This window comes from Streptomyces sp. NPDC031418 (assembly GCF_055581605.1).
Window position 1 is genome coordinate 149,696 of record NZ_JBVIJC010000009.1, and the last position, 112,080, is coordinate 261,775.

The following is a 112,080-nucleotide window of genomic DNA, read 5'->3' on the forward strand; positions in this document are numbered from 1 at the left end:
CCTTCACCAGGAACCGCTTGCCGATGATCATCGGCTCGATCTCCGGGTGGTTGACGTTGGCGGGCAGCACCGCGCGGCCCGCCGCGATCTCCTCGCGGACCACCTCGGGAGAGACGTTCTCCCGGAGGGCCACGAACTCCATCTCGGGAGTGATCTCGCCCCGGCGCGCGTAGGCGAGCTGCGTCACCGCCTGGCCGTCCCGGCCCCGGCGCGGCTGGCGCGGCCGGCCGGGGAAGACGGCGTCGAGATTGCGCAGTCCGCCCCGGGGCGAGGTGTGCTTGATCCCGTCGTCCTCCGGACGGACGGGACGGCCCGCGTACTCCTCGGTGTCGCCGCGGGCGATGATCCAGTTCTCCCGCAGGGCCGACAGTCCCCGGCGGACGTCGGTCTCCTGGAGGGGATCGGTGTACGGGCCTGACGTGTCGTACAGCGTGACCGACTGCCCGTTGGTGAGGTGCACCTGGCGGACCGGCACGCGCAGGTCGGGGCGGGAGCCCTCGACGTATGCCTTGTGCCATCCGATGGACTTCCCGGCCTCCTGGGACTTCTCGTCCTGAACAGAGGCAGGCGTGCGTGCGTCCTTGTTGGTCATGAGACCTACTCCCTACGCCGGCATTACCCGGTAACAGGTTCGGCGGTCGACGCAGCGGCTTCCGTCCACCGATGTTTCACGTGGAACATCGCTCGTTCCCTGTGAAACATCGCGAGTACGAAGGTCAGCGCCCTCTCAGCCCGGTGCTCCGAGCTCCCGCGTGTGCAAAGGTGCCCCCACGCTAGCGTCATGTGTGGCGTGATGAACAGTGGGCCCCCACCGTTCTTGCGATGATGCGGCGATGACCAGCATGGAGCAGTACCCGTATCAGCCGCCCGAGCCGCCCCGCCCGGACAGCTCGGTCCGGGACGGCGAACGGGACCACGGCAGCCGTGCGGCCGGTGGCGGACACGGCCAGGGCCACGCAAATGGCCATGGACACAGCCACAGTCACAGCCACGGCCCCGCCGTACCGGTCTCCCGGCATCTCCGCAAGGTCATCGCGGCGATCCTGATCCCGTTCACCGCGGCGGTCGTGGTCGGCCTGGTCGTTCTCTGGCCCGGGGGAGCTCCTTCGCACAAGCGCAGCGGCGTCGGCTTCGACCGGCAGACGCAGCAGGCCACGGTCACCCGGGTCATCGACGTGAGCTGCCGTTCGGTGAACGCCTCCGGTGAGACCCCGACCGGTGACACCTCCACCGCCGAGGGCACCTCTGCGGTCCAGGAGGCGGGCGGTTCCTGCAAGAAGGCCACCGTCCGGGTCGACACCGGCAAGGACAAGGGCCGTACGTTCACCGAGATCGTGCAGCCGGACCAGTCACGCCAGCTGGAGCAGGGCGAGAAGGTCGTCGTCGCCTACGAGCCGTCGGCGCCGAAGGACCTCCAGTACTCGGTGACCGATGTGGACCGGAAGTTCCCGATGGCTCTGCTCGCGGGGATCTTCGCGATCGCCGTCGTGGTGGTGGGCCGGCTGCGCGGTGTCATGGCACTGGTGGCGCTGGCCGTGAGTTTCCTCGTGCTGACCCTGTTCATCCTGCCGGCGGTCCTCCAGGGCTCGAACCCGCTGCTCGTGGCCGTGGTCGGCTCCAGCGCCATCATGCTGATAGCTCTGTACATGTGCCACGGCCTGTCGGCGCGTACCTCGGTGGCCGTGCTCGGCACGCTGATCTCGTTGTCGCTGATCGGTCTGCTCGGCTCGCTGTTCATCGGCTGGGCCGCGCTGACCGGAAACACCGACGACAGCACCGGCCTGATCCATGGCCTGTATCCGAAGATCGACATGAGTGGTCTGCTGCTGGCGGGTGTCATCATCGGCTCGCTCGGCGTCCTGGACGATGTGACCGTGACCCAGACGTCGGCCGTCTGGGAACTGCACGAGGCCAACCCCTCGATGGGCTGGCGCGGGCTGTACCGGGCGGGCATCCGCATCGGCCGCGACCACATCGCCTCCGTGGTCAACACGCTCGTCCTCGCCTATGCCGGTGCCGCGCTGCCGCTGCTCCTGCTGTTCTCGATCGCCCAGAGCAGTGTGGGCACCGTGGCCAACAGCGAGCTGGTCGCCGAGGAGATCGTGCGCACGCTGGTGGGATCGATCGGTCTGGTCGCCTCGGTCCCGGTCACCACCGCGCTCGCCGCGCTGGTGGTGGCGGCCGACCGTCCGGGGCCGGACGGCCAGGCGCCCGTCGGCGCCCAGCCCGTACCGGCGCGGGGTGGCCGGGGCCGCCGCCGCAAGCGATGAGCCCGGGGGCGCCGTCCGCCTCGCCGCGTGACCAACATCCGCAGAAGCGTTACTGCACCGTTCCATGCGGTGTGGCGGAGCGTCCGACGCCCCGTGTCTCGTCTCCTCAGCCGGCGCTCTGTTCCTCGGCCAGGATCCGGTCCAGGGCCTCGTCCAGGTGAGCGTCGAAATCGGCCAGCGCGCCCTCCTGGCCGAGCGGCACCAGCTTGTCCGTACGGTCCAGGAAGGCGACGAGCGGCGGCGCCGAGGAACGGAACAGAGCGTGGTCGCTGCCCACCTGAAGCCTGATCAGGACCTCACCGAGCACCTCGGAATCCGCGGGGGCGATGTGCACATCACCCTCCCCGCAGGGCCGGCCGACCCCGTCGATCAGCAGTTCGCGTCCGAAAGCCCAGGTCACCGGCGCATCACCGGGCAGGTGGAAGGTGAGCCGCACCGCATAGGGATCATCTGTCTCGTAGCGCAACTCCACCGGAATACGGAAGGAGAGTTCCTCCGAGACGAGAAAATTCATCATGACCTCTGCCTGTACGGACTCGTGCATCGCCTACCCCGTCTTACGACATCGATTGGCCGGGATTAGTCCCTCTGACCGGTCAAATCTTGCTGAACGTACACGGCAGATCACAAGGAGTAAGTTTTCAGATACTGATAGAGAGGGCGAGCGACCCCAGATGACGCCCGATCTCCGCCTGGAGCAGACGGGCGGCGGGCAGCAGGCGGTCGGCCTGGTGGAGGGGGAGCGAGATGGCCATGGTGGCCGCCATGGTGCCGACCGAGATCGGGATCGCCGCGCAGACCGTGCCCAGCGCGTACTCCTGGCGCTCCACCACGGGCTCCGTGCGGGGCATCCGGGCCAGCCGCCGCAGCAGGGTCTCGTCGTCCTGCACCGTGTACGGGGTGACGGCCTGCACGGGATAGCGGGCGAGATGGTCGCGCCGCGCCTCCTCGTCCAGCTGTGAGAGCAGGCACTGCCCGATGGCGTGCGCGTGGCCGGTCGAACGGAAGTCGGCCCACTCCTCGACCGCGGGGGCGGCACGCGAGTCGGAGACGCACATGACCTCGATCTCGCCGTCCCGGTACATGGCGTAGTAGACCGGGACACCGATGGAATCGCGCCAGTGCGCAAGAGTGTCGGCGACAGTGCTGCGACGTTTCTGCCGGGCCGCGCTGCCGCTCAGCCGTTCGACCGCGTCGCCGAGGAAGAACAGGCCCTTGTCACGGCGCAGATAGCCCTCGTGCACCAGCGTGCGCAGCAGGTGGTAGGTCGTGGGCAGCGCCAGCCCCGTCTCCCGGGCGAGCCGTTTGGCAGGCACGCCCTGGTCATGGACGGCGACGGTCTCCAGCAGGCGCAGGGCGCGCTGGACGGACCCGATGAGGGTGGCAGCGGCCGAGGAAGGGGGCGGTGCTGGGGCTGTTGCCGATGCGACGTCAACCGTGGCCAAGGGTCACTCCCGGAGCGCGAGGGGGGCAGCCGTGCGGGAAGGCGCACGGAGGGGGCTGCGCTGCCCACGGGGCCGGATCCCGCGGGGAGTTCCGGACTCTAACCGCCTGGCGGCGGGTGCAGACCGCCTCGCGGGGAAACTTCCCTCGGCCGAGGGAACCGGCGATCCTCCTGAGGGTCACCGGCTCCCGCTTCGCTCACCAGTCGCTGCGCGACGAGGAGTTGGACATGAACTTGCGCACGATGTAGATGAGTCCGCCGACCAGCGCGACGAAGACCAGTGCCTTGAACAGCAGGCTGATCACGAAGCCGAGCACCGACAGAATCAGGCCGCCGAACACCATCAGGGCGATGACCGGCACCGCGACCCACTTCACCCACCACGGAAGTCCCGCGAAGATCTCTCGCATCGCCCTCGTCCTTTTCGTCTCGTGCGTTGTCTGGTTTCTGCGTTCTGCACTCGATGCTAGGACCGCGAAGGGGTGCTGCGGGGGCCTCGTGACCCCCGTCCTCCCCTGACCCGTCCCCTAGGGAACCCCGAGGCCGGAGTCACGCCTCGGGCGGAGAGAAGACAACGAGAACCCTCAGATCCTCGCTGATGTGGTGGAACTTGTGCGCGACGCCGGCGGGCACGTAGACCACGCTGCCCCGGGCCACCTCGGTCGTCTCCAGGCCGACGGTGATCGAGGCGCGGCCGCTGACGACGACGTACACTTCGTCCTGGTTGTGCGGTTTCTGGGGGTCGTGCTCGCCCGCGTTCAGGGCGTACAGGCCGACCGACATGTTCCGCTCCCGCAGGAACTGAAGGTAGGCACCCTCATGGGCGGCGCGCTCCGCCTCCAGTTCGTCCAGCCGGAATGCCCTCATCGCCGTTGCCGCCCTACTCTCACTGCTCATCACCGACCTGGTCTGCCACGATCAGACACATGAAGAATTTCGTAGTCAAGACGATCGCCAACGCGGGCGCCCTCGCGGTCGCCGTGTGGCTGCTCGACAAGATCACCCTCACCGGTGACAACACGGCCAAGAAGGCCGGCACCCTGATCGTGGTCGCGCTGATCTTCGGCTTGGTGAACTCCCTGGTCAAGCCGATCCTGAAGGTACTCACCTTCCCGTTGTTCATCCTGACCCTCGGGCTGATCACCCTGGTCGTCAACGCGCTGATGCTGCTGCTGACCTCCTGGGTGTGCGACAAGCTCCAGCTGAGCTTCCATGTCGAGGGCTTCTGGACGGCCGTGGTCGGCGGCCTGATCATCTCGGTCGTCTCCTGGGCCCTGCACATGATCCTCCCGGACGAGGACTGAGCCCGCCATGAGCTACCGCGTCTGCTTCGTGTGCACCGGCAACATCTGCCGTTCCCCGATGGCCGAATCCGTCTTCCGCGCGCGCGTGGCGGAGGCCGGGCTCGAGGACCTCGTGGTGGTGGACAGCGCCGGTACCGGTGGCTGGCACGAGGGTGAGGCCGCCGATCCGCGTACCGTTTCGGTCCTCGACGAGAACGGGTACGGCACCGAGCACGTCGCGCGCCAGTTCCAGCCCTCGTGGTTCGCCCGCCTCGATCTCGTCATCGCCCTGGACACCAGCCACCTCAAGGCCCTGCGCCGCCTCGCGCCCACGCAGGAGGCCGCCCGCAAGATCCGCCTCCTGCGCTCGTACGACCCCGCCGCCGGCGACGACCTCGACGTACCCGACCCGTACTACGGAGGCCGGGACGGCTTCGAGGAGTGCCTCGCCATGGTCGAGGCCGCGAGCACCGGCCTGCTCAGCGCCGTACGGGAGCAGCTGGAGGGACAGGCCGCATGACCGACGCCACCCACGACGACGGCCGGCCCGGCGAGGGCACGCGCGCGGTACGGGCCGGTCTGCCCGAGCCGGTCAAGAACGAGCCGTCCCTGCCCGGACCCGTGTTCGCCGCGCACTACCACCTGCCGGGCGAGGTGTCGGGACCGTACGCCTACGCCCGGGACGACAACCCGACCTGGACGCATCTGGAGCGCGCGATCGGGGAGCTGGAGGCACCTGGTCGCGATGGCGTCGAGACGCTGGTGTTCGCCTCCGGCATGGCCGCGATCTCCGCCGTGCTGTTCTCCCAGCTGCGCGCCGGGGACGCGGTCGTCCTGCCCTCCGACGGCTACCAGGTGCTGCCGCTGGTCGGCGCCCAGCTGGCGGCCTACGGCATCGAGGTGCGCACCGCGCCGACCGTCGGTGACGCACAGCTGGAGCTGCTCGACGGCGCCCGGCTGCTGTGGATCGAGTCGCCGGCGAACCCAGGTCTCGACGTGTGCGACATCCGTCGCCTGGTGGCGGCGGCCCACGCGCGCGGCGCCCTGGTCGCCGTCGACAACACCCTCGCCACCCCGCTCGGCCAGCGCCCGCTGGAGCTGGGCGCCGACTTCTCCGTGGCCAGCGGCACCAAGCAGCTCACCGGCCATGGAGACCTGCTGCTGGGCTACGTCAGCGGCCGCGACGCCGATGCGATGGCGGCCGTACGCCGCTGGCGCAAGATCGTCGGGGCGATCTCCGGCCCGATGGAGGCCTGGCTCGCCCACCGGTCCCTCGCCACGCTCCAGTTGCGCGTCGACCGCCAGAACGCCACCGCCCTGGCCGTCGCCCGGGCCCTGCGGCAGCGGCCCGAGGTGTCCGGTCTGCGCTATCCGGGGCTGCCCGACGACCCCGCGCACACGATCGCGGCTCAGCAGATGCGCCGCTTCGGCTGCGTCGTCTCGTTCACCTTGCCCACGCGCGCGCGTGCCGAGCGTTTTCTCGCCTCGCTGCGCCTGGTGGAGGACGCGACGAGCTTCGGCGGAGTGCGCTCCACGGCCGAGCGGCGCGGCCGCTGGGGCGGGGACCCGGTCCCGGAGGGCTTCATCCGCATGTCCGTCGGCGCCGAAGACCCCGAGGACCTGATCGCCGACCTCCTGCGCGCCCTGGACGAATCGGCGGCATGAGCGCGGGTGCCAAGGACGCACCGACGGTCCGAACCTCCCCCCTCGTGGCTCGGACCGTCGTCGGTTCTGTGTGCGAAGAACCGCGCGACCAAGGCTAGTTGACTCAGTGTCAGTGTCCAATCACGCTAGCGACAGGGACGTATCGACATATTTATAGTTGATGCCTGCCTGGACGGAGGAGGGCAGGGACAGGGAGGCATGCCATGGATCTGGCCTTGCTGCGCACGTTCGTCACCGTGCACCGGGCCGGGTCCTTCACGCGTGCCGCAGCCCTGCTCGGGCTGTCCCAGCCCGCCGTCACCGCGCAGATCCGCTCCCTGGAACACCAGCTGGGCAAGCCGCTCTTCCTCCGCCAGGCGCGCGGAGTGACCCCGACGACCATCGGTGACGAACTCGCGCACAAGGCCGCGCCCCATCTGGACGCCCTGGTGGAGATAGCGGAAAGCGGCCTGGACGACGAGTCCTCGTTACGGACGCTGCATCTCGCCGGCCCGCCGGAGTTCATCGCCGAGCGTGCCCTACCCGCCCTCACGGAGCTGACCGGCGAGGACAGCCAGGGTTTCGCGCTGCGAGCCTCCTTCGGCACCGCTGAGGAAACTCTGGAGGGCCTGGCCGCCGGGCATCACGACCTGGCCATCACCACGGCCCGACCGCGGGGCGCCCTGCTCACCGCCACCGCGCTCTGCGACGAGGAGCATGTGCTGGTCGCCGCCCCACGCTGGGCCGAGCGGATCGACCCGGACGCGCTGCGGCTGAAGGGCGCACCGGCGCTGGAGCATCTGCCCGTCGTCGAGGTCCACGAGTCCCTGCCCTTCGTCTCGCGCTACTGGGCCTCCGTCTTCGACTCCCGCCCGGCCTCCTCGGGCACGGTCATCGTCCCCGATCTATGGGCGGTCCTCGCCTGTGCGACCGCAGGTGCCGGCCTTGCGGTGCTGCCCCGCTATCTGTGCGGTCCGGCCCTCGCCCACGGCACGATCGCCGCCCTGCACGAACCGGCGGTGCCGCCGCTGCGCACCTACTTCCTGGTGGTGCGTACCGGCACACTGGCCATGCCGCAGATCGCGCGCGCCCACGAGTGGCTGCTGCGGGCGGCCGCGGGCTGGTGTTGACATCGGTACTCCGGGTGCACGCGGTGCGCTCGGACGGTGGCGCTTTGCGATGTTTCACGTGGAACCAGCCGGGCCACATTTCTCCCATGACCGTCCGACCCGTGGTCAAGCGCACCGCCCGTGCCGTTCTTCTGGACGGTGACGACCTGATCCTGATCAAACGAACCAAGCCCGGCGTCGATCCCTACTGGGTCACCCCCGGTGGCGGGGTCGAATCCCGGGACCCGACCGTCGTGGACGCCCTGCACCGAGAGGTGTACGAGGAGCTGGGCGCCAAGATCTCCGACGTGGTCCCGTGTTTCGTGGACACCGTGGAGCACATCGGTGAGGACGGCGGCGCGACCGGCGTGAAGGTGCAGCACTTCTTCGTCTGCCGGCTGGAGTCCATGGACCCGTCCCTGCGTCATGGACCCGAGGTGGAGGAACCGGCCGGCGAGTACGAGATCGTCCGCGTCCCGTTCACCCGCGTCGGCATCGCCTCCGTCCATCTCGTCCCCCTGTCGCTGCGCCACTACCTGGACGGCAACATCGAGGGGGTACGGGCCATGCACGCACCCGACCTGGGATAGGGAGGCTTCTTCCAGGGCGACGGAATGCGCTCGGCCGACGACCGGCGGGCGGCAGCCCCTCCGGCCCTGCCTTCGCTCACCCCGCGGCGCCGACCAGTTCATAGGCGTCCCACAGATCCCGGCCGGAGTAGGAGTGGGTCGCGAGGCCGGCCAGGTGCGCGTCCGCGTTGACCGCGACGGAGACCGGGACGACAGCGAACAGTTCCTTGTCCGACGACGAGTCGCCGTACGCCACACAGTCCGCGCGTGCCACGCCGAACTCCGCGCAGAGCCGGTCCGCGATGGTCACCTTGGCCGCAGCGCTCATCACCCCTGCCGGATCGACCGGCTCGGCGAACGGTACGGCCGGGAAACGGGACCCATGGGCCGCATGCGCACCCCAGCCGAGCAGCCGCTCCACGAAGAAGGAGGGCGAGAGAGACACCACGGCGCAGTAGTCGCCCACTCGCCGGATATCGGCCCAGACCTCTCGGATCCGGGCAAGCCAGGGCGCCCCCTGGAACGCGGCGCTGACATGCGCCTCGGTCAGCTCGGCCCACAGCTCGTACACGCGCAGGGCGTACTCGGGCGGACCGATCCGCCCTTGCGAGATCGCCCGCTCCAACGCGACCGTCTCCGCCTCCCGGCCCAACTGCCGGGAAATCTCCAGTGGTGCGGTGGTGCCGTGCAGCAACGTGCCGTCCAGATCGAACAGATGCAGTCTCGCCATGGCCCGAGGCTAAACGCCTGCCGATGTTTCACGTGAAACACTCCGAGCTGTCCACGCGGCGACGGCATGACCAAAAGCACGTGTGTCTGTATCGAAACGGGTGGACGCCAGGGGTGCTGGTCGGTCAGCCTGACGTGCGTGCCAACTCCTTCCCTCGCCGCACTGCCCATCCGACGTCTGACCCTTCGCGATCGCGCCGCCTGCGCCGACCTGTCCGAAGATCGGGGGTGGCCACGCGAGGAACACAAGTGGGGCTTCCTCCTCACGGCCGGAAAGGGCTACGGCATCGATGACCCCGAGGGTGGTCTCGTCGCCGCCTGCGTCGTCACGGAGTACGGCTCATGGGAGCGCACCGACCTCGGCGCCATCGGCATGGTGCTGGTGGCCGAGCGGCATGCCCGTCAGGGCGTCGGACGCCGTCTGATGGGACACGTCCTGGAGTCGATGGGGACCACCCCGCTCACCCTGCACGCCACGCCGAACGGTCAGCCTCTCTACGAGGAGCTGGGCTTCAAGCAGACGGGCCGGGCGGAGATGCTGATGGGCCGCTTCGTCCCCGGCGGAGCCGAACCGGCCGTCATGACACGCCCCGCGACCGCCGAGGATCTTCCCTCGGTCCTGCGGCTCGACGAGGAGGTGTTCGGCGTCGATCGAACCCCTCTCATCACCCGGCTGCCTGCCTTCGCCGACCAGCTGCGGGTGGCCGAGGAGAACGGCCGGATCATCGGCTACGGCGCCGTGTGGCCCAATATGCACACCCATGTCGTCGGCCCGCTGATCGCCCGTGACACAGAAGTCGCGAAGGCTCTCATCGCCTCGCTTGCGGCAGGGACGGACCGCCCGCTGCGCACCGATATCGACGTACGCCACCAGTCGCTGCTGACCTGGGCGAAGGCCCGGGGGCTGGCGTCGGTGGCCTTCAACGCGGTGATGACGTACGGCATCGCGGAGCTCCCGGGGGACTGGACCCGGCGCTTCGCGCCGCTGACGGTGGCCGCGGGCTGAGTCCCGGTACGGCGAACGCCGGCCCCGGCTTCGAGAGCCGGAGCCGGCGTGGCGTTGTCCGGGCCGGTGCTCAGCCGACTGCGCGTACGGCAGCGGTGGCGAAGGCGTGGTCCTGCTCCGGCGTGCCGCCGCCGACGCCGATCGAGCCGATCAGCCGGCCGTCACGGTGGACAGGGACACCGCCTGCGATGAAGAGCAGCGGCCGGTCGAGCGCCGTGGGCAGGGTGTGGAAGAGACCGCCCGGCTGGACGGCGTCGACCAGGTCGGCGGTGGGCGCATTCAGCTGGAGCGCGGTGTAGGCCTTGCGGGTGCTGGTCTCGCCGGAGATCAGCACGGCTCGGTCGTCCCGGCGGAAGGCGAGCAGGTGGCCGCCGGCATCGAGGACAGTGACGCTGACGGTGGCTCCGGCCTCCTCGGCCGCTCGGCGCGCGGTGGTGACGAGCAGCTCGGCGTCCTCGACGGTGATCGGGGCTACGGCGGTGGTGGACATGGGGATGTCTCCTCGGGGGTGCTGAGGGTGGGCGCCGGCGTACCGGGGCCGCGGTCCCGGTACGTGGCTGGTGGGGGTGGAGGGGTGGTGTTGCGGCGGCTCAGCGGTGCACGGGGGTCCGCTGCCCGGTGGGCGCCCCGGAGGCGACCACGGCGCTGCGGGCGCTGTCACGGCGTTCCAGGGCCGCGGACAGGACGGCGAGGACCAGGGCGCCCGCGGCGAGCACGGCGCCGACCCAGTTGGGGGCGGTGTAGCCGTAGCCGGCCGCGATCACCAGGCCGCCGAGCCAGGCGGACAGGGCGTTGCCGAGGTTGAAGGCGCCGATGTTCACGGCCGATGCGAGCGTCGGGGCACCGTGCGCCTGGTCGAGGACGCGCTTCTGAAGCGGCGGGACGGTGGCGAAGCCCAGTGCGCCGATCAGGGCGATGGTCACGGCGGCCGCGATCTTGTTGTGGGCCGTGAGCGAGAAGAGCGCCAGGACGAGGGCGAGCGCGCCCAGGGAGACGTACAGCATCGGCATGAGGGCGCGGTCGGCGAACCTGCCGCCGACGAGGTTGCCGCCGACCATGCCGAGGCCGAACAGGACCAGCAGCCAGGTGACCGAGCCGTCGGCGAAACCGGCGATGTGGGTCATCATCGGCGCGATGTAGGTGATGGCGGCGAACACACCGCCGAAGCCAAGGACCGTCATCGCCATGGCGAGCAGAACCTGGGTGTTCTTGAAGGCGGCCAGTTCATGCCGGAGATGCACACCCGCGGGCCGCGGCAGCTCCGGTACCAGCCGCGCGATGCCTGCGAGCCCGACGACGCCGAGGGCCGCGACGATGCCGAAGGTGACGCGCCAGCCGACGTGCTGCCCGATGAGCGTGCCCAGCGGGACGCCGACGACGTTGGCGACGGTCAGTCCGGTGAACATCATGGCGATGGCGCCGGCCTTCTTGTCGGGGGCCACCAGACCGGCGGCGACGACCGAGCCGATGCCGAAGAAGGCTCCGTGGGCGAGGGAGGCGACCACTCGGCCGATCAGCATCACCGCGAAGACCGGGGCCACCGCCGAGATCAGGTTGCCGGCGATGAAGAGGCCCATCAGCAGCATCAGCATCCGCTTGCGCGGCACCTTCGTCCCGAGGACGGTCATCAGCGGAGCGCCGATCACCACCCCGAGCGCATAGCCGGTGACGAGCAGGCCCGCCGTGGGGATGGACACCCCGAAGTCACCCGCGACCTCGGGCAGCAGACCCATGATCACGAACTCGGTCGTGCCGATTCCGAAGGCCCCGATCGCGAGGGCCAGAAGCGCGAGAGGCATGGAGGGGTACACCTTCCCAAACGATTGCAGGAGCGCTTTGCGTGCGTCCACAATAATTGCAGACGCGGGATACTTGCAAGCGATGACTATTGCAGGGGTGCCCTACCCTGGAGACAGCCGCTCCTGGACGGAGGAAGAGGACCCATGACAGCGACGGACCCCGCGCTCACCGCCCTCGCCCAGGGCTGGTGCGCCCTCTCTGCGCTGCACGGACGGATCGAGGCGCACATCGAGCGCGCCCTCCAGGCCCGGCACGACCTGAGCGTGCGCGAGTACTCCCTGCTGGACGTGCTCAGCCGGCAGCATGACGGCGAAGGCGGACATCTACAGATGAAGCAGGTCGCCGACGCGGTCGTCCTCAGCCAGAGCGCCACCACCCGCCTGGTGACCCGCCTGGAGGACCGCGGGCTGCTGGAGCGCTACCTGTGCCCCACCGACCGGCGCGGTATCTACACCAACGTGACCGAGTCCGGTCTGCGGTTGCTGGAGGAGGCCCGGCCCACCAATGACGCCGCCCTCCGCGAAGCCCTCGACCAGGCGTCCCAGAACCCTGAACTGGCCCCGCTGGTACGCGTCGTGGAGTCCCTCGACGTATCCGCATAGGCTGCGGCCATGGACGATCTTGAGATACGCGATGCGACCGCCGAGGACCTCCCGGCCATCGTCGCGCTGCTCGCCGACGATCCCCTGGGCGCCCAGCGCGAGTCGCCAGGCGACCTGACCCCGTACCAGGCCGCCTGGCAGCACCTGGAGGCGGACCCGAACCAGCACCTCGTCGTCGCTGTGCGCGCAGACCGGGTGATCGGGACCCTCCAGCTCACGATCATCCCCGGCCTCTCCCGCAAGGGAGCGACCCGGGCGCTCATCGAGGCCGTGCGCATCCACGCCGACGAACGGGGCAGCGGACTGGGCAGCCGGCTCATCGAGTGGGCGGTCGACACGGCCCGCCGGCTGAACTGCCAGATGGTGCAGCTGACCTCGGACAAGACCCGCCCCGACGCCCACCGCTTCTACGAGCGGCTCGGGTTCACCGCCTCCCACGAGGGATTCAAGCTCCAGCTCTGAAGGGCCGGACGCCCACACGGCGGGGTGCGTTTCACGTGAAACACACCCCCGGCTCATCCCTCAGCCGATCCCCCGCCACCCCTCCGGGTCCACCCCGCCGGGCACCGCGGCCTCCGGGTCGTACGGCTGCCGAGTGAACACAAACGAGCCAAGATCGAAATGGCTCACCGTGCCGTCGGAGCGCCGTACCGGTCTCAGCAGCTCACCGGCCCAGTACCCCTCCAGCCCGGTCCAGGTGCCGTCTCCGTTCGCTCGCAGACGGGAGCGCCGGCCACCACCGCTCAGCGGGCCCAGCACGAGCAGACCGTCGGACGTCACGCGCAGCCCGAAGGCGTTGGTCCCCCAGTACCACTGCCCCGCCAGTTCCAGAACCGCCGGATCGACCACGCGCAGCGGCCGCCAGGGCTCGGGGATCCGGGGTTCCGCCTCGGCGACGATCCGTACGAGGTCGGCTCCCACGCCCCCGAGCAGCGGTCCGCTGGTGCAGTTGGCGAGCACCACCGCGGCGACATCGTCCTCCGTGCTGATGGTGAGGTTCGCCAGAAAGCCCGGCAGCGAGCCCGAGTGGCCGACGAGCAGCCTGCCGTCGCGAAGCTGGATCTGCATACCGAGGCCGTAGGTGGCCCCGTCCATCAGGTCCACCGGCTCGGCCGGCGCCGCCGGTGTACGCATCGCCTGGACCGATGCCGCGCTGAGCACACGGTCGTCCCCCCGAGCCAGGAAGGCGGCGAACCGCGCCAGGTCCCCCGTGGTCGACCACAGTTGACCCGCCGGTGCCATCCGGCCGAGATCCTCCAGCGGCTCGGGCAGCAGGGCGTCGGCCCAGGGATGCACGGCCCATCCATCCGCGTGCGGAGCCTGTGGCTGCGCGCTCGTACGGTGCAGGCCGAGCGGTTCCAGCACCTCGCCGCGCAGCACCTCCTCCCAGGGCGCGCCGCGCAGTTTCTCCACCAGCGCACCGAGCAGGGTGTAGCCGGTGTTGGAGTAGTGGTGCCGAAGACCCACCGGATGGACCAGCGGCTGCTCACCGAGCACATCGCTCAGCTCGGGCCGCAGCGAACCCGGGGTCCGCTCCCACCACGGCGCGGGCGACTCGGCCGCCAGACCGGCGGTGTGTGCGAGGAGTTCGGCGATCGTCGCCTCCCCCACACCGGTACCCGGCAGATGCTGCTCCAGCGGGTCCCCGAGGCCGAGCACCCCCTCGTCACGCAGCCGCAGCACGAGGACGGCGGTGAAGGTCTTGGTGATGGAACCGATCCTGTACTGCACGTCCTCGTCCGGAGCCTGGCCGTCCACCGAGCTCCGCGCCCCGTGCCACACGGCCTGTCCGCCCCGCACCACCGCGGCGACCAGCGAGGGCGCCCGCCCTTCGGACTGGGCGACGGCGATCCGGTGCAGCAGGGCACGCCGCGTACCCGGCAGCAACAGTTCCTGAGATGTCGTCATGCGGCCAAGTCCACCGGTTGACGGGACAACCGTCGAATCCACCACCCGGACGCAGCTCCACCGCGCCCTGCGGATCAGGTCTGGGCCATGTCCACGAAACGGGAGTAGTGGCCCTGGAAGGCGACCGTGATGGTGGCCGTGGGGCCGTTACGGTGCTTGGCCACGATCAGGTCGGCCTCGCCCGCGCGCGGTGACTCCTTCTCGTACGCGTCCTCACGGTGCAGCAGGATGACCATGTCGGCGTCCTGCTCGATGGAGCCGGACTCACGCAGGTCGGAGACCATCGGCTTCTTGTCGGTGCGCTGCTCCGGGCCACGGTTCAGCTGCGACAGCGCGATGACCGGGATCTCCAGCTCCTTGGCGAGCAGCTTGAGGTTACGGGACATGTCCGAGACCTCCTGCTGACGGGACTCGGCGCGCTTGGAGCCGCCGGACTGCATCAGCTGGAGGTAGTCGATGACGACGAGCTTCAGGTCGTTGCGCTGCTTCAGGCGCCGGCACTTGGCGCGGATCTCCATCATCGACAGGTTCGGGGAGTCGTCGATGTAGAGGGGGGCGGCCGAGACGTCCGGCATCCGGCGGGCGAGCCGCGTCCAGTCCTCGTCGGTCATCGTGCCGGACCGCATGTGGTGCAGGGCCACCCGCGCCTCGGCGGACAGCAGACGCATCGCGATCTCGTTGCGGCCCATTTCGAGGGAGAAGATGACGCTGGGCAGGTTGTTCTTGATCGCGGCTGCTCGCGCGAAGTCCAGTGCGAGGGTCGACTTACCCATGGCCGGACGGGCCGCGATGACGATCATCTGTCCCGGGTGCAGGCCGTTCGTCAGTGAGTCGAAGTCGGTGAAGCCGGTGGGCACGCCCGTCATCTCGCCGCTGCGCGAGCCGATCGCCTCGATCTCGTCGAGGGCGCCTTCCATGATGTCGCCGAGCGGCAGGTAGTCCTCGCTGGTGCGCTGCTCGGTGACGGCGTAGATCTCCGCCTGGGCGCGGTTGACGATCTCGTCCACGTCTCCGTCGGCCGCGTATCCCATCTGCGTGATGCGCGTGCCGGCTTCGACCAGACGGCGCAGCACGGCGCGCTCGTGGACGATTTCGGCGTAGTACTCGGCGTTGGCCGCTGTCGGCACGGTCTGCACGAGGGTGTGCAGATACGCGGCGCCGCCGACCTTGTTGATCTCACCGCGCTTGGTCAGCTCCGCGGCGATGGTGATGGGGTCGGCCGGCTCGCCCTTGGCGTAGACGTCCAGGATGGCCTGGTAGATCGTCTCGTGCGCGGGCTTGTAGAAGTCGTGGCCCTTGAGGATCTCCACGACGTCGGCGATCGCGTCCTTGGACAGCAGCATGCCGCCCAGCACGGACTGTTCCGCGTCCAGGTCCTGCGGGGGAACGCGCTCGAAGGACGAGCCCCCGGAGTCCCAGTCCCCGTTCTCCCGGCCCCGGTCATGCTGTTCGTCACGACCCCGGCCGCCGTCAGCGCGCCGACGGGCAGGCAGACGATCACTGGGTCCGCTGTCGGCCCACGGATCGTCCAGGGGCTCGGAAATGCTCACCGAGCGACCTCCTCCCGTCCGCACGGCGGACCTCGCCGTGCCCTCAGTTGTACGGCACGACACTGACAAATCGAGATGCCCAACTCCACTTGTGGCACGTCGGTTTTGTGCTGGTTCCCGGACCGTGGAAGCGGTGCTTCCCGGGCCGGGGGAAGGGAGCGGGCGCCGGACCACGGTAGGCCCGTCGGCACCGTCAGCCAATCTGGTTATCCACAGGCCATGTGGACGACGGCCCGGATGCTGTGGAGAACTGCCCGTAACCTGTGCACGACCCGGTGGACAGTGCTGTGAACAAGCCCTCGATCTCGCCTAGGTGACGACGCTGACCTGCGGCTTTAGCGTCCACCGGCTGTGCAGAAGAAAAACTTCCCCACTCGGCCCACCCTCGCTTCGAACGGTGCGCGAAAGGACACAGCCCGAGACCTCAAGTAAGGGTCTCAATCCCTTTGCATCTCTTACCTGTGGACGATTAGATTGGTGCACATGACACAGGCGCCCGCGATACCCAAGGCCACCCGGCGACGGCACGACCGAGAAATAGTCGCCCTGGCCGTTCCTGCCTTCGGAGCCCTCGTCGCCGAGCCGCTGTTCGTCATGGCCGACAGCGCGATCGTCGGCCACCTCGGGACCGCTCAGCTCGCCGGCCTCGGTGTCGCCTCGGCCCTGCTCACCACCGCCGTGAGCGTCTTCGTCTTCCTCGCCTACGCCACCACGGCCGCGGTGGCCCGCCGCCTCGGCGCCGGTGATCTCCGGGCAGCCCTCCGTCAGGGCATGGACGGCATCTGGCTGGCACTGCTCCTCGGCGCCGCCGTCATCGCCGTCGTCCTGCCACTGGCCCCCGGCATCGTAGGCCTCCTCGGCGCCTCCCCGACCTCGGCGCCGTACGCCACGACCTATCTGCGGATCTCCTCGCTCGGCATTCCGCCCATGCTCATGGTCCTGGCCGCCACCGGTGTCCTGCGCGGCCTCCAGGACACCCGGACCCCGCTCTACGTCGCCATCGCCGGCTTCATCGCCAACGCCGGACTGAACGTGGGCCTCGTCTACGGCGCCGGCCTCGGCATCGCGGGGTCGGCCTGGGGCACGGTCATCGCCCAGTGCGGCATGGCGGCCATCTATCTGCTGGTCGTCGTGCGGGGGGCACGTCGGCACGGCGCCTCGCTCCGCCCGGACGCCGCCGGTATCCGGGCATCGGCCCAGGCCGGCGTCCCACTGCTGGTCCGCACCGTGTCACTGCGGGCCATCCTCGTGATCGCCACCGCTGTCGCGGCGCACCTCGGAGACGCGGACATCGCCGCGCACCAGATCATCCTGTCCCTGTGGAGCCTGCTGGCCTTCGCGCTCGACGCGATAGCGATCGCGGGTCAGGCCATCATCGGCCGCTGTCTCGGGGCGGACGACGCCCTGGGCGCCCGCGAGGCCTGTCGGCGCATGGTCCACTGGGGCATCGCCACCGGTGTCGTCCTCGGTCTGCTCGTGGTGGCCGCCCGGCCGCTCTTCCTCCCGCTGTTCACCAGTGACACCGCGGTCCGGGAGGCGGCGCTGCCCGCGCTTCTGATGGTGGCCCTGTCGCAGCCCGTCTGCGGGATCGTGTTCGTCCTGGACGGCGTTCTGATGGGCGCGGGCGATGGGCCGTATCTGGCCTGGGCGATGGTCCTCACCCTGGCGGTGTTCGCCCCGGTGGCCCTGCTCGTCCCGGCGCTCGGCGGCGGCCTCACCGCGCTCTGGGCGGCGATGACCCTGATGATGGTCGTCCGCATGGCGACCCTGTGGCTGCGCAGCCGCTCCGGCCGCTGGATCGTCACCGGTGCCACCCGCTGACCGTTTCACGTGAAACATGCGACAGGGGCCGCACCCCGAAGGGTGCGGCCCCTGTCGTCACTGCTCAGACCGAGCGCAGCGGTCAGGCCGCGACGACCTCGATGTTGACCTTGGCGGCAACCTCGGGGTGCAGACGCACGGACGTCTCGTGGGCGCCCAGGGTCTTGATCGGCGAACCGACCTCGATGCGGCGCTTGTCGACCTCGGGGCCACCGGCAGCCTTGATCGCGGAAGCGATGTCGGCCTGGGTGACGGAACCGAAGAGACGGCCGGCCTCGCCGGCACGGACGGCCAGGCGGACCTTGACGCCCTCGAGCTGGGCCTTCACCTGGTTGGCCTGCTCGATGGTCTGGATCTCGTGGATCTTGCGAGCACGACGGATCTGCTCGACGTCCTTCTCGCCGCCCTTGGTCCAGCGGATAGCGAACTTCCGCGGGATCAGGTAGTTGCGAGCGTAGCCGTCCTTGACGTCCACGACGTCGCCCGCGGCACCGAGGCCGGTGACCTCGTGGGTGAGGATGATCTTCATGTGTCGGTCACCCTTCCCTTAGCGCGCGGTGGAGGTGTAGGGCAGCAGCGCCATCTCACGGCTGTTCTTCACAGCCGTGGCGACATCACGCTGGTGCTGGGTGCAGTTGCCGGTCACGCGGCGGGCACGGATCTTGCCGCGGTCGGAAATGAACTTCCGCAGCATGTTCGTGTCCTTGTAGTCCACGTACGTGACCTTGTCCTTGCAGAACGCGCAGACCTTCTTCTTCGGCTTGCGCACAGGCGGCTTCGCCATGGTGTTTCTCCTGTGTGATCAAGAAGTTGGGGTGGGCCCGCCTTCGACCGGCCGGTCCCGCAGGACCGGATCCAAGGCCTAGAAGGGGGGCTCGTCCGAGTAGCCGCCACCGCCGCCGGAGCCGCCGCCCCAGCCGCCGCCGCCCTGGTTGCCACCGGCGGGAGCGCCGGTCGCCCAGGGGTCGTCGGCCGGAGCACCGCCCTGACCGCCGCCGGGGCCGCCGCCCCAGCCGCCGCCCTGACCGCCGCCCTGGCCACCGCCGCCGTAACCGCCCTGGCCACCGCGAGCGCCACCACCGGCGGTCTTGGTGACCTTGGCCGTGGCGTTGCGCAGGCTGGGGCCGACTTCCTCGACGTCCAGCTCGTAGACCGTGCGCTTGACGCCCTCACGGTCCTCATAGGACCGCTGCTTCAGCCGGCCCTGCACGATGACGCGCATGCCTCGCTGGAGCGACTCGGCGACGTTCTCCGCCGCCTGACGCCAGACCGAGCAGGTCAGGAACAGGCTCTCGCCGTCCTTCCACTCGTTCGTCTGACGGTCGAAGGTGCGCGGAGTGGACGCGACGCGAAACTTCGCGACCGCCGCACCGGAAGGGGTGAAGCGCAGCTCGGGGTCGTCGACAAGATTGCCGATGACCGTGATGACGGTCTCGCCTGCCATGGGGGAACCTCTCGGCGGGTTTGCTGCTGGCTGCTTGGTGCTACTCGAATCCCGAGATCAGCTGAGCGAGAGGCTCAGTGGGTCTCGGGGCGGAGGACCTTGGTCCGGAGGACCGACTCGTTCAGGTTCATCTGGCGGTCGAGCTCCTTGACGACCGCAGGCTCGGCCTGAAGGTCGATGACCGAGTAGATGCCCTCGGGCTTCTTCTTGATCTCGTAGGCGAGACGACGACGGCCCCAGGTGTCGACCTTCTCAACCTTGCCGCCGCCGTCACGGACGACAGACAGGAAGTTCTCGATCAGCGGGGAGACAGCACGCTCCTCGAGATCGGGGTCGAGGATGACCATCACCTCGTAGTGACGCATGTGGAACCCACCTCCTTTGGACTCAGCGGCCACGGTCGTTCCGTGGCAGGAGGGTTGTGATGCGTACGCAACGGTATCGGCCGCCACTGACAACGGGGGTCCCTCAGGGAGATCCCGCAGTGTGACCTGGGCAGGTCTGGGCAGACACCAGTGCAGACGGTACAGACTACCCGCACACCCGCTTCCGGTTGAAATCCGGCGGCAGGGGCGGTCACTCTGTACACATCGGGTGTGTGCGGCGCTACTGTGCGCCGCTGTCCGCAGGAGGTGCCCATGACCCAGGCATTGCGACCCAACACCGCCGGCTCCCTCTTCGCCACCGACGGCAAGCCCCATCCGCTCGAGGACAGCCTCACGGCGGCCACGTTCGTCCTCGGGCTGCTGTCCTTCATCACGTCCTTCTTCCACGGCCTCCACCTGATCGCCTCATGGGCCGGCCTGGTGGGAATCGGCATCGGCGCGTACGGACAGTGGATCTCGGTGACCACGCGGGAGCGCTTCTTCCTGATCCTGGGTCTCGGTGCCTCGGGGGTCGGTTTCCTGATCGGCATGGCCCACGGCGGGCTCTTCGGGGGGATCATCGGCTGAACCCGTCCGGCCCCAAGGCCCGTACGCCCCAGTCGGGGCGCTCGCACGGCGCAGTAGGCTTCGGCGCGAGAGCCGGAGCCCCTGTACCCATGGGGACACACCAGCCCGAGGAGCGCCCCGAATGAGCCTGACCCTGAGGACCATCAGTCGCGAGCAGCATCTGGCATACATCCAGAGCCTGCCGTCGGCGAGCCACATGCAGGTTCCGGCCTGGGCTGATGTGAAGGCGGAGTGGCGCTCGGAGAACCTCGGCTGGTTCGACGACCGCACCGGCGAGATGGTCGGCGCGGGCCTGGTCCTCTACCGGCAGCTGCCCAAGATCAAGCGCTACCTCGCGTATCTCCCCGAGGGCCCGGTCATCAACTGGTTCGCGCCGAACCTGGACGACTGGATCCAGCCGATGCTGGCCCACCTCAAGCAGCAGGGCGCCTTCTCCGTGAAGATGGGCCCCCCGGTGATCATCCGCCGCTGGAACGCGGAGACGATCAAGAAGGGCATCCAGGACCAGGACGTGAAGCGCCTGCGCGACCTGGAGGCCGACTTCATCGAGCCGCGCGCCTTCGAGGTGGCCGACAAGCTGCGCCGCATGGGCTGGCAGCAGGGCGAGGACGGCGGCGCCGGCTTCGGCGACGTCCAGCCGCGCTACGTCTACCAGGTGCCGCTCGCGAACCGGTCCCTGGAAGAGGTCCACAAGAACTTCAACCAGCTGTGGCGCCGCAACATCAAGAAGGCCGAGAAGGCCGGCGTGGAGGTCGTCCAGGGCGGCTACCAGGACCTCGCCGAGTGGCAGCGGCTGTACGAGATCACGGCCGTGCGCGACCACTTCCGGCCCCGCCCGCTGTCGTACTTCCAGCGCATGTGGACGGCCCTCAACACCGAGGACCCCAACCGGATGCGGCTGTACTTCGCGCGGCACAACGGCGTGAACCTCTCGGCCGCGACGATGCTGATCGTCGGCGGGCACGTCTGGTACTCCTACGGCGCCTCCGACAACATCGGCCGCGAGGTCCGGCCGTCGAACGCCATGCAGTGGCGGATGCTGCGCGACGCCTACGCGATGGGCGCCACCGTGTACGACCTGCGCGGCATCTCCGACTCGCTGGACGAGACGGACCACCTGTTCGGCCTGATCCAGTTCAAGGTCGGCACGGGCGGGCAGGCCGCCGAGTACCTCGGCGAGTGGGACTTCCCGCTGAACAAGCTGCTCCACAAGGCGCTGGACATCTACATGTCGCGCCGCTGAGCCGCGGCCGTTTGATTCCATAGCCTCACAGTTCGCACCCCTTCGATCCACCGCAGCCACGAGAAAGGTCCTGGTCCGGCCATGGCGCTCACGCTTTACGTCGACACCGCGCGCTGGCGGGCGCACCACAAGCACGTGCAGGAGCAGTTCCCGGGGCTCGTCCCGGTCTGCAAGGGCAACGGCTACGGCTTCGGACACGAACGGCTGGCGGAGGAGGCCACCCGGCTCGGGACGGACCTCCTCGCCGTGGGCACGACCTACGAGGCCGCGCGCATCAAGGACTTCTACGGTGGCGACCTGCTGGTGCTGACGCCGTACCGGCGCGGCGAGGAGCCCGTGCCGCTGCCCGACCGGGTGGTGCGCTCGGTGTCGTCGGTCGACGGTGTGTACGGCCTTGTCGGCGCCCGCGTGGTCATCGAGGTGATGTCCTCGATGAAGCGGCACGGCATCAGCGAGCAGGAGCTGCCGCAGCTGCACCAGGCCATAGAGAACGTCCGCCTGGAGGGTTTCGCGATCCACCTGCCGCTGGACCGCACCGACGGTTCGGACGCCGTCGAGGAGGTCATCGGCTGGATGGACCGGCTGCGCGCGGCCCGGCTGCCGCTGCACACGATGTTCGTCAGCCACCTCAAGGCGGACGAACTCATCCGGCTCCAGCAGCAGTTCCCGCAGACCCGGTTCCGCGCCCGGATCGGCACCCGGCTGTGGCTGGGGGACCACGAGGCCACCCAGTACCGCGGCGCCGTCCTGGACGTCACCCGTGTCTCCAAGGGCGACCGGTTCGGCTACCGGCAGCAGAAGGCGGCCTCCGACGGCTTCCTGGTGGTCGTGGCGGGCGGCACGTCGCACGGGGTGGGCCTGGAGGCCCCGAAGGCCCTGCACGGCGTCATGCCGCGCGCCAAGGGCGTCGCCCGGGCCGGCCTGGCCACGGTCAACCGGAACCTTTCTCCGTTCGTCTGGGGCGGCAAGCAGCGCTGGTTCGCCGAGCCGCCGCACATGCAGGTGTCGATCCTGTTCGTGCCGTCGGACGCGCCGGAGCCGAAGGTCGGTGACGAACTGGTGGCCCACCTGCGGCACACCACCACGCAGTTCGACCGTCTCGTGGACAACTGACCCCCCTTCCGGAGCAGCTCCGCACCGAACAGCGGGAAGGCCGTACACGATTCCTCGTGTACGGCCTTCTTCATGCCCTCGGATGCGCCGCCCAGCGCGTTCGCTCAGAGCGAACCTTCCTGGTGGGGTGCCACTTCCGGGCGCCCCCAGTCCACCTGCGGAGTGCCGAACTGGGCCGCGTGCCGCGGGGTGTGGGCCGCGCTGGTGAGCACGAAGACGTCCTCCGCGCCGTCGAGTACCCCGCCCGAGGGATCGTCGTCGCCGGACCGGCGCACCACGTCCCGCTCGGGCATCAGGATGTCCCGTACGACGACGGTGCACAGGTAGAGCGTGCCGAGCAGATGCAGCGCGATCGCCCAGTGGTAGCCGTGCGGCGGCAGGCCCTTGTGGGCTTCTCCGCTCGTCGTGTAGGCGAGGTACATCCAGATGCCCAGGAAGTACGCCACCTCGCAGGCCTGCCAGATCAGGAAGTCCCGCCACTTGGGCCGGGCGAGGACGGCCAGCGGCACCAGCCACAGGACGTACTGCGGGGAGTAGACCTTGTTGGTGAGGATGAAGGCCGCGACCATCAGGAAGGCCAGCTGGGCGAAGCGCGGCCGGCGCGGGGCGACGAACGTCAGCGCGCCGATCCCCAGGAAGCACAGCACCACGAGCACCATGGCGGCGGAGTTCACGAAGTCGGTGCTGGGCGGGTTGGTCGTGTTCTGGGCCCAGATCAGCCAGAAGGAACCGAAGTCCACACCCCGCTCCTGGCTGAAGGTGTAGAACTTCGACCAGCCCTCCCAGGCGAAGAGCATCACCGGCAGGTTCACCACGAGCCAGGCGATCGCCGCACCGCCCACGGCCTGGGCGTACTCCCGCCATTTGCCGGCCCGCCAGCACAGCACGAACAGCGGGGCGAGCAGGAACACCGGATAGAGCTTGGCGGCCGTGGCGAGCCCCAGGAGGACACCGAAGGCCACCGGACGGCTCCGGGCCCACATCAGCATCGCGGCGGCCGTCAGCGCCACCGCCAGCAGATCCCAGTTGATGGTCGCCGTCAGCGCGAAGGCGGGCGCCAGGGCGACCAGCAGCCCGTCCCAGGGACGCCGGCGGTGCGTACGGGCCACGCATACGGCGATGACCGCCGCGCACGCCATCAGCATCCCGGCGTTGACGAACCAGTACCACTGCTCCTGGTGCTGGATGGTGCCGCTGTGCGGCGTCAGCCAGGAGGCCACCTCCATGAACACGCCGGTCAGCACCGGGTATTCGAGGTAGCCCATGCCTCCCGAGATGGTGTCCGGGAGTCTGTCGAAGTAGGGCACGAGATGGTCGGCGAACCCGCGCCCCTGGTAGAGGTGCGGGATGTCCGAGTAGCAGGCCTTCGTGTACTGGCTGCTCGCGCCGTAGAACCAGGCGGTGTGATAGCACGGCGCCTTCTGGACCAGTCCGAGGGCGAACATGCCGATCGCCACGAGTGCGACGACTCGGACAGGGGTCCACCAGGAGGTCCCGAGCAGGGCGCGCCGCCCGATGGGACCACCGATCAGCTCACTGCCGGCCGCGGCGACCTCGTCCTCCTTGGTCGGCTGCACCGTTTCCGCCGGGGCGGGCCGCCCGTACTCGGGCTCATGCACGCTCGCGGGCGTCGTCTCTGCACTGGGCATGGGCCACATCCTGCCGTACCTGCCCAGGAAAACGCCGAGGGCCGCCGCACCTGGAGGTGCGGCGGCCCGTGTTTCACGTGAAACACACGGGGCGGGCCTGAGCGCCGCCCAACGGGCAGACCGCTTGGTTAACCGGTCGGACCAGCGAAGATGCCTCCGTTGCCATTGCCGTTGCCGTTGCCCCGGGTGGTACCTCCGGTCGTGGAGGTGTCCGTGACGCTGGGCGACGGCGACGGGCCGCCGTCGGTACCACCGCCCGTGTCGGTGCCTCCGGTGGTGTCACACTTCCAGCCCCAGCCGTTGCACGTCTGGCTCGCCGACGGCGAGGGGGAGGACGAGGACGCACTGGGCGACGGGCTCGGCGACGCGCTCTGGGTCGGGCTCTGGGTGGCCGACGGCGTCGGTGCCGGGCTGGGCGCGGCGTTGAGCACCTTGCCGATCGGCTCCGGAGTCGGGAACGGCTGCGCCGGCTGGCCCTTCAGCGCCTGGAACATGTAGTCGTGCCAGATCTCGGCCGGGAACGACGCACCGTGGATCTCCTCCTTGCCGCCGGTCCCATACATCTCCAGGAAGGTCCGCGTCTTGTTGTTCGCGTTGTCGTCCAGGCGGAACATGCTGATCGCGGTGGAGAGCTGCGGGGTGTAGCCGACGAACCAAGCGGACTTGTTGCCGTCCGTGGTACCGGTCTTACCGGCCACCTCACGGCCGGGCAGCTGGGCGTTGGTACCGGTGCCCTTCTCGACCACGGTCTTCAGGACGTCGGTGACGTTGTCCGCCACGGCCGGGGTGAAGACGTCATGGGCCTCGGCGGTGTGCCGGTAGACAAGACCGTCCTTGTTCTCGACCTTCTGGACCGAGTAGGGGTCGTTCTGCTCGCCGCTGGCGGCGAAGGTGGCATAGGCGCCGGCCATCCGGATCGCGCTCGGGGAGGAGGTACCGATCGAGAACGACGGGTAGTTCGCGCTGGCGAGGCTGCTGTCCAGGATGCCCGCGTCCAGCGCCGTCGACTTCACCTTGTCGAGCCCGACGTCCATGCCGAGCTGGACGTACGCGGAGTTGACCGAGTACTGCATGGCCTCACGCAGGTCGATCTTGTAGTCGGGCGCGTGACCGATGGACTCGCCGCCGTCGTTCGTCTGGAGCCACTCGTTGCCGTCCTTGTCCTTCCAGACGGTGTGGTCGTAGTTCCGGATCTTGAGCTTGTTCTCGCCGCTGTAGAGGCTCTTGGGGGAGGCGATGGTGCGTTCGTCCTGGGCCTGGTTGGGCGGCCCGTCCGGGTTGCGCACGCCCCACTTCATGGCCGCCGCCAGCACGAACGGCTTGAACGTCGAGCCCACCTGGGCACCGGTCGAGTCGGCGTTGTCGGTGAAGTGCTTGGTCGCGTCCTCACCGCCGTAGATGGCCCGGATGGCACCCGTGGACGGATCCACCGAGGCGCCGCCGAACTGGACGTGGGTGTCCGTCTTCGGCCGCAGCTTGGGCTTGATGTTCGTCTTCTGGACCTTCTTCACCGCGGCTTCGAGCGCCTGGACCTTCTTCTTGTCGAAGGTCGTGTAGATCCGGTAGCCGCCCTTCTGGAGATCGTCCGCGGTGACGTGGGTCTTGTCGCTGTTGTTGATCAGGTAGGACTTGGCGAGGTCGACCAGGTAACCGATCTGACCGCTCAGCCGGCTGTTCGACCGGGGGTTCTGGACCTTCGGCAGGGTCGTGTACTTGGCCCGCTCCGCCTGGCTCAGATGGCCGTACTTCACCATCTTGTCGAGGGTGTCCTGCATCTGGAGCTGGGCACGCTTCTTGTTCGCGTCGGGAGTGGCCGCCGGGTCCAGTGAGACCGCGCCCGCCGGGTCGTAGTAGGTGGCGCCCTTCAGCATGGCCGCGAGGAAGGCGCACTGGCCCGGGTTCAGGTTCTTGGCCTCCTCGTTGAAGTAGGCGCGGGAGGCGGCTTCGAGGCCGTAGGCACCCCGGCCGAAGTAGGCCGAGTTCAGGTAGCCCGCCATGATGTCCTTCTTCTTGACGGTGGCGCCTACCTTGATCGCGACGAAGATCTCCTTGAACTTGCGGGAGATCGTCTGCGACTGGTCGTTCAGCATCGCGTTCTTGACGTACTGCTGGGTGATCGTCGAACCACCCTGCGTCTCGCCGCCCCGCGCCATGTTCAGGACGGCGCGCGCGATGCCCTTCGGGTCCACGCCGCTGTCCGTCTCGAAGGTCTTGTTCTCCTGGGAGATGACGGCGTAGCGCATCTCCTTGGGGATGTCGGCGTAGTTGATGATCTGCCGGTTGACCTCGCCACCGGTGGCGACCATCTGCGAGCCGTCGGACCAGTAGTAGACGTTGTTCTGCGCCGTCGCGATCTGCTGGACGTTCGGCACGCTCACCATCGCGTACCCGATGCCCGCGACCGCCACCAGACTTCCGAGGAAGCCGATGAACAGGCCCGTCACGAGCTTCCAGGACGGGACCCAGCGCCGCCACCCGAACTTCTCGGCCCGGGGGTAGTCGATGATCCGCTTCTTGCCGGGCGCCGTCGCCGCACGGCCCCTGCCGCGCCCGGGGCCCGTCGGACCGCCCGGACCACCACGCCGGCCGCCGGGGCCCGCGTTGTCGGCGCCTCTGCGGCGTCCGCCCTTCTGCGCCGCCCGGCGGGCCTCGGCCCGGCCACCAGGGGGACGCTGTTCACCTCCCGGGTCAGGGGAGCCGGTCCCATAGGAACTGGACCCATAGGAGTCGGCAGAAGACCCGGTGGCGCTTCGCGGTGCCGCACGGCGACCGGAGGACGAGCCGGACTGGCCGCGCCGGGCCGCGGCACGTCCGCCATCCTGCGGCTGCGGCGGTTTGCGACGGTGCTCGCTCATCGAACGATTACTCCTCGGGCAGGCGCGCCCGTGCGCGCCTGGAACAGCGGCTGGTTTCCGGTCCCCCCGAAGTACGGATGTGGGCGGTTGCGCATTCACCCGTACTGCACCGGGGACGACGACGCTCCCCAGGCGTCGCTTGGTTCCCGGTGGTCTGCATGCCGCACAGACTACGCACCGCCAAAACCCGCCGAGCCCCGAAGTTCACCGCAAATCAGGCAACTCACCTCGTACGAATCGGTGATGTGATCCCGTTCACCGCGGCCCCTCTTGTCGCATACCTCAGGCCGTTCTATCGTGCTGATGTATCGAGTCGATACATCAGCACGAGATAAAGACGCTGAGAAGCACAGCGAGGCCCGCGGGACCGACCTGTGGGACCGAGAGGAGGCGACCATGAGCCGGCGCTCCGGCATCCTTGAGTTCGCCGTGCTCGGCCTGCTCCGCGAGTCCCCGATGCACGGTTATGAGCTGCGCAAACGACTCAATACGTCTCTGGGTGTGTTCCGAGCCTTCAGCTACGGGACCCTGTATCCCTGCCTCAAGACGCTGCTCGCCAACGGCTGGTTGACCGAGGAGCCCGGAAGCACCCATGAGGACGCCCTCGCCGCTCCGCTCGCCGGACGCCGCGCCAAGATCGTCTATCGGCTGACGGCGGCAGGTAAGGAGCACTTCGAGGAGCTGCTCTCGCAGACCGGCCCCGACGCGTACGAGGACGAGCACTTCGCCGCGCGGTTCGCCTTCTTCGGGCAGACCTCGCGCGATGTGCGCATGCGCGTGCTGGAGGGCCGGCGCAGCCGCCTGGAGGAGCGCCTGGAGAAGATGCGCGCCTCCGTGGCGCGCACCCGGGAGCGCCTCGACGACTACACGCTTGAGCTCCAGCGCCACGGGATGGAGTCCGTGGAGCGCGAAGTGCGCTGGCTGAACGAGCTCATCGAGAGCGAGCGGGCCGGGCGGGACCTGAGGGGTTCCGCATCCGGGGAGTCCGCTCAGCAGGACACCACCACTGGATCGACGGGCGGCCTGCCCCGTACCGGGGAAACCCCCCGGACGGATACGCCCGACGACACCGCCACGTGAGACCCATTCAGGGCCTCACTCGTACACACAGGGAGCAACCGGAATGGGTTCGGTTCGCGTAGCCATCGTCGGCGTGGGCAACTGCGCCGCGTCGCTGGTGCAGGGAGTCGAGTACTACAAGGACGCCGACCCGGCGTCCAAGGTCCCCGGCCTGATGCATGTCCAGTTCGGTGACTACCACGTCCGTGACGTCGAGTTCGTCGCCGCGTTCGACGTGGACGCCAAGAAGGTCGGCCTCGACCTCGCGGACGCGATCGGCGCCTCCGAGAACAACACCATCAAGATCTGCGACGTGCCCACCACCGGTGTCACCGTCCAGCGCGGCCACACCCTCGACGGCCTCGGCAAGTACTACCGCGCCACCATCGAGGAGTCGGACGCCGAGCCGGTCGACGTCGTCCAGGTCCTGAAGGACAAGCAGGTCGACGTCCTGGTCTGCTACCTGCCCGTGGGCTCCGAGGACGCGGCGAAGTTCTACGCGCAGTGCGCCATCGACGCCAAGGTCGCCTTCGTCAACGCCCTCCCGGTCTTCATCGCCGGCACCAAGGAGTGGGCGGACAAGTTCACCGAGGCGGGCGTCCCGATCGTCGGTGACGACATCAAGTCCCAGGTCGGCGCCACCATCACGCACCGCGTCATGGCGAAGCTGTTCGAGGACCGCGGTGTCATCCTGGACCGCACCATGCAGCTGAACGTCGGCGGCAACATGGACTTCAAGAACATGCTCGAGCGCGAGCGCCTGGAGTCCAAGAAGATCTCCAAGACGCAGGCCGTCACCTCCCAGATCCCCGACCGGGACCTCGGCGAGAAGAACGTCCACATCGGCCCGTCCGACTACGTGGCCTGGCTGGACGACCGCAAGTGGGCCTACGTCCGCCTCGAGGGCCGTGCCTTCGGTGACGTCCCGCTGAACCTGGAGTACAAGCTCGAGGTCTGGGACTCCCCGAACTCCGCGGGTGTCATCATCGACGCCCTGCGCGCTGCGAAGATCGCCAAGGACCGCGGCATCGGCGGCCCGATCCTGTCGGCGTCCTCGTACTTCATGAAGTCCCCGCCGGTCCAGTACTTCGACGACGAGGCCCGCGAGAACGTCGAGAAGTTCATCCGCGGCGAGGTCGAGCGCTAAACCGCCTGAGGGCGACCGCTCGCACGAGAACGCTCCTGCCAGGGCTGTGAGGGTCCCCGGGTTGCCCGACCCGGGGACCTTCCGCATGTGTGAGGCTGTGCCCCATGCCCGTCGTCCGTGACCTGCGTGTCCTGCTGCGCCTGCGGCACTTCCGGCGTCTGCTCTGCGTTCGCCTGCTCTCCCAGGGCGCCGACGGCGTCTACCAGGTCGCGCTCGCCGCGTACGTCGTCTTCTCCCCGGAGAAGCAGACCTCGGCCACGGCGATCGCCTCGGCGATGGCCGTCCTGCTGCTCCCCTACTCGCTGGTCGGCCCCTTCGCAGGCATCCTGCTCGATCACTGGCGGCGCCGTCAGGTCTTCCTGTACGGCAACCTGCTGCGCGCCCTGCTGGCCACGGTCACGGCCGCGCTGATGCTCGGCCCCGCCCCGAGCTGGCTCTTCTATCTCTCCGCCCTGTGCGTCACGGCCGTCAACCGCTTCATCCTGGCCGGGCTGTCCGCCGCCCTGCCCCGGGTGGTCGACAGCGAACGCCTGGTGCTCGCCAACTCCCTCTCCCCGACGGCCGGGACACTCGCCGCGACCGCCGGCGGCGGCCTCGCCTTCCTCGTACGGCTCGTGGCATCCGGCTCCGATGCCGCCGTCGTGCTGCTGGGCGCCTTTCTCTATCTGTGCGCCGGCCTCGCGGCCCTGAGCATGCCGCCCGCTCTCCTCGGCCCCGAGCCACAGCCCGACCGGCCCCGGCTGGGGACGGCGCTCGCCCGCACGGCCCGCGAGCTGCTCGCCGCCGTCCGGCATCTGACCACCCCCGGCCGGAGAAGCGCGGCCTGGGCGCTGGCCGCGATGACGCTGATGCGCTTCTGCTACGGCGCGCTCCTCGTCCTGCTGCTCATGCTGTGCCGCTACACCCTGTCCTCCAGTCCGGACGAAGGACTCCGGCTGCTCGGTCTGGCGCTCGCCCTGTCCGGGGCGGGATTCTTCGCGGCGGCCGTGGCGACGCCCTGGGCAGCGGGACGGCTCGGCCCGGGCCGCTGGATCGTGGTGTGCTCCGGCTCCGCCGCCGTGCTCGAACCCGCCCTCGGCCTGCCCTTCGCCACCGGGCCGCTGCTGGTCGCGGCCTTCGTCCTGGGTCTGATCACCCAGGGCGCGAAGATCGCCACGGACACGATCGTGCAGGCCTGTGTCGCGGACGGCTTCCGCGGCCGAATCTTCTCCGTGTACGACGTCCTCTTCAATGTGGCGTTCGTCGGGGCAGCCGGAGTGGCCGCTCTCATGCTCCCGCCGGACGGCCGTTCCCCCGCGCTGGTCGTCCTGGTGGCCCTCATCTACGGCGGGGTCGCCGTGGCCCTGGCTCGCTTCCAGCGGCGCTGAGACGGCCGGCACAACGGCAAAGGGGTCAATGTTTCACGTGAAACATCGACCCCTCGGCCCGTCGGGACGGCGGAGTGTTTCACGTGAAACACCCCCCGCGCCCGGCCCGAAGCGGCTCAGCTCTGCTCAGCCCACCATTCCTTGAGCGCCGCCACCGCGGCGTCATGCTCCATCGGGCCGTTCTCCAGGCGCAGCTCCAGCATGTGCTTGTACGCCTTGCCGACGGCCGGGCCGGGACCGACGCCCAGAATCTCCATGATCTGGTTGCCGTCGAGGTCCGGGCGGATCGCGTCCAGCTCCTCCTGCTCCTGGAGCTGGGCGATGCGCTCCTCCAGGCCGTCGTAGGCCCGGGACAGCGCGGCCGCCTTCCGCTTGTTGCGGGTGGTGCAGTCGGAGCGGGTCAGCTTGTGCAGCCGGTCCAGCAGCGGGCCCGCGTCGCGGACGTAGCGGCGGACCGCCGAGTCCGTCCACTCCCCGGTCCCATAGCCGTGGAAGCGCAGGTGGAGCTCGACCAGCCGGGAGACGTCCTTCACCAGCTCGTTGGAGTACTTCAAGGCGGTCATGCGCTTCTTGGTCATCTTGGCGCCGACCACCTCGTGGTGGTGGAACGAGACCCGGCCGTCCTTCTCGAAGCGGCGCGTCCGCGGCTTGCCGATGTCGTGCAGCAGGGCGGCCAGCCGCAGCGTGAGGTCGGGACCGTCCTGCTCCAGCTCGATCGCCTGCTCCAGAACGATCAGCGTGTGCTCGTAGACATCCTTGTGCCGGTGGTGCTCGTCGCGCTCCAGACGCAGCGCCGGCAGCTCGGGCAGCACATGGTCGGCCAGCCCGGTGTCCACCAGCAGGGTCAGGCCCTTGCGCGGGTGCGCGGAGAGGACCAGCTTGTTCAGCTCGTCACGGACCCGCTCCGCGGAGACGATCTCGATGCGCCCGGCCATGTCGGTCATGGCGGTGATGACCTCGGGGGCGACCGTGAAGTCCAGCTGGGCGGCGAAGCGGGCGGCCCGCATCATCCGCAGCGGATCGTCCGAGAACGACTCCTCCGGGGTGCCCGGCGTCCGCAGCACCCGCGCCGCGAGATCCTCCAGGCCACCGTGCGGGTCGATGAACTCCTTCTGCGGCAGCGCCACGGCCATCGCGTTGACCGTGAAGTCACGGCGGACCAGGTCGTCCTCGATGGAGTCGCCGTAGGACACCTCGGGCTTGCGCGAGGTGCGGTCGTACGCCTCCGACCGGTAGGTGGTGATCTCGATCTGGTAGCCACCCTTGTGCGCGCCGACGGTGCCGAAGGCGATCCCCACCTCCCAGACAGCGTCCGCCCATGGTCGGACGATCTTCAGCACGTCCTCGGGACGGGCGTCGGTGGTGAAGTCCAGGTCGTTGCCGAGCCGGCCGAGCAGCGCGTCGCGGACCGATCCGCCGACCAGGGCGAGCGAGAACCCGGCCTCCTGGAATCGGCGGGCGAGGTCGTCGGCGACGGGCGCCACCCGCAGCAGCTCGGCGACCGCGCGGTGCTGCGCCTGGCTCAGGGCAGAGGGAGTGTCTTCGTTGGGGTTCGGCACAACAGAAGAGGGTACGTGCCCCGGGCGCCCGGAGGCTCCCGCATAAGGGGCCGGGGACACTCTCTGCCATACCGGCCGCAAGCACGGTGCTTGCGGCGCATAGCGGCTCTTCCCCCGATACTGGATAGAGAGGACGGCAGACCTCAGCTCCCCGATCTTGTGGAGGAGACCGCGGCACTTCCTCTTCGCGCGCATCGTTACCATGCGTGGACGCACAATCCGACGACCACTGACACGACGAGGGACGGGCGAGCGCGTGGCCGAGGCGGCTGACTTGCACGGGACCAGTGCCGCACCTGCCCGCCGGTGGCTCCGGCGTACAGGAGCGCTGTTCGCCGGGGCACCGCTGCTGGCCGGTCTGTTCCAGCTGCCCGCCGCGGCGCCCGCACAGGCGGCCTCCTCGGACACGGTGGCCGTCTCCCTGGACTCGCTCACGCCGAACGCCCCCACGGACGGCGACACACTGACCGTCTCGGGCACGGTGACCAACAACGGCAAACAGCCCGTCACCGGCGCCCATGTCGATCTGGAGGTCGGCGCCCCGCTGACCACCCGCGCGGCGATCGACGACGTCGCCCGGCACGCCGACGATCTCCAGAGCGGTACGGGCTCCCAGGTCGGCGGCAAGTACCAGCAGAAGTTCGCCAAGCTGGCCCCCGGCGTCGCCGAGCGCTTCAGCATCTCCGTGCCCGTGGACAAGCTCGACCTCGGTGACGAGGGCGTCTACGAGTTCGGTGTCTCCCTGTCCGGCAAGACCGCCGCCCAGCCCTGGGACCAGCCGCTGGGCATCCAGCGGACCTTCCTGCCGTGGCAGCCGTCCGACGCCGACACCAAGACGAAGACGACGTTCCTGTGGCCGCTGCTCTCCACGGTCCATATGACGGCCAAGACCGGCGCCGGTGAGTTGCAGACCCCGGTCTTCCTCGACGACGACCTGGCCAAGGAGCTGGCACCCGGCGGCCGGCTGGCCCGGATGGTGGACCTCGGCAAGGACCTCGACGTCACCTGGGTGATCGACCCGGACCTGCTGGCCTCGGTCGACAGGATGGCGACCGGCAACTACCGGCTCCAGGGCGCCGGCGGCACCACCACGCCCGGCTCGGCCGAGCACCAGGCCGTCGCCAAGCAGTGGCTGGCGAACCTGCAACAGGCGGTGACGGGCAAGGAGGTCGTCGCGCTGCCGTTCGCGGACCCGGACCTGGCTTCCCTCGCGCACAACGGCACCCGCGTCACCGGCTCGCTCAGCCACCTCAAGGACGCCACCGACGTCGCCGCCACCACCGTCAAGACGGTGCTGCACGTCACACCCACCACCGACTTCGCCTGGCCGGTGGACGGCGCCGTGGACCCCTCGATCATCAAGGTCGCGACCTCCGCCGGAGCCGACCGGGTGATCGCCCGCAGCGACAGCCTCCAGGAGACCGCGGGGCTGTCCTACACGCCCTCCGCCGCCCGCCCGGTCGGCGGCGGCACCACGGCGGTGGTCGCGGACGCCCGGCTGTCCACCGCGTTCGACGGCGATCTGTCGAAGGCGGGTGCCGCCACGCTCGCGGTGCAGCAGTTCCTGGCCCAGAGCCTCGAGGTGAACGAGCAGACGGACAAGCAGCGCAGCATCGTCGTCGCCCCGCAGCGAATGCCCACGGCGGGCCAGGCGCAGGCGATGGCGACGGCGCTGAAGGCGCTCCAGGGCGGCACCTGGTCGCAGTCCGAGGACCTCAGCGCGGCCGCCAAGGACAAGCCGGACCCGAACGCCACCACGCGGATTCCGTCGACGTCCGGCTACCCCTCGTCGCTGCGCCGGCAAGAGCTGCCGCAGGCGGCGTTCGAGGAGATCGCGAGCACCCAGGGGAAGCTCGACAGCTTCCGGGTGATCCTCTCCGACCAGTCCCGGGTGGTGACCCCGTTCGGGCTGGCCATAAACCGGGAGATGTCCACGTCGTGGCGCGGTCGCAGCGGCCGGGCCGATGCCTACCGCAGCGGCGTGAAGGCATGGCTCGACGAGCTGGCCGACCAGGTCAAACTGATCGACAAGTCGGAGACCAAGCTCTCCGGCCGCAGCGCCACCATCCCGGTGACCGTCCAGAACAACCTGGTGCAGCCGGTCGGCCACCTGGTGCTGCGCCTCACCTCGACCATGCCGACCCGCCTGAAGATCGGCGGCAAGGCCTACGACGAGGAGCCCGTCGAGATCTCCGGCGGACACAGCCAGTCGGTGAAGTTCACCACCTCGGCCAACGCCAACGGCCGGGTCACGGTCGTCGCACGGCTCTACACCGAGGACGGCCAGCCGTACGGTGACGCGGTCACCTTCGACGTGAAGGTCACCGAGGTCACGCCCACCGTGATGCTGGTCATCGGCGGCGGCGTGCTGCTGCTGGTCCTCGCCGGCTTCCGGATGTACACCCAGCGCAAGCGCGCGGCCGCCCGCCGGGCCGAGGAGTCCGGTCCCGACGCCGCGGGTGAGGGCGCCGAGGAGCCGGGGAACCCCGGGCCGTCCGGCGGCCGTCTCCCGGAGGAGTCCGACTCCGTGTCCGGGGCAGACGACCCGGAGCAGCCGAGTGACCCTGCGCCGGACACCGCACCGGAAAGCGCCGACCCGTCCGGGACGGGTGAGAGAGTGGACCGTTGAGCGATGTCGTGGCCGGTGGGCCCGGGACGATGAGGTGGGGTAAGCATGAACGCGCCGTACGACGGTGATCGCGGCCAGGGCGCGGCCGGCTCGGGCTACCCCGAGCCGCCGCCCGAGCCCGGCCAGGTGCCGCCGCAGCACGCGGCGGACATGTACCTCCAGGACGCCTACGACCAGGACCCCTACCGCGCACAGGACCTTTCCGCGCAGGACCCGGTCGCCGAGGCGCTCTACGACCGTGCCGCGCACCCGCCGCCGGCTCCCGGCCCGCACGACCGCCAGCAGCCGCTGTACGCCGCGCCCGCCCAGTCCCCGTACGCCCCCGACCCGCGCGTGTGGGCGCAGACTCCTGCGCCCGAGCCGGAGAGCCCGTCCCCGTACCTGCCCTACGGCGACGACCCGCGCACCACCCAGTACGTGGGCGTGGACGACCTCGTCTCGCACTCCGGTGAGGAGTACCACGAGCCGGACGCCTTCGCGCATCTCTTCAAGGACCAGCAGCACAGCGGCGGGCACACGCCCCTGGACCCCACCGCCGTCCCGGGCCCCGCCGCCCCGCCCGGCCCCGCTCAGGGACCCGCAGCGCCGGGGCCGTACCAGGCCCAGCCCGGTCAGGCCCCGCAGCAGCCCGACCCGTACGCCGAGGCGGCCTACGCGTCCGCTGCCGCCGCCGGCCGGCCGGGGCAGCCCCCGGTGCCGGGTCCGGTCGGGGTGCCGGAGCCCGTCGGCCCGGCCGTGACCGTCGAGCCCGAGGCTGCCGTGGCCACCACCGCTCCGGCGAAGAAGGGCGGCAAGGCGGCCAACCTGCTCAAGTCCAGCGCCGTCATGGCGGCGGGCACGATGGTCTCCCGCCTCACCGGCTTCGTGCGCTCCGCGCTGATCGTCTCCGCGCTCGGTCTCGGCTTCCTCGGCGACTCCTTCCAGGTCGCCTACCAGCTGCCGACGATGATCTACATCCTCACCGTCGGCGGCGGTCTGAACTCCGTCTTCGTGCCCCAGCTGGTGCGGGCGATGAAGGAGGACGACGACGGCGGCGAGGCCTTCGCCAACCGGCTGCTGACCCTGGTGATGGTGGCGCTGGCCGCACTGACCGGTCTCGCGATGTTCGCGGCGCCGCTGCTGGTGCGCATGCTGTCCAACCCGGTCGCCACCAACCCGGCGGCCAACGACGTCGCGGTCACCTTCACCCGCTACTTCCTGCCCTCGATCTTCTTCATGGGCATCCATGTGGTGATGGGTCAGATCCTCAACGCCCGCGGCAAGTTCGGCGCGATGATGTGGACCCCGGTCCTGAACAACATCGTCATCATCGTGACGCTCGGCATGTTCATCTGGGTCTACGGCACCGCCGCCGACTCCCACATGAAGGTCACCAACATCCCGCCGCAGGGGCAGCGCCTGCTCGGCGTCGGGGTGCTGCTCGGCCTGGTCGTCCAGGCGCTGGCGATGATCCCGTATCTGCGCGAGACCGGGTTCCGGATCCGGCTGCGGTTCGACTGGCGGGGCCACGGCCTGGGCAAGGCCGCGATGCTCGCCAAGTGGACGGTGCTGTTCGTCCTCGCCAACCAGGCCGGCGCCATGATCGTCACCCAGCTGTCCACGGCGGCCGGCAAGGACTCCGGCGTCGCGGGCACCGGCTTCGCCGCCTACGCCAACGCCCAGCTGATCTGGGGCCTGCCGCAGGCCATCATCACCGTCTCCCTGATGGCCGCCCTGCTGCCGCGCATCTCGCGCTCGGCCGCCGAGGGCGACGGCGGCGCCGTGCGCGACGACATCTCCCAGGGCCTGCGCACCACCGCGGTCGCGATCGTCCCGATCGCCTTCGGCTTCCTCTCGCTCGGCATCCCGATGTGCACGCTGATCTTCGGCTCCTCGGGTACCGGCGAGGCCACCAACATGGGCTACATGCTGATGGCCTTCGGCCTCGGCCTGATCCCGTACTCGGTGCAGTACGTCGTCCTCCGCGCGTTCTACGCCTACGAGGACACCCGCACCCCCTTCTACAACACCGTCATCGTGGCCGTGGTGAACGCCGGAGCCTCCGCGCTCTGCTACTTCCTGCTCCCGGCCCGCTGGGCGGTCGCCGGCATGGCCGCCGCGTACGGCCTCGCCTACGCCATCGGGGTGGGGGTCGCCTGGCGGCGGCTGCGCAAGCGGCTCGCCGGCGACCTGGACGGCTCCCGGGTGCTGCGGACCTACGCGCGCCTGTGCATCGCCTCGATCCCGGCGGCCCTGCTCAGCGGCGCGGCCTGCTACGGCATCGGGCACACTCTCGGCCAGGGCGTCCTCGGCTCGTTCGCCGCGCTGATCGTCGGTGGTGCCGTCCTGCTCGGTGTCTTCTTCGTCGCCGCCCGCAGGATGCGCATCGAGGAACTCAACTCGCTCGTGGGAATGGTCCGCGGGCGTCTGGGGCGCTGAGGCGAGGGTAGGGGCACAACCATCGTCCGCCGCTGTGTGTCGTGCATAGCAGCGGACTATGGGCACAATTGGTTTCGGCGTCGGACAGCGCGCAACGGATGGGGAGGCAGGGACGACGGTGGCGGAACGGAGCACGGCTGCCGTCGACGTGGCAGACACCAGCGGTGAGCAACCGCTGACCGCCAAGGCGGACCAGTCCACGGCCGACGGGGTGGCCCAGAACCCGGAGCGGGATACGGACAGCGACGAAGGAATGAGCGGCGGCACCGACGGTGCCGCGAAGAAGGCCTCGCCTCCCGAACTGCACAGCGGCCACAAGCTGGCCAGACGGTACCGCCTGGAGGAGTGCGTCACCCGTCTGGACGGATTCAGCAGCTGGCGTGCGGTCGACGAGAAACTCCGCCGGGCCGTCGGCGTCCACATCCTGCCCGCGGACCATGCACGGGCCCGTTCCGTCCTGGCCGCCGCCCGGGCCTCCGCGCTGCTCGGCGACCCCCGCTTCGTCCAGGTCCTCGACGCCGTCGAGGAGAACGACCTCGTCTATGTCGTGCACGAATGGCTGCCCGACGCGACCGAGCTGACCACGCTTCTCGCGGCCGGACCGCTGGAACCGCACGACGCCTACCAGATGGTCAGTCAGGTGGCCTCCGCCATGGCCGCCGCGCACCGCGAAGGCCTCGCCCATCTGCGGCTGAACCCGAACGCCGTGCTGCGCACCTCCACCGGCCAGTGGCGGCTGCGCGGCCTCGCGGTCAACGCCGCGCTGCGCGGCATCAGCTCCGACACCCCGCAGCGCACCGACACCGAGTCCATCGGCGCCCTGCTGTACGCCGCGCTGACCCAGCGCTGGCCGTACGAGAACGACGCCTACGGGCTGTCCGGCCTGCCCAAGGACATCGGTCTGATCGCCCCGGACCAGGTACGGGCCGGGGTCCACCGCGGCCTGTCCGAGCTGGCCATGCGCGCCCTCGCCAACGACGGCGCCACCGCCTCCCGCCACGAGTCCCCGTGCACCACGCCGGAGGAACTCGTCAAGGCGATCGGCGAGATGCCGCGCATCCGCCCGCCGGAGCCGGCGTTCACCGCGCCTCCGGAGTACCAGCGCACCGCCTACCAGCAGGGCACGTACGGCCGTACCGCACCGCATCCGGGCGCCACGCAGCCGATCACGGCCCCGCCGCCGCCGTTGCAGAGCCGCACCGGCAAGGCCCTGAAGTGGGCGGTCTCCGCCCTCCTCATCGCCGCTCTCGGCCTGGGCAGCTGGCAGTTGGCGGACGCGCTGATGGACCACGACACGTCGAACGACACCAACAAGAGCCAGACCTCGGACAACGGCGACAAGAACAACCCCGCGCCGAAGCCGACGAGGATAAGCATCAAGGACAGCCGGGAGTTCATCGCCGACGGAGGCGCCCAGCACCCCAGCGACACGGCCAAGACGTACGACGGGAACCCGTCCACGTACTGGCGCACCAGGAGCTTCACCGAGGGCCCGGAGCTCGCGCCCTACAAGCCGGGCGTGGGAATCGTCTACGACCTGGGCTCGGCGAGGAATCTCAGCACGGCCACCCTCAGCCTGCGCTACGGCAACGACCACACCACGGTCGAGCTCTACTCGGCCGACTCGCTGACGCCGCCGTCCCTGGCCTCGATGCACCGGCTCGGCTCGGCCCAGACCAGCGGCACCTCCGTCACGGTGAAGCTCGGCAAGCCGGTGAAGACGCAGTACGTCCTCGTGTGGCTGACCGCCGTGCCGTACTCGGGAGAGGACCCGCAGACGTACTCCATGGCCGGCTACAAGCAGGCCATCGGCGAAGTGCAGTTCACGGGCTGACGTCTCACCCGGAGCGGAGGGGGCAGATGGCGGAGGGCACCGGCTACGACGGAGTGGGCGACCAGGACCTGCTCGCCCGCCATGTGCAGGGCGACCCCGACGCCTTCGGTGAGATCGTGCGGCGGCATCGGGACCGGCTCTGGGCGGTCGCGCTGCGGACGCTCGGGGACCGCGAGGAGGCCGCCGACGCGGTCCAGGACGCCCTGGTGTCGGCCTACCGGGCCGCTCACACCTTCCGGGGCCAGTCGGCCGTCACCACGTGGCTGCACCGGATCACCGTGAACGCCTGCCTGGACCGTGCCCGCAAGGCCGCCTCACGCAAGACCGCCCCGGTCGACGACACCGAGCGACTGGAGCAGCTGCTGGAGCCGCACGAATCGGCTTCGGCACCGGCCGAGCGGAACGACGTGCACCGCCAGCTCCTCGAAGCGCTCGGCACCCTTCCGAAGGAACAGCGGGCGGCGCTCGTCCTCGTCGACATGCAGGGCTACCCGGTCGCCGAGGCCGCACGGATCCTCGAGGTGCCGGCGGGAACGGTGAAGAGCCGGTGCGCCCGGGGGAGAGCCAGACTCCTGCCGCTGCTCACCCACCTACGGCCCGAAGGCGGTCCGGGCGGGGACGCGAGAGGGCGCTCAAGGGAATCCGGCCCGGAACGGAACCGGATGCAGCAGGCATCCGTCCCACCGGCAACGGAGCCTCCTGGCGCACGCCCCAGGAACGCGGGACCGAATGATTCAGCCGTAGTGAAGGGCGGAGGTGGGCGAGCGTGACTTCCACGACAGACACGGCCGGGCACCCGGACGTCGCGGAGATCTCCGAGCTTGCCGAAGGCCTCCTCCCTCCGGAGCGCGCCGCGGATCTATGGCGACACCTGGACGACTGCGCGCTGTGCGCGGATGTGCAGGTGTCGCTGGAGGAGATCCGGGGGCTGCTGGGATCCGTGCCGGTGCCGGACCGCATGCCCGACGACGTGGCCCTCCGTATCGGTGCCGCCCTCGCCGCCGAGGCGGCACAGGCTGCCGAGACCGCCCAGGCTCCAGACTCCGCGCAGGCTGACGAGGCAGCGCATGTTTCACGTGAAACATCGCTCGCACCGGACCGGCCGGCCGGACGTCCGCACGCTGCGACCGGGCCTGGACGCAAGGGGCACGACCGGGGCCGACGCCGCAGGCGCCTGGCGCTCGGCGCTGTCCTCACCGTGGCCGCGCTGGGCGCCGGATCCCTGGTGATCCAGTCGCTGGGCGGCCACTCCTCGCACTCCACCGCTCACGACCAGGCGCCCCCGCCTGCCGTGGCCTTCTCCGGCAGCAGCGTCCACCACCAGGTGGACTCCCTGCTCGCCACGGAGAAGAACCCGGACGCGGCCAACAGCCCGCGCTCCCGGAAGGGAACCGAGACCGAGCAGAACGTCCCGGGCTCGACCGCGAGCGCGCACACCCTTCTGGGGACCAACACGGCCGTCCCCGAGTGTGTGAAGCAGGCGATCCTTCCGGACAAGGACGTCCTAGGCGCCAAGACCGGCAGCTACGCCGGGAAGTCCGCCTATCTGGTCGTGGTGCCCGACACGGCCGACAGCCGACAGGTCACGGCCTATGTCGTCGACGCGGCCTGCGTCGGCCGACAGCCCGGCTCCACCGGCACGGTGCTGCTCAAGCAGTCCTTCCACAGGCCCTGAACCCGCCGGAGCACTTCCCTGGGCTCCGTGACCCGCCGGGCGGCTCCGCCCCCACGGCATGCGTACGCGTGTGCCCGGACACAGTGGGAATGCGCGCCCCGTAGGATCCGTTGGGTGGGGTGAGAGTTCCGAAAGGGGCTCCCCCCGGTCGATCGACGCAGACCAGAGACGAGGAATCAAGCCGTGAGCGATGTCCGTAACGTGATCATCATCGGCTCCGGGCCCGCAGGCTACACGGCGGCGCTGTACACCGCCCGTGCGTCGCTGAAGCCCCTGGTGTTCGAGGGTGCCGTCACCGCTGGTGGTGCGCTGATGAACACCACCGAGGTCGAGAACTTCCCGGGCTTCCGCGACGGCATCATGGGCCCCGACCTCATGGACAACATGCGCGCGCAGGCCGAGCGCTTCGGCGCCGAGCTGGTGCCGGACGACATCGTCTCCGTCGATCTGACCGGTGAGATCAAGACCGTCACCGACACCGCCGGTACCGTGCACCGGGCGAAGGCCGTCATCGTCACCACCGGCTCCCAGCACCGCAAGCTGGGCCTGCCGAACGAGGACGCTCTCTCCGGCCGCGGTGTCTCCTGGTGCGCCACCTGTGACGGGTTCTTCTTCAAGGACCACGACATCGCCGTGATCGGCGGCGGCGACACCGCGATGGAGGAGGCCACCTTCCTCTCGCGCTTCGCCAAGTCCGTGACGATCGTCCACCGCCGGGACACCCTGCGCGCCTCCAAGGCGATGCAGGAGCGCGCCTTCGCCGACCCGAAGATCAAGTTCGTCTGGGACAGCGAGGTCGCCGAGATCCAGGGCGAGCAGAAGCTGTCGGGCCTGAAGCTGCGCAACGTCAAGACCGGCGAGCTGTCCGAGCTGCCCGTCACGGGTCTGTTCATCGCGATCGGCCACGACCCGCGCACCGAGCTGTTCAAGGGCCAGCTGGACCTGGACGAGGAGGGCTACCTGAAGGTCGCCTCGCCGTCCACCCGCACCAATGTGACCGGTGTCTTCGCCGCCGGTGACGTGGTCGACCACACGTACCGTCAGGCGATCACCGCGGCCGGCACCGGCTGCTCTGCCGCCCTCGACGCCGAGCGCTTCCTCGCCGCCCTCGCGGACGAGGAGAAGGCGGAGCCCGAGAAGACCGCTGCTGTCTGATCTTTCGCCCCTTCCCCGCCCCACCGCATGATCAAGATAAGGAGCCAGCCGTGGCCCTGAAGGCAGTGACCGACGCCGATTTCGATGAGGCTGTTCTCAAGAGTGGCAAGCCCGTCCTGGTGGACTTCTGGGCCGCGTGGTGCGGTCCGTGCCGTCAGATCGCCCCGTCCCTCGAGGCCATCGCCGCCGAGCACGGCGAGAAGATCGAGATCGTCAAGCTGAACATCGACGAGAACCCGGGGACGGCCGCCAAGTACGGCGTCATGTCCATCCCGACCCTGAACGTCTACCAGGGTGGGGAGGTCGTCAAGACGATCGTCGGCGCCAAGCCGAAGGCGGCGATCGAGCGCGACCTCGCCGACTTCATCGCCGAGTGACGTTTCACGTGAAACACGAATGGGCCAACCCCTTGGGGTTGGCCCATTCGCTTGTGTCAGCGCGCTGACGCTACAGCGGCCTGAGCGCGGGCTCCTTGTGGACCGCCCCCAGAAGCCGGTCGAGCGCCATCTCCACGTCTTCCTTCCAGGAGAGCGTGGATCGCAGCTCCAGCCTCAGCCGAGGGTGTGCGGGATGCTGCCGGACCGTCTTGAAGCCCACGGCGAGGAGATGCTCGGCCGGCAGCAGGCAGGCAGGCTCCTTCCAGCGGGCGTCACCGAAGGCCTCGATCGCCTTGAAGCCCCGGCGCAGCAGATCCTTGGCGACCGTCTGCACCAGCACCCGGCCCAGTCCCTGGCCCTGGTACCCCGGCAGGACGAAGCCGGTTATCAGCTGGACGGCGTCCGGCGAGAGCGGGCTGGTGGGAAAGGCCGCCGAGCGCGGGACATAGGCCGGCGGGGCGTAGAGCACATAGCCGACCGGCAGGTCGTCGACATAGACGATCCGGCCGCACGAGCCCCAGTCCAGCAGGACGGCCGAGATCCAGGACTCCTTCTCGAGCGCGGAGGTGCCCGCCTTCACCGCCGCTTCGCCGCTGACGGGATCCAGCTCCCAGAAGACGCACGAGCGACAGCGTGGGGGAAGGTCCTGAAGGTTGTCCAGCGTGAGCGGTACGAGCCGACGCCCCATGAAGGCTGATCCTCGCTTCCTTCGCCCGCCGCAGACCGAGCGGCTGACAGAGTGCTCCGTCCCCTGAGAAGACTGCCGACGAATCCGCCGACCGCTCCAAGGCCCAGGCCCGCGCTCACCAGTCCGGTGCGGCTCATCGTTCGCATGGCCCCGTCTCCCCACTCAGAGATGCAGATGCTGTCCGGTGGATGCGCCATACCCGTTCGCATCGTATCCACGATGCGATGCACTCGATACTGCATGCCAGCAAAGAGCGGGCCGTGTTCCGGTGCACACCGGACACGGCCCGCTCCTCACACGGTCGGGCGGGGTCACACGAGGATCAGTCCTCCTGCTCCTCCCCCTCACTGTCCTGCATCTCCTTGTGCAGGACCGGACCCTCTTCCGGGGCGAGGGTGCTCAGGATCCGCTGCAAGTCCTCCACGGAGGCGAACTCCACGGTGATCTTGCCCTTCTTCTGACCGAGGTCGACCTTCACCCGGGTCTCGAAGCGGTCCGACAGCCGGGTCGCCAGCTCGTTCAGTGCCGGAGAGAGCCGGGAGCCGGCCCGCGGCCCCTTGGGGCGCTGAGGCTTCTGCGGTCGCGAGCCCATGAGGGTCACGATCTCCTCGACGGCCCGCACGGACAGCCCCTCGGCGACGATGCGGTGGGCCAGCCGGTCCTGCTCCTCCGAGTCCGTCACAGACAGCAGAGCCCGGGCATGACCGGCGGACAGCACCCCGGCGGCGACCCTCTTCTGCACCGTCGGCGACAGCTTCAGCAGCCGCAGGGTGTTGGAGACCTGGGGGCGTGAGCGCCCGATCCGGTCGGCCAGCTGGTCGTGGGTGCAGTTGAAGTCCTTCAGGAGCTGGTCATAGGCGGCGGCCTCTTCCAGCGGGTTCAGCTGCGCGCGGTGCAGGTTCTCCAGCAACGCGTCCAGAAGGAGCTTCTCGTCCTCGGTGGCCCGGACGATGGCCGGGATGGCCTCCAGGCCGGCCTCACGGCAGGCGCGCCAGCGGCGCTCACCCATGATGAGTTCATAGCGGGCCGGCCCCAGCTGCCGTACGACGACGGGCTGGAGAAGGCCGACCTCCTTGATGGAGGTCACCAGCTCGTGCAGCGCGTCCTCGTCGAAGACGTCGCGCGGCTGGCGCGGGTTCGGCGTGATCGCGTCGAGGGGGATCTCGGCGAAGTGCGCCCCTACCGGCGCCGCGGGCAGGTCCGTGGCCGGACTCGCCGGACGCGCCTCGGTTTCACGTGAAACAGGCGGCAGGGTGGCCACCTTCGCCGCGGCCACGCCACGGTCGGTCGTCAGCACCGGGACGGCTGCGGGGGAGGCGGATGCAGCCCCTCCCAGTGCGGCCGGGGCCGGGTTCTTCTCGGTCGGGGCAGCGGGGATCAGTGCGCCGAGCCCACGGCCCAGCCCCCTCCGTCGCTCACTCACTGGATCCCCTCCACCATGCTCGGGTCGTTCTGGGCGCCGATGTGGGCATGGCTCGCGTCATAGCTGATGCCGACACCCCTCAGCGCGATTTCTCGGGCCGCCTCAAGATACGAGAGGGCACCGCTCGATCCTGGATCGTAGGTCAGCACCGTCTGTCCATAGCTCGGTGCCTCGGAGATGCGGACCGAGCGGGGAATGCTCGTCCGCAGCACCTCGTCCCCGAAGTGGGTGCGCACCTCTTCCGCGACCTGGGAGGCGAGACGCGTCCGGCCGTCGTACATGGTGAGCAGGATGGTCGACACATGCAGCCCGGGGTTGAGGTGGCCCCGCACCAGGTCGACATTGCGCAGCAGCTGTCCCAGCCCTTCGAGGGCGTAGTACTCGCACTGGATCGGGATGAGGACCTCCTGGCCCGCGACCAATGCGTTGACCGTCAGCAGACCGAGGGAGGGCGGACAGTCGATGAGGATGTAGTCCAGCGGCTGCTCATACGCCTGGATCGCACGGTGGAGCCGGCTTTCGCGGGCGACCAGCGAGACCAGCTCGATCTCCGCACCGGCGAGATCGATGGTGGCGGGGGCGCAGAAGAGGCCTTCGACGTCCGGGACGGGCTGGACGACCTCGGCAAGCGGCTTGCTCTCGACCAAGACGTCGTAGATGGAGGGCACTTCCGCGTGGTGGTCGATCCCGAGGGCCGTGGATGCGTTGCCCTGCGGGTCGAGGTCGATCACGAGGACGCGGCCCCCGTGCAGAGCCAGCGAAGCGGCAAGGTTGACGGTCGTCGTCGTCTTGCCCACGCCGCCCTTCTGGTTGGCGACCACGATGACACGGGTCTGCTCCGGTCGTGGCAGGCCTTCCCCGGCGCGACCGAGAGCCTCCACCGCCAGTTGGGCCGCACGACCGATCGGAGTGTCGTCCATCGGGGGCGGTGTTTCACGTGAAACATCCGCCCCCATCGACTCGGTACGGGGACCGGGGACCGGATCGGTCATCGGTCCCGCGATGTTGGCGTCGGACCGCAAGGATTCACTCTCCTCGACTTCAGGCTCGCAATGAACAGAGCCTCCCATGTCTTCGGGGTCGCGAACCAGTGAGGTCTGGCGTTCTGTGGAGAAATCCACCTCTGTGGACAACTCCGATGCCCCTCCGAGTGACCCGAGGGGCTTACGGTCGCGAGGTTCGGCCGCGGCGCGGCCACGACTGATGATGCCGTGCAGCAGTGAGCGACGTTTCACGTGAAACACGATGCACAGCGCCGTCGGCCGGACCTTCGCGACACTCCGACTTGAGCGGGTTTGGCAGCTTGTGTGGAGTACGTCTCAGCGACGGCGGCGGGCTCGGCCGGTCCGCGCCGCCTTCGCGCGCTTGGCGGCGAAGCGGACACCGCCGGGGCTCTCCCCGACCTCCACCCGCACCACCGTGGACAACGGGTCCACGACGCCCTCGCCCACATGCAGGATCGACGTCTCCACCGCACCCAGCTTGGTGAGCGCGGTGGCCGCGGCCTTCAGCTCCTCCTCGGCCGTGTCGCCCTTCAGGGCCAGCATCTCGCCGTACGGGCGCAGCAGCGGGATGCCCCAGGTGGCCAGGCGGTCCAGCGGGGCGACGGCCCGGGCGGTCACCACATGGACCGGGGGCAGCTTGCCCATGACCTCCTCGGCACGGCCGCGCACCACGGTGACATGGTCCAGGCCGAGCAGCTCGACGACCTCGGTCAGGAAGTTGGTGCGCCGCAGCAGCGGCTCCAGGAGGGTGATGTTGAGGTCCTCCCGGACCAGGGCGAGCGGGATGCCCGGGAGCCCCGCGCCGGACCCGACGTCGCAGACCGTCACTCCCTCGGGAACGGCCTCGGAGAGCACCGCGCAGTTCAGCAGATGCCGCTCCCACAGACGGGGCACTTCCCGCGGGCCGATCAGTCCGCGCTGCACACCGGCCTCGGCGAGCAGCTCCGCATAGCGGACCGCATCGGCGAAGCGATCACCAAACACTTCCCGAGCCTGCTCGGGCGCGGGGGGAAGCTCCGCTGCCTCCGTCACGGGGACCGTCCTTCCGTACAGCACCGGCGCTTCGCGCCGGCCACCAGAACTACAGGCTGACAAAGTTCGGCCCCGTCTGCGCTACAGACGGGGCCGGTGAAACGTGGGGCCGATCAGGCGGGCAGCACGACGACGAACCGCTGCGGCTCCTCGCCCTCGGACTCGCTGCGCAGCCCGGCAGCCTTGACCGCGTCGTGCACGACCTTGCGCTCGAACGGGGTCATCGGCTTGAGCTTCACGGGCTCGCCGTTGGCCTTCACCTCGGCGGCGGCCTTGGCGCCCAGCTCGGACAGCTCGGACCGCTTCTTGGCCCGGAAGCCCGCGATGTCCAGCATCAGCCGGCTGCGGTCACCGGTCTCCCGGTGCACGGCCAGACGCGTCAGCTCTTGCAGCGCCTCCAGCACCTCGCCGTCGTGGCCGACGAGCTTCAGCAGGTCGCGGCTGCCGGCGTCGCTGATGATCGACACGGAGGCGCGGTCGCCCTCGACGTCCATGTCGATGTCGCCGTCGAGGTCGGCGATGTCGAGCAGACCCTCCAGGTAGTCCGCTGCGATGTCACCCTCCTGCTCCAGGCGGGTGAGGGCGTCTGCACCCTCGGCAGCGGCGGAGGTGGTGCCTTCCGTCACGGGATGGGCTCCTTCTTACTTCTTGGACGGGGACTTGGGCCGCTGCGGGCCACCCTTGCGCTGGCCGGACTGGGCCCGGCTGCGGGTGCCGGAACCGGTCTTCGGCGCCTGCTTGGCGGCGGCGGGCTTGGCGTCCTGCGGCTCGTCGGACTTCTCCAGCGAGGTGGTCTCGTCGGCCTGCTTGGCACCGCCGGACTGGCGCTGGGACTTGGACTGGCGCTTGGGCTGCTGACGCCGGGCGGCGGCGCTGCCGGCGGCCGTCTCGGTGATCACCGCGCCGTCCTCGGTCTGCGCCGCGGCCTGGGCCGCGCTCTTCACCACGCTGCCGTCGGGCTGAGCGGCGAGACCCGCCTTGTTCAGCGCGTTGATGAACTTGCGCTCGAACTCGTTGCGGTCCCGGCCCTTGCTGACGATCGCCTTGACGATGGTCTTCTCGCTGCGCCGGCGGATCTTGCCGTGCTGCGTGACGTGCTTGGTCAGACGCTCCAGGTAGGCGGCCTGAGCCTTGGAACCCGGGGTGGGGTTGTTGCGGATGACATACATCTGCTGGCCCATGGTCCACACGTTGGTGGTCAGCCAGTAGACGAGGACACCGACCGGGAAGTTGATGCCGAAGATGGCGAACATGACCGGGAAGACGTACATCAGCATCTTCTGCTGCTGCATGAACGGCGTCTTCACCGTGGTGTCGACGTTCTTCGTCATCAGCTGGCGCTGCGTGTAGAACTGCGACAGCGACATCAGGACGATCATGAGCGCGGTGACGACGCGGACGTCGGTCAGGGAGGCGCCCAGCGCGGCGACCTGCGCCTCGCTGTTCATGAACTTCGCGGCGAGCGGGGCGCCGAAGATGTGCGCGTGCCGGGCGCTGTTGAGCAGCGACTCGTTGATGGCGCCGATCTGCGTGCCCGTCGCGATGCCGTTGAGCACGTGGTACAGGGCGAAGAAGAACGGGGACTGCGCCAGGATGGGAAGGCACGAGGAGAGCGGGTTGGTACCCGTCTCCTTGTACAGCTTCATCATCTCTTCGGACTGGCGCTGCCGGTCGTTCTTGTAGCGCTCCTGGATCTTCTTCATCTCCGGCTGGAGCGTCTGCATCGCACGCGTGGCCTTGATCTGCTTCACGAAGAGCGGGATCAGGCAGATGCGGATCAGGATCACCAGGGACACGATGGACAGGCCCCAGGCCCACCCGGAGTCAGGTCCGAAGATCGCCCCGTACACCGCGTGGAACTGGACGATGACCCAGGAGACGGGCCAGGTGATGAAACTGAACAGGCTGGCAATCGTGTCCACTAATCATGCTCCTTGGGCATGGGACGAGGTCTCTGCGGCCGGGCTCGAGCCAAGCTCGGAAGAGTTGGAGGAGAGCTTCGCTTCGGTGGCCGGTTCGGCGGCGGAGGACCCGCCCCTGCGTGCGCGCCAGGCGTTGCGCAGCATTTCGTGCCACCGCGGTCGCTTGCGCGGCGGGACATGGTCCACACCGCCCAGCGACCACGGATTGCACCGGAGGATGCGCCAAGCGGTCAGTGCCGTTCCCTTGATCGCACCATGCCGGTCGATGGCCGTATATCCGTAGTGGGAGCACGACGGGTAGTACTTGCACACCGGCCCCAGCAGCGGACTGATCGTCCACTGGTACAGCTTGATCAGAGCCAGCAGCGGGTACTTCATCGCGCGCCCCCTCCCAGTAGCCGCTGAAGGGCGGCGTCCAGGTCTCGGGCCAGCTGTGCGTGGTCTGCGTCGCCCGCTCCGGGCAGCGCTCGTACGACTACCAGGCTACCGGGGGGAAACAGGGCGACTCGGTCACGCATCAGATGACGCAGTCTGCGCTTCACTGTGTTGCGCACGACCGCGCCACCCACGGCCTTGCTCACGACGAAACCCGCACGCGTCGGAGGAGCGCTCTCCCCAGGCGCGTGCGGGTCCGTGGCACCGCTACGAAGGTGGACGACGAGGGTCGGGCGACCTGCCCTGCGCCCTCGCCGTACCGCGGTCGCGAAGTCCTCGCGCCGCCTCAGCCGGTTCTCGGTGGGCAGCACGACGTCATGACCTGATCGGGATCAGGCGGACAGGCGGGCGCGACCCTTGCTACGGCGGGACGCGAGAATCGCGCGGCCGGCACGGGTGCGCATACGCAGCCGGAAGCCGTGGGTCTTCGCGCGACGACGGTTGTTCGGCTGGAAGGTGCGCTTGCTCACTCGGGGGCTCCAGAAAGGTTCAGTAGTGGCGGGGTGCCGTCCTGGCTGTCACCGTGCGCCCACGAGTAGCTCGCTTCACGCCCGAGTGCACCGCTTACCGATCACCTGACGTGACCTGTGCCCATCGGAGGCAGGCGGCAGCAGCCATCGACAACTCGACCTGGTTACGGTACGCGGGACTGCGCCATTCGGTCAAACCGAGGGTCACCGAGAGACACTATCCACAGGCTGGGGACAACAACTTGAACCGTACCCGCCGCGCTGACTACCGTGGCTGAACTCCCATTCGTTCTTTTGTCCCCCGCCCCGGCGGGTTTGCCCCACCGACCACCCGCTGTACCCCCCGACCCGTCCCGCGATCACACGTTCGTGGGACCTGTGAGAGAGCGTGCCCTGTGGCTGACGTACCTGCCGATCTTGCCGCAGTGTGGCCACGCGTACTGGAGCAGCTCCTCGGCGAGGGCCGCGGACAGGGTGTCGAGGCGAAGGACGAGCACTGGATCCGACGCTGCCAGCCCCTCGCGCTGGTCGCCGACACCGCGCTGCTCGCCGTACCGAACGAGTTCGCGAAGGGCGTACTGGAGGGACGTCTCGCGCCGATCGTCAGCGAGACCCTGAGCCGTGAGTGCGGCCGCCCCATCCGCATCGCGATCACCGTGGACGACACCGCGGGCGAGCCGCCGGCCCCCGCCGCGCCGCCCGCCCCGCAGCCGCCCAAGCCGCGCTACGAGGAGCCCGAGCTGCCCTCCGGGCCGGCGTACGAGGGCTACGGCCGGCACCGCGCCCCAGACCCGCTGCCGGGCACCGAGCCCCAGCCGCGCGGCGACCAGCCGCAGTCCGGCCGCGGGGACCACCAGATGCCCACGGTCCGGCCCGCCTACCCTTCGGAGTACCAGCGCCCCGAGCCCGGCGGCTGGCCGCGCCCCGGGCAGGACGACTACGGCTGGCAGCAGCCGCGGCTCGGCTTCCCCGAACGCGACCCCTACGCCTCGCCGTCGTCCCAGGACGCCTACGGCCCGGGCCCGGACAGCTACGGCACGCACGACTACCGCTCGCAGGGCAGGGAGCGCCCGTCGTACGAGCAGCAGCGCGGCGAGTACGAGGGCCCGCGCGGCGACTACGAACCGCCCCGGCAGGACTACGACTCCGGGCGCGACGCCTACGACCCCTCCCGCGCCGAGTACGACCAGCGCGACCCCGTCCGCCGCGAGCTGCCCGAGCAGCCGGCGGGCGGCCCGGCGCACCGCGGCGGCCCCGGCCGCCCGGACCTGCCCCCGGCGGGTGCGCCCGGTGGTGCGCCGTCGGCGTCGTCCGCGGCCGCGAGCGGGCCCGGTGAGCCGACGGCACGGCTGAACCCCAAGTACCTGTTCGACACGTTCGTCATCGGCGCCTCCAACCGGTTCGCGCACGCGGCCGCGGTGGCGGTCGCCGAGGCGCCGGCCAAGGCGTACAACCCCCTGTTCATCTACGGGGAGTCCGGGCTCGGCAAGACCCATCTGCTGCACGCGATCGGGCACTACGCGCGCAGCCTCTACCCGGGCACGCGGGTGCGGTACGTCAGCTCGGAGGAGTTCACCAACGAGTTCATCAACTCCATCCGCGACGGCAAGGGCGACAGCTTCCGCAAGCGGTACCGGGAGATGGACATCCTGCTCGTCGACGACATCCAGTTCCTCGCGGACAAGGAGTCGACGCAGGAGGAGTTCTTCCACACCTTCAACACCCTGCACAACGCCAACAAGCAGATCGTGCTCTCCAGCGACCGGCCGCCCAAGCAGCTGGTCACGCTGGAGGACCGGCTGCGGAACCGTTTCGAGTGGGGCCTGATCACCGACGTCCAGCCGCCCGAGCTGGAGACGCGGATCGCGATCCTGCGCAAGAAGGCGGTGCAGGAGCAGCTCAACGCCCCGCCGGAGGTGCTGGAGTTCATCGCCTCCCGGATCTCGCGGAACATCCGTGAGCTGGAGGGCGCGCTGATCCGGGTGACGGCGTTCGCCTCGCTCAACCGGCAGCCGGTGGACCTGGGCCTGACCGAGATCGTGCTGAAGGATCTGATCCCGGGGGGCGAGGACTCGGCGCCCGAGATCACGGCCACGGCGATCATGGCGGCGACCGCGGACTACTTCGGGCTGACCGTGGAGGACCTGTGCGGCACCTCGCGCGGGCGGGCGCTGGTCACCGCGCGGCAGATCGCCATGTACCTGTGCCGTGAGCTGACGGATCTGTCGCTGCCGAAGATCGGGGCGCAGTTCGGCGGGCGGGACCATACGACCGTCATGCACGCGGACCGCAAGATCCGGGCGTTGATGGCCGAGCGGCGGTCGATCTACAACCAGGTGACCGAGCTGACCAACCGCATCAAGAACGGCTGAGGCCGGCGGCGCAGCCGTAGCTGAGGGCGCCTTCGGGGATCTGCTCCCCGAAGGCGCCCTTTGCGTTCCCGGGGGCGTCTCGGCGTGGTGCCCGGCGCTGTGGCTGGGCCGGGGCCGGTGGAAGCGCTGCTCGCTGAGAGGTGCCGCCGCGCGCACCCGTGCCGCCCCAGCGGCACGACTGCCCGCAGCTGGGGCGACATGGCGGCTGCTGGGTGTTCGATTTTGGGGTGGGTTACGGCTGCTCTCCACAGATGTGCGGACTTTTTTGTGTCCACACGCTGGGGACTGCGAAGTTGTCCCGAACGGTGTCCACAGGGAGCCTGGGAGCGTAGCGTTCGCCCAGCTCAAGGGCCTGTGGAATCGTGGACGAAGACTCTCCACAGGGTGTGGAAAAACTGGAGATCCACAGGCTGTGCATGAGGTTTTCCACCGGTACCCCACAGGTTGGAGCCGGTTGTCCCCAGCGATCACCGGCTTCTCCACATGACTGTCCACTGTTCGGCAAGGCGACGCCCCCTCTCACCGCGTCGAGTGAAAGGCGTCACACGAAGGTGCCGGATTGGGGTGTGGGAAACGTGGGTAAACCTGGGGATGCAGCTGGGGAGAACTGCCCTCTCCCTGTGGGCGGTGTGTGCAGAACTTTCTGTTCTCCACAGAAGAGCCCAGTTGTCCACTGCCTCCACCCACAGGACCGGTGGACAAAATTCCTGCGCTGAGCTGGGCAAACGTGGTTATCCACGGTATCCACAGCCCCTACTACTACTCCCGACTAGAGAGAGCTCGGCAATCGTTTTGAAGCGGGGGCTGTGCACAACTCGCGGTCTCGCGTCCGGCTGCCTCCCGGACCGACTTGACCCCGACGGGCACCTACTGTCAGTGGGGTGCGTCAGACTGGTCCCCGGTGTCCTTCCCTTCGCAGGGAGCGGTGACACCGAGTCGGAGGACTCGAGAGCAACAGCAGCAGGAGGCGGCTTACGGTGAAGATCCGGGTGGAACGCGACGTACTCGCGGAGGCAGTGGCCTGGGCGGCACGCAGCCTCCCGGCCCGTCCGCCGGCGCCTGTCCTCGCCGGCCTGCTGCTCAAGGCCGAGGACGGCAAGCTGAGCCTGTCGAGCTTCGACTACGAGGTCTCCGCGCGGGTGAACGTCGAGGCCGAGGTCGAGGAGGAGGGCACGGTCCTCGTCTCCGGCCGGCTGCTCGCCGACATCTCCCGTGCCCTGCCCAACCGGCCGGTGGAGATTTCCACAGACGGTGTACGGGCGACGGTGGTCTGTGGATCCTCCCGCTTCACCCTGCACACGCTGCCCGTGGAGGAGTACCCGGCGCTGCCGCAGATGCCGAACGCGACCGGCACCGTGCCGGGCGAGGTGTTCGCCGCCGCCGTCTCCCAGGTGGCCATCGCCGCCGGCCGTGACGACACGCTGCCCGTGCTCACCGGTGTGCGCATCGAGATCGAGGGCGACACGGTCACCCTGGCCTCCACCGACCGCTACCGCTTCGCGGTCCGGGAGTTCCTGTGGAAGCCGGAGAACCCGGACGCCTCCGCGGTCGCCCTGGTGCCCGCCAAGACGCTGCTGGACACCGCCAAGTCGCTGGGCGCGGGTGACAGCGTCACGCTGGCGCTGTCGGGCTCGGGCGCGGGCGAGGGCCTGATCGGTTTCGAGGGCGCCGGGCGACGTACGACCACGCGGCTGCTCGAGGGCGATCTGCCGAAGTACCGGACGCTGTTCCCGACCGAGTTCAACTCCGTGGCCGTGATCGAGACCGCGCCGTTCGTCGAGGCCGTCAAGCGTGTGGCGCTGGTGGCCGAGCGGAACACCCCGGTGCGGCTGAGCTTCGAGCAGGGCGTGCTGATCCTGGAGGCGGGCTCCAGCGACGACGCACAGGCTGTGGAAAGGGTGGACGCGCAGCTGGAGGGCGATGACATCTCCATCGCCTTCAACCCGACCTTCCTGCTGGACGGTCTGAGCGCGATCGACTCCCCGGTGGCCCAGTTGTCGTTCACGACGTCCACCAAGCCGGCGCTGCTGAGCGGCAAGCCCGCCGTGGACGCCGAGGCGGACGAGGCGTACAAGTACCTGATCATGCCGGTGCGGCTCAGCGGCTGAGCCGGTCGCGGTTGTCCGCGCGGTTGTCCACAGCGCCGGGTGCCCCTGTGGGTGCCCGGCGCTGCGGGTCGGCGGGGACGGGCGGCCGCCGTGTGTGTTCTCCCAGGTGAGCGTGTATGCCCACAACTGTGCAGGAGTGGGCGGGTTTAGGCTCGGCTCGGCACGTGGGTGCCTCTCACGCCACACAGCGACCTTAAGGAACACCACTGATGGAGCTCGGTCTCGTCGGACTCGGGAAGATGGGCGGCAACATGCGCGAGCGGATCCGCCGCGCGGGCCACACCGTCATCGGTTACGACCGCAATCCCGACCTCGCGGATGTCCACAGCCTGGAAGAGCTTGTGGGCAAGCTCAGCGGTCCGCGGGTGGTCTGGGTGATGGTCCCGGCCGGCGAGGCCACCCAGTCGACCATCGACCGGCTCGCCGAGCTGCTGGAGCCCGGTGACGTGGTCGTGGACGGCGGGAACTCCCGCTGGACCGACGACGAGAAGCACGCCGAGGAGCTGGCCGCCAAGGGCATAGGTTTCGTCGACTGCGGTGTCTCCGGCGGCGTCTGGGGCCTGGAGAACGGGTACGCGCTGATGTACGGCGGCGACGCCGAGAACGTCGCCAAGGTGCAGCCGGTCTTCGACGCGCTGAAGCCGGAGGGCGACTTCGGTGCGGTGCACGCCGGCAAGGTCGGCGCGGGCCACTTCGCGAAGATGGTCCACAACGGCATCGAGTACGCGATGATGCAGGCCTACGCCGAGGGCTGGGAGCTGCTGGAGAAGGTCGACTCCGTCACGGACGTCCGCGAGGTGTTCCGGTCCTGGCAGGAGGGCACCGTCATCCGGTCCTGGCTGCTCGACCTGGCCGTCAACGCGCTGGACGAGGACGAGCACCTGGACGGGCTGCGCGGTTACGCACAGGACTCCGGTGAGGGACGCTGGACGGTGGAGGCCGCGATCGACAACGCGGTGCCGCTGCCGGCGATCACCGCGTCGCTGTTCGCCCGGTTCGCCTCGCGGCAGGAGGACTCGCCGCAGATGAAGATGATCGCCGCGCTGCGCAACCAGTTCGGCGGTCACGCAGTGGAGAAGAAGTAAGGCCCACCGGCGGGCCGTACAGCCGTAGAGAAGCAGGGAGGTCGGCGGACGACCATGCACGTCACGCATCTTTCGCTGGCCGACTTCCGCTCGTACGCCCGGGCCGAGGTCCCGCTCGACCCGGGCGTCACCGCCTTCGTCGGCCCCAACGGGCAGGGGAAGACCAATCTGGTCGAGGCCGTCGGCTATCTGGCGACCCTGGGCAGCCACCGGGTCTCCTCCGACGCGCCCCTGGTCCGCATGGGCGCCGAGCGGGCGGTGATCCGGGCGCAGGTCCGGCAGGGTGAGCGGCAGCAGCTGGTCGAGCTGGAGCTGAACCCGGGCCGGGCCAACCGTGCCCGGATCAACCGGTCCTCGCAGGTCAGGCCCCGGGATGTGCTGGGGATCGTACGGACCGTGCTGTTCGCGCCCGAGGATCTCGCGCTGGTGAAGGGCGATCCCGGGGAGCGGCGGCGGTTCCTCGACGAGCTGATCACCGCGCGGTCGCCGCGGATGGCGGGGGTGCGGTCCGACTACGAGCGGGTGCTCAAGCAGCGGAACACCCTGCTGAAGACCGCCGCGCTGGCCCGTCGGCACGGCGGGCGGTCGATGGACCTGTCCACGCTGGACGTGTGGGACCAGCATCTGGCGCGGGCGGGTGCCGAGCTGCTGGCCCAGCGGCTCGATCTGATCGCCGCGCTCCAGCCGCTGGCGGACAAGGCGTACGAGCAGCTGGCGCCGGGCGGTGGTCCGGTGGCGCTGGAGTACAAGCCGTCCGCGCCGGGGGAGGCGCACACCCGCGAGGAGCTGTACGCGCAGCTGATGGCGGCCCTGGCGGAGGCGCGCAGGCAGGAGATCGAGCGGGGGGTCACGCTGGTCGGGCCGCACCGGGACGAGCTGCTGCTCAAGCTGGGGCAGCTGCCGGCCAAGGGGTACGCCTCGCACGGCGAGTCCTGGTCGTACGCGCTGGCGCTGCGGCTGGCCTCGTACGACCTGCTGCGCGCCGAGGGCAACGAGCCGGTGCTGATCCTGGACGACGTCTTCGCCGAGCTGGACGCCCGCCGCCGGGAGCGGCTGGCGGAGCTGGTCGCGCCCGGTGAGCAGGTGCTGGTCACCGCGGCCGTGGACGACGACGTACCGCATGTGCTGGCCGGGGCGCGGTTCGCCGTGTCCGGCGGGAGCGTGGAGCGCGTATGAGCACCGACGACGGCAAGGGGAAGAAGGCCGAGCCCTCCGGTGTCGACCTCGCGCGCGTGGCGTTGCGCGCGGCGAAGGAGCAGGCACGCGCGCGTGGGGACGCGGTGCGGCAGAAGAAGCAGGCCCGGCGGGGCGGCGGGCTGCGCTCCGGGGCGCGCGCCGACGGCCGTGATCCGATGGCGCTCGGCGCGGCGATCAACCGGCTGATCAGCGAGCGCGGCTGGGAGACGCCCGCGGCGGTGGGCGGGGTGATGGGCCGCTGGCCGCAGATCGTCGGCGAGGACCTGGCCAAGCACTGTGTGCCGCAGCGGTACGACGAGGACGAGCGCGTGCTGACGGTGCAGTGCGACTCGACGGTGTGGGCGACGCAGCTGCGGCTGCTGGCGCCGGAGCTGGTCCGCCGGCTCAACGAGGATCTCGGGCACGGCACGGTCCGGTTGCTCAAGGTGCAGGGTCCGGGTGGTCCGGCCCGTCGGTACGGGCCTTTGCGGGCTCCGGGAAGCGGCGGTTCCGGCGACACCTATGGGTGACGTACCTCACGTCGATCGTGCCGATGCGGGGCGTTGTCGTACGTCCGTACACGGGTGCGACCGGTGAGCTGACCCCCCAGTAGCCAAGGGATGACGGCCCGAAGCGCTGAGCGCCGCTGTGAGCCCCTTGGAGCCCCCTTCCGCATATCGGGACCCGGTCGAGGCCGGTTCAGGGCGGCACATGGGGACTCAGGTACCGGCAAACCCCCATCGATGTCAGTGCTACCGGTAGACTGGAAGACAATCCCGCCCCAACGTGGGGACCGCCCGGGAAAAGCTGAGCAACGCTGATCAAGGCTTACCAACGCAACATGCCGCAGCCGCTCCGGCAACCCGCCGAGAAGCCCGGCTCGTGCTGTGCCAGAAAGGGCGCTTCGTGGCCGATTCCGGCAACCCCAACGAGAACATCCCGTCCACCGACGCCGGCGTCGCCGCCGAGGCCGGCACCTCCGCCTCGTACGACGCCAGCGCCATCACCGTGCTCGAAGGGCTGGACGCGGTCCGCAAGCGGCCCGGCATGTACATCGGCTCCACGGGCGAGCGCGGTCTGCACCACCTCGTGTACGAGGTCGTCGACAACTCGGTCGACGAGGCGCTGGCCGGGTACGCGGACACGATCGACGTGACGATCCTCGCCGACGGCGGGGTGCGCGTCACCGACAACGGCCGTGGCATCCCCGTCGGCATCGTGGCCTCCGAGGGCAAGCCGGCCGTCGAGGTCGTGCTGACCGTGCTGCACGCGGGCGGCAAGTTCGGCGGCGGCGGCTACGCGGTCTCCGGTGGTCTGCACGGCGTCGGCGTCTCCGTCGTCAACGCGCTGTCGACCAAGGTCTCCGTCGAGATCAAGACCGACGGCCACCGCTGGACGCAGGACTACAAGCTGGGCGTCCCGACGGCTCCCCTGGCCCAGCACGAGGCCACGGACGAGACCGGCACCTCGGTCACCTTCTGGGCCGACCCGGACATCTTCGAGACCACCGAGTACTCCTTCGAGACGCTGTCGCGGCGTTTCCAGGAGATGGCGTTCCTCAACAAGGGTTTGACGATCAAACTCACCGACGAGCGCGAGTCGGCGAAGGCCACCAGCGGTGCGGACGAGGCGGGCGCGGACGAGACCGCCGAGGTCAAGACGGTCACGTACCACTACGAGGGCGGCATCGTCGACTTCGTGAAGTACCTCAACTCCCGCAAGGGCGAGGTGGTGCACCCCACCGTCATCGACCTGGAGGCCGAGGACAAGGACAAGAGCCTGTCCCTCGAGGTCGCGATGCAGTGGAACAGCGGCTACAGCGAGGGCGTGTACTCCTTCGCGAACATCATCCACACCCATGAGGGCGGTACCCACGAAGAGGGCTTCCGGGCCGCGCTCACGTCGCTGATCAACAAGTACGCGCGCGACAAGAAGCTGCTGCGGGAGAAGGACGACAACCTCACGGGTGACGACATCCGCGAGGGTCTGACGGCGATCATCTCGGTGAAGCTGAGCGAGCCGCAGTTCGAGGGTCAGACGAAGACCAAGCTGGGCAACACGGAGGCCAAGACCTTCGTGCAGAAGGCGGTCTACGAGCACCTCAACGACTGGCTGGACCGCAACCCGAACGAGGCCGCGGACATCATCCGCAAGGGCATCCAGGCGGCCACCGCGCGCGTGGCGGCCCGCAAGGCGCGCGACCTGACGCGTCGCAAGGGTCTGCTGGAGTCGGCCTCGCTGCCGGGCAAGCTGTCCGACTGCCAGTCGAACGACCCCACCAAGTGCGAGATCTTCATCGTCGAGGGTGACTCCGCCGGCGGCTCGGCCAAGTCCGGCCGCAACCCGCAGTACCAGGCGATCCTCCCGATCCGCGGCAAGATCCTCAACGTCGAGAAGGCCAGGATCGACAAGATCCTCCAGAACCAGGAGATCCAGGCGCTGATCTCCGCCTTCGGCACGGGTGTGCACGAGGACTTCGACATCGAGAAGCTCCGCTATCACAAGATCATCCTGATGGCGGACGCCGACGTCGACGGCCAGCACATCAGCACCCTGCTGCTGACCTTCCTGTTCCGCTTCATGCGGCCGCTGGTCGAGGCCGGGCACGTGTACCTCTCCCGTCCCCCGCTGTACAAGATCAAGTGGGGCCGGGACGACATCGAGTACGCGTACTCGGACCGCGAGCGCGACGCGCTGATCGAGATGGGCCGCCAGCGCGGCAAGCGGGTGCGCGAGGACTCGATCCAGCGCTTCAAGGGTCTCGGCGAGATGAACGCCGAGGAGCTGCGGGTGACCACGATGGACCAGGAGCACCGGGTCCTCGGCCAGGTCACCCTGGACGACGCCGCCCAGGCCGACGACCTGTTCTCGGTCCTGATGGGCGAGGACGTCGAGGCCCGCCGCCAGTTCATCCAGCGCAACGCCAAGGACGTCCGCTTCCTCGACATCTGAGTCGGTCTCAGCTGACCGCACCAGGAAGGATCTTCACCAGCAATGGCCGACGAGAACACTCCAGAGACCCCCGGGACCGAGGGCGGCGAGGCCGTCCTGCGTGTCGAGCCGGTCGGGCTCGAGACGGAGATGCAGCGTTCGTACCTGGACTACGCGATGTCCGTCATCGTGTCCCGTGCGCTGCCGGACGTCCGGGACGGTCTCAAGCCCGTCCACCGCCGCGTGCTGTACGCGATGTACGACGGCGGCTACCGCCCCGAGCGCGGCTTCTACAAGTGCGCCCGTGTCGTCGGCGACGTCATGGGCAACTACCACCCGCACGGCGACTCCTCCATCTACGACGCCCTGGTCCGGCTGGCCCAGCCGTGGGCGATGCGGATGCCGCTGGTGGACTCCAACGGCAACTTCGGCTCGCCGGGCAACGACCCGGCGGCGGCCATGCGCTACACCGAGTGCAAGATGGCGCCGCTGTCGATGGAGATGGTCCGGGACATCGACGAGGAGACCGTCGACTTCACGGACAACTACGACGGCCGCTCCCAGGAGCCGACCGTCCTGCCGGCCCGCTTCCCGAACCTGCTGATCAACGGCTCCGCCGGCATCGCGGTCGGTATGGCGACCAACATCCCGCCGCACAACCTGCGCGAGGTCGCGGCCGGCGCCCAGTGGTACCTGGAGAACCCGGACGTCAGCCACGAGGAGCTGCTGGACGCGCTGATCGAGCGCATCAAGGGCCCGGACTTCCCGACCGGCGCGCTGGTCGTGGGCCGCAAGGGCATCGAGGAGGCGTACCGCACCGGGCGCGGCTCCATCACGATGCGCGCGGTGGTCGAGGTCGAGGAGATCCAGGGCCGGCAGTGCCTGGTGGTCACCGAGCTGCCGTACCAGGTGAACCCGGACAACCTGGCGCAGAAGATCGCCGACCTGGTGAAGGACGGCAAGATCGGCGGCATCGCCGACGTCCGCGACGAGACGTCCTCGCGCACCGGTCAGCGCCTGGTCATCGTGCTCAAGCGGGACGCGGTCGCCAAGGTCGTCCTGAACAACCTGTACAAGCACACCGACCTCCAGACGAACTTCGGCGCGAACATGCTCGCGCTGGTCGACGGCGTGCCGCGCACCCTCTCCCTGGACGCGTTCATCCGGCACTGGGTGACGCACCAGATCGAGGTCATCGTCCGCCGTACCCGCTTCCGGCTGCGCAAGGCCGAGGAGCGCGCGCACATCCTGCGCGGCCTGCTCAAGGCCCTGGACGCCATCGACGAGGTCATCGCGCTGATCCGGCGCAGCGAGACCGTCGACATCGCGCGCACCGGCCTGATGGGCCTCCTGGAGATCGACGAGATCCAGGCCAACGCGATCCTCGAGATGCAGCTGCGGCGCCTGGCGGCCCTGGAGCGGCAGAAGATCGTCCAGGAGCACGACGAACTCCAGGCGAAGATCAACGAGTACAACCAGATCCTCGCCTCGCCGGTGCGTCAGCGCGGGATCGTCAGCGAGGAGCTGGCGGCGATCGTCGAGAAGTACGGCGACGACCGCAAGACCAAGCTGATCCCGTACGAGGGCGACATGTCCATCGAGGACCTGATCGCCGAGGAGGACATCGTCGTCACCGTCACGCGCGGCGGCTATGTCAAGCGGACCAAGACGGACGACTACCGGGCGCAGAAGCGCGGCGGCAAGGGCGTGCGGGGTACGAAGCTGAAGGAAGACGACATCGTCGACCACTTCTTCGTCTCCACCACGCATCACTGGCTGCTGTTCTTCACCAACAAGGGCCGGGTGTACCGGGCGAAGGCGTACGAGCTGCCCGAGGCCGGCCGGGACGCGCGTGGCCAGCACGTGGCGAACCTGCTCGCCTTCCAGCCGGACGAGGCGATCGCCGAGATCCTCGCGATCCGGGACTACGAGGCGGCGCCGTACCTGGTGCTGGCCACCAAGTCCGGCTTGGTCAAGAAGACGCCTCTGAAGGATTACGATTCGCCCCGCTCCGGCGGTGTGATCGCGATCAACCTGCGCGAGCGGGAGGACGGCGGCGACGACGAGCTGATCGGTGCGGAGCTGGTCTCGGCGGACGACGATCTGCTGCTGATCAGCAAGAAGGCACAGTCGATCCGGTTCACCGCCTCGGACGACTCCCTGCGCCCGATGGGCCGCGCCACCTCCGGCGTCAAGGGGATGAGTTTCCGGGAGGGCGACGAGCTTCTCTCGATGAATGTCGTTCGACCCGGTACGTTCGTGTTCACTGCCACGGACGGTGGGTACGCGAAGCGGACCGCCGTCGACGAGTACCGCGTCCAGGGTCGCGGTGGCCTCGGCATCAAGGCCGCCAAGATCGTGGAGGACCGTGGTTCGCTGGTCGGCGCGCTGGTGGTCGAGGAGACCGACGAGATCCTCGCCATCACCCTGTCCGGCGGTGTGATTCGTACGCGAGTCAACGAGATCAGGGAGACGGGCCGTGACACCATGGGCGTCCAACTGATCAACCTGGGCAAGCGCGATGCCGTGGTCGGTATCGCACGTAACGCCGAGGCGGGGCGTGAGGCGGAGGAGGTCGACGGCGAGGAGGCCGTCGGCGAGGCCGCCGAGGACGCCGTGACCATCGGCACGGACGAGGGTGAGGCGCCCTCGGCCGAGTAGGCACGAGGAGTGAGTCATCGTGAGCGGAGCCACGGGCGCCGGATCGGCCGGTACCTCCAGGGGTACGGAAACGGACGGCGGCGGCCGTGGCTCCGCCGCGTCTGCCGCCTCCACCGGGGGTGTTCAGGGTGCGTCGGGCGCGTCCCAGGGCGCTGCTCTCGCGACCGACCCGCAGACGACCAACCTCAAGCCGGTGAAGGTGTCCGCGCAGGACTCCGCCGGTCCATCCGCTTCCCAGGGGGGAACAGTGACGGACACCCGAGGCCCGGCCGCGTCCGGCGAGGCGCGTCCGGCGTCGCCGCTGCCCGGTGAGCGGCGCCCGCAGCAGCCCGACGGGCCGTACCACCCGCCGCAGGCGTATGTGGCGCAGCAGTCCACCGGCGGGGTGCGCGTGCCGCGTACCGGCGTGCGCACGGCTCCGCGGACCCGCAAGGCGCGGCTGCGGGTGGCCAAGGCCGACCCGTGGTCGGTGATGAAGGTCAGCTTCCTGCTCTCCATCGCGCTGGGCATCTGTACGGTCGTCGCCGCGGCGGTGCTGTGGATGGTGATGGACGCGATGGGTGTGTTCTCCACGGTGGGCGGCACCATCTCGGAGGCGACGGGCTCGAACGAGGCGAACGGCTTCGACCTCCAGTCCTTCCTGTCGCTCCCCCATGTGCTGACGTTCACGTCGATCATCGCGGTCATCGACGTCGTCCTGGCGACGGCGCTGGCGACGCTCGGCGCGTTCATCTACAACCTCTCCGCGGGCTTCGTGGGCGGCGTCGAGCTGACCCTCGCGGAGGACGAGTGACGCCTGCGGGCGCCTGACCTGACGGTCCCCCGACAACCGATTTTGGGACTGGCGTGGTCGTGCGCTAATCTTCAGGAGTCAGCGCGCGGGACACACACCGCACAGCGCGGCGGGGCTATAGCTCAGTTGGTTAGAGCGCATCCCTGATAAGGATGAGGCCACAGGTTCAAATCCTGTTAGCCCCACCAGCGAAAAGACCCCCGGTCCCTTGGGCCGGGGGTCTTTTGGCGTCCATGGTTGACACCAACAGCGGCGGTCAGCCGATGAGCGGATCTTCCAGCAGCTCGGCGCCCTCGCGTGCTGCGGTGAGGGCTCGCTGCCTGAGGTTGCCGCCGAACAACTGGATCGTGAGGGCGGCCAGGATGTCATCCCTGCCGATGGTCCGCCCGTGCCCCCTCCGGGTGGAGGCCGCGTCCCGGGCGAGGTCCGTCAGGAACACGCTCGCGATTCCGTCCAGGTCGCGGACCATCGCCGGGACGGCCGTCGCCCCCTGGCTCCGCAGCAGCTTCCTGACCCCGGCCTCGAACCTGTGGGCGCCGACCACAGCACTCGGTTTGCGCGACCTGCTGCGCCGACGAGAAGGCACGAGGACGCCCTCGGCGTCGTACAGGACACCGGTCAGGCCGTGAAACGTCGGGCTGTGGTCGTACCACGTGGTCCCCACCTCGAGCTCGACGTTCCGGTCGATCGCCGAGAGAAGGTCACGGGGAATCAGCTTCTTCCGGGCTTCCGCCGCCGCCGCTCTCCTCGCGCCGCCGATGATCTCCGTCAGCACCGTCCGTGTCACCGACGCGGCGGCCCACGCGGCCGGCCGGGAGACGTGCATCGAGGTCACGTCCCTGAAGACCGCTTTGACGAGAGGAGGCCTGAACGGCGGGACGTCCATGAACGGGGCGGTTCCGGCACCGCCGCGCCCAGGGCGTGTGGGCTGTGTGGGCATCGGACGAAGCGCTCCCTGCTGTCGGAGTGATCAGAGGCCCACACTTCACCACGCAGACCCGCTCGCCCCCCATCCTCCGTCAGACGTCAGCAAGCCGTGTCCGTGCCGTGGCGGACGGCCAGGAGGGCCACGTCGTCGTCGTTGTCCTGTGGGCGGGCCCGGGCCAGCAGTTCGTCGGTGAAGGGGTCCAGGGGGCGACCGGCCAGGGCTGCGGCGTGCCGGCGGAGCCGGTCCAGGCCCTCGTCCAGGGTGTGGCCCGGGGACTCGATCAGACCGTCGGTGTAGAGGACCAGGGTCGAGCCGGGCGGCAGTTCCGCCGTGGCGTCGGGGCGGGGTTGCTCGGGGGTGACGCCCAGCAGGATCCCGTGGCCGTCGGTCAGATAGCGGGCCTCACCCCCGCTGGTGACCAGCAGGGGTGGCGGATGGCCCGCGTTGGTCCAGGACAGCTCGCACCGGCCGTCGGGACTCTCGCTCATGCGGGCGAAGATCAGCGTGGCCATGGAGACCTCCGCGATGTGCAGGGTCGCCTGGTCGAGCCATTCCACGATCTTGCTCGGCGGTTTCTGCTGGGACACGGCGTACGCCCGGAGCATGTTGCGCAGCTGGGCCATGCCGGCCGCGGCCTCCAGGTCGTGGCCGACGACGTCCCCCACGGCGAGCGCGGTGGTGCCGTCCGTCAGGGTGAACGCGTCGTACCAGTCGCCGCCGACGTGGGAGGCGTCCGGCGCGGGCAGGTAGCGGGCGCTCATGCTGCGGCCGGGCGAACGCGGCAGCTTCGGCAGCAGATGGCGCTGCATGGTCTCGGCGACCTGGCGCTGGCGCTGGTAGAGGCGGGCGTTCTCCAGAGCGAGGCCGGCCCGCCGGGCGATGTCCTCCAGCAGGGCGGTCTCCGCCGCGGTGAACCGCTCGGGCTGGTCGGCGCGGCCCAGCGTGAGGGCGCCCATCACCTCGTGCAGGCTGCGCAGCGGGACCACGGTGGCCGAGTGCATGCCGGTCACCTCGAACAGGCGCCGCTGTTCCACCGCGATCCCGGAGTCGGGCGGGCCCTGATAGGTCTCGGGGCCGGCCATGGAGGACGCGACGCCGCGCAGGGCGAGGGACAGGGGCATCGAGGACTCCTGCGGCACCGGCGGCATGGGCCCCTGGAGGTCCTCCCGGAACACCACGGTGCCGTTCTCGGCATGGGCGACCGCGAAGCGCCGGACGTCGTCCCGTTCGCCGATCAGGTCGATGACGCTCCAGTCGGCGATCCGGGGCACCACGAGGCTGATCAGGCGGCGCAGCGCCTCGTGGATGTCCAGGGTGGAGGTGAGCAGGGTGGTCGTCTCGGCGAGCAGCGCGAGCCGTTCCAGTTCGGAGAGGCGTCCGCCGGCCGGTGGCCGCTGGGCGGGGCGCGTGGGGCGCTCCAGGGAGTGGAAGAGGACGAGCGTGGCCGCCGGGCGGACGGGCGTGACCAGCCATCCCACCGGCACCAGCGTGCCGTCTCCGCGCTCGAACCACTCGTCCTCACCCTGCTCCGTGTGCCCGCCGAGCGCGCTCTGCCTGAGGCGGCACTGGACCAGCGGCACGGGCTCCCCGCAACCGGTGCGGTGCAGCAGATCGTGGGCGTCCCGGCCGACCAGATGCTCGGCGGGCCGGGCCAGGAGCTGTTCGCCCCGCGGGTTGACGGCGACGATCACCCCCTGCTCGTCCGTCAGGTAAGCGCCCGTGCCGAGGCTGTCGAGCGCCCGCGCAACCGCTTCCTGTGAACCGTCCGGGCCCGTCATCGCCGCCTCCCGTCACCAGAGACTCCCGCCGGACCCCCGTCCCGGAGATTGCCTGGGCCGCCTCTGATCCGGGTTCCCGCTGGGACACTGCTTATCCGACGTAGTGGGGGAGGCGATCGCGGGATGCGGGTGCGGCGGGAGGTCAGGTGGGGGCTGTGGGGCTTGTGGGCCGGCTGTCTGGTGTTCTCCGTCTGGTGCCTGGTGGAGGCGGTCAGGCTGTTCGTCGAGGCCGAGTCGTGGTGACCGGGGCATGAACCGGGGCATGAAAAGACCCGACCGCTGGCGACGGGGGATGCACCAGCGATCGGGCTATGGCCAAGGGTAACAACATTGGGCGGTCCGCGGGGCCAAGTCGCGGGGAAATCAGGCGGGTTGGCCGATCATCGCCCACACGGAGGGTCGTAGGAGAGGCGCGGGAGGTACTCGTGCCACTTCTGCGGGGTGAGGACGCCGCGGGTCACCGAGCAGATGTGCCGGATCGCCGCCTCGTCGTCCAGGCTCCACAGCCGGACCGTGTCGGTGCCGCTGGACACGCCCAGGACCCGGCTGCCGGGGCTGAACGCCAGGAAGTTGCCCGTCTTGGCGTTGGGGGTCATCGACTGGCCGATCGGGGCGGCCGCGGCGGGGTCGGTGACGTTCCACAGCCGGACCGTGTTGTCGTTGCCGCCGCTCGCCAGCGTGCTGCCACTCTGGCTGAAAGTCAGCGAGGTGACGGCCTCGGTGTGCCCGGTGAGCGGGGCGCCGAGCGCGCTCGCGGCGGTCGGGTCGGTGACGTTCCACAGCCGGACCGTGTCGTCGTCGCTTCCGCTGGCCAGGGTGTGCCCGTCCGGGCTGAAGGCGAGCGAGTTGACGGGGCCGGAGTGTTCGGCGAGCGGTCGGCCGAGCGGCACCGGGCGGGCCGGGTCGGTGACCCGCCAGAGCCGGACGGTGCTGTCCGCGCTGCCGCTGGCCAGGGTGCGGCCGTCCGGGCTGAAGACCAGGGCGTTGACATAGCCCCGGTGCCCGGTGAGCGGGGCGCCGAGGGGTGCGGGGCGGGCCGGGTCGGAGACGTTCCACAGCCGTAGCGTGTGGTCGTCCCAGGCGGTGGCGAGGGTGCGGCCGTCCGGGCTGAACGCGAGCGCGTCCGGGCCCATGAAACGGGTCGCCAGGACCAGCGGCGGCCCGGCGACGACCGGGTGGGCCGGGTCGGTGACGTTCCAGAGGTAGATCCTGCGGGCGCCGGTGAGGACGGCGAGGGTGCGGCCGTCCGGCGAGAAGCGCAGGTCGCGCGAGCCGTCGTCGGCCCGCATGAAGGGCTTGCCGAGTGCCACGGGCCGGCCGGACCGCGTCACGTTCCACAGCCGGAGCCTGCCGTCCCGGGCGGCCGTGGCGAGGACCCGCCCGTCCGGCCGGAAGGCGGCGCTGCGGCCGATCATGTCCGAGGCCGGGACCGACCACAGGCGCACCTTGCTGTCACCGCTGCCGGTGGCGAGGGTGCGGCCGTCCGGGCTGAAGCCCAGCGCGTACATCTCCCCGCTGCTGCCGGTGAGCGGCTCGCCGATCTGCGAGGGGGACGACGGGTCGCTGACGTTCCACAGGCTGGCCGTGGAGTCCGCGCTCGCCGCGGCCAGCCGTCCGCCGTCGGGGCTGAACGCCACCGACCAGATCGGGCCGGTGTGCCCGGTCAGCGGCTGGCCGAGCGGGGCCGGGTGCGCGGGGTCGGTGAGGTCCCACAGCCGGATGGTGTCGTCGGCGCTGCCGCTGGCCAGGGTGTGGCCGTCCGGGCTGAAGGCCACCGAGTGCACGATGTCCGTGTGGCCCCGGAGGGCGGTCGGCAGCGCCTTGGGGTGGCGCGGGTCGGCCGTGTTCCACAGCAGCACGGTGTCGTCGTCGCTGCCCGCGGCGAGGAGCCGCCCGTCGGGGCTGAACGCCACCGAGCGCACGGCGGCGGTGTGCCCGTGCAGCGCCTGGAGCTGCCGCGCCCGGTGCGGGTCGGCCACGTCCCACAGCCGTACCGTGCTGTCCTCGCCGACCGAGGCCAGGGTGTGGCCGTCGGGGCTGAAGGCGACCAGGTAGATCGTGCCCTTGTGACCGGTGAGCGGCCGGCCGACGGGGGACGGGTGGGCGGGGTCGGTCACGTCCCACAGCCGGATGGTGCCGTCGTCGCCGGCGCTGGCCAGCGTGTGGCCGTCCGGGCTGAACACCGCGCTGCTCACCCAGCTGGTGTGGCCGGTGAGCGGGGCGCCGAGGGGCGTGGGGCGGCTCGGGTCGGTCACGTTCCACAGCCGGACGGTCCGGTCGTAGCTGGCGGTGGCCAGCGTGTGGCCGTCGGGGCTGAAGGAGGTCAGGTAGACCGCGCCGGTGTGCCCGGACAGCGGGGTGGCCAGCGGGGCGTTCACGATGGAGATCAGCCTGCTGTACGTGCCCTCGTCGTCGGGGCGCAGCCGGTGGGCGACCAGGTCCAGCTGGGCGGCGAGCGAGGGATCTGTGCGCTGCGCTCGGTCGGCTTCGGCGAGCACCTGTTCGAACACGGCGTCGTCCCGCTGCTGCCAGGCGATCACGGCCGTACCGCCGGCGAGGATCGCCAGCACCACCAGCGCCGCCACCGCGGCCCGGCTGATCCACACCGTGCGCTTGCGCAGCCGTACCGAGGCGGCGAGGAACTCCACCGCGCTGCGGGTCAGATAGGTGTCCCCGGCCGACCGCGCCCAGCTGCGGGCCTGCTCCAGCCGGGAGCCCCGGTACAGCAGCGAGGAGTCCCGGCCCGAGTCCTCCCAGGCCCGGCCGTCCTCCTCCAGCCGCTGGCGCAGCAGGTGGTCGTTGCGGTTGTCGTCGATCCAGTGACGCAGCCGCGGCCAGGCGTGCAGCAGCGCCTCGTGGGTGATCTCCACGGTGTCCGCGTCCAGGGTCACCAGCCGGGCCCGGACCAGCGCCTCGAGGGACTCCTCCGTCTTGCCGGGGTCCGCCGACTCCTCGGCCAGCTGGCGCCGGGTGCCGCGGCGGCGGGTGGCCTGGGTGTCCTCGCCGAGCCGGACCAGACGCAGCAGCAGCAGCCGGGCGGCGGACCGGGCGGCCGGGTCCAGGCCGGACCAGGCGCGCTCGGCGGTGGCGGCGACCGCGCCCTGGATGCCGCCCGCCGCGCGGTAGCCGGCCAGCGTCAGCTTTCCGGCCTTGCGGCGCTGCCAGGTGGCCAGCAGGGCGTGCGAGAGCAGCGGCAGCACACCGGCGTCGTGCGCCCCGCGCGGGCCGTCGGCGCTGACCTCGCGCACGATCAGCTCGGCGAGCCCCGGCTCCAGCTCCAGGCCCACCGCCTTGGCCGGGCCGGTCACCGCCTCGCGCAGCTCGCCGCTGGTCAGCGGGCCGAGCACCATGTGCCGGTGCTGGAGCGCGTCGGACAGCTCCGGATAGCCGAGGCACTGTTCGTAGAAGTCGGCGCGGATGCCGAGGACGACCAGGACGGGGGCGTCCGCCGAGGCGTCGGCGGGCGGGGTGCAGGCGGCGTGCAGAAGCTGGATGAAGGTACGGCGGTCCGCCTCGTCCGGGCAGAGGGTGAAGGCCTCCTCGAACTGGTCCACCACCACGACCGGCCGGCAGGCGGACGCGGTTTCCCGGTCCGTCCATGCGGTGACGGCCTCGCGTACGGCGGCGGCGATCTCCGGGGCGTCGCAGCCCGGCACGGCCGGGTTCCGGGAGGCCTCCCGCTCCGCCTCGCGCGCCTTCGCGGCGACCGGGCCGAGGTCGGGGATACGGCGCACCAGCTCGGCGAGCGGGTCGGCGCCGGGGACCAGCTGGACGACCAGGCCGTGCGGGGCGGGGGGTGCTGTTGTGGTGGTGCCGCCCGGGGCGGCGCCGGGGGCTTCGGCGGCCGTTCCGCCGTCCGCGGAGGTCCCGGATGGTGCGGTGCCCGCCGGGAGCGGCGGATCGGTGCGGGCGGTGCCGGTGATGCCGTTCAGGGAGCCGTTCCGGACCACGGGGACCAGGCCGGCGTTCAGCAGGGAGGACTTGCCGGCGCCCGAGGCGCCGACCAGCATCACCAGCCCGCCGGTGCGCGCGGCGGCGCGGAGCTGCTCGACGAGCGCGTTGGTGCTGCGTTCGCGGCCGAAGAACCAGCGGGCGTCCTCCTGCCGGTACGGGGCCAGCCCGCGGTACGGGCACACGCCTCCGCTGAGGGGCGGCGCCTGGGCCGGGGGCGGCTGGTTCTGCTCCTCGGCCGATCCGGCGGGCACCGGACGGTCGCCGACCGGGTCGGCCAGGGCGCGTTCCCACAGCCGCTGCCAGTGGCCGATGTCGTACAGCCCGCTGGAGACCGGGGCGGGCCGGGCGCGCCGGGCCTCCGGGATCAGGATCTGGAGGACGGCCGCCAGGGCGGCGAACTGGGCCGGCACGTTCTTGGCACGGCGCCAGTCACTGATCCGCTGGGCCGACACCCGTACGGGCCGGCCGCGCTCGTCGACACGCTGGAGCCGTACGACCGACTCCGCGACGCTCTTGAGGGGAGGGTTTCCGGCCTCCTTGTACAGCAGCGCGAGGCGCTCGGCGAAAGCTGTGCGTGCCCCTGAGTCGGAACCCAAGGTCCCACCCCTTACTTCCCCCCGCATCTGGACGTCCGGACCGGAAAACTCACCTTATACGCCTGACCTGCGGATAAGGCCTGGACCGGACACCGGAATCTCCTCGCGGGCCGGAACAGATGGCAGGATCGCAACCCCGGTAGCGGGACGGTCACGGACCGTCCGAACAGGCCACCGGCTCAGTGCTCGAAAGAGGCAGCCCATGGCGCCGAATGTTCTCGGTCAACTTCTGTCGATGCCGAACGCAGGGAGCGACGACCGCTCCATGGGGTGAGCCCATGCGGGTCGCCCGGAGATGTTTCGCCCCCTTTGCTTCGACCCGTGCCGTTTCGCCGACCAGGTACGGGCCGACGCTCCTGCACCGTTCGGTACCGGTCCCCACGAGGGGAGGGACCGGTACCGGACGGGCGGGAGAAACCACGGGTCGGCTCCCCATCCTGGCCCCCATCTCTGTCTCAGGGTTCGGCTACGGGCGAGGCTCCGGCCAGCCCGCCGCGCGTGCCGCGGTGCGGGCGTCGTGCTCGGCCCGCTCGGCGGCGGCGTTCAGCGACGGATCCCGGCCCGGCGCACTGCCGCCCGCCGCGGCCGCGGCCGCCAGGGAGGCGGCCAGCGCCGCCCGCAGGGCCGCCGCCCCGGATGCCCCGCCTGGACCGGATGCCCCGGATGCTCCGACCCAATCGGGTTCGTGCCCCGACGCGGCCAGTTGGGCGGCCAGGGCCGCACCGGCGGCGGCGTTGCGGGCGCAGCGGGCGTCGGCCGCGGGGTCCGGCGCGGCCGACGCCAGCGCGGCGAGCGACCGTTCCGTCAGCCGCAGCGCGCTCGCGGCCCTGGCGGCCAGGTCCCTGGGCACGGTCTCGGCGGCCTCCCGGCCGACTCCGGCGTACCGGCACGCGGCGACGGCACGGGCGTAGGCGCTGTGCGCACGGGCCCGGTGGGCCGCGCACACGGCGGCCTCGCTCGCGGCCCCCGCGCTCTCTTCGGTTGTCTCTGCGCTCATCCTCGGCCTCCCTCTCGGTCCGTTCCGGGGCGGGCGTGGGCGCGGGCAGGGTGTCACGCCGGCCGTGAAGAGACCAGAAGGACGCCATGGCTATCTGACGGTATGTCAGCTACGGTCGCCCTCCGGCCGTCCCCCAGGGCCTGTGGGCCGGGGAGAGAAGGGGTGAGTGAGGGATGGAGAGCAGTCCTGCCTGCCCGCGACCGTCCGGCGAGCCGCGCTGGGTCGCGCTGTTCCACCGGCCCGCCCGGGGATCCGGCGATGGTTCCTGGAGCGTGGGCGCGCAGTCGCCGTACCGGGCGCCCGTGCTGTACGCCGTGGGGGACATGACCCGGACCCTGCGCTCACGGGGGGAGCAGGTGACGGTCGCGCTGTGGGGGCCGCGCGAGGGCGCCTGGCACCGCTACGACGCCCAGGCCGCCGCCGCCCACCGGTCCGGGCCGCCCGCCCCGGCATCCGCCCCGGCACCCGCCCGGTTCGCGGAGCGCATGGCGGGCCGTCGGCACCAGGTGCTCGTCGCCGGGCTGGCCAAGGCGGGCCTGTACGAGCTGGGGCCCGAGGACGAGGCGGCGGTCCGGGCGCTGGCCGACCGGCTCGACGAGCCCACGGTCCGCCGGGTGGCCCACTGGCTGTCGGCCGCGGGCGGGGAGCGGTAGCCGGAGGGCGGGAGGGACCGCGCGGGGCCGCTCGGTTCGGTGTGTCCTCCGCCGGGCAGTGACGTCCTGGAAGTCAGACAGTCAGGAAGTCACGAAGTCACCGCTGAGGGCTGGAGGATGCATGAAGGTCTCCGTCGACCGCTCGCTGTGCTACGGCTCCGCCGAGTGTGCGCACCGGGTGCCGGCCGTGTTCGCGTTCGAGGACGGGTACGGCGTCGTACGGCCCGGACGGGAGGAGTCGGGCGGCGCGCCGGAGGTGCGGGAGGCGGCCGAGCGGTGCCCCTCGCAGGCGATCGTGCTGACGGAGTGAGCCGAGGGTTCCTCGGGGGCATGGCGTTCGGGCGTGGCGTTCGGGCGTGGCGTCCGGGCGTGGCGTCCGGGCGTGGCGTCCGGGCATGGCGTCCGGGCATGGCGTCCGGTTCGGGGTGCCCGGTACAGCGCGAGACCCCCGGCCGAGCCCGGCCGGGGGTCTTTCCGTGTCGACTGGTGCGTACGCAAGTCGCCTGGGTCGAGACGTTGCGGTACTGCGGGTGAGCCGGGGGTCAGCAGGCCAGGGGCGCCGACCGCTGGTCGTCCGTCGGGTGTCCGGTCCCGGTCGCGGAGGTATGGGCGGGCTCCTGGGGGTCGTCCTGGGCGTTCTCCTGCGTGCCGGGCAGTCCCCGGCGCCGGCAGCGGGGGGTCTTGCCATGGGCCTCGGCCCGGATCCGCTGCTTCATCGTGGGGGGCAGGGCCTTGCCGTGGGACCAGGCCCAGTGGCGTGGTGCCGGGATCGTCGGGACGGTCCTGGTCGCGGTGTTCGTCGCGGTGCTCGCTCCGGTGCCGGTGTTCTCGGTCCGGGGTGTGGCCGCCGCGGCCGTGGCGGTCGTGGCGGAGGCGAGTCCGAGCGCCGTGCACAGCGCGAGGAAGGTGGTGACGATGGCGGTCCACAGCTTCATGACCTTGTTCTGGGTCATGGCCCCTCACTTTCGGGTTGGGCGATTTGCGTACTTTCCTCATGATGTGTATGCGGATCGCGAAGTGGTGGACCGACGCCCGTGGCGCGGCGATGTTCAGATGAACACCACTCGGATGGCCCTAAGAGGCCCACAAAACCCCTGAAAGCTGGCGAGAGTGAGCGAAGGGGGAGCAAAAGTGACCGTCCGTAGGGGTGTGATCACCCTCCGATCGGAACGGTGCGGGGCGTGCCTACTGGGCTCCCGCGGGCGGGAGTTGGGGCCCGACGCAGGTCACCGATCGATATCGGTCGGTGTGTATAGTCGGGCGCCAGAGGTCCCCTACGTCAACGAAAGACGAGGTCGCGCGGTGAAGAAGCTGCTCCTGGTCGCACTGGCCGCCATCGGCGGTCTCCTCGTGTACCGCCAGATCCAGGCGGATCGCGCCGAGCAGGACCTGTGGACGGAGGCGACTGACTCCGTGCCCACGGGTTCGTGAGTACCGACACCAGAATCTGACCAGGACCCCGGCCGCCGTCGCGGCCGGGGTCCTGTGCTGTTCCCGGCTCCCGGCTCCCGCCTCCCGGCTCACGGTTCGCGTTGCGAGGTCGCGGGGGGTGGGGTACAGCGGTGATCGGGGGCGGCGTGCGGGGCAGCGTGTTGGCGGGGTGTTTCGGACGGACGTGTGCGTTGCCCGGATGGCGCAGTGACCCACGGGGCAGGATGGGCCGGTGACCGCGGCGGCCGGGCGGTGAGCGACAGGGGGTGGCGCGTGCGGGGGCGTACAGCGGGGCCGAGGCGGGGCGGCCGGCGGTCGACCACTCGCGCCGTTCCGGCCCTTCCGGCTGTTCTGGCTGTTCTGACCGTGCTGACCGGGCTCCTCGTCGGGGTGCCGGCCGGGCCCGCCGTCGCCGCGCCCTCCGGACCGGGGTCGTACGCCTTCGCCCCCGGCGCCCGGAGCATCGAGGGCGGGGTCGGACGGGCGGACGCCGGGCACCTCGCCCCCGGCCGCACCTACCGCAGCCACCTCCCGGCGCACGGCACCCTCTCCTACCGCCTGGATCTCACCGCCGCCGACACGGCCTACGTCCCGGTCACCGCCGTACCCCCGGCGGACGCCACCGTCTCCGCCACCGACGGCATCCGGGTGTCCGTGCAGGACGCGCGCGGCACGCCGTGCTCCTACTCCGCCGCCCGCTTCGGCGCCGCGATCAGCCCGCGGCCGGTCACTGCACTGGGGCGGCGGGAGGCGGACAGGACGGTGTGCCAGGGCGCCGGGACGTACTACGTGGTGGTCGAACGCCTCGGCACCTTTGGCGGGGAGGGAGCGGCGGCGCGGCCCTGGGATCTGGAGATCGCGCCCGTCACGGAACCGCGCCTGGCCCACCCCGGACCCACCGGCGCGCCGCAGACATGGGACTCCGCCACACCCGAACCGCTCGGCGGTGAGCCCCGCGACCGCTCCGGCGGCGCCGGCTTCGCCTGGGCCCGCTCCCTCGGCCCGGGCGTCTGGCGTACCGCCCTGGTGCCCGGCGCGACCCAGTTCTACAGGGTGCCGCTGGACTGGGGGCGGCAGCTGTACGCCTCCGCCGAGCTGGCCGGCTCCCCCGGCCACGGCTATGTCGGCGGCGCCCTGACCCTCTCCCTGCACAACCCGGTGCGCGGTCTCGTCGACGACACCTCCCTCGGCTACACCGGCACCCCGAAGTCGGCCGCCCTCGCCCCGCTCCCGCCGGTGGCGTACGCCAACCGGTACGCCGTCCCCGCCGCGGTGACCTCCGTCCGCTTCGCCGGGGACTACTACCTGGTGCTGCACCTCAGCGAGCGGGTGGCGGCCACCTTCGGGCAGGGGCCGTTCGCCGTGACGCTGCGGGTCCGGCTGTCCGGGGCGGCGCAGGCCGGGCCGGAGTACGCCGGGCGGCCGGAGCCGGCCGGCGTCTTCACGGTCACGGCCCGGGACCGGGAGGCGGTGCTGACCGGGGCCGGCGGGGGCGGCACCCGGATGAAGCTGGTCGCGGCCACCGGGATCGGGCTCGGGACCGCGCTGCTGCTGGTGCTCGCGGTCTGGACGCTGGCCGCCCGGCGGGCTCAGACCCGGGTCAACGCCCAGAAGCCGACCGCGTAACAGGCCAGCGCCAGCAGCAGGATCGGGATCGCGGCCCTGGCCGGAGGCCCGGCCCGGCGGGTACGGCGCGCTCGCCGGCCGCGCACCGGAGCCACCGCCCGCACCGGCGCCGCCGTCGGCATCGGCATCGGCGGGGCGAAGGGAGGCGGGGTCCGCGGGTCCCGGGCGGTGTACGCGGCGGTGGGGGGAGTCGGGGAGGAGGGAGTCGCCGTGGGAGGACTCGCGGGGGGCCAGGCCGGGTGCTGCGCCGGATCGAACGCCTGGTGCCCGTAGGGGGATTGGGGGACGGACGGCGGGGTGTACGGCCCGAAGGAGGCGGCCCGCTCCTCCGGGGGCGGCGGCAGCCGGAAACTGCCGGTGTCGGAAGGGGTCGGCACGTCGGAGACCCGCTCGGAAACCGCAGACCCGGCCCCGCCGGTCCCCGTACTGTCACCCGGACTGCCGCCCGCGTCATCGGCACGGTCCCTGAACGAACGCACCCCACGGGCCGGTTTGAGCGGGCCGTCGGGTCCGAAACCGGGCGGCAGCGGGCCGAGTTGGTCGAAGACCTCGATCAGCTCGTCGTCCGGGCCGGGCTCCGGCAGGAGTTCCGCGGCGGCGGCGAGGGCCTTGCGCGCGCCGGTGGCGGTGCGGAACCGGGCCGCCGGGTCGGGCTGGAGCAGGCCGGCGACGACCTGCCAGAGCGGTTCGGGGACGCCCTTGGGCGGGCCGGGCGTGCCCTGTTCCACGAAGTACTCGACCAGCGCCTTGGCGTCCGGCTTGGCGCCCTCAAGCAGATACAGGGCGACCAGGCCCACGGCGAACAGGTCCGCCGGGTAGTCGGGGTCGGCGCCCAGCATCTGCTCGGGGGCGAGATAGCCCGGCGTTCCCACGACGAGGTTGGTCTCCGTCAGACGGGGTTCGCCGAGCCGCATGGCGATGCCGAAGTCGGACAGCCGCAGCCGCGGCCGGCCGGTGCCGGTGGCTTCGAGCAGCAGGTTGGCGGGCTTGATGTCACGGTGGACGACGCCCTCGGCGTGGACGGCGGCGAGGCCGGACAGCAGCTGGTCGAGCAGGGTGCACACATAGGCCGGGGGCAGCGGGCCGTAGTCGCCGACCAGGTGGACCAGCGAACCGCCGCCGACCAGGTCCATGGTGAACAGCACCTGGTCGTCGTCGGCGGCCCAGCTGGCCGGGGCGAGGACATGGGGGTGGTCGATCCGCAGCGCCTGCTCGCGGACGAAGCGCAGCAGGGAGTGGGCATCGCGCTGCTGGAGCACCTTGGCGGCCACATAACGGCGTCGGCGGTGGTCCCAGGCGCGCCATACGGCCCCCACACCGCCGCGTCCGATCGGGTCGGCCAGCTCGTACCGGCCGGCGAAGACCTCACCCATGACAGCCCGACGCTCCTCCCCCTCGGCTCACCCCGGTACCCCGTGCGGTTACCCCTTGCTTCCCCGGTGATGAGCGATACGAACGCCCCCGTGACGGGCGGTACGCCCGTGGCGTCGCGCCCCGGTGCTCTTCCCCCCGAGCCCCGCGCGTCCGCCTCCGGTCAGTTCTGGTGGGACTGGTAGTGCGCGACCGCGTCCGAGGTGCGCCCGGCGCCGTACACCCGCAGGAACTCGGCGAGTTCGGGGTGGGCGGGGGCGAGGCTGTCGGCGGCCTCGATGATGTCGCCGGCGGCCGCGACCGAGCGCAGCAGCGACTGGATCTCCCGGACCACCCGCTTGACCGTGGGCGCCCCCGAGCTGCTCGTGGTCTGCGTGGTGTTGCTGAGCACGGAGCCCCCCTGTGACTTCTTGATCTCGTCCATCCGCTCGGTCGCCTCGGCGGCGCTGACGCTGCCGTCCGCGACCTGGGCCGCCAGCTCCTGGAGCAGCTGCACCCGCTGGACCACCGCAGGATTGCCGATCTTCGCCCGCTGGCCGCTCATCAGCTGCGACAGCATCGGAGCGGACAGGCCGAGGACCGCCGCGAGACGGGCCTGGTTGAGCCCGAGATCGTCGATGAGCTTACGGAAGAGCGCCCCCAACGGCTCCCCGTACCAGTTCCGCTGGAGCTCCCGCGCTCTGGCGGTGGCTTCCTGCTGTGCGGCGTCCATTGCGTCTCCCCATCGCTTCCCCTAAAAAAACCGCGGTTCGCTCACGCGAACCACGTCGAGCATCTTACGGAGAGTGGTCATCGGCGGGGACCCCCAATCTTTTTGCGGGATACCCGGGGTCACCCGGTACTCTGGTCTGCGGCGCCACCGGAACCCGCTTCCTCCGGTCGGCCGCTCCTTCCCGGGGCCTTAGCTCAGTTGGTAGAGCGCCGTCTTTGCATGGCGGATGTCAGGGGTTCGACTCCCCTAGGCTCCACTCCTTACACCCCCCTGACCTGCGGAAACGCTAGCAGGGGGGTGTTCTTGTCCCGGCCGTGCCCCGCCCCGGCCGCGGTGTCAGTGCCCTCCCGTAGCCTTCCGGTCACCGCACATCGCCCCGGAGGAACAAGAGAATTGACCGGCCTGCCTGCCTTCCCGCTCCCCTTTCACGCTTCCCGTTCCCTGCCGTACGCGACACCCCGGACGCTGCGGGAGCTCGAGATGATGGAGTGCAGCGCCCACATCCGGGCCAAGCCGGGGTGGTTCGACAAGATGCACGACGCCGGCATCGTTGCCCGGTGGACCCGGGAAGCGCTCGCCCAGGGCCTCACCGAGGCGCAGGTCCGCTATGTGCTCGACGAGCTCGGGCACTACGCGGCGCTGCGGGACGGGCGGACCGGCGTCGAGGTGTCCGCCGTCGACGGGGTGTGGCAGTCGGACACGCTGGTCGACGAGGGGCTCAGGGCCCGGCTGCGCGAGGCGGTCCGGGTTCTGGAAGAGGTTCCCGAAGCGGAACGGGACTGGCACCCCGGCTCCGGCGGCCAGGTGCTGGACCTGGTGCATCCCTCGCTGTTCTGCCTGGTCAGAGGGGTGAGCGGCGAGCCCGAGCGGGCCTGGCGGAACCCGACGGACCGGCATGCGCGGTACGAGTTCTCGGAGCGGTTCCAGTGGCTGCCCACGGACGTCGACGTCAGTGACGACGGTGACGTCACCTTCCGGTCGTACGTCAACAACGTCCACCCGGAGAACCACCGGGACCTGGCCGCCGTCCTGCCGGACGTGTTCGCGCGCATGCGCCCGCTGCTGGAGAACGTGCTCACCGATCTGCGTCATCCGCGGCCGCTGCGGATCGAGGTCGATCCCTACGGCTGGTACGACTCTGAGCCCGAGTATCCGGACAAATCCTCCTACAGTGACAAGAAGGCCTACGGCGAAGCCATCCGTGCCTGGGAGACGGTCCACGAGGAGTGGTGGGAGAACCGCCGCCCGGTCGTCCCGGACGCCCCGGCCTTCACCCCGCCGGAGCCGCCCGACGCCTCCGCCCGGGTCGATCTGCGCGGCCGCGGTCTCCAGGTCATCGTCAAGCTCGCCACCATCCATCTCACCCCGGACAAGCCCGAGTACCCCGGCGGCTCCTGGCACGTCGAGGGGATGCTGAACGAGCGGATCGTCTCGACCGCGCTCTACTACTGGGACAGCGAGAACATCACCGAGAGCCGGCTGAGCTTCCGGACCGCGCTCGACGACCCGCACTACGAGCAGAACGACGACAACGGCGTGCGCGAGGTCTACGGCCTGGAGGACGAGGACGCGCTGAACCAGGTGCTGGGATCGGCAGCGACCCCGGCGGGCCGCTGCCTGGCGTTCCCGAACGTCCTGCAACACCGGGTCGGCTCGTTCCGCCTCGCCGACCCCGGCCGCCCCGGGCACCGCAAGATCCTCGCGTTCTTCCTGGTCGACCCGGAGCAGAAGATCGTCTCGACCTCCGATGTGCCACCGCAGCAGCCGTGGTCCGACACCTCGACCATGACACTGGAAGAGGCCAGGGGATACCGCGAAGAGCTCATGCAGGAACGCAAGTTCTTCGTGAACGAACACAACGAGCAGCTCTACGAGCGGGAGTTCTCCCTCTGCGAGCACTGAGCCCTCTCACTGAGCCCTCTCGCCGAGCCCTCTCGCGGTGCCGGCCGGCTCACCCCCGGTCGTCCCCGTCCCCCTCCTCCTCCGCCTGCTTGGCCTGTACCTCCGGGTCCAGCACCGAGGGCCCGGTGCCGTCCACCGAACCCAGCCGGCCGGTCTCCGGGACCTCCGTCGCGGCCGGCGGCTCGACCAGCCAGTCGGGGTTGGCCTGCTTGTCCCACCACTTCCAGGCCGCGAAGGCGCCGGCCGCCAGCACGCTGAGCACCGCCAGCCCCTTCAGCGCCCGGCCGCGCCGGGACCGGCGGACATTGCGCTCGGCCAGCTTCTGGATCTCCTCGGCCGAGACATTGCCGCGCAGCGCGGCCAGCGCGGCGGCACCGCGCAGCGCGGCCTCGTCGTACACGGGCGCGGCCGCGGCCATGGCCTGTTCGATCTTCGGACGGGAGTACTCGGCGGCCTGCTGGGCCGCCTTGCGGGTGCGTACGGCGGCTTCGTGCGCGGCCAGGTCCACCTTGGTCGGCACATGGGTACGAGCCTGCTCCAGACGCGGGGCGAGCCGGGCGTCGTACTGCACGCGGGCCTGTTCGGCGGCCTGCGACACCACGGGCGCCAGCCGTACGCGTGCCTCCTGCGCGTAGTACGCGGCACGCTCCTTGGCCGTGTCGGCGTAGGGCGCCACCACTTCCGCGGCGTGCAGCACGCTGTCCTTCGCCGAGCCGGTCGCGGCGCGCACGCTGTCGATGCGGGTCACGGGTTCCTCCTCCTCGGTGGCGTACGGTATTTCGACTTTCCACCCTTTTACGGATCATGCCTGCCGACAGCCTGTGCGGCATGCGCGGGCGGGCATATGGGTGCCGATCGCTTCGTTCGCCTCCATCACAGGTGAATTCCGGGCAACCGCACCTTCCGTCGACCCTGCCACGAATCGCCGCCGCGCGCCGCCTCACCGGCCGTGTCGGCGGATCTCATGCACCTGATGACCGACGCGCGGCGAGCGTTCCGGGCCGTGCGAGGATCGGGGGCACCACAGGAGGACAACGGAAGGCAGACCGTGGCCGAGCAGCTGTACGCCACCCTGAAGACCAACCGCGGCGACATCGAGATCCTGCTTCTCCCGAACCATGCGCCGGCCACGGTCAGGAACTTTGTCGAGCTGGCGCAGGGCGAGCGGGAGTGGACGCACCCCGAGACCGGTGTGAAGGGCAAGAACCGGCTCTACGACGGCACGATCTTCCACCGGGTCATCAGCGGCTTCATGATCCAGGGCGGTGACCCGCTGGGCACCGGCATGGGCGGTCCCGGCTACACGTTCAAGGACGAGTTCCACCCGGACCTGGCCTTCAACAAGCCGTACCTGCTGGCCATGGCCAACGCCGGCCCGGGCACCAACGGCTCGCAGTTCTTCATCACGGTGTCCCCGACCGCCTGGCTGAGCCGCAAGCACACCATCTTCGGCGAGGTCGTCGCCGACGCCAGCCGCAGGGTCGTCGACGCCATTGCGGCCGTCCCCACCAACCCCCGCACCGACCGCCCGCTCGAGGACGTCGTCATCGAGTCGGTCGTCATCGAGAAGCGCTGAGGCCGCTCCCGGCCGTCATCGAGAAGCGCCGAGGCCGGGCCGCACGGGAACAAAACGCCCCGCTCGTCCGTCAGGATGAGCAGGACATGCATCACGACATGCGAGGGGAACCGATGGACCAGCCCGCAGGCAGCGCGCAGCAGGCCCCTCGCGTGCCCGGGTGCTACCGGCACCCGGACCGCGAGACCGGCGTGCACTGCACCCGCTGTGAGCGGCCCATCTGCCCCGAGTGCATGGTCAGCGCCTCGGTCGGTTTCCAGTGCCCCGATTGTGTGCGCGGAGACTCCGAGGCCGGCCGGGCGGCGGCCGCCGCCCGCCCGCGCACCGTCGCCGGCGGCACGCTGACCGCCGACCCGCGCCTGCTCACCAAGATCCTCATCGGGATCAACCTCGCGGTCTTCCTGGTCCAGATGGCCGTCGGCGACGGCTTCACCCACCGGTTCGAGCTGATCGGCCAGGCCTACGCCCCCGATCTGACCGGGGTGCAGGGCGTTGCCGCGGGCCAGTACTACCGCCTGCTGACCGCGATGTTCCTGCACGGCGGCTATGCCCACATCGCGTTCAACATGCTCAGCCTGTGGTGGATCGGCGGCCCCCTGGAGGCGGCCCTCGGCCGCGCCCGCTATCTCACCCTGTACTTCGTCTCCGGTCTCGCCGGCAGCGCGCTGACCTTTCTGCTGGCCGCGCCCAACCAGCCGTCGCTCGGCGCCTCCGGAGCGATCTTCGGACTGTTCGGCGCGACGGGCGTCCTCATGCGCCGGCTCAACTACGACCTGCGCCCGCTCGTCGCTCTGCTGGTGATCAACCTGGTCATCACCTTCAGCCCCGGTATGAACATCGCCTGGCAGGCCCATATCGGCGGTCTGGTCGCCGGTGTCATCACCGGCTACGCCATGATCCACGCCCCGCGCCAGAAGCGGACGCTGGTCCAGTACGGCACATGTGCGCTGGTCCTGGCCGTGGTGGTCGTCCTGACCCTGGTGAGAACGGCTCAGCTGACCTGATCGGCCCGGCCGGGGCGAACCGTTGTCCACAGCGGGTGGCGGATCTTGTGCACAGTGTGCGGGCACGCCTGCGCTCCCTGCCGCTCGAATGAGTTCTCGCAGGTCAGACAGAGGGCGAAGAGATGTGCGAGGGCCGGCTGTGCAGTCGTACCAGCGTCAACCCCCGAGGAGTTATCCACAGATCGTAGTTTCTTTCCCCAGGAACATGTGGACAGAAGCTCAGGCCTGTGGATAACTCAAACGGTCACTCGACCGCTACTTCCACTGCGTGGAGACACCGAACCCGGCCGCGATGAAGCCGAAGCCGACCACGATGTTCCAGTTGTCGAGTGCGTCGATGGGCAGCGAGCCGTCGGTCACGTAGAAGACCACGATCCAGGCCAGGCCGATCAGGAACATGGCCAGCATGACGGGGGCGACCCAGGCGCGACTGTTCAGCTTGATCGCCTGTGCCTGCTTCGCCGGCGGCGGCGTGTAGTCGGCCTTCTTGCGGATACGTGACTTCGGCACGAGGGTCTCTCCTGTCGATGCGCTGCGTGGCCGCGCAGGTAACTGGGTCGGGCGCGTCCGTTAGCGTAGTGCTTCCGTGGCGCCGAAGGAGATAAGGGTACGTTGAGCAATTCTGCCGACTCCCCCGGGACGGGATCAATGGGTTCCCGCCCCGGCCGTGGGCTGCGCGTCCGGCCGGTGCGCATCCTGACGGCCGCGGTCTTCGCCCTCGCGGGGCTCATCTTCTTCACCAGCTTCGACACCGCCAAGGGCACCGACATCCGGCAGGACGGCTCGCTGCTGAAGCTGTCCGACCTGATCCAGGAGCGCAGCCGCAAGAACAAGGAGCTGGACGACTCCAACGCGGCCCTGCGCCATGGCGTGGAGTCGCTGGCCGAGAGCGACGACGGCAGCAGCAAGGCCCAGGACCGGCGGCTGACCGGGCTGGAGCGCAGCGCCGGCACCCAGCCGCTCACCGGCGACGGGCTCACCGTCACCCTCAACGACGCCCCGCCCAACGCCACCGCCAAGCTCCCCGGCTATCCCGAGCCGCAGCCCGACTACCTGGTCATCCACCAGCAGGACCTCCAGGCCGTGGTGAACGCGCTCTGGCAGGGCGGCGCCCGGGGCATCCGGGTCATGGACCAGCGGCTGATCTCCACCAGCGCGGTGCGCTGCGTGGGCAACACGCTGATCCTCCAGGGCCGGGTCTACTCACCGCCGTACAAGATCACGGCGATCGGGGACCCGGGGCGGCTCCAGAAGGCGCTCGCGGCGAGCAAGGCGATCCAGACCTACATGGTGTACGTCAACGTCTACGGCCTCGGCTGGAAAGTCACCGAGGACGGGACGGTGACTCTGCCCGGCTACTCCGGCACAGTGGACCTGCACTACGCGAAGCCAGTGGAGTAGCCAGGCCCCCCGTCAGGAGCCGCCGGTGCGCGTGATCGTGAGGACGCTCAGCGAACTGTGCATCACCGCCGGCACCCTGATCGTGCTCTTCGTCGTGTACGTGCTGTTCTGGACCGGAGTGCGGGCCGACGGCGCGATGAGCGACCAGATCGACCAGCTGCACCGGCAGTGGTCGCGGGGGACCGCGCCGGCCGCCTCCGCTCCCTCGCGCCCCGCGCCGTACCACTACGGTGAGGCCTTCGCGATCATGTACATCCCGCGGTTCGGTTTCACGTGGAACAAGCCGGTGCTGGAGGGCACCGGCCGGGACGTCCTGGCGAAGGGCCTCGCCCACTACCGGGGGACGGCCCGGCTCGGGCGGACGGGCAACTTCGCGGTCGCCGGGCACCGGCGCACCTACGGCGACCCGTTCAAGGACTTCCCCCGGCTGCGCCCGGGAGACGCCGTCGTCCTCACGGACGGGACGACCTGGTTCACGTACCGGATCGACACAGGGCCCTACCGGACGGTTCCCACGGATGTCGCGGTGATCGACCCGGTGCCCGGCGCGTCCGGTTACCGGCGCCCGGGCCGGTATCTCACCCTGACCACCTGCGATCCGGAATGGGGGCACAGCCACCGGCTGATCGTGTGGGCGCACCTGGACTCCACACAGCCTGTGGAGTCCGGGCCACCGAAGGCCCTGCGCCGTTAGTCTGGTGCGGTACGGCGTGGGTTTCCGGTGCCGTGGCGAAACGGAAGGGACGGCATGTACGGCTGGATCTGGCGGCATCTGCCGGGGAACGCGTGGATGAAGGCACTCATCTCGCTCGTACTGATTCTGGCCGTGGTCTACGTCCTCTTCCAGTACGTCTTCCCGTGGGCGGAACCGCTGCTGCCCTTCAACGATGTGACGGTGGACAACCAGTGACTGCGCGGATTCTCGTCGTCGACAACTACGACAGCTTCGTCTTCAACCTCGTCCAGTACCTGTACCAGCTGGGTGCCGAGTGCGAGGTGCTGCGCAACGACGAGGTGTCGACCTCGCACGCCCAGGACGGCTTCGACGGCGTCCTGCTCTCGCCGGGCCCGGGCACGCCCGAGGAGGCCGGGGTCTGCGTGGACATGGTCCGGCACTGCGCGGCCACCGGCGTCCCGGTCTTCGGGGTCTGCCTGGGCATGCAGTCGATGCAGGTCGCGTACGGCGGTGTGGTCGACCGGGCGCCGGAACTGCTGCACGGCAAGACCTCGCCGGTGGAGCACGAGGGCAAGGGCGTCTTCGCCGGCCTGCCCTCCCCCTTCACGGCCACCCGCTACCACTCCCTGGCCGCCGAACCGGCCACCGTCCCCGCCGAGCTGGAGGTCACGGCCCGCACCCACGACGGCATCATCATGGGCCTGCGCCACCGTGAACTCCCGGTCGAGGGCGTGCAGTTCCACCCCGAGTCGGTCCTGACCGAGCACGGGCACCGGATGCTGGCCAACTGGCTGGTGGAGTGCGGCGACCAGGGTGCCGTGGCGAGGTCGGCGGGGCTGGCCCCGGTGGTGGGCAGGGCCACGGCGTGACCTCGCTGCGCCCCGAGCGCGAGGACTTGTACGGCGGGGAGAGACCGTACGAGCCCTACGGCGGTGCGCCTTACGCCGACCCCCGGACCGCACCGCCGCCCCCCGCGTCCGGGGAGCCGACGGTCGTGTTGCCGCCGGTCGGGGATCATACGGCCGTCCTGCCGCCGGTCGGGGATCATACGGCCGTCCTGCCGCCGGTCGGGGATCATACGGCCGTCCTGCCGCCGGTCTCCGGGGACCAGACGGCCGTCCTGCCGCCCGTTTCCGGGGAGCAGACGATGGTCCTGCCGCCCGTTTTCGGAGAGCCGCCGGCCGTGCTGCCGCCGGTCACCAGTGAGTCGACGGTGGTGTTGTCCCGCATCCGCCCGGCGGCCGGCGGGGACGAGCAGACGATGGCGCTGCGGCTCCCGCTACGGGACCCTGCGGCCCCAACAGCCCCTCCGGCGCCTGGAACCCCCGCCGGTGGCCGTGCGGCCCGCAGAAAGGCCGCCAAGCGGCGCGGCGGGCGCCACAGCGGTCCGGAGAACTCCCCCGCGTCCCCCGCCCAGTCGGCGCGGCGGCCGCTGTCCCGGGTGGAGGCCCGCCGGCAGGCGCGGCTGGCCAAGCCCGGGCCGGCGGTCATCGCGAGCCGGGTGATCGGCGAGGTGTTCATCACCACCGGCGTCCTGATGCTGCTGTTCGTCACCTACCAGCTGTGGTGGACCAACATCCGCGCGCACGCGCAGGCCGGCAACGAGACGCACCAGCTCCAGGACGACTGGGCGAACGGCCGGCGCAACCCGGGCGTCTTCGAACCCGGTCAGGGCTTCGCCATCCTGCACATCCCCAAGCTGGACGTGGTCGCGCCGATCGCGGAGGGCGTCAGCAAGGAGAAGGTGCTCGACAAGGGCATGGTCGGGCACTACGGCGAGCCCCCGCTGAAGACGGCGATGCCCGACGCGAAGACCGGCAACTTCGGCCTCGCGGCGCACCGCAACACCCACGGCGAACCGTTCCGTTACATCAACCGGCTCGTGCCGGGCGACGCGGTGGTGGTCGAGACGCAGGACACGTACTTCGTGTACAAGGTGACCTCGACGCTGCCGGTCACCTCGCCCGCCAACACCAGTGTGCTGGACCCCGTACCCAAGGGCTCCGGGTTCACCAAGCCGGGCCGGTACATCACCCTGACCACCTGCACCCCGGAGTTCACCAGCACGTACCGGCTGATCGTCTGGGGCAAGATGGTCGAGGAACGCCCGCGCAGCAAGGGCAAGCCGGACGCGCTCATCGAGTAGGGCTCAGCGAGTAAGGGCAGAGGAACTGTGGCAGCGACCGCCGACGAGACCGAAGAACACACGGACGCGTCCGACCCCGCCCCGCCCGCCGGGGAGCGCCCCCGGCGCCTCGGCAGGATCGCGACCGCGGTCAGCGTCCTCGGCGAACTCCTCATCACGGCGGGCCTGGTGCTCGCCCTCTTCGTCGTCTACTCCCTGTGGTGGACGAACGTGATAGCGGACCGCAAGGCGGACCAGCGGGCCGACCGGGTCCGCCAGCACTGGGCCCGGTCCACGGACGACACCCCCGGTGCGCTGGACACCAAGGACGGCATCGGCTTCCTGCACGTGCCGTCGATGCACAACGGCGAGGTCCTGGTCGAGAAGGGCACCGGCACCGACGTCCTCAACGACGGTGTGGCCGGCTACTACACCGACCCGGTCAAGGCGGTCCTGCCCATGTCCGGCAAGGACGGCAACTTCACCCTGGCCGCCCACCGCGACGGCCACGGCGCCAAGTTCCACAACATCGACAAGGTGGAGAAGGGCGACCCGATCGTCTTCGAGACGCGGGACGACTGGTACGTCTACAAGGTCTTCGCGATCCTCCCCGAGACCTCGAAGTACAACGTCAAGGTCATCTCCCAGATCCCCACCGAGGCCGGCCGGAAGAAGCCGGGCCACTACATCACCCTGACGACCTGCACCCCGGTGTACACGTCCCTGTACCGCTATGTGGTCTGGGGCGAGCTGGTCCGGGTGGACAAGGTCGACAGCAAGCGGACGCCTCCGGCGGAGCTGCGCTGAGCCCTGAAGCCAGGCCCTGAAGCCACGTGCCCTGACGCCACGAACGAGCCCCTGCCGGTGATGCACCGGCAGGGGCTCGTTCTCGTAGCAGCGGGGAGGCGTCAGCCGTTGAGACCGCCGAAGAGGGTGCCTCCGCCGTTGTTGCCGCCGTTGTTGCCGTTGCCGTTGCCCCCGCCGCCGATGGTGATCACATCGACGGTCTGGCCGGAGTTGACCGTGCTGCCGGGCGTCGGGTTCGAGGAGACGACGACCGCGTTGTCGTCGTTCGAGCCCTGGACGTTGCCGAGCTGGAGGCCGGCCTGCGCGAGCATCTGCTTGGCGTCCTTGAGCTTCTGGCCCTGGATGCCCGGCACCTGCACCTGGTTGTTCTGGAGCTTGCCGACGTTGACCGCGATGGGCGTGTTCTTGGAGACCTGCGTGCCCGCCCCCGGGTTGGTGCTCTGCACCTTGCCGTCCTGGGCGGGGTCGGTCACCGCGACGTCGTTGCAGGTGGGGGTCAGGCCCAGGTTCTGGAGCTCGGTCTTGGCGTCGTCACAGGACTTGCCGACGACGTCGTTCGGGACGGTGACCTTCTCCTCCGCCTTGGCCACGGTGAGGGTGATCACCGTGCCCTTCTCCTTCTCGACGTTCACCGGGTCCTGCGCGGTGACGACACCGGGGGTCTGGGTGGACACCACGGTCTTCTTCTCGACCTGGAAGCCCTTGCCCTTGAGCTGGCTCTCCGCCTGGTCGAACTGGAGGCCGCGGACGTCGGGCACCTGGACCTTCGGGGCGCCGGTGGACACCGTCAGAGTGATCGTCGTGCCCTTGTCGACGCTCGTCTTGGCGTCCGGGTTCTGCGCGCAGACATTGCCCTTGGGCTGCTCCTGGCAGGCCTTGCGGGAGCCGACCGTCACCTTCAGATCGACGTTGTCGGCCATGCTGCGCGCGCTGCTCACCGTCTGGCCGACGAAGTTCGGGACCTCCACCTGACCGTCGCCCGTGTTGTGGCTGCTGGTCACCCACTTGCCGATCAGGATCGCGCCGATCAGCACCAGGATGCCCGCGACCACCAGCAGGATCGTGGAGGTGTGGGACTTCTTCGGCTGCTGGCGGCGCCGGTCGGGCCGGTCGTCGTAGCCGTAGCCGTCGTCCGGGCCCATCGGCGGGAGCACGGTGGTCGCCCCGCCGCCCTGCTCCTGGCGGAGGGCGGTGGTGGGCTGCTCGTCGGGGTAGCCGCCGTAGCCGACCGCGCCCATCGCGGCCGTGGCGGCGACCGGCTGGCCGTCCAGACACGCCTCGATGTCGGCGCGCATCTCGTCGGCCGACTGGTAGCGGTAGTTCGGGTCCTTGACCAGCGCCTTCATCACGATCGCGTCCATCTCCGGGGTGATCTCCGGATCGAAGACGCTCGGCGGCTGGGGCTCCTCGCGGACGTGCTGGTAGGCGACCGCGACCGGGGAGTCGCCGACGAAGGGCGGCCGGACGGTCAGCAGCTCGTACAGCAGGCAGCCGGTGGAGTACAGGTCGGAGCGGGCGTCGACCTGCTCGCCCTTCGCCTGCTCCGGCGACAGGTACTGGGCCGTGCCGATGACCGCGGCCGTCTGGGTCATGGTCATGCCGGAGTCGCCCATCGCCCGGGCGATGCCGAAGTCCATCACCTTGACCTGGCCGTTGCGGGTCAGCATGACGTTGGCCGGCTTGATGTCGCGGTGCACGATGCCGTTGCGGTGCGCGTACTCCAGGCCCTGGAGGATGCCGATGGTCATCTCCATCGCGCGCTCGGGCAGCAGCTTGCGGCCGGAGTGCAGCAGCTCACGGAGCGTGGAGCCGTCGACGTACTCCATCACGATGTACGGGATGGAGACCCCGTCGATGTAGTCCTCGCCCGTGTCGTAGACCGCGACGATCGCGGGATGGTTGAGCGAGGCGGCCGACTGGGCCTCCCGGCGGAAGCGGGCCTGGAAGGACGGGTCACGCGCGAGGTCCGCGCGCAGGGTCTTCACCGCCACGGTGCGGCCGAGGCGGGTGTCATGCGCGAGGTAGACCTCCGCCATGCCACCACGGCCGAGCACTTGGCCCAGCTCGTACCGGCCGCCGAGGCGACGCGGCTCTTCCATAGCTACCTACCAGCCCTCTCCGTCGGTCTCGGCCGTCACAGAGGTGTGCGTCCGAGGCTGCCGTCCGGGCCTACGGTACCCGGCTCGCTTTGTATGACCTGGCCAAGCCCGGAACCCGATACAGGACCGGTATCGCAACGTGCGCTGATGTGAAGGAGGTGTGAGGGGGCTCACTTGTGTGAGTGACTGTCGTGCCTCCCTGGGCCCACGGTCTCACTTCTTGGACTTGATGACCGCCTCCATCACGTTCTTCGCGATCGGCGCGGCCAGGCCGCCGCCGGAGATGTCGTCACGGTTGGCACTCTCGTCCTCGATCACCACGGCCACCGCGACCGGGCTGCTGCCGTCCGGGAGCTTGGCGAAGGAGATGAACCAGGCGTACGGGTTGGCGCTGTTCGCCACACCGTGCTGGGCGGTGCCGGTCTTGCCGCCGACGGTGACGCCGGGGATCTGGGCCCTGGTTCCGGTGCCCTTCTCCACGACCGTCTTCATCATGTCCTGGAGGATCTGGGCGTTCTTGGAGGAGAGCGGCTGGCTCAGCTCCTTCGGCTGGGTCTGCTCCAGGGTGTCGAGGTTGGACGACTGGAGCTTGTCGACCATGTACGGCTTCATCAGCTTGCCGTCGTTGGCGACCGCCGAGACGACCATGGCCATCTGGAGCGGGGTGGCGGCGGTGTTGTACTGGCCGATGGAGGACAGCGCGGTCTGCGACTGGTTCATGCCGTTGGAGAACACCGACGCGTTGGAGCGGACCGGGGTGAACTGCTCGGCGTCGAAGCCGAACTTCTTCGCCTCCGCCAGCATCTTGTCGTTGCCGAGGTCCGCGCCGATCTTGCCGAAGACGGTGTTGCAGGACCAGCGCAGCGCCTCGCGCATGGTGGCGTTCTTGCAGGGGATGCTGCCCTCGTTCTTCAGCTCGGTCCGGGTGCCCGGCATGGTCCACGGCAGCGGGGAGTTCGTGTTCTGGTCGGCCGAGGTGTACAGCCCGTTCTCCAGCGCGGCCGCGGCCGTGACCACCTTGAAGGTGGAGCCCGGCGGGTAGGTCTCGCGCAGCGCCCGGTTGAGCATCGGGTCGGCGGGGTTGTTCTTCTTCTGGAGCGCGTTCCAGTTCTTGGCGTCCACGGTGGTGGAGTTGCCCGCGAAGGACGAGGGGTCGTACGACGGGTAGGAGGCCAGCGCGAGGATCTTGCCGGTGGACGGCTCCAGCGCGACCACGGCGCCCTTGCCGCCCCGCGACTTCAGCCCGTCCCAGGCCGCCTTCTGCGCGGCCGCGTTGAGGGTGGTGACGACGTTGCCGCCCTGCTTCTGCTTGCCCGTGAGCATGTCGAGGGTGTTGCGGAAGAAGAGCCGGTCGTCGGTGCCGCTGAGGATGCCGTCGTTGATCTTCTCCAGCTGGCTGCCGTCGAAGGCCTGCGAGGAGTAGCCGGTGACCGGGGCCCACATGGGGCCGTCCTTGTAGGTCCGCTTGTACTTGAAGTCGCCGTTCTGGGCCTCGACCGATCCGGTTATCGCCTTGCCGTCGACGATGATGTCGCCGCGCGGGTGGGCGTAGCGCTCGATGGCGACCCGGCGGTTGTCCTTGTCGCTGCTCAGCTGGTCGGCCCGGACGTACTGGAGGTAGTTGTCGCGGATCAGCAGGGCCAGCACGAGCAGGCCGCAGAAGATCGCGATCCGGCGCAGGGGCTTGTTCATGACGGGCGGACCACCTGGGTCATCTCGGCGTCGGGATTGGCGGCGGGCGCGGGCGCCGGGCGGCGCGCCGTGTCGCTGATCCGGATCAGGATGGCGATCAGCGCCCAGTTGGCGAGCACGGACGAACCACCGGCGGCCAGGAACGGCATGGTCATACCGGTCAGCGGGATGAGCCCCATGACACCGCCGGCCACGACGAAGACCTGGAGGGCGAAGGCGCCGGACAGACCGACGGCGAGCAGCTTGCCGAACGGGTCGCGGGCGGCGAGGGCGGTGCGCAGGCCGCGCTCCACGATCAGGCCGTACACCAGCAGGATCGCCATGATCCCGGCGAGGCCCAGCTCCTCGCCGAAGGTGGCGAGGACGAAGTCGGAGTTGGCGGCGAACTTGATCAGGTCCGAGTGGCCCTGGCCCCAGCCGGTGCCGAGGGTGCCGCCGGAGCCGAACGCCCACAGCGACTGCTGGAGCTGGTCGGAGTGGAGGACGCCGTCGTGGGTGATCTGACGGCTCAGCTGGTACTCGCGCATCGGGTCCAGCCAGGCGTTCACACGCGTCTGGATGTGGTGCTCGAAGCTGGCCACGCCGACGGCGCCGACCGCGGACATCAGCAGACCGAAGACGATCCAGCTGGTCCGCTCGGTGGCGACGTACAGCATGATCACGAACATGCCGAAGAACAGCAGCGAGGTGCCGAGGTCGGTCTCGAAGACCAGGATCAGGATCGAGATCGCCCAGACGACCAGGATCGGGCCGAGGTCGCGGCCGCGCGGCAGGTAGAGCCCCATGAAGCGGCGGCTGGCCAGGGCCAGGGCGTCCCGCTTCACCATCAGATAGCCGGCGAAGAAGACCGCCAGGACGATCTTGGCGAACTCGCCGGGCTGGAGGGAGCCCAGGCCGGGCACCCTGATCCAGATCTTGGCGCCGAAGATGTCGGCGCCGAGGCCCGGCACCAGCGGCAGGATCAGCAGGATCAGCGCGCCGAACATCGAGATGTAGGTGTAGCGCTGGAGGACCCGGTGGTCCTTCAGGAAGAACAGCACCGCGGCGAACAGGGCGATGCCCAGCGCGCTGTTCAGCAGCTGCTTGGGCGCGGAGGGGGCGAAGTGGGGCAGGTTCTGGAGCAGCCTGGACTGGTCAAGGCGCCAGATCACGACGAGTCCGAGTCCGTTGAGCAGCGTCGCCAGCGGCAGCAGCAGCGGGTCGGCGTACGGCGCGAACTTCCGTACGACGAGATGGGCGACGCCGGCCAGCAGACCGAGGCCCAGTCCGTAGCTCAGCAGCCCGGAGGGCACCTTGTCGCTGATGGCCAGGCCCACGTTGGCATAGGCGAACACCGGGATGGCCACGGCGAAGACCAGCAGGGCCAGCTCGGTGTTGCGGCGGCTCGGCGCGCCGATGGCGCCGATCGTGGACGTGTGGTGCGTCGGCGGGTTTGTCGTACTGCTCATCGTGTGACGGGGCCTCTCACGGCTGGCTCACTGCTTGCCGCACTGATCGACGACCTTCTGCTCATCCTCGGAGAGGCTCGGGCCGGGGTGGGGAGTGGCGGTCGCGGACGGGGACTTGGAGGGCGCGGTCGGGGACGTCGGGGAGGTCGGCGCCGATGGGTGCGGCGTCGGTGATGCCTTGGACGTGAAGGAGGCGGCGGTGGTTCCGGTGCCGCCCGCGGCCTTGATCCGGTTCGTCTTGGCGTTCTTCTCCGCGGCCGCCCGCTCGGCCTGCTTGCGGCAGGCGGAGGCCTGCACGGACAGCGCGTCGATCTTCGTCTGGGCCTGTTGCAGACCGCCCGCCGCGATCGTGCCCTTGACCTGCTTCTGCTGGTAGGGCGGCAGGTACTTGAGTTCGATCTCGGGGTGGTCCTTCTCCACCTGCGACAGCGACACCCAGGCCAGGTTCTGGCTGATGCCGCGGTACAGCGCGACGTGCTCGCCGTTGGCGCCGACGTAGTACTGGGTCTGCGTCCACCGGTAGCCGCCGTACAGGCCGCCGCCGATCACGGCGAGGGCGAGGGCGCCGTACAGGGATCTCTTCAGCCAGGGGCGCCGGGCGCGCGGCTTGGTGAACTCGCCGTCGGCGTAGTCGCCGAAGGAGCCGGCCGGGACGTAGCCGGTGGTGTCGCCGGAGCCGGGCGGGCCGAACTCGCCGCCGCCGTGGCCGTGCTTGCCGGACTGCCGGCCCAGGTGGGAGGCGCGGCCGGCGGGGGTCTGCATGATGCCGTTGTCGTGCAGGTGGTGCTGGTTCTCGGCGACGGCGCCGACCACGACCGGCTGGTCGGACAGCTGCCCGGCGAGGGTGTCACCGGTGTCCAGGTCGAGGACGTCGGCGACGATGACGGTGATGTTGTCGGGGCCGCCGCCGCGCAGCGCGAGCTGGATCAGCTCCTGCACGGTCTCCTGCGGGCCCTGGTAGCTGGCGAGGGTCTCCTCCATCGTCTGGTGGGAGACGACGCCGGACAGGCCGTCGGAGCAGATCAGATAGCGGTCGCCGGCGCGGACCTCGCGGATCGACAGGTCGGGCTCGACGTGCTCGCCGCTGCCGAGGGCGCGCATCAGCAGGGAGCGCTGCGGATGGGTGGTGGCCTCTTCCTCGGTGATCCGGCCCTCGTCCACCAGCCGCTGCACCCAGGTGTGGTCCTGGGTGATCTGGGTGAGGGCGCCGTCGCGCAGCAGATAGGCGCGCGAGTCGCCGACGTGCACGAGACCGAGCCGCTGTCCGGTCCACAGCAGCGCGGTCAGGGTGGTGCCCATGCCCTCGAGCTGGGGGTCCTCCTCGACCATGGTGCGCAGCTGGTCGTTGGCGCGCTGCACGGCGGCGCCGAGCGAGGTGAGGATGTCGGAGCCGGGCACGTCGTCGTCGAGCGTGACCAGGGTGGAGATCACCTCGGAGGAGGCGACCTCGCCGGCGGCCTGGCCGCCCATGCCGTCGGCGATCGCGAGCAGCCGCGGGCCGGCGTAACCGGAGTCCTCGTTGCCCTCGCGGATCATGCCCTTGTGCGATCCGGCGGCAAAGCGCAGTGACAGACTCATGCCCACCTCGCCCGTCGGCTCCGGGTACAGCCGGTCGTGTCGAGCCACACTGCCCACCCTCCGGTCGGGAGCGCGCCGGCGGCGGCCGGGTGGCGGCCTGCCGCTGCGTGCTCGCTCCGCTCGCGCTCACTCATGATGTAGCACTACTTCCGCAGCTCGATGACGGTCTTGCCGATGCGGATCGGCGCGCCCAGCGGGATCGGCGTGGGAGTCGTCAGCCGGGACCGGTCCAGGTAGGTGCCGTTGGTGGAGCCCAGGTCCTCGACGATCCACTGACCGCCCTGGTCCGGGTAGATCCTGGCATGGCGGCTGGAGGCGTAGTCGTCGTCCAGCACGATCGTGGAGTCGTGCGCCCGGCCCAGCGTGACCGTCTGGCCCTGGAGCGCGACGGTGGTGCCGGTCAGTGTGCCTTCGGTCACGACCAGCTTGGTGGGGGCATTGCGGCCACCGCGCCGGCCACCGCTCTGCTGCCCGCGCTGCTGCGGGGGCGCGGCCTGCTGCCGGGCCGCCGGCTGCCGGCCCGTCTGCTGCTGGCGCCCGGCCTCCCTACGCGATCCGCGCTGGGTGACGCGCGTACCGAACAGGTCGCTGCGGATGACCTGCACGGCCACGATCACGAACAGCCACAGTACGGCCAGGAAACCCAGCCGCATGACCGTGAGGGTCAGCTCTGACATTGCCCCCGCTTCACCCTTCGGCTTGCCTATAGATAACGGTGGTGCTGCCCACGACGATCCGCGAGCCGTCGCGGAGCGTAGCGCGGGTGGTGTGCTGCCCGTCCACCACGATGCCGTTGGTGGAACCGAGGTCCTGGATCGTCGAGGGCGTCCCGGTCCGGATCTCGCAGTGTCTGCGGGAGACGCCGGGGTCGTCGATCCGCACGTCGGCCTCGGTGCTGCGGCCCAGCACCAGCGTCGGGCGGGAGATCTGGTGGCGGGTGCCGTTGATCTCGATCCAGTAGCGGGTGCGCCCGCCGCTCGCCGGCGCGGCTCCGGGCCGCTGCGGGGCGGGCTGCGGGTAGCCGTAGCCGCCGGGCCGGGCGCCGGGGGGCGGGGTGGCGGGCATCGGGGGCGCGCCGGCGGGCGCGGCGGCCGGCGGGCGGCCGTAGCCGCCGGGGGCCTGCGGGGCCTGCGGCGCAGGTGCTGCCTGCTGGCTGCTGGAGGAGGCGAGGGTACGGCTGCGCACCCGGTACAGGCCGGTGTCGAGATCGTCGGCCTTCTCCAGGTGGACCTTGATCGGTCCCATGAAGGTGTAGCGCTGCTGCTTGGCGTAGTCGCGCACCATGCCGGCCAGCTCGTCGCCGAGCTGGCCCGAGTAGGGGCTCAGCCGCTCGTAGTCCGGCGTGCTCAGCTCCACGATGAAGTCGTTGGGTACGACCGTCCGGTCACGGTTCCAGATGGTGGCGTTGTTGTCGCACTCCCGCTGGAGCGCGCCGGCGATCTCCACGGGCTGGACCTCGGACTTGAAGACCTTGGCGAAGGTGCCGTTCACCAGACCTTCGAGACGCTGCTCGAACTTCTTCAGGACTCCCATGGGGCACCTCCTCCGTCCCTGCCGCTCTGCCTTCGCTTACGTGGTTGTGCTGTTACTGCTCACTGATCGTATCTACGCGTCCGGCAATCAGCCGGTTCCCCCAGCGGCTCCCCTTCGAACTCTCCTCGCAAGGATCGTAGAGCCGGGTGAAGACCAGTGTCCCGCACCCGGCTGTGGACCCGGCCCGCTCCTGGGGAGATGCCCCCGGAACGGTACGAGGTTGATACGAGACGCGGGGCTCCCCGGGACGGCCGGGACGGCACCGGGAACCCGCGCGGCCGGTGCGCCGCCGGCCGGGCGGGCGGAAGGGATGTGAACCCACCCCGTCCGACGTGCTAATGTTCTCGATGTCGGAAGGGGCCAGCCCGAAAGGGAAGGAACCGGAAGACACACCCAATGCGCGGGTGGCGGAATAGGCAGACGCGCTGGATTCAGGTTCCAGTGCCCGCAAGGGCGTGGGGGTTCAACTCCCCCCTCGCGCACACCACGGAGTGGGCGGCATCGTGATCACGATGCCGCCCACTCCTCTTTGTGCTGTGTTTTCGCCGTGTGTTGTGACGCGTGTTGCGACGCCTGTTGGGGGGCGTGTTGTGAGGAAGGCCTCAGCGGCGGCTCCGCCCGCGGCAGTTCGGGCGGTGGTTCGGGCGGTGGTCCGCCGGACCGGCATCGGCTGTACCGTCTGCTCGCAATTGATTCGCCATTGATTCGACGTGGCTTGTGCGGGGGAGGCGGTCCCGGTGGCCGATGCCGGTGTGGGTGTGACGGGCGTGCTGGAAGCGGACGGGGCGGGGGCGGCCGGGCGCCGGCTGCCGCGGGTACGTGGCTTCGGTCACTGGCCCCCGCAGGGCTCGCCCAAGCAGGAGGGCAAGGCGCTCCGGAAGAGCGTGCCGCGCACCGCGCACCGCACTCTCGACCTGGACCCCTCCCGCCCGGACGCGGTGCGCGCGGTCGAGGAGTCCAACGCCGGCCGGATCCCGGAACTCACCCCGATCCGGGTGGGCCGGATGGCCGCCACCCCGTTCGCCTTCCTGCGCGGCTCGGCCGGGCTCATGGCCCACGACCTGGCCCGCACCCCGACGACCGGGATCGGCACCCAGATCTGCGGGGACGCCCATGCGGCCAACTTCGGCCTGTACGGCGATGCGCGCGGGGGCCTGGTCATCGACCTGAACGACTTCGACGAGACCGTGCACGGGCCCTGGGAGTGGGACCTCAAGCGGCTCGCGGCCTCGCTCGTACTGGCCGGGCGGGAAGCCGGCGCCGACGAGGACACCTGCCGCGCGGCGGCCCGGGACGCGGCCGGCGCCTACCGCCGCACCATGCGGCTGCTGGCCCGGCTGCCGGTGCTGGACGCCTGGAACGCCATCGCCGACGAGGAACTCGTCTCCCACGCCGACGCCCATGACCTGCTCGGCACCCTCCAGCGGGTCTCGGAGAAGGCGCGGGCCAACACCAGCGGCCGGTTCGCGGCGAAGGCGACCGAGGCGGCCGCGGACGGCGGACGCCGTTTCGTCGACGCCCCGCCGGTGCTGCGCCGGATCCCGGACGCCGAGGCCGCGGCGGTCGCCGCCGCCCTGGAGCCGTACGTCGACACCCTCGGCGAGGACCGGCGCCCGCTGCTCGCCCGGCACGCGGTGCACGACGTGGCCTTCCGCGTGGTCGGCACCGGCAGTGTCGGCACCCGGTCGTACGTCGTCCTGCTCCTGGACCACCGCGAGCAGCCGCTGGTCCTCCAGGTGAAGGAGGCCCGCCCCTCGGCCCTGCTGCCGCATCTGGCCACGGCCGGCTTCGCGACGGCGCCGGTGGCGCACGAGGGCCGCCGGGTGGTCCTGGGGCAGCGGCGGATGCAGGTCGTGAGCGACCTCCTGCTGGGCTGGACGAGCGTGGCGGGGCGCCCCTTCCAGGTGCGCCAGTTCCGCAACCGCAAGGGCAGCGTCGACCCGGCCGCGCTCGCCGCCGACCAGGTCGACGACTACGGCCGGATGACCGGCGCGCTCCTGGCCCGCGCCCACTCCCACAGCGCCGACCCGCGCCTGATCGCCGGCTACTGCGGAAAGAACGAGGAGCTGGACGAGGCGATGGCCGACTTCGCCGTCGCCTACGCCGACCGCACGGAGGCCGACCACGCCGAGCTGGTCGCAGGGATACGGAACGGCCGGATCGCGGCCGAGCTGGGGGTGTGAGAAGGGGCGAGCAGGACGGCGCGGGGAGAGGGCGCGGGGAGAGGGCTTGGGGAGGGTGCTCGGGGAGAGGACGCGGGGAGAGGGCTGGGGGAGAGTGCTCGGGAGACAGGGGCCGGGGTCTGGTGGGGCGCCCGGCGCCCGGCGCCCGGGCCGGGGGGGCGGGCGCAGCGGCTACGCTGGGCGGGTGACGACCCCGGAAGCCGACCAGTCCCAGGCCCCGCGGCCCGAGGAACGGCTCGAGAAGGCCGTACGGGCCGCCGAGCAGGCCTTGATCGAGTACGAGATCGCCGTCGAGACGTTCCGGGTCGAGGTGGAGAACTTCTCCCGGCTGCACGAGCAGCGACTCGGCCCGCTCTACTCCCGTATCGAGGAGCTGGACGCCGAGATCGCCGAGGCGAAGGCCGCCCGTACCGGCGATCCGGAGGACCTCCGCCGCGCCGAGGAAGCCCGCGCCCGGGTGCTGCCCATCCCCGGTGTCGAGGAGCTGCTGCACGGCTGGATGGACGGCCACGGGCTGTTCCCGGAAGCCGCCGCCATGCTCACCGATCAGGCGGTACGGCCGCCCGAGCGGGTGCGGCCCAGCGAGGAGGCCCGCAAGCTCTACCGCGAGCTGGCCCGCAAGGCCCACCCCGACCTGGCGCAGGAGGAGGACGAGCGGCAGCGGCGTGAGGACTTCCTCACCCGCGTCAACGCCGCCTATGCCCGCGGCGACGTCACGCTGCTGGAGGAGCTGGCCGCGGAGTGGGCGGCCGGTCCGGTGCCGCCCGAGCGGCGTCCGAGTCCCGCCGAGGAGCTGTACGCCCGCCTCGAATGGCTCGCCGAGCGCAAGGAACTGCTCACCCTCGTCGCCCGGGAACTGGAGGACGGCGCGATCGCCGGCATGCTCCGGCTCGCCCCGGACGACCCCGACGGCCTGCTCGACGAGATCGGCGAGCGGCTGCGCGCCGACATCGCCCAGCGGGAGGCGGAACTGGCGGCCCTGCTCGCGCAGGACTGAGCCGCCGCGGCCTTCGGGTAGCGTCGGAGGCATGAATTTCGGAGCTGGTGTGCCCACGGTCGAGGTCACGGACCTCAAGGACGGCGACTTCCTGCTGGACGTCCGCGAGGACGACGAGTGGCAGGCGGGCCACGCCGAGGGGGCGCTGCACATCCCCCTCAGCGACTTCGTGGCCCGGTACGGCGAGCTGACCGAGGCCGCCCCGCAGGACGGCCGCGTCCATGTCATCTGCCGCTCCGGCGGCCGCTCCGCCCAGGTCACCATGTACCTGGTGCAGCAGGGTCTCGACGCCGTGAACGTCGACGGCGGCATGCAGGTCTGGCAGGCCGCGGGCCGCCCGGTGATCACGGACGAGGGCAACCCGGGTCACGTCCTGTAGATCCCGCTCCCGATCACGCTGGTCTGGTTCGGTCCGGTCTGGTCCGGTGTGGTTCAGTCTGGTTTGGTCCGGTCCGGTCCGGTCCGGTCCGGTGCCGGAGTGCGTGGCCGTCAGCCCAGCGGGTGGGCGGCCAGCAGGTCCCCCAGCCGCTCCTCGTACGCCGCCGCGGGGCCCAGCGCCAGCTCCAGGTGCTTGGCCCAGGCGTGGTAGCGGTGCAGCGGGTAGTCGGTGTCCGCGCCGAACCCGCCGTGCAGATGCTGTGCCGTCTGCACCACCCGGCGCACGCCCTCCGCCGCCCAGATCTTCGCCACGGCGACGTCCCCGGTGGCGGGCAGCGCCCCCGGCGCCCCCGAGGCGATCCGCCACGCCGCCTGCCAGAGCGTGGCCTCCATGGCACGCAGGTCGATGTACCGGTCCGCGGCCTGGACGGCCACCGCCTGGAAGGTGGCGAGCGGATACCCGAACTGCTCGCGCTTTCCGGTGTACTCGCTGGTCATCCGCAGCACCCGCTCACCCAGCCCGAGCGCCAGCGCGCAGACCCCGGTGGCGAGGAGCGCGTGCAGCCACTCCCACGCCCCCTCGGCCTCGATGACCTCCCCCGCGTCGATCCGGGCGGAGGTGAGCCGCAGCTCGGCCAGCCGCTCCCCGCTGGTGGACACCTGCTCGGCGAGGGACACCCCGTCCCCCTCGCGCGGCACGAGCGCCAGCACGGTCCGCCCCGCCCCCGCCTCGCCGAGGTGTGCCGGTACGACGACGAGGTCCGCGTCGTACGCCCACGGCACCGCCGTCTGCACCCCGTCCAGCACCCATGCCGAGCCCTCCCGCCGCGCACCGACGGCGAGTTCGGCCGGCTCGTGGCCGGTACGGCCGTGCGCCGCGACGGTGAGCACCAGCTCGCCCCGCCCCGCCCGGGGCAGCAGTCGCTGAGCCAACTCCCGGCCGCCGTAGGCCTGTACGGCTGCGGCGGCCGCGCTGTGCTCCAGCAGCGGCACCCGCGCGAGGACCTTCGCCGCCTCGCGCAGCACCAGGCAGAGCGCGATGGCGTCCAGTCCGGCGCCCCCGTGCGCCTCGCCGAGCAACAGGCTCAGCAGGTCCGCGCCGGCGAGCCGGGACCACAGCTCCCGGTCGAAGCCCTCGGCCACGGCACCGGTGGTGAGGGCCGGGCTGGGCACCGCGTCCGGCGCGACCCCGGCGAACACCCCCCGCGCCGCCTCGGCCGCCGCCCGCTGTTCCTCGCTGAAGGTGAAGTCCACGGCCTGTCCTCCCGGCGGAAACCGTCATCCGATCCGTCCGACACAGCATCTGACGGCCCGTCAAGATAGAACAGGTTCTAGGAGAAGGGAACGGCGGAGGCGTCCCCACCTCTGGCAGTCAGCCGCGCGGCGTGAGATCGTCCGCAGGTGACCGACGCGGGTGGGGCACCGACCTCGAGACGACCGGACGACCGCGCTGCGTCCGCCCTGCGCTTCGCGGCGGAACTCGTCGCGTGGGTGGCCACCCCCTGGGCCCTGGCCGGCTACTCGGTCCTGCTCGCCGCCCTGTCCGTGCTGGTCCTGATCGGCCTTCCGACGCTGTTCTCCACCCCGGGGGACAAGGCCAATGTGATCATCGCGGTGCCGGGCTGGGCCACGATCCTGCTGGTGCTGCTCCAACTCGTCGCGGCCGTGGTCTCCTCGTGGCTGGCCTGGCCCGCCTGGGCAGCGGTCCCGGTGACCCTGTTGGTCGCCGCCACCCTCGTCACGGAGCGTCGACGCTGGCGGTGGCTGCTTTCCGCGAACCGACTCGCCGACTGAAGCGCTCGGTCACAGGCGGGGGCGGGGCGGGGGTGAGGCGGGGCGTCTCCGTCAGCGGTCGAAGTCCAGCTCCACCTCCTCGGTCAGCGGATGCGACTGGCACGCCAGGACATAGCCGGCCTCCGTCTCCTCCTTCTCCAGCGCGAAGTTGCGGTCCATCCGGACCTCGCCCGAGACCACGAAGGCCCGGCAGGTCCCGCAGACCCCGCCCTTGCAGGCGTAGGGCGCGTCCGGGCGGTTGCGCAGCACCGTCTCCAGCAGGGACTCGCCGTCCCGCACCGGCCAGGAGCCGCCGCGTCCGTCGAGCCGGGCGGTGACGGTGCTGTGCGCGGGGGCCTGGGCGGTGGCCGCCTGGGGCGAGCCCGCGTCCACATGGAAGATCTCCTGATGGACCCGGGAGCCGTCCACGCCCAGCGTGCGCAGTGCCCGCTCCGCGCCCTGCACCAGCCCGTACGGCCCGCACAGGAACCAGCCCGCGACCTGCTCGGCCGGCAGCAGCGCGGGCAGCAGCCCGGTCAGCCGGTCCTCGTCCAGCCGCCCGGACGGCAGGCCCGCCTGCTGCTCCTCCCGGGAGAGCACGGTCACCAGCTGGAACCGCTCCGGGTAGCGGTCCTTCAGATCGGCGACCTCTTCCAGGAACATCGTCGAGGCGGCCGTGCGGTCGCTCCGTATCAGGCAGAACCGGGCCTCGGGCTCCCGGGCCAGCAGGGTGGAGACGATGGACAGGACCGGTGTGATGCCGCTGCCGCCGACGATCGCCGCGTACAGCCCCGGGGCCGGTTCCAGGGTGAAGCGGCCGGCCGGGGTCATCACCTCCAGCTCGTCCCCGACGGCGATCTCCTTCAGCGCGTAGGTGGAGAACGCCCCGCCCTCGACCAGCCGCACCCCGACCTGGAGGGTGTCCGGTCCCGGCCCGGCCGGGTCGGGCGCCGGGGAGCAGATCGAGTAGGTGCGCCGGATCTCGGTGCCGTCGGCCTGCCGGCGCAGTGCGAGATGCTGTCCGGGTGCGTGCCGGTACTCCTCGCGCAGTCCGGGCGGGACGGCGAAGGTGAGGGCGACGGAGTCGTCGGTGAGCCGGTCGACCGCGGCCACCGGGAGCGGGTGGAAGCGGGCCATCACAACTCCTTGAAGTGGTCGAACGGTTCCCGGCAAGACAGGCACCGGCGCAGCGCCTTGCAGGCGGTGGAGGAGAACCGGCTCAGCAGCTCGGTCTCGGCCGCACCGCAGTGCGGGCAGTGGACGGGCTCGGTGTCCGCCTCGAGCGTGCGCGTGGGGCTGTCCGCCTCGAGCGTGCGTGTGGGGCCGAGGGCCAGCGGCACCGGGCCGGCGGCGCTGCGCACGCGGGGCGGAGCGATGCCGAACTCCCGCAGCTTGCGGCGCCCTTCCTCGCTGATGTCGTCGGTCGACCACGCGGGGCTGAGCACCTTGCGCACGGTGACCTCGCGCATGCCGTGCTGGTGGAGGACCCGTTCGATGTCGAGGGTCATCGTCTCCACGGCCGGGCAGCCGGTGTAGGTCGGGGTCAGCTCGACCTCGACCGCGTCCGGGCCGCTGATGTGCACCGCGCGCACCACGCCCAGCTCCTGGAGCGTGAGCACGGGCAGCTCGGGGTCGGGCACCGAGCCGGCCAGCTCCAGCAGCTCCGCCTCCAGGGCGGTGGCGGTCACCATGACGCCCCCGGGTGGCTGCGGTGCAGGTGCTGCATCTCGGCGAGCATCCGGCCGAAGGGTTCGGTGTGCAGGCCCTGCCGGCCGGCCCCGGCCGACCAGGCGCCGGTGCGCGGTCCCTCCGGGACGGTCAGGGTGGCCCGGCCGAGCACCTCGGTCACCGACTCCAGCCAGCGGGACTCCAGGGCCGGCCAGTCGACGGCCAGGCCCTCCACCGGCTGGAACATCTCCCCGGTGAACCGCCACAGCGCGTCGCAGGCGCGCTGCATCCGCTCCTGGCTGGTGGCCGTGCCGTCGCCCAGCCGCAGCGTCCACTGCTCGGCGTGGTCGCGGTGGTAGGCGACCTCCTTCACCGCCTTCGCCGCGAGCGGGGCGAACGGGCCGTCCCCGGCGGCGAGTTCGGCGAAGAGCAGATGCTGGTAGGTGGAGAAGTACAGCTGGCGGGCGATGGTGTGGGCGAAGTCGCCGTTCGGCTGCTCGACCAGCTGGAGGTTGCGGAAGGCCCGCTCCTCGCGGAGGTAGGCCAGTTCGTCCTCGTCGCCCACCATGGACAGCAGCACCCGGGCCTGACCGAGCAGGTCCAGGGCGATGTTGGCCAGGGCGACCTCCTCCTCCAGCACCGGGGCGTGTCCGGCCCACTCCCCGAGGCGGTGGGAGAGCACCAGGGCGTCGTCACCGAGCGCGAGCGCGGCGCCCACCGGGAGGGTGGCGGAACCGGTGGCGGGGTCGGCCGCGGGCTCGGGCGTGGTGCCGGGCTCGGGCGGGGTGCCGGTGGCGGAACCGGTGGCGGTCACAGGTGCTTCACCCCTTCCGGGATCTCGTAGAAGGTGGGGTGCCGGTAGGGCTTGTCGGCGGCCGGCTCGAAGAACGGGTCCTTCTCGTCCGGGGAGGACGCGGTGATCGCGGTGGCCGGGACCACCCAGATCGACACGCCCTCGCCTCGCCGGGTGTACAGATCGCGGGCGTTGCGCAGGGCCAGCTCGGCGTCGGGGGCGTGCAGGCTGCCGGCGTGGGTGTGGGACAGGCCGCGCCGGGAACGCACGAAGACCTCCCACAGGGGCCAGTCGGTGGTGCTGCTCATGCTCGCGCTGCTCCTGTCTCGTGTGCCGCCCCGGCGGGGGCGCGGGTGTGCTTGGCCGCGTGGGCCGCGGCGGCCTCCCGGACCCACGCGCCCTCGTCGTGCGCGCGCCGGCGCTGGGTGATCCGCTGGTCGTTGCACGGGCCGTTGCCCTTGAGGACGTCCCAGAACTCGGTCCAGTCGATCGGGCCGAAGTCGTGGTGTCCGCGCTCCTCGTTCCACCGCAGCTCCGGGTCGGGGAGGGTGAGGCCGAGGGACTCCGCCTGGGGGACGCAGATGTCGACGAAGCGCTGGCGCAGCTCGTCGTTGGAGTGGCGCTTGATCTTCCACTCCATCGACTGCGCCGAGTGCTGGGACTCGTCGTCGGGCGGGCCGAACATCATCAGCGAGGGCCACCACCAGCGGTCCACCGCGTCCTGTGCCATCGCGTGCTGCTCCGGGGTGCCCTTGCTCAGGGCCAGCAGCAGCTCGTAGCCCTGGCGCTGGTGGAAGGACTCCTCCTTGCAGATCCGCACCATGGCGCGCGCGTACGGGCCGTACGAGCAGCGGCACAGGGGGACCTGGTTGGTGATCGCGGCGCCGTCCACCAGCCAGCCGATCGCGCCGACGTCCGCCCAGGTCAGCGTCGGGTAGTTGAAGATCGAGGAGTACTTCTGGCGGCCGCTGTGCAGCTTGTCGAGCAGCTCCTCGCGGCTGACGCCGAGGGTCTCGGCCGCGCTGTACAGATACAGGCCGTGGCCGGCCTCGTCCTGGACCTTGGCCATCAGGATGGCCTTGCGGCGCAGGGAGGGGGCGCGGGTGATCCAGTTCGCCTCCGGCTGCATGCCGATGATCTCGGAGTGGGCGTGCTGGGCAATCTGCCTGACCAGGGTCGAGCGGTAGGCGTCGGGCATCCAGTCGCGCGGTTCGATGCGCTCGTCGGCGGCCACGGCCGCGTCGAAGGCGTGCTGGTACTCCGTCGTGTCGACGGTGGCGTCCGGTGCGCCGTCCGGTTCCGGGCCGGCCGTGCGCTGCGCGGCGGCTGCTGTGGCCATGCGGTCCCCCTGACCTCGGGCTCTGTGATTGATTCCGTCCCGACCGATCGTTCGGTCCGTGCGCATCCATGGTGTGCCGGGCCGCCGCGGGGTGTCAACCGCTGTGGAAAACTCCCCGCGCCACCTGTGGACAACCCGGCGGATCAGCGCGCCGGGCAGGTGGGGACAGGTGGCGCCGGCCGACCGGCGGCGGCCTTTCGTGGTGAGCGCCACGGCCCTCGGTTGTACCCGGGGCTGCGCCCGCGGCCCGGGGCTGAGTACCGTTCCGTGCTAGTGCCGGGCAAAGAGAGGTGCTCGTGACACATGCGGTGCCCAGGGTGCGGCCGTGTCACCCGCTCAGCCGAAGCGCCGGCCCGGACATCGAGCTGACCACTGACCGAAACGGGGGACGGGGCGCAATGGACGCGTACGACGAGGACTCGGGGCCCCCGGACACCCCGGCCCAGCAGCCCGGAGGGGGCGCTCCGGTGCCGGACGAGGTTCCGGTGCCGGATCCGGCGCAGCCGTCCCCGCCGCCCACCGGTGTCGCCGCTCTCTCCCCCCGCTACCAGGTCGCGGCGGCGCTGGCGCTCGCGGTGGTCGCGGTCGCCGCCGGGGTGCATCTGCTGATGGTGTTCCTCAGCGTCGCCCCCGCGAACGCGGTGACCAAGCAGCACGGCACGATGGTGGAGGACTGGGTCTACCCGGAGTTCGAGCAGAACTGGAAGCTTTTCGCGCCGAACCCGCTCCAGCAGAACATCGCCGTCCAGGTGCGCGCCGAGGTGCAGATGAAGGACGGCAGTGTGCGGACCACCGGCTGGATCGACCTGTCCGCGCAGGACGGGGCGGCAATCGACGGCAACCTGTTGCCCAGCCACACCCAGCAGAACGAGGTCCGTCGTGCCTGGGACTTCCTCGTCGCCACGCACACCAACGACAACCGCCCGGTCGGCATGCGCGGCTCGCTGTCCGAGCAGTACGTGCGCCGGATCGTGGTGATGCGGCTCTACCGGACCGATCCGACCAGCCGTGACGGTGTCATCCAGCGGGTGCAGGTCCGTTCCGTCACCACCAATGTGCAGCCACCGAAGTGGAGCCGTGAACAGGTGCCCGACAAGCCGGTCTACCGCGTGCTGCCGTGGTGGACGGTGACCGCCGACGAGGCCGCCGGAGGTGTGCGGTGAACCGGTTCTCCCTGACCCTCTCGCGGGGGATCGCCAAGGTCACCGGGGAGGCGCTCGCGCCGTACCAGAGCGCCGTGATCCGTATCGGCTTCGCCGGGACCTGGCTGCTGTTCCTGCTCCGCGAGTACCCGCACCGCCAGGAGCTGTACGGGCCCGCCGGCCCCTGGGGCTGGAACCTCGCCAAGCAGCTGACCACCGACAACCACGCCTTCACGGCCCTGCTGTGGTCCGACGGGCAGCTCTGGTTCGAGTGCTTCTACGTGCTGGCGATCCTGGCCAGCGCGGCCCTGCTGCTCGGCTGGCGCACCCGGACCGCGTCGGTGCTGTTCATGGTGGGCGTGCTGTCGCTCCAGAACCGCAGTGTCTTCGTGGGCGACGGCGGCGACAACGTGCTGCACCTGATGTCCTTCTACCTGGTGTTCACCCGCTGCGGTCGGCTGTGGTCGCTGGACGCCCGGCGGGCGGCACGCGAGGCGGCGGCACGGGAGCGGGGCGAGCGGGTGCCCGCCGACTGGACGGGCCCCGCGCTGTGGACGGTGCTCGGACTGGCCCTGGTCACGGTGACGGCGACCGGCCGGTTCGACAACGGCTGGCTGGTCCCCGCGCTGCTGTGGACGGCGTGGGCCGGGCTCGGCCTGTGGTGGGCGGTCGGACGCCGGGCGGCGACGTCGCCGCAGCCGCGGATCCTGCTGGACGTGATCGCGAACGTGCTGCACAACGGCGCCATGTTCGTGATCGCGGCGGAGGCGTGCCTGATCTACGCCACGGCCGGCTGGTACAAGATCCAGGGCTCGCGCTGGCAGGACGGCACCGCCGTCTACTACCCGCTGCACCTGGACTACTTCACGCCCTGGCCCGGTCTCGCCGATCTGATGTCGGCCAGCGGCATCATGATGACGATCGCGGCCTACGGCACGGTCATGGTGCAGGTCGCCTTCCCGTTCACGGTGTTCAACCGGCGGGTCAAGAACGTCCTGCTGGTGCTGATGATGGCCGAGCACGCGGTGATCGCGGTCGTCCTCGGCCTGCCGTTCTTCTCCCTGGCGATGATCACCGCGGACGCGGTCTTCCTGCCGACGTCCTTCCTGCGCCGGATCCAGGCGCTGGCGCTGCGCGCGCGGGGGCGGTTCGCCGGGCAGGGTGACGGCGCGGTGCCCGCGCCGCGCTCCGAAGCGAGCCCCGAAACGGGCTCCGGGACGAGCCCCGGTGCGAGCCCCGAGGAGAGCGCCCCCGGCGCCGTAGGGTTCACCGCATGACCGACCCGCTGATCCGCTGGCGCGAGCACGCCGGTGCCGCCGTGCTGCTGGACGGCTTCCACGCCCTGAAGCACGCGCTGCGCTTCGGTGCCGAGGTGCCGGTCGCGGTCGCCACCGACCGGGGGGCCGTACTCGCGCTCGCCGCCGAGCTGGCCGAGGACGTGCGGGACACGCTGGACGCGCTGCTGACCGAGGTGTCCGCACAGACGTACGCCTCGCTCGTCCCGCGCCCGCATCCGACCGGGGTCGCCGCCCTCGCCGTACGACCGTCCCGCGAGGCCGGACTGCGGACGCTCGCCCGCACGCCCCGCACCGCGCCGGTCGTGGTCCTGGACAACCCGCGCAACCTCGGCAACGCGGGCGCCGTGATCCGGCTGGCCGCCGGGTTCGGGGCGACCGGGGTGGTCACCACGGGCACGCTCGACCCCTGGCACCCCACGGTGGTGCGCGGCGGCGCGGGACTGCACTTCGCGACCGTGGTGGAGCGGCTCGGCGTCGAGGAGCTGCCCGCGGGGCCGCTGTTCGCCCTGGACCCCGAGGGCCAGGACATCCGCGGCACCGCGCTGCCCGACGACGCCGTCCTGGCGTTCGGCTCGGAGCGCAGCGGGCTCTCGGCCGAGCTGCGCGCGCGTGCCGACCATCTGCTGCGGCTGCCGATGCGCCCCCAGGTCTCCAGCTACAACCTCGCCACCAGCGTGGCGATGACGCTGTACCACTGGAGCCTCACCGGGGGCGCACCCCCGGCTTCCTAGCCCGGGGGTTCTTCGGCCCTCCCGTCAGCCCTCGCGGCGGACCTCCACCACCCGGAACCGGTTGGCCACGAAGGCGCCGTCGCACAGTGCGGCGTTGGCCGCCGGGTTGCCGCCCGAGCCGTGGAAGTCGGAGAAGGCGGCGGTCTGGTTGACGTACACCCCGCCGGTGAGGTTGAGGGACAGCTGGGCGGCCTCCTCCAGGCAGACCTCCTCGATCGCCCGCTCCACCTCGGCGTCGATGGTGTAGGCGCCGACCGTCATCGCGCCCTTCTCGCGGACCGTGCGCCGCAGCAGCTCCACCGCGTCGGTCACCGAGTCGACCGCGACGGCGAAGGAGACGGGGCCGAAGCACTCGCTCATGTAGGCGGCCTGGTCGTCCGGCTTGGCGCCGTCCAGCTTGACGATGACGGGCGTGCGGACGACGGCGTCCGGGAACTCCGGGTTGCTGATCTCGCGGGAGGCGAGGGCGACCTCGCCGAGACCGGCCGCGGCCTCCAGGCGGGCCTTGACGTCCGGGTTGACGATGGCGCCCAGCAGGGCGTTCGCGCGGGCGTCGTCGCCGAGCAGGCCGTCGACCGCGCGGGCGAGGTCGGCGGCGACCTCGTCGAAGGTCTTGGGGCCCTCGTCGGTGCGGATGCCGTCCCGGGGGATGAGCAGGTTCTGCGGGGTGGTGCACATCTGGCCGCTGTACAGGGACAGCGAGAACGCCAGGTTGGACAGCATGCCCTTGTAGTCGCCGGTGGAGTGCACGATCACCGTGTTGACGCCGGCCTTCTCCGTGTAGACCTGCGCCTGGCGGGCGTGGGTCTCCAGCCAGTCGCCGAAGGCCGTCGAGCCGGTGTAGTCGATGATCCTGATCTCGGGGCGGGTGGCGAGGGTCTTGGCGATGCCCTCTCCCGGGCGCTCGGCCGCCAGCGCCACCAGGTTGGGGTCGAAGCCCGCCTCGGTGAGCACCTCCCGGGCCACCTGCACGGTCAGCGCGAGCGGCAGCACCGCGCGCGGGTGCGGCTTGACCAGGACGGCGTTGCCGGTCGCGAGGGAGGCGAACAGGCCCGGGTAGCCGTTCCACGTCGGGAAGGTGTTGCAGCCGATGACCAGGCCGATGCCGCGCGGGACCGGCGTGAAGTCCTTGGTGAGGACCAGCGGGTCCCGCTTGCCCTGCGGCTTGCTCCACTCCGCCGTGCCCGGCGTGCGGACCTGCTCCGCGTACGCGTACGCCACCGCTTCCAGGCCGCGGTCCTGGGCGTGCGGGCCGCCCGCCTGGAACGCCATCATGAACGCCTGGCCGCTGGTGTGCATGACGGCGTGCGCGAACTCGTGGGTGCGGTCGCTGATCCGCTTGAGGATCTCCAGGCAGACCACGGCCCGGACCTCCGCGCCCGCGTCCCGCCAGGCCCCCTGGCCCGCCTTCATCGAGGGCAGCAGCACATCCAGGTCCGCGTGCGGGTAGGTGACGCCCAGCTCGATGCCGTACGGCGAGACCTCGCCGCCCACCCAGTCGTCGGTGCCCGGCTGACCGAGGTCGACACGGGTGCCCAGCAGGGCGTCGAAGGCGGCCTTGCCCGCGGCGGCGTCCAGGCTGCCGTGCTCGCCGTACGCCTTCGGGTGCTCGGGATGCGGGGACCAGTACGCACGCGTGCGGATCGCTTCCAGGGCCTGGTCGAGAGTGGGCCGGTGCTTCGCGATCAGCTCGGGCGCGGTCGGTTCGGCGGCCATGAGGGACCAACTCCTCGTCTGGGGGAACTCTTCGTCGAGTTCATGACCTGGGCAGAAACAGGGGCGGGAACAGCCGGTCAGAGCTAGAGTAACCGAACGATCGGTCGGGACAAGGGGGCCTGCCGCATCTGTGGAAAACCCCGTGCGGGAGGATCGCGCACATGACAGCACTCGACCTCAACAGCCCCGTCGCCGTCGTCGGCACCGGCACCATGGGCCAGGGCATCGCCCAGGTCGCGCTGGTCGCCGGCCACCCCGTGCGGCTCTACGACGCCGTCGCCGGGCGGGCCCGGGAGGCGGCCGAAGCCATCGGCGCCCGCCTCGACCGGCTCGCGGCCAAGGGCCGGCTCGGCGACGCCGAGCGGGACGCGGCCCGCGCCCGGCTGACGCCGGTGGACGACCTGGCCGGACTGGCGGACTGCGCGCTGGTCGTCGAGGCCGTGCTGGAGCGGCTGGACATCAAGCAGCAGCTCTTCCGCGAGCTGGAGGAGATCGTCGCCGAGGACTGTCTGCTCGCCACCAACACCTCCTCCCTGTCCGTGACGGCCATCGGCGGCGCCCTGCGCCGGCCCGGCCGCTTCGTGGGCCTGCACTTCTTCAACCCGGCCCCGCTGCTCCCGCTGGTCGAGGTCGTCTCCGGCTTCGCCACCGACGTCACCTCGGCCACCCGCGCGTACGAGACCGCCCGCGCCTGGGGCAAGACCCCGGTGGCCTGCGCGGACACGCCCGGCTTCATCGTCAACCGCATCGCCCGGCCGTTCTACGCCGAGGCGTTCGCCGTCTACGAGGCGCAGGCCGCCGACCCGGCCACCATCGACGCGGTGCTGCGCGAGTGCGGTGGCTTCAGGATGGGCGCCTTCGAACTGACCGACCTGATCGGCCAGGACGTCAACGAGTCCGTCACCCACTCGGTGTGGCAGTCCTTCTTCCAGGACGTGCGCTTCACCCCGTCCCTGGCCCAGCGCCGGCTCGTGGAGTCCGGCCGGCTCGGCCGCAAGAGCGGACACGGCTGGTACGACTACGCCGACGGCGCCGAGCGGCCCGAGCCGCACACCGCCGACAAGGAGCAGCCGCCCGCGTACGTCGTCGCCGAGGGCGATCTCGGCCCCGCGCGCGAGGTGCTCACGCTGGTCCGGGAGGCGGGCATCCAGGTCCGCGAGGAGGAAGAGGACAACGGCACCCGTCTGGTGCTGCCCAGCGGCGGCCAGCTGGTGCTGGCCGACGGTCAGACCTCCGTGGAGTTCCGCGACGTCGTCTACTTCGACCTCGCGCTGGACTACCGCACGGCCACCCGCATCGCCCTGTCCACCTGCCAGGACACCTCGCCCCGCACCCTCGCCGAGGCCGTCGGGCTGTTCCAGGCGCTCGGCAAGGACGTCAGCGTCATCGGGGACGTCCCCGGCATGATCGTCGCCCGTACGGTCGCCCGGATCATCGACCTCGCGCACGACGCGGTCGCCAAGGGCGTGGCCACCGAGGAGGACATCGACACCGCCATGCGGCTGGGGGTCAACTACCCGCTCGGCCCCTTCGAGTGGGACCGCCGGCTCGGCCGCGAGTTCGCCTTCGAGGTCCTGGACGAGATGCACGAGCGCGACCCCTCCGGGCGCTACGCGCCCTCCCTCGCGCTCTACCGCCACGCATGCGCGGCCGAGAACCGGGAGGGCACGGAATGACCACCCCCAAGCGCGACACCTACACACCCGAGACGCTGCTCTCCGTCGCCGTCCAGGTGTTCAACCAGCGCGGCTACGACGGCACGTCGATGGAGCATCTGTCCAAGGCGGCGGGCATCTCCAAGTCGTCGATCTACCACCACGTCAGCGGCAAGGAAGAGCTGCTGCGGCGGGCCGTCAGCCGCGCCCTGGACGGCCTGTTCGGCATCCTGGGCGAGGAGCACGCGCGCGTGGGGCGTCCCGTCGACCGGCTGGAGCACGTCGTACGGCGCATGGTCGAGGTGCTCATAGCCGAGCTGCCCTATGTGACGCTGCTGCTGCGCGTGCGCGGCAACACCGCCACCGAGCGGTGGGCGCTGGATCGCCGCCGGGACTTCGACCACCAGGTCGCCGAGCTGCTGAAGGCGGCCGCCGCCGACGGCGACGTACGCGACGACGTGGAGGGGCGGCTCGCCACCCGACTCGTCTTCGGCATGATCAACTCCATCGTGGAGTGGTACCGGCCGGAGGCGCGGGGCGCCAGCGGCCGGGAGGTGGCCGACGCGGTCGTCCGACTGGTCTTCACCGGCCTGAAGCAGGACTGATACCCCGGCCTGGAGCGGGGCTGGTTCGCCGGCCTGGAGCGGGGCCGAGGGCGGGCTGAGCCGGTCTCGGGTCCGGCTCAGGAATCCGGCTCCAGGTCCTCCTCCTCGAACACCAGCAGGGTGCGGGTGCTCAGCACCTCCGGGATCGCCTGGAGCCGGGTGAGCACCAGCTCGCGCAGCGCCCGGTTGTCGGGTGTGTGCACCAGGAGCAGCACGTCGAAGTCGCCGCCCATGAGGGCGATGTGCGAGGCGCCGGGCAGCTGCCGCAGCTGCTCGCGGACCGTGCGCCAGCTGTTCTGCACGATCTTGAGCGTGATGTACGCCGAGGTGCCGTGTCCGGCGCGTTCGTGGTCCACGCGCGCGCTGAACCCGCGGATCACCCCGTCCTCGACGAGCCGGTTGATCCGCGCGTAGGCGTTGGCGCGCGAGACGTGGACGCGTTCGGCGACGGACCGTATCGAGGCACGGCCGTCCGCCTGGAGGATCTTCAGGATGTCCTGATCGATGGCGTCCAGCGGGCGCGGCGGCGGCAGCACACCGCCTTCCTGGGACATGTCCCGTGCCGCGTCGTACGGCGCGTCGGCCATTTGTTCAGGTGCCATGTCCCCCCGCTTCATTGCTGTGGACGTCCTGCGTTCATTCCAGGCTGTGGAGAACCGTTTGTCCACAGCCTGGCGGGGCCTGTAGCCAAAATGTGCCGTCGACCGAACAATCGGTAGGTGAGGCGGGTCACAGCCGACGCGCCTCCCGTAGCCGCTTCCACGAGGAGGTGCCGTCATGACGGTGATGGAGCAGCGGGGTGCCTACCGGCCCGCCCCGCCGCCCGCCTGGCAGCCCCGTATGGACCCCGCGCCACTGCTGCCCGACGCCGAGCCCTACCGCGTCCTCGGCACCGAGGCGGCCGCCAAGGCCGACCCGGAGCTGCTGCGCCGCCTTCACGCCCAACTCGTGCGCGGCCGCCGCTACAACACGCAGGCCACCGCGCTCACCAAGCAGGGCCGCCTCGCCGTCTACCCCTCCAGCACCGGCCAGGAGGCCTGTGAGGTGGCCGCCGCGCTGGCCCTCGAGGAGCGCGACTGGCTCTTCCCCAGCTACCGGGACACCCTCGCCGTCGTCGCCCGGGGCGTGGACCCCGTCGAGGCCCTCACCCTGCTGCGCGGCGACTGGCACAGCGGCTACGACCCCTACGCCCACCGCGTCGCCCCGCTCAGCACCCCGCTGGCCACCCAGTTGCCGCACGCCGTCGGTCTGGCGCACGCGGCCCGCCTCAAGGGCGACGACGTCGTCGCGCTCGCCATGGTCGGGGACGGCGGCACCAGCGAGGGCGACTTCCACGAGGCGCTGAACTTCGCCGCCGTCTGGCAGGCACCGGTCGTCTTCCTGGTGCAGAACAACGGCTTCGCCATCTCGGTCCCGCTCGCCAAGCAGACCGCCGCGCCCTCCCTGGCGCACAAGGCCGTCGGCTACGGCATGCCGGGCCGACTGGTGGACGGCAACGACGCCATCGCCGTCCACGAGGTGCTCAGCGACGCCGTACGGCACGCGCGCGCGGGCGGCGGCCCCACCCTGGTCGAGGCGGTGACGTACCGCATCGACGCCCACA

The 112,080-nt window shown here is 70.6% G+C and carries 103 protein-coding genes and 3 tRNA genes (2 of these 106 only partly in view); 57 read left to right on the plus strand and 49 right to left on the minus strand.

What is annotated here, in order from left to right:
• Positions 1 to 592, minus strand: the beginning of a protein-coding gene (gene thiC / locus ACZ5CZ_RS15095) for a phosphomethylpyrimidine synthase ThiC (RefSeq protein WP_468942852.1). 1,193 nt of this gene lie to the left of the window's left edge; 592 of the gene's 1,785 nt are visible here — the first part of the coding sequence; its start codon is at positions 590 to 592; its stop codon lies off the left edge, out of view.
• Between the two features lie 241 nt (positions 593 to 833).
• Here thiC and ACZ5CZ_RS15100 point away from each other — a divergent pair, with 241 nt between their 5' ends.
• Positions 834 to 2,270 carry a YibE/F family protein gene (locus tag ACZ5CZ_RS15100; protein ID WP_468942855.1) on the plus strand — a complete coding sequence of 479 codons (1,437 nt, stop codon included), beginning with the start codon at positions 834 to 836 and terminating at the stop codon, positions 2,268 to 2,270.
• 106 nt (positions 2,271 to 2,376) lie between these two features.
• On the opposite strand, the gene ACZ5CZ_RS15105 is transcribed toward ACZ5CZ_RS15100, so the two are convergent.
• The 4 genes from ACZ5CZ_RS15105 to ACZ5CZ_RS15120 all read right to left on the minus strand — a co-directional run bounded on the left by ACZ5CZ_RS15105 (position 2,377) and on the right by ACZ5CZ_RS15120 (position 4,581).
• Entirely contained in the window at positions 2,377 to 2,814 is a 438-nt protein-coding gene (locus ACZ5CZ_RS15105; RefSeq protein ID WP_385841507.1) for an SsgA family sporulation/cell division regulator, read from the minus strand.
• Between the two features lie 97 nt (positions 2,815 to 2,911).
• Complete coding sequence (locus tag ACZ5CZ_RS15110) at positions 2,912 to 3,646, minus strand: IclR family transcriptional regulator (RefSeq protein ID WP_468943112.1); 735 nt, start codon at positions 3,644 to 3,646, stop codon at positions 2,912 to 2,914.
• Positions 3,647 to 3,911: 265 nt separating this feature from the next.
• Positions 3,912 to 4,124, minus strand: coding sequence for a DUF5326 family protein (locus tag ACZ5CZ_RS15115; RefSeq protein ID WP_385841510.1), 213 nt, complete (start codon positions 4,122 to 4,124; stop codon positions 3,912 to 3,914).
• Between the two features lie 139 nt (positions 4,125 to 4,263).
• Positions 4,264 to 4,581, minus strand: a complete 318-nt coding sequence (locus ACZ5CZ_RS15120) for a cupin domain-containing protein (RefSeq protein ID WP_385841511.1) — start codon at positions 4,579 to 4,581, stop codon at positions 4,264 to 4,266.
• A gap of 59 nt (positions 4,582 to 4,640) precedes the next feature.
• On the opposite strand from ACZ5CZ_RS15120, the gene ACZ5CZ_RS15125 reads away from it, so the two are divergent.
• The 5 genes from ACZ5CZ_RS15125 to ACZ5CZ_RS15145 all read left to right on the plus strand — a co-directional run bounded on the left by ACZ5CZ_RS15125 (position 4,641) and on the right by ACZ5CZ_RS15145 (position 8,340).
• Entirely contained in the window at positions 4,641 to 5,018 is a 378-nt protein-coding gene (locus ACZ5CZ_RS15125; RefSeq protein WP_468942860.1) for a phage holin family protein, read from the plus strand.
• Positions 5,019 to 5,025: 7 nt separating this feature from the next.
• Positions 5,026 to 5,517 (plus strand): low molecular weight protein-tyrosine-phosphatase, encoded by a 492-nt coding sequence (locus ACZ5CZ_RS15130; protein WP_385841514.1) that lies wholly within the window; start codon positions 5,026 to 5,028, stop codon positions 5,515 to 5,517.
• The gene (locus ACZ5CZ_RS15135; protein ID WP_468942865.1) at positions 5,514 to 6,662 is read left to right on the plus strand and encodes a cystathionine gamma-lyase; all 1,149 of its coding nucleotides are present in this window, start codon (positions 5,514 to 5,516) and stop codon (positions 6,660 to 6,662) included. Before ACZ5CZ_RS15130 ends, ACZ5CZ_RS15135 begins: the two co-directional genes overlap by 4 nt.
• Positions 6,663 to 6,865: 203 nt before the next feature.
• Positions 6,866 to 7,771, plus strand: a complete 906-nt coding sequence (locus ACZ5CZ_RS15140; protein WP_468942868.1) for a LysR family transcriptional regulator — start codon at positions 6,866 to 6,868, stop codon at positions 7,769 to 7,771.
• Positions 7,772 to 7,857: 86 nt separating this feature from the next.
• Positions 7,858 to 8,340 carry an NUDIX domain-containing protein gene (locus tag ACZ5CZ_RS15145; RefSeq protein WP_385841517.1) on the plus strand — a complete coding sequence of 161 codons (483 nt, stop codon included), beginning with the start codon at positions 7,858 to 7,860 and terminating at the stop codon, positions 8,338 to 8,340.
• Between the two features lie 76 nt (positions 8,341 to 8,416).
• On the opposite strand, the gene ACZ5CZ_RS15150 is transcribed toward ACZ5CZ_RS15145, so the two are convergent.
• Complete coding sequence (locus ACZ5CZ_RS15150) at positions 8,417 to 9,049, minus strand: HAD family hydrolase (RefSeq protein WP_385841518.1); 633 nt, start codon at positions 9,047 to 9,049, stop codon at positions 8,417 to 8,419.
• A gap of 138 nt (positions 9,050 to 9,187) precedes the next feature.
• Between ACZ5CZ_RS15150 and ACZ5CZ_RS15155 the strand changes: the two genes are divergently transcribed.
• The gene (locus ACZ5CZ_RS15155; protein ID WP_468942872.1) at positions 9,188 to 10,054 is read left to right on the plus strand and encodes a GNAT family N-acetyltransferase; all 867 of its coding nucleotides are present in this window, start codon (positions 9,188 to 9,190) and stop codon (positions 10,052 to 10,054) included.
• Positions 10,055 to 10,124: 70 nt separating this feature from the next.
• Here ACZ5CZ_RS15155 and ACZ5CZ_RS15160 read toward each other — a convergent pair whose 3' ends face one another.
• A complete protein-coding gene (locus tag ACZ5CZ_RS15160; RefSeq protein ID WP_468942875.1) occupies positions 10,125 to 10,544 on the minus strand; it encodes a GlcG/HbpS family heme-binding protein in 420 nt (139 codons plus the stop codon).
• 100 nt (positions 10,545 to 10,644) lie between these two features.
• Entirely contained in the window at positions 10,645 to 11,853 is a 1,209-nt protein-coding gene (locus ACZ5CZ_RS15165) for an MFS transporter (RefSeq protein ID WP_468942878.1), read from the minus strand.
• 144 nt (positions 11,854 to 11,997) lie between these two features.
• Between ACZ5CZ_RS15165 and ACZ5CZ_RS15170 the strand changes: the two genes are divergently transcribed.
• Entirely contained in the window at positions 11,998 to 12,456 is a 459-nt protein-coding gene (locus ACZ5CZ_RS15170) for a MarR family winged helix-turn-helix transcriptional regulator (RefSeq protein WP_468942881.1), read from the plus strand.
• Positions 12,457 to 12,465: 9 nt separating this feature from the next.
• Positions 12,466 to 12,918, plus strand: coding sequence for a GNAT family N-acetyltransferase (locus ACZ5CZ_RS15175; RefSeq protein ID WP_468942884.1), 453 nt, complete (start codon positions 12,466 to 12,468; stop codon positions 12,916 to 12,918).
• A 60-nt stretch (positions 12,919 to 12,978) separates the two neighbouring features.
• Here ACZ5CZ_RS15175 and ACZ5CZ_RS15180 read toward each other — a convergent pair whose 3' ends face one another.
• Positions 12,979 to 14,364 carry a serine hydrolase domain-containing protein gene (locus tag ACZ5CZ_RS15180; RefSeq protein ID WP_385841525.1) on the minus strand — a complete coding sequence of 462 codons (1,386 nt, stop codon included), beginning with the start codon at positions 14,362 to 14,364 and terminating at the stop codon, positions 12,979 to 12,981.
• 74 nt (positions 14,365 to 14,438) lie between these two features.
• Positions 14,439 to 15,914: a replicative DNA helicase gene (gene dnaB / locus ACZ5CZ_RS15185; RefSeq protein ID WP_385841527.1), complete on the minus strand. Its 1,476-nt coding sequence runs from the start codon at positions 15,912 to 15,914 to the stop codon at positions 14,439 to 14,441.
• Between the two features lie 483 nt (positions 15,915 to 16,397).
• Here dnaB and ACZ5CZ_RS15190 point away from each other — a divergent pair, with 483 nt between their 5' ends.
• Positions 16,398 to 17,735, plus strand: coding sequence for an MATE family efflux transporter (locus ACZ5CZ_RS15190; RefSeq protein WP_468942888.1), 1,338 nt, complete (start codon positions 16,398 to 16,400; stop codon positions 17,733 to 17,735).
• A gap of 82 nt (positions 17,736 to 17,817) precedes the next feature.
• Here the strand turns inward: ACZ5CZ_RS15190 and rplI are convergent, their stop codons facing one another.
• From rplI to rpsF, 4 genes are all read right to left on the minus strand, one after another.
• Positions 17,818 to 18,264, minus strand: a complete 447-nt coding sequence (rplI, locus tag ACZ5CZ_RS15195; RefSeq protein WP_385841529.1) for a 50S ribosomal protein L9 — start codon at positions 18,262 to 18,264, stop codon at positions 17,818 to 17,820.
• An 18-nt stretch (positions 18,265 to 18,282) separates the two neighbouring features.
• A complete protein-coding gene (rpsR, locus tag ACZ5CZ_RS15200; RefSeq protein WP_003949403.1) occupies positions 18,283 to 18,519 on the minus strand; it encodes a 30S ribosomal protein S18 in 237 nt (78 codons plus the stop codon).
• A gap of 78 nt (positions 18,520 to 18,597) precedes the next feature.
• The gene (locus ACZ5CZ_RS15205) at positions 18,598 to 19,179 is read right to left on the minus strand and encodes a single-stranded DNA-binding protein (RefSeq protein ID WP_385841530.1); all 582 of its coding nucleotides are present in this window, start codon (positions 19,177 to 19,179) and stop codon (positions 18,598 to 18,600) included.
• A gap of 74 nt (positions 19,180 to 19,253) precedes the next feature.
• A complete protein-coding gene (rpsF, locus tag ACZ5CZ_RS15210) occupies positions 19,254 to 19,544 on the minus strand; it encodes a 30S ribosomal protein S6 (protein ID WP_014673750.1) in 291 nt (96 codons plus the stop codon).
• Positions 19,545 to 19,817: 273 nt separating this feature from the next.
• Between rpsF and ACZ5CZ_RS15215 the strand changes: the two genes are divergently transcribed.
• The 3 genes from ACZ5CZ_RS15215 to ACZ5CZ_RS15225 all read left to right on the plus strand — a co-directional run bounded on the left by ACZ5CZ_RS15215 (position 19,818) and on the right by ACZ5CZ_RS15225 (position 22,488).
• A complete protein-coding gene (locus ACZ5CZ_RS15215) occupies positions 19,818 to 20,132 on the plus strand; it encodes a hypothetical protein (protein ID WP_385841532.1) in 315 nt (104 codons plus the stop codon).
• A 121-nt stretch (positions 20,133 to 20,253) separates the two neighbouring features.
• Positions 20,254 to 21,375: a peptidoglycan bridge formation glycyltransferase FemX gene (gene femX / locus ACZ5CZ_RS15220; RefSeq protein WP_385841533.1), complete on the plus strand. Its 1,122-nt coding sequence runs from the start codon at positions 20,254 to 20,256 to the stop codon at positions 21,373 to 21,375.
• An 81-nt stretch (positions 21,376 to 21,456) separates the two neighbouring features.
• Positions 21,457 to 22,488: an alanine racemase gene (locus ACZ5CZ_RS15225; RefSeq protein WP_385841535.1), complete on the plus strand. Its 1,032-nt coding sequence runs from the start codon at positions 21,457 to 21,459 to the stop codon at positions 22,486 to 22,488.
• Positions 22,489 to 22,592: 104 nt separating this feature from the next.
• Here ACZ5CZ_RS15225 and ACZ5CZ_RS15230 read toward each other — a convergent pair whose 3' ends face one another.
• Positions 22,593 to 24,137, minus strand: coding sequence for a glycosyltransferase family 87 protein (locus ACZ5CZ_RS15230; protein ID WP_468942895.1), 1,545 nt, complete (start codon positions 24,135 to 24,137; stop codon positions 22,593 to 22,595).
• Positions 24,138 to 24,265: 128 nt separating this feature from the next.
• Positions 24,266 to 26,992, minus strand: a complete 2,727-nt coding sequence (locus tag ACZ5CZ_RS15235) for a transglycosylase domain-containing protein (RefSeq protein ID WP_468942898.1) — start codon at positions 26,990 to 26,992, stop codon at positions 24,266 to 24,268.
• Positions 26,993 to 27,388: 396 nt separating this feature from the next.
• Between ACZ5CZ_RS15235 and ACZ5CZ_RS15240 the strand changes: the two genes are divergently transcribed.
• From ACZ5CZ_RS15240 to ACZ5CZ_RS15250, 3 genes are all read left to right on the plus strand, one after another.
• Positions 27,389 to 28,072 carry a PadR family transcriptional regulator gene (locus ACZ5CZ_RS15240; protein WP_385841539.1) on the plus strand — a complete coding sequence of 228 codons (684 nt, stop codon included), beginning with the start codon at positions 27,389 to 27,391 and terminating at the stop codon, positions 28,070 to 28,072.
• A gap of 43 nt (positions 28,073 to 28,115) precedes the next feature.
• Positions 28,116 to 29,198, plus strand: a complete 1,083-nt coding sequence (locus tag ACZ5CZ_RS15245) for an inositol-3-phosphate synthase (RefSeq protein ID WP_014673757.1) — start codon at positions 28,116 to 28,118, stop codon at positions 29,196 to 29,198.
• A gap of 104 nt (positions 29,199 to 29,302) precedes the next feature.
• Positions 29,303 to 30,565: an MFS transporter gene (locus ACZ5CZ_RS15250; protein ID WP_468942903.1), complete on the plus strand. Its 1,263-nt coding sequence runs from the start codon at positions 29,303 to 29,305 to the stop codon at positions 30,563 to 30,565.
• 116 nt (positions 30,566 to 30,681) lie between these two features.
• On the opposite strand, the gene ACZ5CZ_RS15255 is transcribed toward ACZ5CZ_RS15250, so the two are convergent.
• Positions 30,682 to 32,124: a CCA tRNA nucleotidyltransferase gene (locus ACZ5CZ_RS15255; protein WP_468942906.1), complete on the minus strand. Its 1,443-nt coding sequence runs from the start codon at positions 32,122 to 32,124 to the stop codon at positions 30,682 to 30,684.
• A 256-nt stretch (positions 32,125 to 32,380) separates the two neighbouring features.
• Here ACZ5CZ_RS15255 and ACZ5CZ_RS15260 point away from each other — a divergent pair, with 256 nt between their 5' ends.
• From ACZ5CZ_RS15260 to trxA, 7 genes are all read left to right on the plus strand, one after another.
• A complete protein-coding gene (locus tag ACZ5CZ_RS15260) occupies positions 32,381 to 34,753 on the plus strand; it encodes a DUF6049 family protein (protein WP_468942909.1) in 2,373 nt (790 codons plus the stop codon).
• A 45-nt stretch (positions 34,754 to 34,798) separates the two neighbouring features.
• Positions 34,799 to 37,171: a murein biosynthesis integral membrane protein MurJ gene (gene murJ, locus ACZ5CZ_RS15265; protein WP_468942912.1), complete on the plus strand. Its 2,373-nt coding sequence runs from the start codon at positions 34,799 to 34,801 to the stop codon at positions 37,169 to 37,171.
• Positions 37,172 to 37,289: 118 nt separating this feature from the next.
• Positions 37,290 to 39,005, plus strand: a complete 1,716-nt coding sequence (locus ACZ5CZ_RS15270; protein ID WP_385841544.1) for a protein kinase family protein — start codon at positions 37,290 to 37,292, stop codon at positions 39,003 to 39,005.
• Between the two features lie 26 nt (positions 39,006 to 39,031).
• Positions 39,032 to 39,775 (plus strand): RNA polymerase sigma factor SigM, encoded by a 744-nt coding sequence (sigM, locus tag ACZ5CZ_RS15275; RefSeq protein ID WP_385841545.1) that lies wholly within the window; start codon positions 39,032 to 39,034, stop codon positions 39,773 to 39,775.
• Positions 39,772 to 40,680, plus strand: a complete 909-nt coding sequence (locus tag ACZ5CZ_RS15280) for a hypothetical protein (RefSeq protein ID WP_468942916.1) — start codon at positions 39,772 to 39,774, stop codon at positions 40,678 to 40,680. Before sigM ends, ACZ5CZ_RS15280 begins: the two co-directional genes overlap by 4 nt.
• A gap of 183 nt (positions 40,681 to 40,863) precedes the next feature.
• Positions 40,864 to 41,835 carry a thioredoxin-disulfide reductase gene (trxB, locus tag ACZ5CZ_RS15285; RefSeq protein ID WP_385841548.1) on the plus strand — a complete coding sequence of 324 codons (972 nt, stop codon included), beginning with the start codon at positions 40,864 to 40,866 and terminating at the stop codon, positions 41,833 to 41,835.
• A complete protein-coding gene (trxA, locus tag ACZ5CZ_RS15290; protein ID WP_385841804.1) occupies positions 41,835 to 42,212 on the plus strand; it encodes a thioredoxin in 378 nt (125 codons plus the stop codon). The genes trxB and trxA overlap by 1 nt, the downstream gene beginning before the upstream one ends.
• 70 nt (positions 42,213 to 42,282) lie before the next feature.
• Here trxA and ACZ5CZ_RS15295 read toward each other — a convergent pair whose 3' ends face one another.
• The 9 genes from ACZ5CZ_RS15295 to rpmH form a co-directional block, all read right to left on the minus strand.
• Positions 42,283 to 42,900 carry a GNAT family N-acetyltransferase gene (locus ACZ5CZ_RS15295; RefSeq protein ID WP_385841549.1) on the minus strand — a complete coding sequence of 206 codons (618 nt, stop codon included), beginning with the start codon at positions 42,898 to 42,900 and terminating at the stop codon, positions 42,283 to 42,285.
• Between the two features lie 322 nt (positions 42,901 to 43,222).
• Entirely contained in the window at positions 43,223 to 44,323 is a 1,101-nt protein-coding gene (locus tag ACZ5CZ_RS15300; protein WP_385841551.1) for a ParB/RepB/Spo0J family partition protein, read from the minus strand.
• Positions 44,320 to 45,393: a ParA family protein gene (locus ACZ5CZ_RS15305; protein ID WP_385841805.1), complete on the minus strand. Its 1,074-nt coding sequence runs from the start codon at positions 45,391 to 45,393 to the stop codon at positions 44,320 to 44,322. The genes ACZ5CZ_RS15300 and ACZ5CZ_RS15305 overlap by 4 nt, the downstream gene beginning before the upstream one ends.
• A gap of 249 nt (positions 45,394 to 45,642) precedes the next feature.
• Positions 45,643 to 46,359 carry a 16S rRNA (guanine(527)-N(7))-methyltransferase RsmG gene (gene rsmG, locus ACZ5CZ_RS15310; protein WP_385841552.1) on the minus strand — a complete coding sequence of 239 codons (717 nt, stop codon included), beginning with the start codon at positions 46,357 to 46,359 and terminating at the stop codon, positions 45,643 to 45,645.
• 113 nt (positions 46,360 to 46,472) lie between these two features.
• The gene (locus ACZ5CZ_RS15315) at positions 46,473 to 46,985 is read right to left on the minus strand and encodes a Jag family protein (RefSeq protein WP_385841553.1); all 513 of its coding nucleotides are present in this window, start codon (positions 46,983 to 46,985) and stop codon (positions 46,473 to 46,475) included.
• Between the two features lie 15 nt (positions 46,986 to 47,000).
• The gene (gene yidC / locus ACZ5CZ_RS15320; protein WP_385841555.1) at positions 47,001 to 48,281 is read right to left on the minus strand and encodes a membrane protein insertase YidC; all 1,281 of its coding nucleotides are present in this window, start codon (positions 48,279 to 48,281) and stop codon (positions 47,001 to 47,003) included.
• 3 nt (positions 48,282 to 48,284) lie between these two features.
• Positions 48,285 to 48,659: a membrane protein insertion efficiency factor YidD gene (gene yidD / locus ACZ5CZ_RS15325; RefSeq protein WP_385841556.1), complete on the minus strand. Its 375-nt coding sequence runs from the start codon at positions 48,657 to 48,659 to the stop codon at positions 48,285 to 48,287.
• Positions 48,656 to 49,027 (minus strand): ribonuclease P protein component, encoded by a 372-nt coding sequence (gene rnpA / locus ACZ5CZ_RS15330; RefSeq protein ID WP_078611778.1) that lies wholly within the window; start codon positions 49,025 to 49,027, stop codon positions 48,656 to 48,658. The genes yidD and rnpA overlap by 4 nt, the downstream gene beginning before the upstream one ends.
• Positions 49,028 to 49,048: 21 nt before the next feature.
• A complete protein-coding gene (gene rpmH / locus ACZ5CZ_RS15335; protein ID WP_003956500.1) occupies positions 49,049 to 49,186 on the minus strand; it encodes a 50S ribosomal protein L34 in 138 nt (45 codons plus the stop codon).
• A gap of 395 nt (positions 49,187 to 49,581) precedes the next feature.
• Between rpmH and dnaA the strand changes: the two genes are divergently transcribed.
• The 9 genes from dnaA (at position 49,582) to ACZ5CZ_RS15380 (ending at position 62,500) form a co-directional block, all read left to right on the plus strand.
• Positions 49,582 to 51,558, plus strand: a complete 1,977-nt coding sequence (gene dnaA / locus ACZ5CZ_RS15340; protein WP_385841557.1) for a chromosomal replication initiator protein DnaA — start codon at positions 49,582 to 49,584, stop codon at positions 51,556 to 51,558.
• Between the two features lie 977 nt (positions 51,559 to 52,535).
• Positions 52,536 to 53,666 (plus strand): DNA polymerase III subunit beta, encoded by a 1,131-nt coding sequence (gene dnaN, locus ACZ5CZ_RS15345; RefSeq protein ID WP_385841558.1) that lies wholly within the window; start codon positions 52,536 to 52,538, stop codon positions 53,664 to 53,666.
• A gap of 209 nt (positions 53,667 to 53,875) precedes the next feature.
• Positions 53,876 to 54,751, plus strand: coding sequence for a phosphogluconate dehydrogenase (NAD(+)-dependent, decarboxylating) (gene gnd / locus ACZ5CZ_RS15350; protein WP_385841559.1), 876 nt, complete (start codon positions 53,876 to 53,878; stop codon positions 54,749 to 54,751).
• A 54-nt stretch (positions 54,752 to 54,805) separates the two neighbouring features.
• On the plus strand, positions 54,806 to 55,927 hold the full coding sequence (recF, locus tag ACZ5CZ_RS15355; protein WP_385841560.1) for a DNA replication/repair protein RecF: 1,122 nt from the start codon (positions 54,806 to 54,808) through the stop codon (positions 55,925 to 55,927).
• Positions 55,924 to 56,457 carry a DciA family protein gene (locus tag ACZ5CZ_RS15360; protein WP_385841561.1) on the plus strand — a complete coding sequence of 178 codons (534 nt, stop codon included), beginning with the start codon at positions 55,924 to 55,926 and terminating at the stop codon, positions 56,455 to 56,457. The genes recF and ACZ5CZ_RS15360 overlap by 4 nt, the downstream gene beginning before the upstream one ends.
• A 352-nt stretch (positions 56,458 to 56,809) precedes the next feature.
• Complete coding sequence (gyrB, locus tag ACZ5CZ_RS15365; protein ID WP_385841562.1) at positions 56,810 to 58,879, plus strand: DNA topoisomerase (ATP-hydrolyzing) subunit B; 2,070 nt, start codon at positions 56,810 to 56,812, stop codon at positions 58,877 to 58,879.
• Between the two features lie 42 nt (positions 58,880 to 58,921).
• Positions 58,922 to 61,519, plus strand: coding sequence for a DNA gyrase subunit A (gyrA, locus tag ACZ5CZ_RS15370; RefSeq protein ID WP_385841563.1), 2,598 nt, complete (start codon positions 58,922 to 58,924; stop codon positions 61,517 to 61,519).
• A 19-nt stretch (positions 61,520 to 61,538) separates the two neighbouring features.
• Positions 61,539 to 62,312: a DUF3566 domain-containing protein gene (locus ACZ5CZ_RS15375; RefSeq protein ID WP_385841565.1), complete on the plus strand. Its 774-nt coding sequence runs from the start codon at positions 61,539 to 61,541 to the stop codon at positions 62,310 to 62,312.
• A 111-nt stretch (positions 62,313 to 62,423) separates the two neighbouring features.
• Positions 62,424 to 62,500 (plus strand) — tRNA-Ile (locus ACZ5CZ_RS15380).
• Positions 62,501 to 62,568: 68 nt separating this feature from the next.
• Here the strand turns inward: ACZ5CZ_RS15380 and ACZ5CZ_RS15385 are convergent.
• From ACZ5CZ_RS15385 to ACZ5CZ_RS15400, 4 genes are all read right to left on the minus strand, one after another.
• A complete protein-coding gene (locus tag ACZ5CZ_RS15385; protein ID WP_468942931.1) occupies positions 62,569 to 63,252 on the minus strand; it encodes a hypothetical protein in 684 nt (227 codons plus the stop codon).
• Positions 63,253 to 63,338: 86 nt separating this feature from the next.
• Positions 63,339 to 65,018, minus strand: a complete 1,680-nt coding sequence (locus tag ACZ5CZ_RS15390) for a PP2C family protein-serine/threonine phosphatase (RefSeq protein WP_468942934.1) — start codon at positions 65,016 to 65,018, stop codon at positions 63,339 to 63,341.
• Positions 65,019 to 65,398: 380 nt separating this feature from the next.
• Positions 65,399 to 69,595: an nSTAND1 domain-containing NTPase gene (locus ACZ5CZ_RS15395; protein ID WP_468942937.1), complete on the minus strand. Its 4,197-nt coding sequence runs from the start codon at positions 69,593 to 69,595 to the stop codon at positions 65,399 to 65,401.
• Between the two features lie 439 nt (positions 69,596 to 70,034).
• A complete protein-coding gene (locus ACZ5CZ_RS15400) occupies positions 70,035 to 70,565 on the minus strand; it encodes a hypothetical protein (protein WP_468942940.1) in 531 nt (176 codons plus the stop codon).
• Positions 70,566 to 70,738: 173 nt separating this feature from the next.
• Here ACZ5CZ_RS15400 and ACZ5CZ_RS15405 point away from each other — a divergent pair, with 173 nt between their 5' ends.
• Positions 70,739 to 71,218, plus strand: a complete 480-nt coding sequence (locus ACZ5CZ_RS15405; RefSeq protein ID WP_468942943.1) for a hypothetical protein — start codon at positions 70,739 to 70,741, stop codon at positions 71,216 to 71,218.
• A 121-nt stretch (positions 71,219 to 71,339) separates the two neighbouring features.
• On the plus strand, positions 71,340 to 71,528 hold the full coding sequence (locus tag ACZ5CZ_RS15410) for a ferredoxin (RefSeq protein ID WP_468942946.1): 189 nt from the start codon (positions 71,340 to 71,342) through the stop codon (positions 71,526 to 71,528).
• Between the two features lie 232 nt (positions 71,529 to 71,760).
• On the opposite strand, the gene ACZ5CZ_RS15415 is transcribed toward ACZ5CZ_RS15410, so the two are convergent.
• Positions 71,761 to 72,171 carry a DUF6344 domain-containing protein gene (locus ACZ5CZ_RS15415; RefSeq protein WP_468942949.1) on the minus strand — a complete coding sequence of 137 codons (411 nt, stop codon included), beginning with the start codon at positions 72,169 to 72,171 and terminating at the stop codon, positions 71,761 to 71,763.
• A gap of 349 nt (positions 72,172 to 72,520) precedes the next feature.
• Here ACZ5CZ_RS15415 and ACZ5CZ_RS15420 point away from each other — a divergent pair, with 349 nt between their 5' ends.
• Both ACZ5CZ_RS15420 and ACZ5CZ_RS15425 read left to right on the plus strand, forming a co-directional pair.
• Positions 72,521 to 72,649: a DLW-39 family protein gene (locus ACZ5CZ_RS15420; RefSeq protein ID WP_003999697.1), complete on the plus strand. Its 129-nt coding sequence runs from the start codon at positions 72,521 to 72,523 to the stop codon at positions 72,647 to 72,649.
• Between the two features lie 366 nt (positions 72,650 to 73,015).
• Entirely contained in the window at positions 73,016 to 74,275 is a 1,260-nt protein-coding gene (locus tag ACZ5CZ_RS15425) for a hypothetical protein (protein ID WP_468942952.1), read from the plus strand.
• Here ACZ5CZ_RS15425 and ACZ5CZ_RS15430 read toward each other — a convergent pair.
• A complete protein-coding gene (locus tag ACZ5CZ_RS15430; protein ID WP_385841575.1) occupies positions 74,239 to 75,648 on the minus strand; it encodes a serine/threonine-protein kinase in 1,410 nt (469 codons plus the stop codon). The two genes, ACZ5CZ_RS15425 and ACZ5CZ_RS15430, sit on opposite strands and share 37 nt — an antisense overlap.
• Before the next feature lie 161 nt (positions 75,649 to 75,809).
• Positions 75,810 to 76,358, minus strand: a complete 549-nt coding sequence (locus ACZ5CZ_RS15435) for a helix-turn-helix domain-containing protein (protein WP_385841576.1) — start codon at positions 76,356 to 76,358, stop codon at positions 75,810 to 75,812.
• A 183-nt stretch (positions 76,359 to 76,541) separates the two neighbouring features.
• On the opposite strand from ACZ5CZ_RS15435, the gene ACZ5CZ_RS15440 reads away from it, so the two are divergent.
• Positions 76,542 to 76,614, plus strand: a tRNA-Ala gene (locus ACZ5CZ_RS15440).
• A complete protein-coding gene (locus tag ACZ5CZ_RS15445; protein WP_468943115.1) occupies positions 76,578 to 78,260 on the plus strand; it encodes a DUF4246 domain-containing protein in 1,683 nt (560 codons plus the stop codon). The genes ACZ5CZ_RS15440 and ACZ5CZ_RS15445 overlap by 37 nt, the downstream gene beginning before the upstream one ends.
• Positions 78,261 to 78,309: 49 nt before the next feature.
• On the opposite strand, the gene ACZ5CZ_RS15450 is transcribed toward ACZ5CZ_RS15445, so the two are convergent.
• The gene (locus tag ACZ5CZ_RS15450; RefSeq protein WP_468942957.1) at positions 78,310 to 79,008 is read right to left on the minus strand and encodes a DUF5324 family protein; all 699 of its coding nucleotides are present in this window, start codon (positions 79,006 to 79,008) and stop codon (positions 78,310 to 78,312) included.
• A gap of 300 nt (positions 79,009 to 79,308) precedes the next feature.
• Between ACZ5CZ_RS15450 and ACZ5CZ_RS15455 the strand changes: the two genes are divergently transcribed.
• Positions 79,309 to 79,836: a peptidylprolyl isomerase gene (locus tag ACZ5CZ_RS15455; RefSeq protein ID WP_385841578.1), complete on the plus strand. Its 528-nt coding sequence runs from the start codon at positions 79,309 to 79,311 to the stop codon at positions 79,834 to 79,836.
• A 113-nt stretch (positions 79,837 to 79,949) separates the two neighbouring features.
• A complete protein-coding gene (locus ACZ5CZ_RS15460; RefSeq protein WP_468942960.1) occupies positions 79,950 to 80,840 on the plus strand; it encodes a rhomboid family intramembrane serine protease in 891 nt (296 codons plus the stop codon).
• A gap of 255 nt (positions 80,841 to 81,095) precedes the next feature.
• Here ACZ5CZ_RS15460 and crgA read toward each other — a convergent pair whose 3' ends face one another.
• Entirely contained in the window at positions 81,096 to 81,350 is a 255-nt protein-coding gene (crgA, locus tag ACZ5CZ_RS15465; RefSeq protein ID WP_073887398.1) for a cell division protein CrgA, read from the minus strand.
• A 102-nt stretch (positions 81,351 to 81,452) separates the two neighbouring features.
• Here crgA and ACZ5CZ_RS15470 point away from each other — a divergent pair, with 102 nt between their 5' ends.
• Genes ACZ5CZ_RS15470 through ACZ5CZ_RS15495 form a run of 6 tightly spaced genes read left to right on the plus strand, consistent with a single transcriptional unit; the run spans position 81,453 to position 85,849 of the window.
• Positions 81,453 to 82,241: a DUF881 domain-containing protein gene (locus tag ACZ5CZ_RS15470; RefSeq protein WP_385841580.1), complete on the plus strand. Its 789-nt coding sequence runs from the start codon at positions 81,453 to 81,455 to the stop codon at positions 82,239 to 82,241.
• A gap of 25 nt (positions 82,242 to 82,266) precedes the next feature.
• Positions 82,267 to 82,935: a class E sortase gene (locus tag ACZ5CZ_RS15475; RefSeq protein ID WP_385841581.1), complete on the plus strand. Its 669-nt coding sequence runs from the start codon at positions 82,267 to 82,269 to the stop codon at positions 82,933 to 82,935.
• A gap of 54 nt (positions 82,936 to 82,989) precedes the next feature.
• The gene (locus ACZ5CZ_RS15480) at positions 82,990 to 83,151 is read left to right on the plus strand and encodes a hypothetical protein (protein WP_385841583.1); all 162 of its coding nucleotides are present in this window, start codon (positions 82,990 to 82,992) and stop codon (positions 83,149 to 83,151) included.
• Positions 83,148 to 83,786: an aminodeoxychorismate/anthranilate synthase component II gene (locus tag ACZ5CZ_RS15485; RefSeq protein ID WP_385841584.1), complete on the plus strand. Its 639-nt coding sequence runs from the start codon at positions 83,148 to 83,150 to the stop codon at positions 83,784 to 83,786. Before ACZ5CZ_RS15480 ends, ACZ5CZ_RS15485 begins: the two co-directional genes overlap by 4 nt.
• Positions 83,783 to 85,063 carry a class E sortase gene (locus ACZ5CZ_RS15490; protein ID WP_468942966.1) on the plus strand — a complete coding sequence of 427 codons (1,281 nt, stop codon included), beginning with the start codon at positions 83,783 to 83,785 and terminating at the stop codon, positions 85,061 to 85,063. Before ACZ5CZ_RS15485 ends, ACZ5CZ_RS15490 begins: the two co-directional genes overlap by 4 nt.
• A gap of 27 nt (positions 85,064 to 85,090) precedes the next feature.
• Positions 85,091 to 85,849: a class E sortase gene (locus tag ACZ5CZ_RS15495; RefSeq protein WP_385841586.1), complete on the plus strand. Its 759-nt coding sequence runs from the start codon at positions 85,091 to 85,093 to the stop codon at positions 85,847 to 85,849.
• A gap of 101 nt (positions 85,850 to 85,950) precedes the next feature.
• Here the strand turns inward: ACZ5CZ_RS15495 and pknB are convergent, their stop codons facing one another.
• From pknB to ACZ5CZ_RS15525, 6 genes are all read right to left on the minus strand, one after another.
• Complete coding sequence (gene pknB / locus ACZ5CZ_RS15500; RefSeq protein ID WP_385841588.1) at positions 85,951 to 87,948, minus strand: Stk1 family PASTA domain-containing Ser/Thr kinase; 1,998 nt, start codon at positions 87,946 to 87,948, stop codon at positions 85,951 to 85,953.
• A gap of 213 nt (positions 87,949 to 88,161) precedes the next feature.
• A complete protein-coding gene (locus tag ACZ5CZ_RS15505; protein WP_468942970.1) occupies positions 88,162 to 89,640 on the minus strand; it encodes a peptidoglycan D,D-transpeptidase FtsI family protein in 1,479 nt (492 codons plus the stop codon).
• Positions 89,637 to 91,088 carry an FtsW/RodA/SpoVE family cell cycle protein gene (locus ACZ5CZ_RS15510; RefSeq protein ID WP_385841591.1) on the minus strand — a complete coding sequence of 484 codons (1,452 nt, stop codon included), beginning with the start codon at positions 91,086 to 91,088 and terminating at the stop codon, positions 89,637 to 89,639. The genes ACZ5CZ_RS15505 and ACZ5CZ_RS15510 overlap by 4 nt, the downstream gene beginning before the upstream one ends.
• A 27-nt stretch (positions 91,089 to 91,115) precedes the next feature.
• Positions 91,116 to 92,666 carry a Stp1/IreP family PP2C-type Ser/Thr phosphatase gene (locus tag ACZ5CZ_RS15515; RefSeq protein WP_385841807.1) on the minus strand — a complete coding sequence of 517 codons (1,551 nt, stop codon included), beginning with the start codon at positions 92,664 to 92,666 and terminating at the stop codon, positions 91,116 to 91,118.
• Between the two features lie 143 nt (positions 92,667 to 92,809).
• The gene (locus tag ACZ5CZ_RS15520) at positions 92,810 to 93,343 is read right to left on the minus strand and encodes an FHA domain-containing protein FhaB/FipA (RefSeq protein WP_385841592.1); all 534 of its coding nucleotides are present in this window, start codon (positions 93,341 to 93,343) and stop codon (positions 92,810 to 92,812) included.
• A gap of 10 nt (positions 93,344 to 93,353) precedes the next feature.
• Positions 93,354 to 94,199 carry an FhaA domain-containing protein gene (locus tag ACZ5CZ_RS15525; RefSeq protein ID WP_385841594.1) on the minus strand — a complete coding sequence of 282 codons (846 nt, stop codon included), beginning with the start codon at positions 94,197 to 94,199 and terminating at the stop codon, positions 93,354 to 93,356.
• Positions 94,200 to 94,597: 398 nt separating this feature from the next.
• On the opposite strand from ACZ5CZ_RS15525, the gene ACZ5CZ_RS15530 reads away from it, so the two are divergent.
• The 4 genes from ACZ5CZ_RS15530 to ACZ5CZ_RS15545 all read left to right on the plus strand — a co-directional run bounded on the left by ACZ5CZ_RS15530 (position 94,598) and on the right by ACZ5CZ_RS15545 (position 97,758).
• A tRNA-Leu gene (locus tag ACZ5CZ_RS15530) sits at positions 94,598 to 94,681 on the plus strand.
• A 255-nt stretch (positions 94,682 to 94,936) separates the two neighbouring features.
• A complete protein-coding gene (locus ACZ5CZ_RS15535; protein WP_468942974.1) occupies positions 94,937 to 96,382 on the plus strand; it encodes a DUF2252 domain-containing protein in 1,446 nt (481 codons plus the stop codon).
• A gap of 184 nt (positions 96,383 to 96,566) precedes the next feature.
• A complete protein-coding gene (locus tag ACZ5CZ_RS15540; RefSeq protein WP_385841596.1) occupies positions 96,567 to 97,379 on the plus strand; it encodes a hypothetical protein in 813 nt (270 codons plus the stop codon).
• A gap of 49 nt (positions 97,380 to 97,428) precedes the next feature.
• Positions 97,429 to 97,758: a rhodanese-like domain-containing protein gene (locus ACZ5CZ_RS15545; RefSeq protein ID WP_385841808.1), complete on the plus strand. Its 330-nt coding sequence runs from the start codon at positions 97,429 to 97,431 to the stop codon at positions 97,756 to 97,758.
• Between the two features lie 110 nt (positions 97,759 to 97,868).
• On the opposite strand, the gene ACZ5CZ_RS15550 is transcribed toward ACZ5CZ_RS15545, so the two are convergent.
• Positions 97,869 to 99,011, minus strand: a complete 1,143-nt coding sequence (locus ACZ5CZ_RS15550) for an acyl-CoA dehydrogenase family protein (RefSeq protein ID WP_468942977.1) — start codon at positions 99,009 to 99,011, stop codon at positions 97,869 to 97,871.
• A gap of 147 nt (positions 99,012 to 99,158) precedes the next feature.
• Here ACZ5CZ_RS15550 and ACZ5CZ_RS15555 point away from each other — a divergent pair, with 147 nt between their 5' ends.
• A complete protein-coding gene (locus ACZ5CZ_RS15555; RefSeq protein ID WP_385841599.1) occupies positions 99,159 to 99,551 on the plus strand; it encodes a hypothetical protein in 393 nt (130 codons plus the stop codon).
• Positions 99,552 to 99,602: 51 nt separating this feature from the next.
• On the opposite strand, the gene ACZ5CZ_RS15560 is transcribed toward ACZ5CZ_RS15555, so the two are convergent.
• The 5 genes from ACZ5CZ_RS15560 to paaA form a co-directional block, all read right to left on the minus strand.
• Positions 99,603 to 100,667 (minus strand): 2Fe-2S iron-sulfur cluster-binding protein, encoded by a 1,065-nt coding sequence (locus tag ACZ5CZ_RS15560; protein ID WP_385841600.1) that lies wholly within the window; start codon positions 100,665 to 100,667, stop codon positions 99,603 to 99,605.
• Positions 100,667 to 101,221 carry a 1,2-phenylacetyl-CoA epoxidase subunit PaaD gene (gene paaD / locus ACZ5CZ_RS15565; RefSeq protein WP_468942980.1) on the minus strand — a complete coding sequence of 185 codons (555 nt, stop codon included), beginning with the start codon at positions 101,219 to 101,221 and terminating at the stop codon, positions 100,667 to 100,669. The genes ACZ5CZ_RS15560 and paaD overlap by 1 nt, the downstream gene beginning before the upstream one ends.
• Entirely contained in the window at positions 101,215 to 101,916 is a 702-nt protein-coding gene (paaC, locus tag ACZ5CZ_RS15570; protein ID WP_385841809.1) for a 1,2-phenylacetyl-CoA epoxidase subunit PaaC, read from the minus strand. The genes paaD and paaC overlap by 7 nt, the downstream gene beginning before the upstream one ends.
• Positions 101,917 to 102,008: 92 nt before the next feature.
• A complete protein-coding gene (gene paaB, locus ACZ5CZ_RS15575) occupies positions 102,009 to 102,299 on the minus strand; it encodes a 1,2-phenylacetyl-CoA epoxidase subunit PaaB (protein WP_385841602.1) in 291 nt (96 codons plus the stop codon).
• On the minus strand, positions 102,296 to 103,330 hold the full coding sequence (gene paaA / locus ACZ5CZ_RS15580) for a 1,2-phenylacetyl-CoA epoxidase subunit PaaA (RefSeq protein ID WP_468942983.1): 1,035 nt from the start codon (positions 103,328 to 103,330) through the stop codon (positions 102,296 to 102,298). The genes paaB and paaA overlap by 4 nt, the downstream gene beginning before the upstream one ends.
• A gap of 398 nt (positions 103,331 to 103,728) precedes the next feature.
• Here paaA and ACZ5CZ_RS15585 point away from each other — a divergent pair, with 398 nt between their 5' ends.
• The 3 genes from ACZ5CZ_RS15585 to ACZ5CZ_RS15595 are packed head-to-tail and all read left to right on the plus strand — an operon-like array spanning position 103,729 to position 106,501.
• The gene (locus tag ACZ5CZ_RS15585) at positions 103,729 to 104,493 is read left to right on the plus strand and encodes a DUF5819 family protein (RefSeq protein ID WP_468942985.1); all 765 of its coding nucleotides are present in this window, start codon (positions 103,729 to 103,731) and stop codon (positions 104,491 to 104,493) included.
• Entirely contained in the window at positions 104,490 to 105,749 is a 1,260-nt protein-coding gene (locus tag ACZ5CZ_RS15590) for an HTTM domain-containing protein (RefSeq protein ID WP_468942988.1), read from the plus strand. Before ACZ5CZ_RS15585 ends, ACZ5CZ_RS15590 begins: the two co-directional genes overlap by 4 nt.
• Positions 105,746 to 106,501, plus strand: a complete 756-nt coding sequence (locus tag ACZ5CZ_RS15595; RefSeq protein WP_468942991.1) for a TrmH family RNA methyltransferase — start codon at positions 105,746 to 105,748, stop codon at positions 106,499 to 106,501. Before ACZ5CZ_RS15590 ends, ACZ5CZ_RS15595 begins: the two co-directional genes overlap by 4 nt.
• A gap of 24 nt (positions 106,502 to 106,525) precedes the next feature.
• Here the strand turns inward: ACZ5CZ_RS15595 and paaN are convergent, their stop codons facing one another.
• The gene (paaN, locus tag ACZ5CZ_RS15600; protein WP_468942993.1) at positions 106,526 to 108,217 is read right to left on the minus strand and encodes a phenylacetic acid degradation protein PaaN; all 1,692 of its coding nucleotides are present in this window, start codon (positions 108,215 to 108,217) and stop codon (positions 106,526 to 106,528) included.
• A 161-nt stretch (positions 108,218 to 108,378) separates the two neighbouring features.
• Between paaN and ACZ5CZ_RS15605 the strand changes: the two genes are divergently transcribed.
• Positions 108,379 to 109,893, plus strand: coding sequence for a 3-hydroxyacyl-CoA dehydrogenase (locus ACZ5CZ_RS15605; RefSeq protein WP_468942996.1), 1,515 nt, complete (start codon positions 108,379 to 108,381; stop codon positions 109,891 to 109,893).
• A complete protein-coding gene (locus tag ACZ5CZ_RS15610; RefSeq protein WP_385841611.1) occupies positions 109,890 to 110,477 on the plus strand; it encodes a TetR/AcrR family transcriptional regulator in 588 nt (195 codons plus the stop codon). Before ACZ5CZ_RS15605 ends, ACZ5CZ_RS15610 begins: the two co-directional genes overlap by 4 nt.
• A 77-nt stretch (positions 110,478 to 110,554) precedes the next feature.
• On the opposite strand, the gene ACZ5CZ_RS15615 is transcribed toward ACZ5CZ_RS15610, so the two are convergent.
• Positions 110,555 to 111,079 carry an Lrp/AsnC family transcriptional regulator gene (locus ACZ5CZ_RS15615; RefSeq protein ID WP_468943000.1) on the minus strand — a complete coding sequence of 175 codons (525 nt, stop codon included), beginning with the start codon at positions 111,077 to 111,079 and terminating at the stop codon, positions 110,555 to 110,557.
• A 175-nt stretch (positions 111,080 to 111,254) separates the two neighbouring features.
• Between ACZ5CZ_RS15615 and pdhA the strand changes: the two genes are divergently transcribed.
• Positions 111,255 to 112,080: the 5' portion of a pyruvate dehydrogenase (acetyl-transferring) E1 component subunit alpha gene (pdhA, locus tag ACZ5CZ_RS15620; RefSeq protein WP_468943002.1), read on the plus strand. It continues 329 nt past the right edge of the window; 826 of the gene's 1,155 nt are visible here — the first part of the coding sequence; its start codon is at positions 111,255 to 111,257; its stop codon lies off the right edge, out of view.

Coding starts and splice junctions, on each gene's coding strand:
- ACZ5CZ_RS15405 (WP_468942943.1), top strand. CDS start 70,739: ATGGAGAGCAGTCCTGCCTGCCCGCGACCGTCCGGCGAGCCGCGCTGG.
- recF (WP_385841560.1), top strand. CDS start 54,806: ATGCACGTCACGCATCTTTCGCTGGCCGACTTCCGCTCGTACGCCCGG.
- paaD (WP_468942980.1), bottom strand. CDS start 101,221: ATGGTGACCGCCACCGCCCTGGAGGCGGAGCTGCTGGAGCTGGCCGGC.
- ACZ5CZ_RS15510 (WP_385841591.1), bottom strand. CDS start 91,088: ATGAGCAGTACGACAAACCCGCCGACGCACCACACGTCCACGATCGGC.
- ACZ5CZ_RS15180 (WP_385841525.1), bottom strand. CDS start 14,364: ATGACGACATCTCAGGAACTGTTGCTGCCGGGTACGCGGCGTGCCCTG.
- ACZ5CZ_RS15105 (WP_385841507.1), bottom strand. CDS start 2,814: ATGCACGAGTCCGTACAGGCAGAGGTCATGATGAATTTTCTCGTCTCG.
- ACZ5CZ_RS15435 (WP_385841576.1), bottom strand. CDS start 76,358: ATGGACGCCGCACAGCAGGAAGCCACCGCCAGAGCGCGGGAGCTCCAG.
- paaA (WP_468942983.1), bottom strand. CDS start 103,330: ATGGCCACAGCAGCCGCCGCGCAGCGCACGGCCGGCCCGGAACCGGAC.
- ACZ5CZ_RS15400 (WP_468942940.1), bottom strand. CDS start 70,565: ATGAGCGCAGAGACAACCGAAGAGAGCGCGGGGGCCGCGAGCGAGGCC.
- ACZ5CZ_RS15430 (WP_385841575.1), bottom strand. CDS start 75,648: ATGGGTGAGGTCTTCGCCGGCCGGTACGAGCTGGCCGACCCGATCGGA.
- gyrA (WP_385841563.1), top strand. CDS start 58,922: ATGGCCGACGAGAACACTCCAGAGACCCCCGGGACCGAGGGCGGCGAG.
- ACZ5CZ_RS15395 (WP_468942937.1), bottom strand. CDS start 69,595: ATGCGGGGGGAAGTAAGGGGTGGGACCTTGGGTTCCGACTCAGGGGCA.
- ACZ5CZ_RS15125 (WP_468942860.1), top strand. CDS start 4,641: ATGAAGAATTTCGTAGTCAAGACGATCGCCAACGCGGGCGCCCTCGCG.
- ACZ5CZ_RS15445 (WP_468943115.1), top strand. CDS start 76,578: ATGGCGGATGTCAGGGGTTCGACTCCCCTAGGCTCCACTCCTTACACC.
- sigM (WP_385841545.1), top strand. CDS start 39,032: ATGGCGGAGGGCACCGGCTACGACGGAGTGGGCGACCAGGACCTGCTC.
- paaN (WP_468942993.1), bottom strand. CDS start 108,217: ATGGCCGCCGAACCGACCGCGCCCGAGCTGATCGCGAAGCACCGGCCC.
- ACZ5CZ_RS15215 (WP_385841532.1), top strand. CDS start 19,818: ATGACCCAGGCATTGCGACCCAACACCGCCGGCTCCCTCTTCGCCACC.
- ACZ5CZ_RS15560 (WP_385841600.1), bottom strand. CDS start 100,667: ATGGCCCGCTTCCACCCGCTCCCGGTGGCCGCGGTCGACCGGCTCACC.
- yidD (WP_385841556.1), bottom strand. CDS start 48,659: ATGAAGTACCCGCTGCTGGCTCTGATCAAGCTGTACCAGTGGACGATC.
- ACZ5CZ_RS15360 (WP_385841561.1), top strand. CDS start 55,924: ATGAGCACCGACGACGGCAAGGGGAAGAAGGCCGAGCCCTCCGGTGTC.
- ACZ5CZ_RS15385 (WP_468942931.1), bottom strand. CDS start 63,252: ATGCCCACACAGCCCACACGCCCTGGGCGCGGCGGTGCCGGAACCGCC.
- ACZ5CZ_RS15115 (WP_385841510.1), bottom strand. CDS start 4,124: ATGCGAGAGATCTTCGCGGGACTTCCGTGGTGGGTGAAGTGGGTCGCG.
- ACZ5CZ_RS15120 (WP_385841511.1), bottom strand. CDS start 4,581: ATGAGGGCATTCCGGCTGGACGAACTGGAGGCGGAGCGCGCCGCCCAT.
- ACZ5CZ_RS15170 (WP_468942881.1), top strand. CDS start 11,998: ATGACAGCGACGGACCCCGCGCTCACCGCCCTCGCCCAGGGCTGGTGC.
- ACZ5CZ_RS15135 (WP_468942865.1), top strand. CDS start 5,514: ATGACCGACGCCACCCACGACGACGGCCGGCCCGGCGAGGGCACGCGC.
- ACZ5CZ_RS15235 (WP_468942898.1), bottom strand. CDS start 26,992: ATGAGCGAGCACCGTCGCAAACCGCCGCAGCCGCAGGATGGCGGACGT.
- ACZ5CZ_RS15205 (WP_385841530.1), bottom strand. CDS start 19,179: ATGGCAGGCGAGACCGTCATCACGGTCATCGGCAATCTTGTCGACGAC.
- ACZ5CZ_RS15610 (WP_385841611.1), top strand. CDS start 109,890: ATGACCACCCCCAAGCGCGACACCTACACACCCGAGACGCTGCTCTCC.
- ACZ5CZ_RS15230 (WP_468942895.1), bottom strand. CDS start 24,137: ATGCCCAGTGCAGAGACGACGCCCGCGAGCGTGCATGAGCCCGAGTAC.
- ACZ5CZ_RS15250 (WP_468942903.1), top strand. CDS start 29,303: ATGCCCGTCGTCCGTGACCTGCGTGTCCTGCTGCGCCTGCGGCACTTC.
- ACZ5CZ_RS15410 (WP_468942946.1), top strand. CDS start 71,340: ATGAAGGTCTCCGTCGACCGCTCGCTGTGCTACGGCTCCGCCGAGTGT.
- ACZ5CZ_RS15605 (WP_468942996.1), top strand. CDS start 108,379: ATGACAGCACTCGACCTCAACAGCCCCGTCGCCGTCGTCGGCACCGGC.
- rplI (WP_385841529.1), bottom strand. CDS start 18,264: ATGAAGATCATCCTCACCCACGAGGTCACCGGCCTCGGTGCCGCGGGC.
- ACZ5CZ_RS15190 (WP_468942888.1), top strand. CDS start 16,398: ATGACACAGGCGCCCGCGATACCCAAGGCCACCCGGCGACGGCACGAC.
- ACZ5CZ_RS15515 (WP_385841807.1), bottom strand. CDS start 92,666: ATGAGTCTGTCACTGCGCTTTGCCGCCGGATCGCACAAGGGCATGATC.
- paaB (WP_385841602.1), bottom strand. CDS start 102,299: ATGAGCAGCACCACCGACTGGCCCCTGTGGGAGGTCTTCGTGCGTTCC.
- ACZ5CZ_RS15615 (WP_468943000.1), bottom strand. CDS start 111,079: ATGGCACCTGAACAAATGGCCGACGCGCCGTACGACGCGGCACGGGAC.
- ACZ5CZ_RS15130 (WP_385841514.1), top strand. CDS start 5,026: ATGAGCTACCGCGTCTGCTTCGTGTGCACCGGCAACATCTGCCGTTCC.
- ACZ5CZ_RS15240 (WP_385841539.1), top strand. CDS start 27,389: ATGAGCCGGCGCTCCGGCATCCTTGAGTTCGCCGTGCTCGGCCTGCTC.
- ACZ5CZ_RS15390 (WP_468942934.1), bottom strand. CDS start 65,018: ATGACGGGCCCGGACGGTTCACAGGAAGCGGTTGCGCGGGCGCTCGAC.
- ACZ5CZ_RS15585 (WP_468942985.1), top strand. CDS start 103,729: ATGGACGCGTACGACGAGGACTCGGGGCCCCCGGACACCCCGGCCCAG.
- ACZ5CZ_RS15165 (WP_468942878.1), bottom strand. CDS start 11,853: ATGCCTCTCGCGCTTCTGGCCCTCGCGATCGGGGCCTTCGGAATCGGC.
- ACZ5CZ_RS15525 (WP_385841594.1), bottom strand. CDS start 94,199: ATGGGAGTCCTGAAGAAGTTCGAGCAGCGTCTCGAAGGTCTGGTGAAC.
- murJ (WP_468942912.1), top strand. CDS start 34,799: ATGAACGCGCCGTACGACGGTGATCGCGGCCAGGGCGCGGCCGGCTCG.
- ACZ5CZ_RS15505 (WP_468942970.1), bottom strand. CDS start 89,640: ATGAACAAGCCCCTGCGCCGGATCGCGATCTTCTGCGGCCTGCTCGTG.
- ACZ5CZ_RS15150 (WP_385841518.1), bottom strand. CDS start 9,049: ATGGCGAGACTGCATCTGTTCGATCTGGACGGCACGTTGCTGCACGGC.
- ACZ5CZ_RS15140 (WP_468942868.1), top strand. CDS start 6,866: ATGGATCTGGCCTTGCTGCGCACGTTCGTCACCGTGCACCGGGCCGGG.
- ACZ5CZ_RS15225 (WP_385841535.1), top strand. CDS start 21,457: ATGGCGCTCACGCTTTACGTCGACACCGCGCGCTGGCGGGCGCACCAC.
- gnd (WP_385841559.1), top strand. CDS start 53,876: ATGGAGCTCGGTCTCGTCGGACTCGGGAAGATGGGCGGCAACATGCGC.
- ACZ5CZ_RS15245 (WP_014673757.1), top strand. CDS start 28,116: ATGGGTTCGGTTCGCGTAGCCATCGTCGGCGTGGGCAACTGCGCCGCG.
- ACZ5CZ_RS15295 (WP_385841549.1), bottom strand. CDS start 42,900: ATGGGGCGTCGGCTCGTACCGCTCACGCTGGACAACCTTCAGGACCTT.
- ACZ5CZ_RS15595 (WP_468942991.1), top strand. CDS start 105,746: ATGACCGACCCGCTGATCCGCTGGCGCGAGCACGCCGGTGCCGCCGTG.
- ACZ5CZ_RS15415 (WP_468942949.1), bottom strand. CDS start 72,171: ATGACCCAGAACAAGGTCATGAAGCTGTGGACCGCCATCGTCACCACC.
- ACZ5CZ_RS15480 (WP_385841583.1), top strand. CDS start 82,990: ATGTACGGCTGGATCTGGCGGCATCTGCCGGGGAACGCGTGGATGAAG.
- ACZ5CZ_RS15460 (WP_468942960.1), top strand. CDS start 79,950: ATGGACCAGCCCGCAGGCAGCGCGCAGCAGGCCCCTCGCGTGCCCGGG.
- rpsR (WP_003949403.1), bottom strand. CDS start 18,519: ATGGCGAAGCCGCCTGTGCGCAAGCCGAAGAAGAAGGTCTGCGCGTTC.
- femX (WP_385841533.1), top strand. CDS start 20,254: ATGAGCCTGACCCTGAGGACCATCAGTCGCGAGCAGCATCTGGCATAC.
- ACZ5CZ_RS15520 (WP_385841592.1), bottom strand. CDS start 93,343: ATGTCAGAGCTGACCCTCACGGTCATGCGGCTGGGTTTCCTGGCCGTA.
- ACZ5CZ_RS15160 (WP_468942875.1), bottom strand. CDS start 10,544: ATGTCCACCACCGCCGTAGCCCCGATCACCGTCGAGGACGCCGAGCTG.
- pknB (WP_385841588.1), bottom strand. CDS start 87,948: ATGGAAGAGCCGCGTCGCCTCGGCGGCCGGTACGAGCTGGGCCAAGTG.
- ACZ5CZ_RS15145 (WP_385841517.1), top strand. CDS start 7,858: ATGACCGTCCGACCCGTGGTCAAGCGCACCGCCCGTGCCGTTCTTCTG.
- ACZ5CZ_RS15175 (WP_468942884.1), top strand. CDS start 12,466: ATGGACGATCTTGAGATACGCGATGCGACCGCCGAGGACCTCCCGGCC.
- ACZ5CZ_RS15100 (WP_468942855.1), top strand. CDS start 834: ATGACCAGCATGGAGCAGTACCCGTATCAGCCGCCCGAGCCGCCCCGC.
- ACZ5CZ_RS15305 (WP_385841805.1), bottom strand. CDS start 45,393: ATGGGAGGCTCTGTTCATTGCGAGCCTGAAGTCGAGGAGAGTGAATCC.
- rpsF (WP_014673750.1), bottom strand. CDS start 19,544: ATGCGTCACTACGAGGTGATGGTCATCCTCGACCCCGATCTCGAGGAG.